86 protein-coding genes (1 of these 86 cut by a window edge) are annotated in these 94,840 nt (G+C 61.2%); 52 read left to right on the plus strand and 34 right to left on the minus strand.

Features of this window, described 5'->3' with window-relative positions:
- The 4 genes in view from RIF72_RS03115 to RIF72_RS03130 are tightly spaced (at most 49 nt apart) and all read right to left on the minus strand, a layout consistent with a single transcriptional unit that may run on beyond the window.
- Nucleotides 1-497 carry the beginning of an ATP-dependent acyl-CoA ligase gene (locus RIF72_RS03115; RefSeq protein ID WP_309073405.1) on the minus strand. The gene continues 1,102 nt to the left of window position 1, outside the view, so the window shows 497 of its 1,599 coding nt (coding positions 1-497); it begins with the start codon at nucleotides 495-497; its stop codon lies off the left edge, out of view.
- Entirely contained in the window at nucleotides 494-811 is a 318-nt protein-coding gene (locus tag RIF72_RS03120) for a zinc ribbon domain-containing protein (RefSeq protein WP_309073406.1), read from the minus strand. The genes RIF72_RS03115 and RIF72_RS03120 overlap by 4 nt, the downstream gene beginning before the upstream one ends.
- Nucleotides 808-1,947, minus strand: a complete 1,140-nt coding sequence (locus tag RIF72_RS03125) for a thiolase family protein (RefSeq protein ID WP_309073407.1) — start codon at nucleotides 1,945-1,947, stop codon at nucleotides 808-810. Before RIF72_RS03125 ends, RIF72_RS03120 begins: the two co-directional genes overlap by 4 nt.
- Before the next feature lie 49 nt (nucleotides 1,948-1,996).
- Nucleotides 1,997-3,325 carry an MFS transporter gene (locus tag RIF72_RS03130; protein ID WP_309073408.1) on the minus strand — a complete coding sequence of 443 codons (1,329 nt, stop codon included), beginning with the start codon at nucleotides 3,323-3,325 and terminating at the stop codon, nucleotides 1,997-1,999.
- 334 nt (nucleotides 3,326-3,659) lie between these two features.
- On the opposite strand from RIF72_RS03130, the gene RIF72_RS03135 reads away from it, so the two are divergent.
- Complete coding sequence (locus RIF72_RS03135; RefSeq protein ID WP_309073409.1) at nucleotides 3,660-4,463, plus strand: cyclase family protein; 804 nt, start codon at nucleotides 3,660-3,662, stop codon at nucleotides 4,461-4,463.
- 52 nt (nucleotides 4,464-4,515) lie between these two features.
- On the plus strand, nucleotides 4,516-6,231 hold the full coding sequence (locus tag RIF72_RS03140) for a thiamine pyrophosphate-binding protein (RefSeq protein WP_309073410.1): 1,716 nt from the start codon (nucleotides 4,516-4,518) through the stop codon (nucleotides 6,229-6,231).
- Nucleotides 6,232-6,247: 16 nt separating this feature from the next.
- Here the strand turns inward: RIF72_RS03140 and RIF72_RS03145 are convergent, their stop codons facing one another.
- A complete protein-coding gene (locus RIF72_RS03145; RefSeq protein WP_309073411.1) occupies nucleotides 6,248-8,404 on the minus strand; it encodes a glycogen debranching N-terminal domain-containing protein in 2,157 nt (718 codons plus the stop codon).
- A gap of 274 nt (nucleotides 8,405-8,678) precedes the next feature.
- Between RIF72_RS03145 and RIF72_RS03150 the strand changes: the two genes are divergently transcribed.
- Nucleotides 8,679-9,035 (plus strand): cupin domain-containing protein, encoded by a 357-nt coding sequence (locus RIF72_RS03150; RefSeq protein WP_054808428.1) that lies wholly within the window; start codon nucleotides 8,679-8,681, stop codon nucleotides 9,033-9,035.
- Nucleotides 9,036-9,115: 80 nt separating this feature from the next.
- Here the strand turns inward: RIF72_RS03150 and RIF72_RS03155 are convergent, their stop codons facing one another.
- The 7 genes from RIF72_RS03155 to RIF72_RS03185 all read right to left on the minus strand — a co-directional run bounded on the left by RIF72_RS03155 (nucleotide 9,116) and on the right by RIF72_RS03185 (nucleotide 16,422).
- On the minus strand, nucleotides 9,116-9,814 hold the full coding sequence (locus RIF72_RS03155; RefSeq protein ID WP_309073412.1) for a GntR family transcriptional regulator: 699 nt from the start codon (nucleotides 9,812-9,814) through the stop codon (nucleotides 9,116-9,118).
- Between the two features lie 33 nt (nucleotides 9,815-9,847).
- Nucleotides 9,848-11,302 (minus strand): NAD-dependent succinate-semialdehyde dehydrogenase, encoded by a 1,455-nt coding sequence (locus RIF72_RS03160; protein WP_309073413.1) that lies wholly within the window; start codon nucleotides 11,300-11,302, stop codon nucleotides 9,848-9,850.
- A gap of 25 nt (nucleotides 11,303-11,327) precedes the next feature.
- Nucleotides 11,328-12,581, minus strand: coding sequence for an aspartate aminotransferase family protein (locus tag RIF72_RS03165; protein ID WP_309073414.1), 1,254 nt, complete (start codon nucleotides 12,579-12,581; stop codon nucleotides 11,328-11,330).
- A gap of 79 nt (nucleotides 12,582-12,660) precedes the next feature.
- Nucleotides 12,661-13,794, minus strand: a complete 1,134-nt coding sequence (solA, locus tag RIF72_RS03170; RefSeq protein WP_309073415.1) for an N-methyl-L-tryptophan oxidase — start codon at nucleotides 13,792-13,794, stop codon at nucleotides 12,661-12,663.
- A gap of 2 nt (nucleotides 13,795-13,796) precedes the next feature.
- Nucleotides 13,797-14,564: an amino acid ABC transporter ATP-binding protein gene (locus RIF72_RS03175; RefSeq protein ID WP_309073392.1), complete on the minus strand. Its 768-nt coding sequence runs from the start codon at nucleotides 14,562-14,564 to the stop codon at nucleotides 13,797-13,799.
- Nucleotides 14,561-15,457 carry an amino acid ABC transporter permease gene (locus RIF72_RS03180; protein ID WP_309073416.1) on the minus strand — a complete coding sequence of 299 codons (897 nt, stop codon included), beginning with the start codon at nucleotides 15,455-15,457 and terminating at the stop codon, nucleotides 14,561-14,563. The genes RIF72_RS03175 and RIF72_RS03180 overlap by 4 nt, the downstream gene beginning before the upstream one ends.
- A gap of 44 nt (nucleotides 15,458-15,501) precedes the next feature.
- Nucleotides 15,502-16,422, minus strand: a complete 921-nt coding sequence (locus RIF72_RS03185) for an ABC transporter substrate-binding protein (protein WP_309073417.1) — start codon at nucleotides 16,420-16,422, stop codon at nucleotides 15,502-15,504.
- Between the two features lie 331 nt (nucleotides 16,423-16,753).
- Here RIF72_RS03185 and RIF72_RS03190 point away from each other — a divergent pair, with 331 nt between their 5' ends.
- The 23 genes from RIF72_RS03190 (at nucleotide 16,754) to RIF72_RS03300 (ending at nucleotide 43,018) form a co-directional block, all read left to right on the plus strand.
- Nucleotides 16,754-17,428, plus strand: a complete 675-nt coding sequence (locus tag RIF72_RS03190) for a haloacid dehalogenase type II (protein ID WP_309073418.1) — start codon at nucleotides 16,754-16,756, stop codon at nucleotides 17,426-17,428.
- Between the two features lie 27 nt (nucleotides 17,429-17,455).
- Nucleotides 17,456-18,733, plus strand: a complete 1,278-nt coding sequence (locus RIF72_RS03195; protein WP_309073419.1) for an FAD-binding oxidoreductase — start codon at nucleotides 17,456-17,458, stop codon at nucleotides 18,731-18,733.
- 17 nt (nucleotides 18,734-18,750) lie between these two features.
- Nucleotides 18,751-20,301 carry an aldehyde dehydrogenase family protein gene (locus tag RIF72_RS03200; protein ID WP_309073420.1) on the plus strand — a complete coding sequence of 517 codons (1,551 nt, stop codon included), beginning with the start codon at nucleotides 18,751-18,753 and terminating at the stop codon, nucleotides 20,299-20,301.
- Entirely contained in the window at nucleotides 20,298-21,413 is a 1,116-nt protein-coding gene (locus RIF72_RS03205; protein ID WP_309073421.1) for a tartrate dehydrogenase, read from the plus strand. The genes RIF72_RS03200 and RIF72_RS03205 overlap by 4 nt, the downstream gene beginning before the upstream one ends.
- A gap of 2 nt (nucleotides 21,414-21,415) precedes the next feature.
- Complete coding sequence (locus RIF72_RS03210) at nucleotides 21,416-22,396, plus strand: D-2-hydroxyacid dehydrogenase (protein WP_309073422.1); 981 nt, start codon at nucleotides 21,416-21,418, stop codon at nucleotides 22,394-22,396.
- Nucleotides 22,397-22,511: 115 nt separating this feature from the next.
- A complete protein-coding gene (locus RIF72_RS03215) occupies nucleotides 22,512-24,101 on the plus strand; it encodes an ABC transporter substrate-binding protein (protein ID WP_309073423.1) in 1,590 nt (529 codons plus the stop codon).
- A gap of 31 nt (nucleotides 24,102-24,132) precedes the next feature.
- The gene (locus RIF72_RS03220) at nucleotides 24,133-25,074 is read left to right on the plus strand and encodes an ABC transporter permease (RefSeq protein WP_309073424.1); all 942 of its coding nucleotides are present in this window, start codon (nucleotides 24,133-24,135) and stop codon (nucleotides 25,072-25,074) included.
- Complete coding sequence (locus tag RIF72_RS03225; RefSeq protein ID WP_309073425.1) at nucleotides 25,058-25,903, plus strand: ABC transporter permease; 846 nt, start codon at nucleotides 25,058-25,060, stop codon at nucleotides 25,901-25,903. Before RIF72_RS03220 ends, RIF72_RS03225 begins: the two co-directional genes overlap by 17 nt.
- Nucleotides 25,896-27,479 (plus strand): ABC transporter ATP-binding protein, encoded by a 1,584-nt coding sequence (locus RIF72_RS03230; protein ID WP_309073426.1) that lies wholly within the window; start codon nucleotides 25,896-25,898, stop codon nucleotides 27,477-27,479. The genes RIF72_RS03225 and RIF72_RS03230 overlap by 8 nt, the downstream gene beginning before the upstream one ends.
- Nucleotides 27,480-27,642: 163 nt before the next feature.
- Nucleotides 27,643-28,047, plus strand: a complete 405-nt coding sequence (locus RIF72_RS03235) for a tautomerase family protein (protein ID WP_309073427.1) — start codon at nucleotides 27,643-27,645, stop codon at nucleotides 28,045-28,047.
- A gap of 161 nt (nucleotides 28,048-28,208) precedes the next feature.
- Nucleotides 28,209-29,243, plus strand: a complete 1,035-nt coding sequence (gene iolC, locus RIF72_RS03240; RefSeq protein ID WP_309073428.1) for a 5-dehydro-2-deoxygluconokinase — start codon at nucleotides 28,209-28,211, stop codon at nucleotides 29,241-29,243.
- Complete coding sequence (locus RIF72_RS03245) at nucleotides 29,240-30,202, plus strand: deoxyribose-phosphate aldolase (RefSeq protein WP_309073429.1); 963 nt, start codon at nucleotides 29,240-29,242, stop codon at nucleotides 30,200-30,202. The genes iolC and RIF72_RS03245 overlap by 4 nt, the downstream gene beginning before the upstream one ends.
- Before the next feature lie 6 nt (nucleotides 30,203-30,208).
- On the plus strand, nucleotides 30,209-32,155 hold the full coding sequence (gene iolD, locus RIF72_RS03250; protein WP_309073430.1) for a 3D-(3,5/4)-trihydroxycyclohexane-1,2-dione acylhydrolase (decyclizing): 1,947 nt from the start codon (nucleotides 30,209-30,211) through the stop codon (nucleotides 32,153-32,155).
- A gap of 29 nt (nucleotides 32,156-32,184) precedes the next feature.
- Nucleotides 32,185-33,696: a CoA-acylating methylmalonate-semialdehyde dehydrogenase gene (locus tag RIF72_RS03255; protein ID WP_309073431.1), complete on the plus strand. Its 1,512-nt coding sequence runs from the start codon at nucleotides 32,185-32,187 to the stop codon at nucleotides 33,694-33,696.
- 28 nt (nucleotides 33,697-33,724) lie between these two features.
- A complete protein-coding gene (locus RIF72_RS03260) occupies nucleotides 33,725-34,642 on the plus strand; it encodes a sugar phosphate isomerase/epimerase (protein WP_309073432.1) in 918 nt (305 codons plus the stop codon).
- A gap of 48 nt (nucleotides 34,643-34,690) precedes the next feature.
- Nucleotides 34,691-35,704, plus strand: a complete 1,014-nt coding sequence (locus tag RIF72_RS03265; RefSeq protein WP_309073433.1) for a Gfo/Idh/MocA family oxidoreductase — start codon at nucleotides 34,691-34,693, stop codon at nucleotides 35,702-35,704.
- A gap of 12 nt (nucleotides 35,705-35,716) precedes the next feature.
- Entirely contained in the window at nucleotides 35,717-36,589 is an 873-nt protein-coding gene (locus RIF72_RS03270) for a sugar phosphate isomerase/epimerase (protein ID WP_309073434.1), read from the plus strand.
- A 214-nt stretch (nucleotides 36,590-36,803) separates the two neighbouring features.
- Nucleotides 36,804-37,799 (plus strand): substrate-binding domain-containing protein, encoded by a 996-nt coding sequence (locus tag RIF72_RS03275; RefSeq protein ID WP_309073435.1) that lies wholly within the window; start codon nucleotides 36,804-36,806, stop codon nucleotides 37,797-37,799.
- A 56-nt stretch (nucleotides 37,800-37,855) separates the two neighbouring features.
- Nucleotides 37,856-38,902 carry an ABC transporter permease gene (locus tag RIF72_RS03280; RefSeq protein ID WP_309073436.1) on the plus strand — a complete coding sequence of 349 codons (1,047 nt, stop codon included), beginning with the start codon at nucleotides 37,856-37,858 and terminating at the stop codon, nucleotides 38,900-38,902.
- Between the two features lie 12 nt (nucleotides 38,903-38,914).
- Nucleotides 38,915-39,841: an ATP-binding cassette domain-containing protein gene (locus RIF72_RS03285; RefSeq protein WP_309073437.1), complete on the plus strand. Its 927-nt coding sequence runs from the start codon at nucleotides 38,915-38,917 to the stop codon at nucleotides 39,839-39,841.
- A gap of 93 nt (nucleotides 39,842-39,934) precedes the next feature.
- On the plus strand, nucleotides 39,935-40,933 hold the full coding sequence (locus RIF72_RS03290; protein WP_309073438.1) for a Gfo/Idh/MocA family oxidoreductase: 999 nt from the start codon (nucleotides 39,935-39,937) through the stop codon (nucleotides 40,931-40,933).
- Nucleotides 40,934-40,938: 5 nt separating this feature from the next.
- Nucleotides 40,939-41,991 (plus strand): Gfo/Idh/MocA family oxidoreductase, encoded by a 1,053-nt coding sequence (locus RIF72_RS03295; protein ID WP_309073486.1) that lies wholly within the window; start codon nucleotides 40,939-40,941, stop codon nucleotides 41,989-41,991.
- Nucleotides 41,984-43,018: a Gfo/Idh/MocA family oxidoreductase gene (locus tag RIF72_RS03300; RefSeq protein ID WP_309073439.1), complete on the plus strand. Its 1,035-nt coding sequence runs from the start codon at nucleotides 41,984-41,986 to the stop codon at nucleotides 43,016-43,018. Before RIF72_RS03295 ends, RIF72_RS03300 begins: the two co-directional genes overlap by 8 nt.
- A 73-nt stretch (nucleotides 43,019-43,091) precedes the next feature.
- Here RIF72_RS03300 and iolB read toward each other — a convergent pair whose 3' ends face one another.
- Together iolB and RIF72_RS03310 are read right to left on the minus strand one after the other, a co-directional pair.
- A complete protein-coding gene (iolB, locus tag RIF72_RS03305; RefSeq protein WP_309073440.1) occupies nucleotides 43,092-43,985 on the minus strand; it encodes a 5-deoxy-glucuronate isomerase in 894 nt (297 codons plus the stop codon).
- 46 nt (nucleotides 43,986-44,031) lie between these two features.
- Nucleotides 44,032-44,772, minus strand: coding sequence for a GntR family transcriptional regulator (locus RIF72_RS03310; RefSeq protein WP_017199821.1), 741 nt, complete (start codon nucleotides 44,770-44,772; stop codon nucleotides 44,032-44,034).
- Between the two features lie 168 nt (nucleotides 44,773-44,940).
- Here RIF72_RS03310 and RIF72_RS03315 point away from each other — a divergent pair, with 168 nt between their 5' ends.
- The 5 genes from RIF72_RS03315 to RIF72_RS03335 all read left to right on the plus strand — a co-directional run bounded on the left by RIF72_RS03315 (nucleotide 44,941) and on the right by RIF72_RS03335 (nucleotide 51,853).
- Nucleotides 44,941-45,366 carry a ChaB family protein gene (locus tag RIF72_RS03315; RefSeq protein WP_309073441.1) on the plus strand — a complete coding sequence of 142 codons (426 nt, stop codon included), beginning with the start codon at nucleotides 44,941-44,943 and terminating at the stop codon, nucleotides 45,364-45,366.
- Nucleotides 45,367-45,517: 151 nt separating this feature from the next.
- Nucleotides 45,518-46,540 carry a 3-oxoacyl-ACP synthase III gene (locus RIF72_RS03320; RefSeq protein WP_309073442.1) on the plus strand — a complete coding sequence of 341 codons (1,023 nt, stop codon included), beginning with the start codon at nucleotides 45,518-45,520 and terminating at the stop codon, nucleotides 46,538-46,540.
- Entirely contained in the window at nucleotides 46,534-49,242 is a 2,709-nt protein-coding gene (locus tag RIF72_RS03325; RefSeq protein ID WP_309073443.1) for an alpha/beta fold hydrolase, read from the plus strand. The genes RIF72_RS03320 and RIF72_RS03325 overlap by 7 nt, the downstream gene beginning before the upstream one ends.
- Nucleotides 49,239-50,243 carry an NAD-dependent epimerase/dehydratase family protein gene (locus tag RIF72_RS03330; protein ID WP_309073444.1) on the plus strand — a complete coding sequence of 335 codons (1,005 nt, stop codon included), beginning with the start codon at nucleotides 49,239-49,241 and terminating at the stop codon, nucleotides 50,241-50,243. The genes RIF72_RS03325 and RIF72_RS03330 overlap by 4 nt, the downstream gene beginning before the upstream one ends.
- Nucleotides 50,244-50,359: 116 nt before the next feature.
- Nucleotides 50,360-51,853, plus strand: coding sequence for an APC family permease (locus RIF72_RS03335; protein WP_309073445.1), 1,494 nt, complete (start codon nucleotides 50,360-50,362; stop codon nucleotides 51,851-51,853).
- Between the two features lie 7 nt (nucleotides 51,854-51,860).
- Here the strand turns inward: RIF72_RS03335 and RIF72_RS03340 are convergent, their stop codons facing one another.
- Nucleotides 51,861-52,673, minus strand: a complete 813-nt coding sequence (locus RIF72_RS03340) for an MBL fold metallo-hydrolase (protein ID WP_309073446.1) — start codon at nucleotides 52,671-52,673, stop codon at nucleotides 51,861-51,863.
- Nucleotides 52,674-52,793: 120 nt separating this feature from the next.
- Here RIF72_RS03340 and RIF72_RS03345 point away from each other — a divergent pair, with 120 nt between their 5' ends.
- Nucleotides 52,794-53,000: a DUF2945 domain-containing protein gene (locus RIF72_RS03345; protein ID WP_309073487.1), complete on the plus strand. Its 207-nt coding sequence runs from the start codon at nucleotides 52,794-52,796 to the stop codon at nucleotides 52,998-53,000.
- Nucleotides 53,001-53,004: 4 nt separating this feature from the next.
- On the plus strand, nucleotides 53,005-54,201 hold the full coding sequence (locus tag RIF72_RS03350; RefSeq protein WP_309073447.1) for an FAD/NAD(P)-binding oxidoreductase: 1,197 nt from the start codon (nucleotides 53,005-53,007) through the stop codon (nucleotides 54,199-54,201).
- Between the two features lie 67 nt (nucleotides 54,202-54,268).
- Here RIF72_RS03350 and RIF72_RS03355 read toward each other — a convergent pair whose 3' ends face one another.
- From RIF72_RS03355 to RIF72_RS03370, 4 genes are all read right to left on the minus strand, one after another.
- A complete protein-coding gene (locus RIF72_RS03355) occupies nucleotides 54,269-54,472 on the minus strand; it encodes a cold-shock protein (protein WP_014921815.1) in 204 nt (67 codons plus the stop codon).
- Nucleotides 54,473-54,684: 212 nt separating this feature from the next.
- Nucleotides 54,685-55,887, minus strand: coding sequence for a cation:proton antiporter (locus RIF72_RS03360; protein ID WP_309073448.1), 1,203 nt, complete (start codon nucleotides 55,885-55,887; stop codon nucleotides 54,685-54,687).
- 96 nt (nucleotides 55,888-55,983) lie between these two features.
- Nucleotides 55,984-57,228 (minus strand): non-homologous end-joining DNA ligase, encoded by a 1,245-nt coding sequence (gene ligD / locus RIF72_RS03365; RefSeq protein ID WP_309073449.1) that lies wholly within the window; start codon nucleotides 57,226-57,228, stop codon nucleotides 55,984-55,986.
- A gap of 56 nt (nucleotides 57,229-57,284) precedes the next feature.
- Complete coding sequence (locus RIF72_RS03370; protein WP_309073450.1) at nucleotides 57,285-57,548, minus strand: hypothetical protein; 264 nt, start codon at nucleotides 57,546-57,548, stop codon at nucleotides 57,285-57,287.
- Between the two features lie 4 nt (nucleotides 57,549-57,552).
- Here RIF72_RS03370 and RIF72_RS03375 point away from each other — a divergent pair, with 4 nt between their 5' ends.
- Together RIF72_RS03375 and RIF72_RS03380 are read left to right on the plus strand one after the other, a co-directional pair.
- Nucleotides 57,553-57,903 (plus strand): hypothetical protein, encoded by a 351-nt coding sequence (locus RIF72_RS03375; protein ID WP_309073451.1) that lies wholly within the window; start codon nucleotides 57,553-57,555, stop codon nucleotides 57,901-57,903.
- Nucleotides 57,904-57,990: 87 nt separating this feature from the next.
- Nucleotides 57,991-59,739, plus strand: coding sequence for a pyruvate dehydrogenase (locus tag RIF72_RS03380; RefSeq protein ID WP_309073452.1), 1,749 nt, complete (start codon nucleotides 57,991-57,993; stop codon nucleotides 59,737-59,739).
- A 1-nt stretch (nucleotide 59,740) separates the two neighbouring features.
- Here RIF72_RS03380 and uvrA read toward each other — a convergent pair whose 3' ends face one another.
- The 3 genes from uvrA to RIF72_RS03395 all read right to left on the minus strand — a co-directional run bounded on the left by uvrA (nucleotide 59,741) and on the right by RIF72_RS03395 (nucleotide 65,361).
- Nucleotides 59,741-62,275 carry an excinuclease ABC subunit UvrA gene (gene uvrA / locus RIF72_RS03385; RefSeq protein ID WP_309073453.1) on the minus strand — a complete coding sequence of 845 codons (2,535 nt, stop codon included), beginning with the start codon at nucleotides 62,273-62,275 and terminating at the stop codon, nucleotides 59,741-59,743.
- Between the two features lie 125 nt (nucleotides 62,276-62,400).
- The gene (locus RIF72_RS03390; RefSeq protein ID WP_309073454.1) at nucleotides 62,401-63,648 is read right to left on the minus strand and encodes a M20 family metallo-hydrolase; all 1,248 of its coding nucleotides are present in this window, start codon (nucleotides 63,646-63,648) and stop codon (nucleotides 62,401-62,403) included.
- Between the two features lie 9 nt (nucleotides 63,649-63,657).
- Entirely contained in the window at nucleotides 63,658-65,361 is a 1,704-nt protein-coding gene (locus RIF72_RS03395; RefSeq protein ID WP_309073455.1) for an amidohydrolase, read from the minus strand.
- Between the two features lie 137 nt (nucleotides 65,362-65,498).
- Between RIF72_RS03395 and RIF72_RS03400 the strand changes: the two genes are divergently transcribed.
- The 4 genes from RIF72_RS03400 (at nucleotide 65,499) to RIF72_RS03415 (ending at nucleotide 70,008) form a co-directional block, all read left to right on the plus strand.
- A complete protein-coding gene (locus tag RIF72_RS03400; RefSeq protein WP_309073456.1) occupies nucleotides 65,499-66,716 on the plus strand; it encodes a helix-turn-helix domain-containing protein in 1,218 nt (405 codons plus the stop codon).
- Between the two features lie 154 nt (nucleotides 66,717-66,870).
- Nucleotides 66,871-68,202, plus strand: coding sequence for an MFS transporter (locus RIF72_RS03405; RefSeq protein ID WP_309073457.1), 1,332 nt, complete (start codon nucleotides 66,871-66,873; stop codon nucleotides 68,200-68,202).
- Nucleotides 68,203-68,243: 41 nt separating this feature from the next.
- Complete coding sequence (locus RIF72_RS03410; protein ID WP_309073458.1) at nucleotides 68,244-69,524, plus strand: ArgE/DapE family deacylase; 1,281 nt, start codon at nucleotides 68,244-68,246, stop codon at nucleotides 69,522-69,524.
- A gap of 67 nt (nucleotides 69,525-69,591) precedes the next feature.
- Nucleotides 69,592-70,008: a nuclear transport factor 2 family protein gene (locus RIF72_RS03415; RefSeq protein ID WP_309073459.1), complete on the plus strand. Its 417-nt coding sequence runs from the start codon at nucleotides 69,592-69,594 to the stop codon at nucleotides 70,006-70,008.
- A 30-nt stretch (nucleotides 70,009-70,038) separates the two neighbouring features.
- On the opposite strand, the gene arfB is transcribed toward RIF72_RS03415, so the two are convergent.
- Nucleotides 70,039-70,458, minus strand: a complete 420-nt coding sequence (gene arfB, locus RIF72_RS03420) for an alternative ribosome rescue aminoacyl-tRNA hydrolase ArfB (protein WP_309073460.1) — start codon at nucleotides 70,456-70,458, stop codon at nucleotides 70,039-70,041.
- Nucleotides 70,459-70,562: 104 nt separating this feature from the next.
- Between arfB and RIF72_RS03425 the strand changes: the two genes are divergently transcribed.
- From RIF72_RS03425 to RIF72_RS03445, 5 genes are all read left to right on the plus strand, one after another.
- Nucleotides 70,563-71,387, plus strand: coding sequence for an ABC transporter ATP-binding protein (locus tag RIF72_RS03425; protein WP_309073461.1), 825 nt, complete (start codon nucleotides 70,563-70,565; stop codon nucleotides 71,385-71,387).
- A 44-nt stretch (nucleotides 71,388-71,431) separates the two neighbouring features.
- Nucleotides 71,432-72,412, plus strand: a complete 981-nt coding sequence (locus tag RIF72_RS03430; protein WP_309073462.1) for an iron-siderophore ABC transporter substrate-binding protein — start codon at nucleotides 71,432-71,434, stop codon at nucleotides 72,410-72,412.
- Between the two features lie 10 nt (nucleotides 72,413-72,422).
- Complete coding sequence (locus RIF72_RS03435; RefSeq protein ID WP_309073463.1) at nucleotides 72,423-74,561, plus strand: iron ABC transporter permease; 2,139 nt, start codon at nucleotides 72,423-72,425, stop codon at nucleotides 74,559-74,561.
- A gap of 53 nt (nucleotides 74,562-74,614) precedes the next feature.
- Nucleotides 74,615-75,010, plus strand: coding sequence for a hypothetical protein (locus tag RIF72_RS03440; protein ID WP_309073464.1), 396 nt, complete (start codon nucleotides 74,615-74,617; stop codon nucleotides 75,008-75,010).
- A gap of 83 nt (nucleotides 75,011-75,093) precedes the next feature.
- Entirely contained in the window at nucleotides 75,094-75,714 is a 621-nt protein-coding gene (locus RIF72_RS03445; RefSeq protein ID WP_309073465.1) for a dihydrofolate reductase family protein, read from the plus strand.
- 19 nt (nucleotides 75,715-75,733) lie between these two features.
- On the opposite strand, the gene RIF72_RS03450 is transcribed toward RIF72_RS03445, so the two are convergent.
- On the minus strand, nucleotides 75,734-76,174 hold the full coding sequence (locus RIF72_RS03450) for a hypothetical protein (RefSeq protein ID WP_309073466.1): 441 nt from the start codon (nucleotides 76,172-76,174) through the stop codon (nucleotides 75,734-75,736).
- 233 nt (nucleotides 76,175-76,407) lie between these two features.
- Here RIF72_RS03450 and RIF72_RS03455 point away from each other — a divergent pair, with 233 nt between their 5' ends.
- Together RIF72_RS03455 and RIF72_RS03460 are read left to right on the plus strand one after the other, a co-directional pair.
- A complete protein-coding gene (locus RIF72_RS03455) occupies nucleotides 76,408-76,890 on the plus strand; it encodes a pyridoxamine 5'-phosphate oxidase family protein (RefSeq protein ID WP_309073467.1) in 483 nt (160 codons plus the stop codon).
- A 6-nt stretch (nucleotides 76,891-76,896) separates the two neighbouring features.
- Nucleotides 76,897-77,250, plus strand: coding sequence for a TraR/DksA C4-type zinc finger protein (locus RIF72_RS03460; protein ID WP_309073468.1), 354 nt, complete (start codon nucleotides 76,897-76,899; stop codon nucleotides 77,248-77,250).
- A gap of 1 nt (nucleotide 77,251) precedes the next feature.
- Here the strand turns inward: RIF72_RS03460 and RIF72_RS03465 are convergent, their stop codons facing one another.
- The 7 genes from RIF72_RS03465 to RIF72_RS03495 all read right to left on the minus strand — a co-directional run bounded on the left by RIF72_RS03465 (nucleotide 77,252) and on the right by RIF72_RS03495 (nucleotide 83,792).
- Entirely contained in the window at nucleotides 77,252-77,512 is a 261-nt protein-coding gene (locus RIF72_RS03465; protein WP_309073469.1) for a hypothetical protein, read from the minus strand.
- 27 nt (nucleotides 77,513-77,539) lie between these two features.
- The gene (locus RIF72_RS03470; RefSeq protein WP_309073470.1) at nucleotides 77,540-78,535 is read right to left on the minus strand and encodes a fumarylacetoacetate hydrolase family protein; all 996 of its coding nucleotides are present in this window, start codon (nucleotides 78,533-78,535) and stop codon (nucleotides 77,540-77,542) included.
- A gap of 10 nt (nucleotides 78,536-78,545) precedes the next feature.
- Nucleotides 78,546-79,622 (minus strand): amidohydrolase family protein, encoded by a 1,077-nt coding sequence (locus tag RIF72_RS03475; RefSeq protein WP_309073471.1) that lies wholly within the window; start codon nucleotides 79,620-79,622, stop codon nucleotides 78,546-78,548.
- Nucleotides 79,619-80,743 (minus strand): FAD-dependent monooxygenase, encoded by a 1,125-nt coding sequence (locus RIF72_RS03480; protein ID WP_309073472.1) that lies wholly within the window; start codon nucleotides 80,741-80,743, stop codon nucleotides 79,619-79,621. Before RIF72_RS03480 ends, RIF72_RS03475 begins: the two co-directional genes overlap by 4 nt.
- Before the next feature lie 78 nt (nucleotides 80,744-80,821).
- Nucleotides 80,822-81,781 carry a cyclase family protein gene (locus RIF72_RS03485; protein ID WP_309073488.1) on the minus strand — a complete coding sequence of 320 codons (960 nt, stop codon included), beginning with the start codon at nucleotides 81,779-81,781 and terminating at the stop codon, nucleotides 80,822-80,824.
- A 44-nt stretch (nucleotides 81,782-81,825) separates the two neighbouring features.
- Nucleotides 81,826-82,767 carry a fumarylacetoacetate hydrolase family protein gene (locus tag RIF72_RS03490; protein WP_309073473.1) on the minus strand — a complete coding sequence of 314 codons (942 nt, stop codon included), beginning with the start codon at nucleotides 82,765-82,767 and terminating at the stop codon, nucleotides 81,826-81,828.
- Nucleotides 82,768-82,772: 5 nt separating this feature from the next.
- Nucleotides 82,773-83,792, minus strand: coding sequence for a VOC family protein (locus tag RIF72_RS03495; RefSeq protein ID WP_309073474.1), 1,020 nt, complete (start codon nucleotides 83,790-83,792; stop codon nucleotides 82,773-82,775).
- Between the two features lie 274 nt (nucleotides 83,793-84,066).
- Here RIF72_RS03495 and RIF72_RS03500 point away from each other — a divergent pair, with 274 nt between their 5' ends.
- Complete coding sequence (locus RIF72_RS03500; protein WP_309073475.1) at nucleotides 84,067-85,281, plus strand: MFS transporter; 1,215 nt, start codon at nucleotides 84,067-84,069, stop codon at nucleotides 85,279-85,281.
- Between the two features lie 29 nt (nucleotides 85,282-85,310).
- Nucleotides 85,311-86,267 (plus strand): LysR family transcriptional regulator, encoded by a 957-nt coding sequence (locus RIF72_RS03505; protein WP_309073476.1) that lies wholly within the window; start codon nucleotides 85,311-85,313, stop codon nucleotides 86,265-86,267.
- Between the two features lie 28 nt (nucleotides 86,268-86,295).
- On the opposite strand, the gene RIF72_RS03510 is transcribed toward RIF72_RS03505, so the two are convergent.
- Complete coding sequence (locus RIF72_RS03510; RefSeq protein ID WP_309073489.1) at nucleotides 86,296-87,567, minus strand: MFS transporter; 1,272 nt, start codon at nucleotides 87,565-87,567, stop codon at nucleotides 86,296-86,298.
- A 198-nt stretch (nucleotides 87,568-87,765) separates the two neighbouring features.
- Nucleotides 87,766-89,700: an FAD-binding monooxygenase gene (locus RIF72_RS03515; RefSeq protein WP_309073477.1), complete on the minus strand. Its 1,935-nt coding sequence runs from the start codon at nucleotides 89,698-89,700 to the stop codon at nucleotides 87,766-87,768.
- A gap of 167 nt (nucleotides 89,701-89,867) precedes the next feature.
- On the opposite strand from RIF72_RS03515, the gene RIF72_RS03520 reads away from it, so the two are divergent.
- Together RIF72_RS03520 and RIF72_RS03525 are read left to right on the plus strand one after the other, a co-directional pair.
- Nucleotides 89,868-90,818: a 5'-3' exonuclease H3TH domain-containing protein gene (locus RIF72_RS03520; RefSeq protein ID WP_375164191.1), complete on the plus strand. Its 951-nt coding sequence runs from the start codon at nucleotides 89,868-89,870 to the stop codon at nucleotides 90,816-90,818.
- 153 nt (nucleotides 90,819-90,971) lie between these two features.
- Nucleotides 90,972-91,541: a Clp protease N-terminal domain-containing protein gene (locus RIF72_RS03525; protein ID WP_309073479.1), complete on the plus strand. Its 570-nt coding sequence runs from the start codon at nucleotides 90,972-90,974 to the stop codon at nucleotides 91,539-91,541.
- An 80-nt stretch (nucleotides 91,542-91,621) separates the two neighbouring features.
- Here the strand turns inward: RIF72_RS03525 and RIF72_RS03530 are convergent, their stop codons facing one another.
- Nucleotides 91,622-92,707 (minus strand): acyl-CoA desaturase, encoded by a 1,086-nt coding sequence (locus tag RIF72_RS03530; protein WP_309073480.1) that lies wholly within the window; start codon nucleotides 92,705-92,707, stop codon nucleotides 91,622-91,624.
- Between the two features lie 188 nt (nucleotides 92,708-92,895).
- Between RIF72_RS03530 and RIF72_RS03535 the strand changes: the two genes are divergently transcribed.
- Both RIF72_RS03535 and RIF72_RS03540 read left to right on the plus strand, forming a co-directional pair.
- Nucleotides 92,896-93,315 carry a YciI family protein gene (locus tag RIF72_RS03535; protein ID WP_309073481.1) on the plus strand — a complete coding sequence of 140 codons (420 nt, stop codon included), beginning with the start codon at nucleotides 92,896-92,898 and terminating at the stop codon, nucleotides 93,313-93,315.
- 36 nt (nucleotides 93,316-93,351) lie between these two features.
- The gene (locus RIF72_RS03540; protein ID WP_309073482.1) at nucleotides 93,352-94,611 is read left to right on the plus strand and encodes an RNA polymerase sigma factor; all 1,260 of its coding nucleotides are present in this window, start codon (nucleotides 93,352-93,354) and stop codon (nucleotides 94,609-94,611) included.
- Nucleotides 94,612-94,840 lie beyond the last annotated feature (229 nt).

A 94,840-nucleotide genomic window follows, 5' to 3' on the forward strand; every position in this document is an offset into this window, starting at 1 on the left:
GCCAAGGGCTCAATGGCCGCCACAGGTTCCGGTACCGCTGTCACCTCAATGTCCAGTTGGTCCTCCGAGGGTGGCTCGTCAAGAACCCACACCCGCCGGAGCCTGGGTACAGGACCAAGAGCGGCAAGGTGGGGCAGGAATGCACTCTCGGCAACCACCAATTCGGGTTCTGCGTTGCTCAGAATGTGCCTCAGTTGCTCACCGCGGCTGGCGGTGTTGATGGGTACGGCAATTGCGCCGATCCATGCGCATCCCAGGATAAAGTCCAGCAGTTCGGTCCGGTTGGAAGACATCAAGGCAACGCTCTGGCCGGCCTCGATCCCCGCATTCCGCAGCAGTCCACCAGTTCGGGCGGCGGCATCAACCACCATGGTGCTGTCCCTGCGGACCTCGCCGCAGCGGAACAATGGAGCCGAAGGAGCTGTGCGGGCACGTTCAAGCAGCATTTGCGGTATCGTCCTTGGCCGCAAGCTTTGATTGGCAAACCCAAAATTCATTGTTGTTCCTCATTCACAGTTGAGCGGAGTGGTACATAGGCGTACACGCCATCGTTGGTGTCCAGGTTGTTGGCGAGCGGCAAGCGGTCGCCGTAGCTTGCCTGTCCGCCGGTTACACGACCGACGACGGACGGCCCACCTGGGATTTTCAGCGTTGCCAGAAGTGTGCCGTCGGCTAGACGCGTTGTTTCGGCGACGTCCGCGTGCTCCACCAGCACTGTTGAGAAGTTCTCCTGCCCGCAGTCGGGACAGAAGAGCCGTGCCGGGAAGAAGCGGTTCCCGCAGTTCAGGCAGTTTTGGATCGCGGCGCTCATCGGGCAGCCTCCAGGACCGACATGGTGGCGCAGGCTCCATAACGGTAGAGGACCATGCCGTAGCCGCTGACCACTGCGTGGCGCGCATCCACCTGACGTGCTCCTGCGCGGCCCATGAGCTGGCGCGCGGCCTCCACGAGTCCATGCATGCCCCCGGCTGCTCCCGCTTGGCCGGCGGACAGTTGCCCTCCGGACGTGTTTACGGGCAGCAGGCGGGTGGCGATATTCGCTTTGATAAAAGTTGCCGGGTCTTCGTGATCGGCGAGAATTCCCAAGTCCGCGAGTTGAGCGATCACCATGGCGGGGTAGTCGTCATAAACACAGGCGAGGCCAATCTCCTCGGGCCCGATCCCGGACTGATCCCAGCCGGCGGGGGCGCATTCCCGCAATCCGGTGACCAGCCCCTCGCCTGATTGCTGGTCTGCGTTGTAGGAGGCGCGCACCGACAACACTTTCGCCCGAGGTGTTCCGTTGCCCCTATCTGCAATAAGTACCACGGCATCCGCGCCGGTGACGGGCGGGACGCAGTCGTATCGGCCCAAAGGGCTAGCCACCATGGGGGCTTCCAGATACTCGTCCAAGCTCAGTGGTTTCCGATAGACGGCGCCAGGGTTATCCGTGGCCCATCCGCGTTGCGCCACGGCAATACGGCCGTAGTCTTCTCGGTTGAGTCCGAGTTTCTCCATCTGACGGGTGGTCAGCATGGCAAACAGGGCATTCGGGCCGTTCATGGGCAACGGTGCCAAATGGTCTTCAGTGGCTTTGTTGTAGCTGGCTACCAAGTGGGAGAAGGCTGCTTGATCCATCACGTCCCCAGCGACCAGCACAATCACACTTGCATCGCCTGACTCGATGGCCCGCACCGCGTGCTGGAGCATGCCGCCGGCGCTTGCCCCGCCATTGGTGTCTTGCATCAACCAGGAGAGACGCAGGCCCATCCGCCAAGCCAAGTCAATGGCATGATCCGGGCCGAGGGTGAAGCTGGAGACCGCGAACCCGTCTACGTCGCTTGGCCTTAGACCTGAATCGTTGAGCGCGTTGCTCACGGCGCGGGCGATGACACTGGATGTCTCTGTTCCAGCTGAAGGGTGTCGGGTGTAGGGGGACTGTCCTGTCCCGACGATGGAGACCGTCACGGTAATTCCTTTCGGGGAGTACGGAAGAAAAGAGAAGGAATGCCCGTTGCTACGGCACGCGCTGGACTGTGCGCTCTGCTGGGTCGCGCTCTTCAGCCTTAATACCGCGGCGGGAGAAGACCAACGCTATGAGGGTGACCAGTACCAAACCGATCACGTAGAGCGACACCGGGATGGAGGAACCGAATTGCAGCAGCAGGGCTGTGGCGATCAAGGGTGCGAATCCGCCGGCGAAAACTGCTGCGAGCTCGTGTGCGATTGCCATGGCGGAGTAACGGACCTCGGCGGAGAACAGTTCATGGAAGAACGCGGGCTGCGTTCCGATCATTGCACCGTGGCAAAGACCGTTCGCCACGAGGAAGGCCAGGATGACCACAGCCGGCGTATTGGAATCGATCATGGCAAAGAAGGGGAAGGCCATGGCGCCCATGCCGATGGCGCCCAGGGCGTAGACAGGTCGCCGTCCGATCCGGTCCGAAAGGTGGCCGAAGAAGATGTAGGTGCCAAACGAAACGAGCATGGACACTGCCACAGCCATCAGGAGGAGCCCCTTGTCCACGCCCACGTGGACACCGTAGGCGATGGAGAACGAAAGGAAAATGTACGAGCCCCCGTTCTCCGCGACGCGGAGGCCCATGGCCACCAGAATCTCCCGGGGATGGGTTTTGATGGCGGCCAGGACGGGAAGCTTGTGCTGTTTGGTCTCGCTGACGTCGGTGAATTCCTTGCTTTCAGGCAAACGGAATCGGATGTAGGCGCCCACTGCGAGCAGTACAACGCTCAGGAGGAACGGTATGCGCCAGCCCCACGCCATGAATTGGGAATCAGGCATCAATTGGACGAGGAAGAAGACGAGTGAGGAAAGAACGAAGCCCAAGGAGATGCCACCTTGGCTGAAAGCCGACAGCATTCCTCGCCGCGAGTCTGAAGAGTTTTCGCTGATCAGCAGAACACCCCCGCCCCACTCGCCTCCGGCTGCGATGCCTTGGGCGATTCGAAGCAGGATGAGCAACGTAGGAGCCCACAGTCCAACCTGGGCATAGGTTGGCAGTAAGCCCATAAGGGCAGTGCTGATGCCCATGATGGTGAGTGTCATGACCAGAGCCCGTTTGCGGCCCAGCCTGTCGCCGATATGCCCGAAGATGATGCCGCCCAGAGGCCTGGCGGCAAATCCGACGGCGAAACCGGCGAAAGCGGCCATGGTGCCTACAAGGGGATCGATGTCTGAGGGGAAGAACAACCGGCCGAAGACTACAGCTGATGCAGTGGCATAAAGGAAGAAGTCGTACCATTCCAGTGCGTTGCCTACGAGCGACGCAACAACGTACCGACGGACGCCGGGACGCTGCCCTGGCAAGGTGTGTTGCTGATGGGACATTGTTGCTCCTTGGGTCAAGTCTGTGGCGTCCGTCCGGCCGGAGCGACGTCGTTGTCGCGGCCGGGATGGTTCGGCTGGGGCGAGCGCTCTACTGCCGAAGCGGACGAACTGTGATGGGCGTTACAGCTGCTAATTCAGTTTCCCTCCGTGCCGGGAAAACGTCGAATGCCTGTTTTGCCAGGGGATATGCCTATCCGGGTAACCCGGGTCTCGAGGCCTGAAAAGCTGTTCCAGGCGGAGTGCGGGGGTGCTAACGTCGCTGCCACAAGTCCCGTTTCAATCTTCCCGGGCCCTGCCCTGCCGAAGGGCAACACCCCTACCAAGGAACTCACTCATGGATATGAACAGCACTACAGACGTGCGTCAGGGCAGCGTCGCCCACCTGTTGGAGGGCCTCGCAACCCGACGGATCGACGTCGTCGACCTGACCACCAAACTTTCCCACGCAACGCCAACACTGGAACTACCCGAGCCGTTTGCAAACCTCATTGATTTCAGCCTCGAGGAAGTCTCTGCCTACAACCAACCCGGCCCGTACTGGAAGCATCACAACATTCATACCGGAGAGCACATCGGTACGCATTTGGACGCTCCGGTGCACTGGATCACCGGGAGCGGTGGTAAAGATGTGGCGCAGATCGAGCCAGGCCGACTGATGGGTCCGGCACTGGTCCTTGATGTGAGCCAAGAGGTCGCCGCCAACCCCGACTTCCTCCTGGATCTACACCACATTCGTCAATGGGAGGCCGTCCACGGTCCCATCCCGGAGGGCGGCTGGCTACTCATCAGAACGGGATGGGAAGCCCGGGGCCATGACCGTCAACAGTTCCTGAACAACGACGAAAAGGGCCCCCATTCACCCGGGCTCACCGTGGAATGCGCGCAGTGGATTGCTGAAGAGTCACCCTTATCCGGAATAGGCGTGGAAACCGTCGGGATCGACGCCGGGGCCGCCGCCGGCCAAGAACCCCCGTTTCCGGCGCACCACTTCCTGCTAGGCAACGACAAATACGGCGTCACGTCCTTGCAGAACCTCTCAAAGCTTCCCCCCAACGGCGCCGTCCTCATCGTGGCGCCCCTGCCGATTGTTGGCGGAACAGGCAGTCCTGCCCGGGTGCTCGCACTCATGGACGCCTGAGCGGCCTCATCACTCAAAGACGTGACCTGACCTCCCGGAAAGAGAAACACAAATGACACTTACAACCAGCAGCCCCAAGGCCGTCGAGGCATCTACGCCAGCAGAGACAGAAACGAGTGCTGTCACTGTGGCAGAACTCGTTGGGACCACCCTCGCCAGGCTTGGTGTGGGTCATGTCTTTGGCGTCGTGGGCAGCGGCAACTTCGTAGTGACGAACGCTCTGCGAAGGGCCGGCGTCCCGTTCACCGCAGCCAGGCATGAGGGGGGTGCTGCTACCATGGCCGATGCCTATGGACGCATGTCCGGAAAGCTAGGAGTAGCCACAACGCACCAGGGCTGTGGGCTTACCAACGCCGTGACGGGCATAGGCGAGGCGGCGAAGAGCCGGACTCCAATGATTGTTGTCACGGCAGACACCGCTGCTTCGGCAACCCGATCCAACTTCAACATCGATCAAGACGCGCTCGCCATCAGCGTCGGTGCCGTGGCTGCAAGGGTTCACAGCGCTGAAACCGCAGTGGCAGATACTGTTCGGGCGTACCGCACGGCGGTCAACCAGCGGCGGACCGTCGTCCTGTCCTTGCCCACTGACATTCAAAGCGAACGGGTGGTTGAAGAAAGAGACCAGCCCGGACCGCTCGATCCTCCCCAGCGTGTCAGGCCATCCGAGGCAGCCGTCTCGCAGCTGGCAGGACTCCTCCAAAGCGCAAAGCGCCCAGTATTCGTCGTGGGCCGCGGTGGTCGGGAAGCAGGACCGGAAATAGCCGCGCTCGCCGAATCAGTAGGTGCTCTATTGGCGACGTCCGCTGTGGCGCACGGGTTGTTCAACGGCAACCCGTACAACCTCGGTATCTCCGGGGGATTCTCATCCCCTTTCACCGCGAAGACCATTGCGGAAGCAGACCTCATTGTAGGTTGGGGCTGCGCACTGAACATGTGGACCATGCGGCACGGTTCCCTGATAAGTGAGTCAACAATAGTGGTCCAGGTGGACCTTGAGGACTCAGCCCTTGGTGCTAACCGTCCCATCGATCTTGGAATCCTGGGTGACTGCGCTGAGACGGCCGTAGCTGTGCTCACGGATGTGCAATCCGGTGGCTACAGTGCAATCGGACTACGGACGCTCGAAATGGCACAACGCATCGCTGAGCAAGCCCGTTGGAACTCCGTGGAAACGTCGGACATATCAACTGATGAGACCATCGACCCACGCGTACTGAGCCGTGAATTGGACCGGATGTTGCCCGCAAATCGCATCATATCTGTGGACTCGGGCAACTTCATGGGCTATCCGAGCACCTATCTTTCCGTCCCGGACGAGTACGGTTTCTGCTTTACCCAGGCTTTTCAGTCGATCGGGCTGGGCCTTTCCACCGCTATTGGGGCGTCAGTTGCCAGGCCTGATCGGCTCCCGATCCTGGGAACGGGTGATGGCGGTTTCCTTATGGCGATTTCAGAATTGGAGACAGCGGTTCGCGAACGGATCCCACTGGTTGCCATCGTCTACAACGATTCCGCCTACGGGGCTGAGGTCCATCACTTTGACGCGGACGATGCAGACCTCGAGGTCGTGAGGTTTCCAATCGCAGACATCGCATCGATCGCGGCCGGCTACGGTGCCGCAGCCGTGACGGTTCGACGGCTGGAGGATCTCACTCCGGTGGGCGAATGGTTGTCGGGTTCCCGCCAGGCCCCGCTGGTCATCGATGCCCGAATCGCGTCTGATGGCGGCGCGTGGTGGCTGGCCGAAGCCTTCAAGGGCCACTGATGTGGGCGAACCTGGCCTAGCCCTTCTTGCGCAGCCCTGCCTGTTCCACGAGTTCGGTCAACCACGGCCGGTGTCCTTGATGAAACACCATCCCGTCCGGCAGTCCCTGCACCTTGGGGACCGAATCCGCAATGTCGATGGTTACCCTGCCGCCGGCCATGGGCGCGTTGGTGATGTGCAGGTCACCGTAAGATGCCGGCAGCTGCGGATCCATCCAGAATCCGCCGTGGGAAACGTGGGCGTCGTACCGCATCAAGCTAGTGATCAGCTGGATGGGTGAGGTGGCTGCCCAAGCTTGGGGTGAGCAGGCCGTAGGGTAGGGCACCGGTTCGCTGTACTGCCCGCGGCTGAACCCGCAGAACAGCTCGGGCAGGCGACCCTCGGAGTAGTCGGCTGCATCGAGAAGGGCCGTGGCGATCCGCTGAGCCTCCTCCACGAACCCGTAGCGCATCAGCCCGGCAGCGATAACGGCATTGTCGTGCGGCCAGACGGATCCGTTATGGTAGCTGGCCGGGTTATAGGCACCCATGTCAGTTGCCAGGGTGCGCACGCCCCACCCACTGAACATCTCGGGTGACATCAACCGTTCAGCGACGAGTGGCGCCTTGTCGTCATCCACCAAGCCGACCCAGAGGCAGTGCCCCATGTTGGAGGCGCACGCGTCCACCTGCCGCTTCTTGCCGTCCAGCGCGATCGCGTAGTAGCCGCGGTCCGGGATCCAGAACTGCTCATTGAAACGCACTTTCAACTGGGCCGCGCAATCGGCGAGTTCACGCGCAAAGGGGGCGTCACCGGCGTCGTACGCCATCCAGGCCCGGGCCATGTACGCGTCGTAGACGTACGCCTGGACCTCGCACAGGGCGATGGGCGGCTCGGCGAGCCGTCCGTCTGCGAAATTGATCCCGTCCCATGAGTCTTTCCAACCCTGGTTGATCAGCCCACGATCGTTAAGGCGCTCATACTCAACGAAGCCGTCGCCGTCCCTGTCGCCATAGTCCCGGATCCAGTCGAGGGCCCGGTCTGCGTGGGGCAACAGGGCTGCGATGGTGTCCTTGGCGAACCCCCAACGGCTGACCGAACCCAGCACCACCACGAACAGGGGAGTGGCATCGATGCTGCCGTAGTAGATGGACTTTCCGCCCAAGGCCAGGCTGCTGGAGACATCCAACCGGACCTCATGCAAAATCTTGCCCGGTTCTTCCTCGGTCACGGGGTCAACCACCGTGCCCTGCCGCTCAGCCAAAGTCTGCAAGGTGCCCAAGGCCAGTGAGGGATCAACCGGCATGGCCATTTCCGAGGCCCACAACGAGTCCCGTCCGAATAGCGTCATGAACCACGGGGCTCCGGCGGCCACAACCACTCTCTCCGGGTGGGCAGGGTCCTCAATACGGAGGGCACCAAGATCGTCGTAACTCCGCCGGAGGGTCCTCTCGATGGAGTGATTGCCCATCTGCAGGACGGGAATTTTGGCCACCCATTCCTGCCGGCGCTGATCACTTCTGGACAATTCGCCGACGGCGGGACGCACCACGGGCGCTGCCGGCGCTGCCCCTTCAAGGCCGGGCACCACTGTCAGTTCGGTGCTCCAGGAGCCCCGTGCCGGGATAGTGGTCCGGTAGGTGAAACCTTCACGACTCGCTTCTGCGATGTCGGAACTTACGACGACGGACTTCCGGACTTCCTTCCATCTGGCGCGAATAGTCAAAGAGTTGGCGTGGGCCTCGTGGCTCTCTTCCCACTGCGTTTGGACGCGCGCTTCCTTCACCTCAAAAACATCGGCGAAATCGGCAGCTACTGTGATCGCGACGAGGCATTCGGTCGGATTCATCGAGTAGTTGCGCACGGTGAGGTGCTCCACCATGCCAAAACCCAATTCCCTGGTGCGTTCCACGATGAGCGGGGTGTCAGCGTATCCGTCAGGCATGGTGATGCGGCCAGCGAAGACCGCCCTGTATGGTTCCTTCGTTTGGGCTGTCAGGGGTTCCACGGACTGTCCGTTTACCGTCAGGCTCCAAGCGGAGAGGATCCGGGTGTCCTGGAAGAACAGGCCGTGTGGATGATCCGGGTTGATGTCACCGCTGGGCAGCGAGATGCAGAAGGAAGTGCCCTCCACCAAGGTGATTGTCCCGGCGCCAAGGGGGCCGGCCGCGGTATCGGCATTCCATCCAGCCATTTTTCGGGCTCCTTTGGCGGTCCTGCTTCGTCCTCGCTGTCCTGCTGCATCCTCACAGTGACGCTACTCTTGCGCGGCGATGTGGGCCAGACCCACGACCGATATCTGCCTTGGGAGGGGGCATTTGGCCTGAGCCTGAGACGAAGCGTCCATCCTGTGGCTATTTCCAATCTGAGCTATCGTCGATTGTTGACAATTGCTAGGATTGAACATGTGCTCTACCAAAGACGGCGGGCACATTCACGCGGGGCTTAGGCCCCAGAAGGAGCAATCAATGGTCAAGGCCACTGTCATGAAGAATGCCAACACCGAAAACCCGGGCGAACACCTTCCGAAGCCCACATCAAGTACCCCCGGTCAGACGGAAGTGTCCCTCCGCCTGTGGGCCCGGGAAGGACTCAAGACAGGCATCTGGGAAGCAACGCCCGGTGTGTCTACGAGTACCAGGCCCGGGTATGACGAGATCTGCCAGATCCTCAGTGGCACAGCGACCATCACCGAAGAGGATGGAACCAGCTTCGAAGTCGGTCCCGGCTCGTTGTTCGTCACGCCGGCCGGCTGGACTGGAACGTGGACCATACACGAAACGTTGCGGAAAATGTGGGTAGTGGCTGACCTTCCCAAGGTCTAGTAGAGAAGGTCCAATAGATGGAGGGAAGGGCCCGGTTCACTGAACCGGGCCCTTCCCTTGATTCGGATATTCGACGGGACCTAGGCGGTTATTCCCGTCACCTCGGGCTTGGACGTAAGGTCCTCAACAGCCTTTTGCATGTGGCCTTGGATGGCCTGCTGAAGGCCATTCCGATCACGTGCCTCCAGAAGGTCCAGGATCATCTGGTGTTCCTGTACCAGTGCATCGATGCGGGGATAGGCCACCTCCAGGCTGAGGATACACATCCTGGATTCGGCAGCAAGTGTTTCGTAGATCCGGATCAGGCGCGTGTTTCCTGTTCCAGAAACAAACGCCGTGTGGAACTGCATATCCAACCGGGCGATAGCTTGCCAGTCAGACGCCGCGACCTGTTTGGCCATACTTCGGATGATGCCTTTAAGTTCCCGGCAGGTGTCAGTGACCTGCTCGGGCTCAGCATCCAAAAGCGTGTTGGCGGCGGCCAGTTCCACTGCCTCGCGGACGGCATAGATCTCCCTGACGTCATCCGTGGAGAGTTCCAGAACGAAGACGCCGCGGTTGCGCTTGCTCACCAGGATGCCTTCTTGGCACAGCCGCTGCAGTGCTTCCCGGAGCGGGCCCCTGGACGTGCTGAGCTGGCTGGCCAGCGCCGATTCGTTGACCTGTTGTCCAGGCCTGAAGGCTCCTTGGACAATGAGCTCCCGCAATTGGTCAGCGATCAGCTGCGCCGTGGGCCGGCCCTCCAAAACGAACATTCCCTCCGGTGCCGCCATTGACATCCCCTCATTCCATGCTTCGGCAAGTTGAATCTATTAGATCGCTACTGCGGTGTACTTGTATTCCAAAAACTCTTCAATCCCAATTTTGCCGCCTTCGCGTCCCAACCCGGACTGTTTGACACCGCCGAAAGGCGCGGCGGGATTGGACACCAGACCGGTGTTCAGTCCGACCATGCCCACTTCCAGGTCTGCGGAGAAACGCAGGGCCTTTTCCATGCTCTCCGTGAACACGTACCCCACCAAGCCCCATTCAGTATCGTTGGCCAGGCGGAGGACTTCGTCTTCGCTGTCAAACGGTGTAATGGCAGCTACTGGGCCGAAGATTTCCGTGGACATCAAAGCGGCGTCCGTGGGTACGTCCACCAGGACGGTGGGAGAGTAGAAGTAGCCAGGGCCTTCCGGACGGCTGCCGCCGGTCAGGACACGTGCGCCCTTGGACACGGCGTCCGCAACCAGGCTTTCGACCTTTTCCAGGCCCTTCTGTTCAATGAGGGGTCCGACATCGGTCCCTGCCAGGGCGCCATTGCCTACCTGCAATTCTGACATCTTTTTGGAGAACTTCTCGCCAAACTCTTCCACTACGGAGCGGTGGACGAAAAAGCGGTTGGCGGCAGTGCAGGCCTCTCCCATGTTCCGCATCTTGGCCTTCATGGCTCCATCCACGGCCTTCTCGATGTCTGCATCGGCCAGCACGATGAAGGGGGCGTTTCCGCCGAGCTCCATGGAGGACCGCATCACGTTATCGGCAGCCTGCCGCAGGAGGATCTTTCCCACTTCGGTGGAACCGGTGAAGCTGATCTTGCGCGCGATCCCGCTGTCCGTCCAGGTCCGGACCACGCCCGAAGCGCTCGACGTCGTCACAACGTTCAGCACGCCGTCGGGAAGTCCTGCTTCCTTGAAGATCTCAACGAGCGCCAATGAAGTCAGGGGCGTGAGCTCCGCCGGCTTGAACACCATGGTGCATCCTGCGGCAACGGCAGGGGCGATCTTGCGCGCACCCATGGCGAGCGGGAAGTTCCACGGAGTCACCAGCACGGAGGGCCCCACTGGCTCCTTGGTGATGAGGATGCGGGTGTTGCCGTCCACGGAGCTGGCGTTGTCTCCGCCGATCCTTACTGCCTCTTCGGAGAACCAGCGGAGCATCTCGGCGCCATAGGCCACTTCGCCTTTTGCCTCCGTGAGGGGCTTGCCCATCTCGGCGGTCATGATCGCTGCCAACCGGTCCGTATTGGCGATGACGAGGTCGTAGGCGCGGCGGAGAATGTCCGCGCGTTCCCGGGGTGTGGATTTCCCCCAGGCTGCCTGGGCACGTCCGGCGGCCTCAATAGCCAGGGCGGCATCTTCAGGGCTTCCGTCGGCAACGTGGGCAATGACTTCGTTCGTAGCAGGGTTTTCAACTGCAAAGGTGGCGCCGTTTGCGGCCTGCTGCCAACGTCCGTCGATGAACAAGTCTGTTTGCAGTGAGCTGGAATCAAGTGAGGGGGTCATGGTGGCTCTTTCAGTGATCGGAGGACTAGGAGGTGGCCGACTTGAGCGCCTGCGAGAACCTGGACAGGCCAACCTGGATCTCGTCGCTGCTGACGTTCAGCGCGGGGATGAGGCGGATAACATTGCCGTGCGGCCCGCAGGTGAGGAGGAGGAGCTCTTCCTTGATGGCAGCCTGCTGGACGGCCAGTGCGGTTGCCGCGTCCGGGGCATTGTCTGCTGCAGTGAATTCGACGCCCTGCATCAGGCCCCGACCGCGAACGTTTCCGATTCCGGCGAACTCCGTTTGCAGTGCCTCCAGTCCCGCCCTCAGTTCGTCGCCGCGGAGAAGAGCGTTTTCCACGAGATTTTCGCGCTTGATGACACCAAGGGTGGCCACGCCGGCTGCTGCCGCGACGGCGTTCCCTCCGTAGGTTCCGCCCTGGGAGCCTGGCCACGCTTTGCCCATCAGCTCTGCGGAGGCGGCGATTGCCGAGATGGGGAAGCCACTGGCGAGGCCCTTGGCGGTGATCACTACGTCAGGCAGGATCCCGGCCCAGTCGTGGCCCCAGAACTTACCGGTACGGCCAACGCCGGCCTGGACTTCGTCGAGGATCAGCACTATGCCGTGTTTGTCTGCTCGTTCACGCAGTCCTTGGAGGAAGGCGACGGGGGTGGGGATGTAGCCGCCGTCTCCGAGGACAGGTTCAATGATGAAACCTGCCGTGTCGCTGGGGGCGCTGATGGTCAGCAGGAGGTGGTCGAGTTCCTTCAGTGCGAATTCGACGGCGGTAGCTTCGTCCCAGCCATAGCGGTACCAGTGCGGGAACGGAGCTACGTGCACCCCACCCATGATGGGGGAGAAGCCGGAACGGAATTTTGTACCGGCTGTCGTCAGGGATGCCGCTGCAACGGTCCGGCCGTGAAACCCTCCCTGGAAGGAGATGATGTTGGGCCGGCCGGTGGCCATGCGGGCCAAGCGGATTGAGGCTTCCACTGCTTCAGAGCCGGATGTTGCGTAAAAGACGCTATCCAAACCCTGCGGCAATACAGAGCCCAGAAGCTCGGTGAGTGACAACAGCGGCTTGTGCATCACGGTGGTGTATTGGGCGTGGACAATCTTGCCCACCTGTTCGCGGGCCGCGGCTACAACATCGGGATGGCAGTGACCGGTGCTGGTGACACCAATCCCGGTGGTGAAATCCAGGTACTTTTTGCCGTCGGTCGCGTGGATCCAGCTACCGGCCGCGTGGTCGACAACCACGGGGGTTGCCTGCTTCAGGATGGGGCTAAGTGTTGCCATGGCTTCATACTTTCTTAGGAACTGTAGATTGTCAACAATAGGCGATTGTGGGATATTCCCGTTGTTCGACCGAAACCCGTCAGGACGCTTGGAACCTTTGTGGCCGAAGGAAGTCCAAGCCGTCCATCCAACGCTTGCCGAGTGCTTCGCTGGCTGCAATTTCTCCATAGCCGGAGGCCATTTTGAAGCCGGCTCCAGAGAACCCCGTAGCCGAGTAGATCCTGCTGGAATCGCCAAGGAAACCCATCAATGGCTGCGCATCCGAGGTGAAGAGGTCCGGGAAGGCATCCGAGCGCACGATGCTGGGAATCAAACCGGGGAAGAACTCCGAAACTGTCTCTATGGTCTCCGTGATCTCGGCTTTGCTGAGATCACGGGGCACTCCGTCGGCAGCGGGAGTGGGTGCCCCGCGACCATCGAGCGTGGCTTTGACAGTTACGCCGTCCACAGCGGGTGCCCCGTACATGGAGCGATCCCCTGAAATCCTGATGAAGATAGGAAACTTCTCCGGTGAGAATTGTTCTGCGTCGCGGGCGACGAACCATGAGAGGAAGATCCGCTTGGTTTCGGTGTGCGCTTGGAGATATTCGGGCATGAGTTGTTTGGACCACGCGCCCGAGGCGACGATGACTCGTTCGAAGGTCCAAGTGCTTGCACCGGACGTGATCACGACGCCGTCGTCGGTTTCAGTGATGCTTTCAATAGGAGTATTGGTGTTGACCGTTGCGCCATTGGCTTCGGCTGCGGTGATAGCCGCAGTGATGGCACGATCGGTTCGCAGGGCGCCGGCATTGGGGTCGTAGACGGCGATGTCGTCGGCACGGAGGTTGTGTTGGGGGTAGCGGGCGGCCATTTCCTCACGGCTAAGGACTTGGTGGGCGGCTCCTGTCACCTGTGTGGTCTCGAGCAGGCTGCGGAGGTATGGTCCGTCGCTGGTGCCGATTGAGAGTCCGCCACAACGGGTGAGGATATCTTGGCCGGTCTCCGCTTCGAGTTCTGCCCAGAGCTCGCGGGAACGTTCCAGGAGTGGGTAATAGGCAGGGTTGCCGCGGTAGATCATGCGGAAGAGTCGGGTGTCTCCACCTGCGGCGCTTCGTGCGTGCGCAGGGGAGTGGGCTTCAAATCCCACCACAGAGTCGGTGAGTCGTGATGCTTGCCAGAGGGCCATGCTGCCGATGCTGCCCAAGCCGATGATTGCGAGTTTTCCGTCCATGGTTAGAGGACCTGTTTGAGGAAGGCTTGGGTGCGGGGTTCTTTGGGGTTGGTGAGGATTTCGCGTGCGTCGCCGCGTTCTATGACGTTGCCGTCGTCCATGAAGATCAGGGAGTCTGCTACTTCGCGGGCGAAGCCCATTTCGTGGGTGACGACGACCATGGTCATGCCTTTTTTGGCGAGGTCTTGCATGACGTTGAGGACTTCGCCGACTTTTTCGGGGTCCAGGGCGGAGGTGGGTTCGTCGAAGAGGATGATTTCGGGGTTCATGGCCAGGGAGCGGGCGATGGCGACGCGTTGTTGTTGGCCGCCGGAGAGTTCGGCGGGGTAGCGGTCTCCGAAGGCTTCGAGGCCGACGCTGGTGAGGAGTTCCTGGGCGTGTTTGGCTGATTGTTTTTTGTCGGCGCCTTTGACCAGGACGGGGCCGGCCATGACGTTTTCGCGGGCGGTCATGTTGGGGAAGAGGTTGAAGGATTGGAAGACCATGCCGACGCGGGTGCGTTGTTGGGCGAGTTTTTTGGGTGGCAGGGCGTGGTAGGCGTTGTCGGTTTCGTAGTAGCCGAAGTCTTCGCCGTTGACTTTGAGGATGCCGGAGTCGACGGTTTCGAGGCCGTTGATGCAGCGTAGGAGGGTGGATTTGCCGGAGCCGGAGGGGCCGATGATGCAGCAGATTTCTCCGCTGGCGATGGTGAGGTCGACGTCTTTGAGGACTGTTTTGTGTCCGAAGGATTTGCGGATTTTTTGGGCGTGGATGGTGCCGTCAGCGTTCATCGTGCTATGCCTTCCGGTGCGGTGAGTGTCACTTTGCGGGCTTTGCGGGGGACCCGGGCGGAGGTGTGGGAGTATTTTTGTTCGAGTTTGGATTGGGGGTAGCTCAGGAGCATGGTCATCACGAGGTACCAGAGGCTGGCGACGATGAGCAGGGGGATGGTTTCGTAGGTGCGGGCGTAGATGAGTTGGGCGCTTTGGAGCAGTTCGGCGACGCCCAGGACGGAGACCAGGGAGGTGCCTTTGAACATGCCGATGACTTGGTTGCCGGTCGCCGGAATGATGGAGGGCATGGCTTGGGGGATGATGACTTTGCGCATTTTCATGGCTCCGCTCATGCCCAGGGAGTCGGCGGCTTCGATTTGGCCTTTGCCTACTGAGGAGAATCCGCCGCGGATGATTTCGGCCATGTAGGCCGCTTCGTTCAGGGTCAGGCCGATCAGGGCTGCGGTGATCGGGCCCATGATGGCGTTGGTGTCGATCGCGGTGCCGATGTCGGTGAAGGGGATGCCGATGGACAGGTTCGGGTAGAGCGCGGAGATGTTGAACCAGAAGATCAGTTGGACCAGGACCGGGGTGCCGCGGAAGATCGTGATGTAGACCCCGGCGAGGGCGGCGATGGGTTTGATGCTCGAGGCCCGCATGATGGCCAGGCCCAGTCCGAGGAGGGTGCCCAGGGCCATGCTGGCCACGGTCAGGAAGATGGTGAGCATCAGCCCGCGCAGGATGGATTCGTGGGTGAAGTATTTCGCTACGACGTCCCATTTGAAGTTCGGGTTCGTCGCGACCGAACTCAGGACACCGATACCGACCAGGATGCACACGACCCAGGAAACGTACTCAAACGTGCTGCGCCGCTTCAACCGCGGCTTCAACGCCGAATCCAACCCGCTCATCACTTTGCTTCTTTCAATAGTCACTTGCTTCATCGGGGCACCCACTAGTTCAGTTTGGCGTCGGTGATGGCTCCGGAGTCCAGGCCCCAGTTTTCGAGGGACTCCTTATACTCCGGGGTCTGCAGGACCGACTGGAGTGCCGTCTGGAAGGCCGGCGTCAGGGGTGAGCCCTTCTTCAAGCCGATTGCCGTAAGGTCGCTGGAGCCGACATCGACGCGACCCACGAGTTCGAAGGAGCCAGGCTGCTGCTTCTCAGCCCACCCGAGCGCCGTTGTGTCATAGAGGATTCCGTCGATGCGCTTGGAATGCAGCTGGGTCAGGGCGTCCTGGACGTTGGGCAATGTCACACCGTTGATGGCCGGTTGTCCCTTTGAAGTGCAGGTCTGCTCGCTCAGCGCGGGGAGGCGCTTGAGCTGGCCCGTTGATCCCTGGGTGACGGCGATGTTCTTGCCGCACAAGGTCTCCACGGTGAGGTTGAGCGGGTTGCCTGCAGCCACGGCAACGGAGTTGCCGGCCTTGAAGTAGTCGATCATGTCCAGGACCTTGAGGCGTTCCTCAGTCTTGGACATGGTGGTGGCAGTGAAATCGAAGCGGCCGCCATCGAGACCGGGAACAATCGTGTCGAACTTCGTGTCCACGAACTTCAGCTTCAGGTCAAGCTTCTTGGCAATCAGCCTGGCGATGTCCGGGTTGAGGCCGATCGCCGTTGTATTGTCCTCAGCAAGGAACGTGGTTGGCGGGTAGTGCAGGTCCATGGCGACCGTCAGTTCGCCCTTGTCCTTGATCGACTGCGGCAGCAGGGCCACAGCAGCTGAATCAGGCTGGACGCCCTCGGAAATGTCCGTGGTGTTGGCTGTTTTGCTGTTGTCTGCGGAGTCGCTGTTGGCGGCGCCGCCGCAAGCGCTCAGTGCCAGCAGAACGGCAAGTCCTGCAGCTGCGGTCTGTGCCTTGGTTCGAATCTTCATGATGCTTCCCTTCGGGGGAGTCGGGCGGTGGGGAGGGGAGAAGGTCTAGTGTTGAAATGTGATCCGGATCTCTCCGTCATCTACTGCAATGCAACCCCCTCAACAGTAGATTGTCAACAATTGACAGAAACTTTTTTGCGAACCCGGGCCGTTGAGAATCGTTCTATTTAGTTGCGGAGAACTGTTGACAATTGACAATTTGGCGGCCTAGAGTCGAGTCATCGGTCGAGAAGCTCCCGGCCCGTCCGCAGGAATTGCGACGCTCCCCTTCACTCGACACCCTTATAAGCGGCCCGCCCGCCTCCATATCCCGAAAAGAAACGGACTTGACATGGCAGAGACCAATTCCCGGCCGAAGTACATCTCCTTTGACATCTACGGCACGCTGATCAACTTCGACATCGATCCCACCACCCGGCGTCTGCTCGGTGGACGTATCTCTGAGGAACAGTGGCCCACCTTCAAGAAGCAGTTCCGCGGATACCGCTTCGACGAGGTCCTTGGCGACTACAAGCCGTACGAGCAGATCCTCCAGGATTCATTTGACCGTGTGTGCAAGCGCTGGGGCATTGGGCCCACTGAAGGTGCGGGCGCAGCGTTTGCTGACGCTGTCCGCGGTTGGGTTGCCCACGAGGACGTTCCGGCCCCACTGAAGCTCATGGGCGATAACTACCAGCTCGTGGCTCTGTCCAACGCGGACACCAGCTTCCTGGACATCAGCATTCCCAAGCTCGGCGCAAACTTCCACTCCGTCTTCACGGCCGAGCAAGCCCAGGCGTACAAGCCCCGTTACCAGGCATTCGAATACATGCTGGACACCCTGAACGCTAAGCCGGAGGATTTCCTTCACATCTCTTCCCACACCCGCTACGACATGCATCCGATGCACGATATGGGCTTCCGGAACCTCTGGATGCTGGATCGCGGCTATGACCCCATTGGCCATGGCTACGACCTCAGCACAGCTAAATCCCTGGACGAGATCAACAAGCACCTCGGTCTCTAAACCGAAGTCGAGGCGAAAGGCCAACCCGTGAAACTTGTACCCTACTGGCTGGATACTGCAGAGCCATCCGGCGATTACCGCCGTACTCCGGTCCCGGAGAGTGTTGATGTTGCGATTATCGGCGCGGGCTTTACCGGGCTATCGGCAGCAATTGAATTTGCCAAGCAAGGCGCCACTGTTGCTGTCTTCGAACGCCACACTGTTGGTTGGGGCGCATCGGGCCGCAACGGGGGGATGGCTACCACTGGTTTGGCCATTGGCTTCAGTACGGCAGTCAAACGGTACGGGGCGCCCCGTGCCGTTGAGATGTTCCGTGAATACAACGACGCCATCGAAACCATCGAGAAGCTGGTGCACGACAACGGAATCGACTGCGACTTCAAGCGATTCGGCAAGCTTTCCCTCGCGTTCCACAAATCGCACTACGATGGCTTCCTAAAGTCCCAGGAGCTGCTCGCGAACCTTGTTGATCACCACGTAAAAGTCATTCCCAAGTCGGAAATCCACAGCGAAATCGGAACGGACTTCTACCAAGGCGCCATGATGGATCCCCTGGGTGCGGGTCTGCATGTGGGCAAGTTCGTTCACGGGCTGGCGAAAGTGGCAGCCGACAACGGAGTCGACATCTGCGAAAACGCAAGTGTCACGGAGCTGAACAAGGTTTCGGGCACAGTCCATGACGTCCACACCACCCGAGGCATCACTCGTGCAAAGCAGGTTCTGGTGGCCACCAGCGGCTACACCGGCAACGTTACCCCGTGGCTGCAGCGTCGTGTGATTCCGGTGGGCAGCTTCATCATTGTCACCGAACCCCTGCCGGAAGACGTGGTGAACCGCATTCTGCCGAACAGGCGACAGGCCTCTGACAGCAAGATGCTGACGTACTACTTCCGGATCACCCCTGACAACCGGCTGCTCTTCGGAGGCCGGGCGCGGTTCGCCATGTCCAACCCTGAATCAGACGTCAAGAGCGGCGAGATTCTGCACAAGGCCATGACTGAACTCTTTCCCTATCTGTCTCATGTGAAGGTGGACTACATCTGGGGCGGCTTGGTGGACCTCTCCATGGACCAGATGGTCCACGCCGGCCAGCATGATGGCCTGTTCTACTCCCTTTGCTACAGCGGACATGGTGTTCAGATGGCTGCGCACATGGGCAAAAGGATGGCCCACTACATGGCGGGGGACAAACAGGCGAACGTGTGGGAAGACTTGAAGAATCCGCCGGTGCCCGGCCACTTCGGCCCGCCATGGTTCCTGCCGTTTATTGGCGGAGCCGCGAAGATCATCGACCGCATCAAATAGGCAGGGTAAAGGATCACATGAGTTCATCAACCAAAGTCGCTGCTGCGCGCCCGAAAACAGGGGAAGAAACTGCCTACAGGCGGGCAAGTATCGCAGCCCTGCCGGGAGGTGCGTTCCTGGAAGGCCGTTGGGAGACAGCTGACAGGATCCTTGAAATCCGGGATCCCGAAGACGGCGTGCTCTTGGGAACCGTGTGTTCCTCCACCCCGCAGGATGTCAGGCGCGCGGTTGCCTTCATCCATCGCCACCTTCAGGAAGACGATTGGGCTCTGCGGGACCGCAGGGAGGCTTTGGAACGAGCTGCAGTGTTGCTCGCGGACAAAGCCGTGCGGTTCGCGGAGATCATCGCCGCGGAAAGCAGCAAGACCATAAACGAGGCTGAGCGCGAAGTGCGTCGGTGCATAGAGACGTTGAGGCTATCCGCTGCCGCGTCAAGCGAACTCGTCGGAGAGACTCTCGCCTTTGAAGACAGCATGGCCGGAGCCAACAAAATTGGCTGGTACAACCGCAAACCAGTGGGAATTATCGCGGCCATCACCCCCTTCAATGATCCGCTCAATCTCGTGGCACATAAGCTGGGCCCGGCACTGATCGGAGGCAACGGCGTCGTCCTTAAACCCTCAGGCCGAACCCCGCTGACGGGCCTTGCCTTCATCCAACTGTTGTTGGAAGCAGGCGTCCCCGTTGGTCGTCTTGCCGCAATCGTTTCGGGGCCGGGCGTCTCGGAAGCGATCGTGACCGACCCGCAAGTGGATCTCATCTCCTTCACCGGTGGACCGAAGACTGCCGACCGAATTGCTGCCGCGGCGGGAGCAAAGAAGATCCTTTCTGAGCTCGGCGGCAACAATGCCACGATCGTCTGCGCGGACGCGGACGCCGACGCCGCTGCCGCGGCGGTAGTGGCCGGCGCCTTCGGAGTGGCAGGCCAAAACTGCCTGTCCGTGCAGCGGGTCTACGTTCACATCTCGCTTTTCGATCAATTCCTTGAAAAGGTGGTCGCTGGAACCCGGGCCCTTCGTGTCGGAGCTAAGTTCGATCGCACCACGGACGTGGGACCACTGATCACCGAATCCGAAGCCCGCCGCGTGGAGGAATGGGTGGAGGAGGCCAAAGCACTTGGCGGCACCGTCCGCGTGGGTGGCCGGCGCCACGGCGCGTTCTACCAGCCAACCGTGCTCACGGATGTGCCCGCAGACGCCTCGGTCATCAGCGAAGAAGTGTTTGGTCCGGTGGTCAGCATCATGCCGTTCATCCAGATCACCGATGCCATCCACGCCGCCAACGACTCCGACTACGGGCTCCAAGCCGGCGTTTTCACGGAGTCGATCGAGCTGGCCCTGGCCATAGCCGACAAGCTGCACGTGGGTGCAGTGGTGATCAATGAGACCAGCGACGTCCGGATCGACTCGATGCCCTTCGGCGGCTTTAAAAAATCCGGTGTGGGACGCGAAGGCGTCAAACACGCGGTACGCGAGATGACTGAACCCAAAAGCACCATTATCAAATTGGCTGAGCCCGCCACCCGCTGGCAACAGCTCACCGCCACCCCGGAACGGAATGCATCATGAAGACCCATAAAATCGCAGTCATCGCAGGCGACGGAATCGGAAAAGAAGTCGTTCCCGCAGCCATCGAATGCCTCGAACGGATCGCGCAGCTCCACGCCATCAGCCTTGAGTTCACCCACTTCGGCTGGGGCTCGGACTACTACGGCGAGCACGGGCGGATGATGCCGCTGGACGGACTGGAACAGTTGGCGCAGCACGATGCCATCTTCCTGGGCGCCGTAGGCTCACCGGAGGTTTCGGACGCGGAATCGCTATGGGGACTATTGATCCCCATCCGCCGCGAGTTCCAGCAGTACATCAACCTGCGACCGGTGAAAACGCTCGACGGCGTCAAGTCGCCTCTCGCATCCAAGGAACCGATCGATATTCTCATCGTGCGCGAAAACAACGAAGGGGAGTACTCAGAGGTGGGCGGCCGCGCCTACCGCGGGCTGCCCCACGAGACTGCCGTCCAGGAAACCATCTTCACCCGCCTGGGAGTATCACGTGCCGCGCACTACGCAGCATCGCTCGCGTCTTCCCGCACAGGTCACTTGACCTCGGCTACCAAGAGCAACGGCATTATTCACACCATGCCCTTCTGGGACGAAGTAGTGGAAGAAACCACCCGCCTCTATCCCGACGTAACGCTCACCAGCGAACTGGTGGATGCACTGGCTGCGCACCTGGTCCTGAAGCCTTGGACCTTGGATGTCATTGTCGCCTCGAACCTGCTGGGCGACATCCTCTCTGACCTCGGGAGTTCAGTCACCGGTTCCATCGGGGTAGCCCCCAGCGCCAACCTGAACCCCGAAGGTGATTTCCCGTCCCTCTTCGAACCCGTTCACGGATCAGCCCCGGACATTGCGGGCAAGGGACTGGCAAACCCGGTAGGTCAGATCTGGTCCGGAGCAATGATGCTCCAGCACCTGGGCCATCCGGAAGCTGCCGAGCATTTGCAGCTGGCCTTCGAATCAGTGTTGCGCGAGGGCTTGGGCACCCGCGACGTCGGAGGACCGTCGTCCACCTCGGAGTTCACCGCCGCCGTCCTGGCTGCCATCGACGGCCTGGACACTGTCGGCTCGGTCGATGCCGGCGCTGCAGCGAAGCCAGCGACAGCAGCGGCGTCGTAAGCATGTCGTTTGCCGACGGTAAGAGACCAATAGTCGCTGTCCTGTACCGGGAGGCGTTGCCGCCCCGTTTGGACGAGATCGAGGAACTGGCCGAAGTCCGCCTGACTCAGGCTGACGGCCTCGCCGAAGCGTTGGCAGGTGCGGACGTGCTTTACCAGTGGCATTCGTTCTCGCCAGCGCTGCGCGAGAACTGGGCTGCAGCCGCATCGCTGAAGTGGGTTCACGTTTCAGCCGCCGGCGTCAGCCAACTCCTGTTCGATGACCTGATCAACAGCGACGTCGCGTACACCAACTCGCGTGGCGTCCTGAGCCGGGCGATTGCTGAGTTCGCACTGGGGTTTGTCCTGGACATCGCGAAAGATGCCCAAGGTTCACTCAGGCTCCAGCAGGGCCGGCGCTGGCAGCACCGGGTCACACGGAAAATTCAGGGCCAGCGAGTGCTGGTGGTGGGGACAGGGTCCATCGGCCGGGAAATCGCGGCCCTGTTCCGTGCCGTGGGTCTGCGGATCAGCGGAGCCGGGCGCAGCAGCCGGCCAGGGGATGAGTACTTCGAAGAAATCCATTCCTCCCGGGATTTGGCCCTGGTTGCCCGCGATTTCGACTACGTTGTCCTGGCCGCACCGCTGACGGACGACACCAAGCACTTGGTGGACGCGGACGTCCTTTCCGCCATGAACCCCACAGCACATCTTATTAACGTGGGGCGGGGGGAGCTGGTTGATACCGATGCTCTGGTGGGCGCGCTGCGTTCGGGATCCATAGCCGGGGCCGCGCTCGACGTGGTGCACCCTGAACCATTGCCCAAGGAGCACCCACTGTGGAGCATGGACAACGTCATCCTTACCCCTCACATGAGCGGTGACACGGAAGAGTATCTCGATGATCTTGGGAAGCTGTTCCTTGAGAACCTATGGCGGTATAACCGTGGTGAACCACTGCAGAATGTCGTGGACAAAAGGCTTGGGTTCGTTCCCGTTTCCTGAGTCCTGGTTCCCGGATTGCGGGTCCGTGAACCTGAGCACATTATTACGCGATATAGGCACATCAATTTTCACAAAGGAAGAGGTAAGGCTAACCTAAATAGTCTTCACTTTCCCCATGCCCGCCCGATCGGGCATAAATAGCAGGCGGTTCCCTTTGCGCACTCCCAGCCGATCCACGGCAGCCCTCGGGCTGGCAGCCCTCCTTACCCTTTCCGGTTGTGGCCTCAGTGGCGGCCAGACCGTTTCCACCGAGAAGGTGGCGGATACCAATCAGCGCATCGTCGTGGACAACTTCCGCGCACCCGTGGCCAACTGGGCTCCGGAGTCCGACGCAGCGTACATCTTGTCCTTGTCCGGCTGCTTGGAAACCCTCACCAAATACGACTCCGCCCAAGGAAAAGTGGTTCCATTCCTGGCTACGGAATGGAAGCAAACCTCGCCCTTGGAATGGGACTTCACTATCCGTGAAGGCGTGAAGTTCCAAGACGGTACCGATCTCACCGCCGAGGCTGTGGTCGCCTCCCTCAACCATGTCCTCCAGGCCAAGGTGCCCGCCAGGGCGTTCAGCCCGAGCGTGGTTAGTGCTGTCCAGGCAATCGATGCCAAGACCGTTCGCGTGACCACGCCCGTTGAGAACCCCCTGGTGCCGTTCCGGCTTGCCAGCGTGAACACCGGCATCCTTGCTCCTGCTGCCTACGCAGGCGCCACCGTAGATCCCTTCGGTCACTGCACCGGCCCGTTCACTCCCGTATCAGAGAAGACGAAACAATCCCTGACACTGGACCGCAACGACAATTACTGGGGCGGAGACGTACAGCTCGCAGGAGCTGAGGTCCGCTTCATCACCAACGGTGCAACACGCGCGGCACAGGTACAAACCGGCGAGGCGGACATTTCACTCTCCATCCCGGCCTCGGCGTTGTCCACGCTCGAGAATGCGCCCGAAGTGTCCGTGCTGAAGGCAGATTCGCCACGTACGGCCACGCTGTATATGAATAACGGCCGGGCCCCCTTCAATAACGTCGATTTCCGCAAGGCACTCCGTTCCGCACTGGATCTTGACGCGTTGGCTGCCAGCGTCTACGAGGGAGCTGCACTTCCGGCAGCCGGCCCCTATGCGCCTTCAGAGCCTTGGGCATCGAGCGGTTCAAGCTCGCCGAAGCAGAACGTTGAAGAAGCGAAGAAGCTCCTCGCCGCTGCCGGCTACACAGCCGACAAGCCGTTGGAAATCATCGCGATTGTAGAACGTGCCGAGTTCGCCGACGTCGCAACGGTGATCCAGGACAACCTCAAGAACATCGGCGTACCCGTGGCCATCCAGTCCAAGGAGTACGCGTCCGCCGAGCCGGACGTTCTGGCAGGGAACTACGACATGATCCTGAGCCAGCGCAATCGACTCATCGACATCGCTGATCCCATCGGCTTCCTGACGGCCGACTACACGTGCAAGGGCTCCTACAACCTCAGCCACTTCTGCAACGAAGAGTTTGACGCGATCGTCACCGAAGCAGCCCGTACGTCCAACACCGAAGAACGCTACAAGCTGTATGCCAAAGCCGGTCAGCTCCTGGATGACCAGGCGGTCAACCTCTGGCTCGTCAATGAACAGGCCACCGACGCAGTCCGAAGCAATGTCATGTCCTACGTTCAGGATCCGCTTTCCCGTTACGTCCTGACCGCGCAAACGGCCAAGTCGGGCTCCTAGCAAGGGAACCGGGACCGACAGACAAACCGGCATGATCACGTTCCTTGCGAAGCGGACGGCGACCCTCGTGGTCGCCGTCCTGCTGTCGTCTTTCGCCGTATTCCTTATTCCCTATGTCACCCCGGGTGATCCTGTACGGAAAATCATCCGCTCCCGCGTCGCGGGGGATGTGGTGGATGAGGCCACCGTTCAGGCCTTGGGCGAGAGCCTGGGACTCAATGATCCTCTTCCCGTCCAGTACCTGCGCTGGCTGGGGGACTTCTTTACCGGGGACATGGGTTTATCGCATATCAGCAGGACGCCAGTAGTTGACCAGGTACTACCCGCTTTGGGCATCACTCTGAGCTTGGTATTTGTGGCCTTGGGTACTGCAGTGTTGGTTTCGCTGCCTTTGGGGTTGATTGCGGCGCTGAAGCAAGGAAGTAAGACGGACAAGTTGATCACCACGGTCACGCAGTCCTTCATCGCCATGCCTGAATACTGGTTGGCCCCGCTGTTGGTGCTCGTGTTCGCCCTCAAGTTGTCCTTGCTTCCCTCCGCAGGTTGGAACACGGCCTCGTCCATCGTCCTCCCAGCGGCAACACTGGCGTTGCGGCCCATTAGCTTCTTCACTTCAGCAGTGCGCTCAGGAATGATTGACGCCCTCGAGGCAGAACACATCTCCGCCGCGCGAGCCCGGGGATTGAGCCACGTCCAAACAGTCATGCGGCACGTTGTGCCGAATGGCCTCGTCCCGTTGTCCACTCTGTTCGCGGTGTGGTTCGCGGGCCTGCTGGGCGGTTCGGTCATTGTGGAGGTCATATTCGCTATTCCCGGTATGGGCAGGCTTCTGTACGACGCCGTCATCAACAGCGACATCCCGTTGGCCCAAGGCGGAGTGGTGGTAGTTGTGGCCTTGGCTGTCGCGATCACCACACTTGCCGATTTCCTGCACCGGATCCTTAGCCCGAAGGTGAGTGGCGCCCTTGCGTAACCGTTCAGCGATCGACGCCGCCACCGTCGTTATTCTCGTTCTGATAGTTGCAGCCGTGGCAGCCGCGCCATGGTTGGCGCCGTTCCCTCCGGATGACCAGAACCTGGCCGAACGACTTGCGCCGCCCAGCGCTACGCATTGGCTGGGAACGGACCATCTCGGGCGGGACACGCTCAGCCGTTTGCTCGACGGCGGTCGCTTCTCCCTGGTGGTGGCCGCCCTGGCCACAGTCCTGACCGGAGTCATCGGTTTGGTGATCGGTGTTCTTAGCGCCCGCCGCAAGGGCTGGCTGGATGAGTTTTTCACCCGTACCAACGACGTCCTGCTGGCACTCCCGGAGATGGTGGTGGCGCTGTTCATCGTCGCCGCCATGGGCACTGGCTTCACCTCACTGCTGATGGCATTGACGGTGACAGGGTGGACGCCGTTTGCGCGACTGGCCCGGACACTGGCCTACGACGTCTCTGCACGCGGCTTTGTCGAAGCAGCGCGGGTGGTGGGATGTCCGCCGTCGTTCATTATTTTCCGCCACATCCTCCCGCACTTGGCTGCGCCCATGCTGGGGCAGGCAACACTTCGCTTCGGCCAGCTCCTGATCAGCGTCGGAGCACTGTCCTACCTTGGACTCGGGGTGCAACCGCCGCAATCCGATTGGGGTTCCATGCTGGCAGCGGCGCAGCCGTACGCCGAGAGGGCTCCGTGGGGAATCATCGCCCCTGGACTCGCCGTCTTCCTGGTTGCCCTGTGCGTGACATTGATCGGTCAACGGGCATCACGCCGGGCCTCTGACCCGGTTGACGTCCTCGTGGTGGAGGGACAGCATGCCTGAGCTCGTCGTTGAGGATCTGACAGTCCGCAGTGAGGGTACGGGGCGCCCTATCCTCGCAGGTGTCAGCCTGGCCGTGAAACCCGGCGAGTTTGTGGCACTGGTGGGAGGCTCTGGTTCGGGCAAGACCATGACTGCGCGGTCGGTGCTGCAGTTATTGCCTCAACAGTTGAGTATTGAGTCGGGATCCATCCGGCTTGGCAGGCTGGACGTAACCGGAGCCTCGGAAGCAGAGCTGAACCGCATTCGAGGTGGCCGACTGGGGATGTTGTTCCAGCAGCCAAAGAAGATGTTCAACCCCAACAAGACCATAGGCGCCCATCTCCGGGAACCACTTAAACTGCATTCCGGCTTACGCGGCCAAGCTGCGAAGGCGAAGGTTCTTGAATTGCTTGCCGAGGTGGGTTTCGAGGATGCGCAGCTGGGTGCGAGCTCCTACCCGCATCAGCTTTCCGGCGGCATGGCGCAACGGGCCATGACGGCCATGGCCCTGGCAGGGCAACCTGAGATCCTTCTGGCCGATGAACCGACGTCCGCGTTGGACAAAGTTCTCGAACAACAAATACTTGAGTTGCTCGACCGGCAACGGATCCAGCGTGGCCTAGGCATCCTCTACATCACGCATAACCTTGCTTCCGTGGCTGCTTTTGCAGACAGGGTATTGGTGATGGACGCGGGCGTGATCGTTGAATCCGGCACCACCGAAACGGTCATGGGCAGCCCCAAGACCGCTTACACACGCAGGCTCCTCGAAGCGTCCAATCTGGCACCAACCAGCATCCCGGATGCCCCCACCCACCAGCGCAGCGCCCTGACACTCACTAATGTGGTCAAGCAGTTCGGATCCGGCAAACGCAGTGGGCGGCCTGCCTTGAACTCGATCTCGCTGGACGTAAAACAGGGTGAAATCCTGGGCGTTCTTGGCCAATCAGGGTGCGGAAAGAGCACTCTCGCTCGGGCCATTGTTGGGCTGGAAGGTATCAGCAGTGGCAGCATCACCAGGACGCCGATCGCGGCTGGCGCAGGACCAACGGCCGTTCAGTTGGTGTTCCAGGAACCTCATGATTCCTTCGATCCCCGAATGACCCTGCGTGCCAGCCTGGAAGCGCCGCTCCGATCGCAAAAAGAGCTCACCGCAAACGAACGGTCACTCAGGCTCTCGGCAGCCATGGACGAAGTTGAACTGGATCCCTCCCTCTTGGACCGGCGCCCAAGCCAATGCTCCGGAGGGCAATTGCAGCGGGTCACCATCGCCCGGGCGTTGCTGTTGGAACCCGAAGTCCTCATCTGTGACGAAGCAACGTCTGCCTTGGACGCGCTGACGCAACGGACCATCCTTGAACTGCTGCAGCGCCTGCACCGGGACCGTGGGCTGACCTTGATGATCATTACCCACGACATGGACGTGGTGAGGCACATGTGCCAGCGGGTTGCAGTTCTCTACCAAGGGCGCCTTGTGGAGCTCACAGACACGGACAAGTTCTTTGCGGATCCGCAGCACCAGCACAGCCAGGCCCTCGTTTCTGCGGCCATTCCGTGCCGTGGGCTGCACCTGAAAAGGATCAGGGCGGCGCTGTAGCAGTCCGCTGCTGACCATTTCAACACACCTGCCCCCTGTGCTAACCGGTATGGGGCTACTTGTCGTTGGCGCTCAGACTTCCTTGGCGCGTTCCGCATCCTGCAGTCTTGAGTTGTTCTACGAACATTTGTTAGTATGACAGGACAAACTTAGGAGTGAAACCATGCCACTTGTTCGAATCGACGTCAATCAGGGTCGCCCGCCCGAAGAGCTGACCACGCTAAGCCGCAAGATCCACGATGCCATCCTCGCTGAGTATGGGATCCCGGAGCGGGATTACTTTCACATCCTGACGGAGCATCCGGAGGGTCAAATCGTTGCCCAGGACGCGGGCCTGGACTTTGAGCGCAGTTCCGGTGTTGTCATGATTCAGATCTTCACCCAGGGTGGCCGTAGTCAGGAGGCCAAGAGCTCCCTTTTCCAGGCTATTGCGGGCGGGCTCGCGGAGGTAGGGATTCCGGGCGAGGATGTGTTTATTGGCTACATGGAGAACTCGCCTGGGGATTGGTCGTTCGGTTTTGGGCGCAGTCAATATGTCACCGGCGAACTGGCCGTGCCGCGGAAGTAGGGCGGTTTGTGTCATGTTGTAAATATGTCAGTACAAACCTTTGACAGGACATTAATTCTGGTGCAAAGTAGTCATGTGGCCCCGCTCACTGAGGGGTGGCAAGGCATTGGGGCCCAGCGCTCAAAAGTTCAGAGTTCACAAGAGAAAGGTCAACGATCATCGTGACCCACGAACTGCTTACGATCGGGCGCATCAGCGTTGATATTTACCCGAACGACATTGGGGTGGACCTCGAGGACGTGACGTCCTTCGGCAAATACCTTGGAGGTTCGCCCTCCAACGTGGCCGTCGCCGCCGCGCGACACGGCCGCCGCGCGGGAATCATCACCCGCACCGGCGATGACGCCTTCGGCAATTACCTTCACCGGGAATTGCGCAAGTTCAACGTGGACGATTCGTTCGTCTTCCCGGTCAAGGAGTACCCCACGGCCGTGACCTTCTGTGCGATCAAGCCGGCTACAGACGAGTTCCCCCTTTACTTCTACGGCCGCTTTCCCACCGCCCCTGACCTGCAGATCAGAGCTGCAGAACTGGACTTGGAGGCGATCCGTGATGCGGGTATTTTCTGGTCCACCGTCACCGGTCTCTGCCAGGAGCCCAGCCGTGCGGCCCACATCAAAGCACACCAGGCCCGTCCGCGGACCGGCCTCAAAGAAGGCCAGTTCACCATCCTGGACCTGGACTACCGTCCGATGTTCTGGGCTTCCGAAGAGGAAGCCCGCGCCGAGGTTGCCAAGGTCCTCCCGCACGTTACCGTCGCGATCGGCAACGACAAGGAATGCGCTGTGGCCGTAGGTGAGGGGACGCCCGATGAGCAGGCAGACCGCCTGCTGGCTGCCGGCGTCGAGATCGCCGTGGTCAAACTCGGACCTGAGGGCGTTATGGCCAAGACACGCACGGAACGTGTGGTTTCGGCACCTGTACCAGTGGAAACCGTCAACGGACTCGGTGCCGGCGACTCCTTCGGCGGTGCCTTCTGCCATGGACTGTTGTCCGGTTGGCCCCTTTCGGAAGTCCTGGACTACGCGAACGCATCCGGCGCAATCGTCGCCTCGCGTCTCTCTTGCGCAGATGCGATGCCGACGCCGGACGAAGTCACCTCACTGCTGGCGGAACGCGGCCGACCCGTCCCCGGTGCCACTCTGGCCGCCGCCGCACTTGCAGCCGACACCTTCAGTGAAGGAGCAGTTCGTTGAGCCTCAATGACGATCCCCGCCGCTACGAGCACTTGAGCCGTATCCGGTTGGAGGACCCAGGTGCCGTCGCCCGGGCAGCGGCCACCCGGCGTCGCCATCCTGGCCTGAAACACAGCGCGCAGAACTTCATTGTCGCCGCGGACCACCCGGCACGGGGCGCCCTTGCCGTTGGTGCGCAGCCAATGGCCATGGCCGATCGCAGGGACCTCTTGGACCGTCTGCAGATCGCGTTGGCGAATCCTGCCGTTGATGGCATCCTGGCCTCGCCCGACATCATGGACGACCTCCTGTTGCTGGGAGCCTTGGAAGGCAAGCTCGTCTTCGGCTCCATGAACCGTGGTGGACTGGCAGGACTGGTCAACGAGTTGGACGACCGCTTCACCGGACATACCGCTGCTGCGCTGGAAGCCCTCGGCGCGGATGGCGGCAAAATGCTGACGCGGATCTGCTTGGGCGACCCGGACACCGTGACCACCCTTGAAGCCACGGCGAGAGCCATTGATTCGCTGGCCGAGCGTAAGCTCATCGCCATGGTGGAGCCGTTCCTTTCCGTCCGTGATGCGCATGGAAAAGTCCGTAATGACCTCCGCGCTGATGCTGTGATCAAATCCGTCGGAATTGCCGAAGGCCTCGGTTCCACCAGTGCCTACACCTGGATGAAATTGCCTGTCGTGGCAGAGATGGAACGCGTCATGGCTTCCACCACCATGCCTACTGTGCTGTTGGGTGGTGACCCCGACGGCAGCCAGGACGAGGTTTTCGCCAGCTGGCAAGCAGCTCTTGCATTGCCCGGCGTTCGGGGCCTCACTGTGGGAAGAACGCTGCTCTACCCGAACGACGACGATGTGGCAGGGGCTGTTGCAACGGCGGCCTCGCTGCTGAACAACTCTGCGCCTGTGGCCGCCGAGGCGGATGAGCCAACCATGTCAGACCGTATTCCAGTGAAAGTATCGGAGTAGCTAGTAATGGGTACTGTAACCCGTCGGATGACCGTGGCGCAGGCTGTGGTCGAGTTCCTGTCCAAGCAGTACACGGTGGATTCCATCAATGGCGTGGAGTATCGTGAGCGGCTGATTCCCGGCACCTTCGGTATTTTCGGTCATGGCAACGTTGCCGGCGTCGGTCAGGCGTTGAAGCAGTACCAGGCGGCCGACCCCAGGATCATGCCGTATTACCAAGGCCGCAATGAGCAGGCCCAGGTGCACCAAGCTGTTGGCTACGCTCGGCACACCCGGCGCCGGCAGACGTTCGCGATCAGCACTTCCATTGGTCCGGGTTCTTCGAACCTTCTGACAGGTGCTGCGTTGGCTACCACCAACCGTCTTCCGGTCCTCCTGCTCCCGAGCGACACCTTTGCCACCCGCGCTGCTGACCCTGTGTTGCAGCAGCTGGAGCTCCCGTACGCGTATGACATCACGGTCAACGATGCCTTCCGTCCGCTGTCCAGGTTCTTCGACCGCGTCTCCCGTCCGGAGCAGCTATTTTCCGCGTTCCACCACGGATTGCGCGTCCTGACGGACCCCGCTGAGACCGGCGCCGTGACAATTTCGCTACCGCAGGATGTCCAGGCCGAGGCTTTCGATGTCCCGGAAGAGTTCCTGGCCGATCGGGAGTGGCGGATCCGCCGTCCCGAGGCAGAGGACGACGACATTCGCCGCGCCGCCGAGGCCATCCGCGCCGCGAAGCGTCCGCTGATCATCGCAGGTGGCGGCGTCCTCTATGCGTACGCCAACGAGGAACTCGCGAAGTTCGCTGAGCTGACCGGTATTCCGGTGGGCAATACGCAGGCAGGCGTCGGCGTTCTGCCGTGGGACCACAAGTTCTCCCTGGGTGCCGTCGGTTCAACCGGTACGACGGCGGCCAACGCCATCGCAGCCGAGGCGGACCTCATCATCGGGATCGGCACGCGCTACGAGGACTTCACCACCGCGTCCCGCACGGCCTTCCAAAACCCGGACGTGAAGTTCGTGAACATCAACGTGGCTCCGATCGACGCGTACAAGCACGGCACCACGCTGCCGATCGTCGCTGACGCCCGCAAGGCACTTGTGAAGCTCAACCAGGCGTTGGGCGGTTACAGGGTTGGTACTGATCTTGAGGAGAAGGTCGCAGCCGAGAAGAAACGCTGGAACGCGATCGTGGACGAGGCCTTCGAAACGCGGTACACGCCTTTGCCGGCGCAGAACGAGATCATCGGTGCCACAAACAAGGCCATGGAAGACCAGGACGTGGTGATCTGCGCTGCGGGTTCGCTGCCCGGTGATCTGCACAAGATGTGGCGCGTCCGTGACTCGTTCGGTTACCACGTGGAGTACGCGTACTCCTGCATGGGCTACGAAATCCCGGGCGGTTTGGGCGTCAAGCGTGCGGCGCTGGCCGAAGCTGCTGCAGGCGGCCCGGACCGGGATGTGGTTGTCATGGTGGGGGACGGCTCCTACCTGATGATGCACACGGAACTGGTGACCGCCGTCGCCGAACGCATCAAGCTGATTGTGGTCCTCATCCAGAACCATGGCTATGCCTCCATCGGTTCCCTCTCCGAATCCCTCGGTTCGCAGCGGTTCGGTACGCAGTACCGGGTCCTGGACAAGGAACAGCACAGCTTCGACGCCGGTGAGAACCTGCCGATCGATCTGGCCACCAACGCCGAGTCACTTGGCGCGAGGGTCATCCGGATCGAACCGGGGGAGCACGTCATTGAGGCCCTTGGCGCCGCGATCAAGGAAGCCAAGGCGGCCCCTGAAACGGGCCCGATCGTGATCCACGTTGAGTCTGATCCTTTGCTGGATGCCCCGAGCTCCGAGTCCTGGTGGGACGTTCCGGTCTCGCAGGTTTCCGAGCTCGAATCCACCCGGCAGGCCTACAAGACGTACACCGACCACAAGAATCGCCAGCGCAAACTGCTCGGCTAGAAAACCTACAGACCAAAGGAAGTCCGCACATGTCGACGACGACCACACTGACCACCATTCACCATTTCATCAACGGCGCTGAAACCACCGGTGAGGGCGACCGCACCCAGCCCGTATACAACCCCGCCACCGGTCAAGTATCCGCTGAACTGCGGCTGGCCAACGAGGCCGACCTGAATGCTACCGTTGCCGCGGCCCGTAAGGCGGCGGATTCGTGGGGTGACATTTCCCTGGCCAAGCGCACCGCTGTGCTGTTCAAGTTCCGTGAGCTGGTTGCCGCGCACGTGGATGACCTCGCCGAGTTGATTACCGCCGAGCACGGCAAGGTCCTCTCCGATGCCAAGGGCGAGATCGGCCGCGGCCTGGAAGTGATCGAGTTCGCCTGCGGAATCCCGCAGCTGCTCAAGGGCGACTACTCGGACCAAGTCTCCACCGGGATCGACGTTTTCTCTTTCCGCGAGCCACTGGGCGTCGTTGCCGGCATCACGCCCTTCAACTTCCCGGTCATGGTGCCGCTGTGGATGGCCCCGATGGCCATCGCCACCGGCAACGCGTTCATTCTCAAACCTTCCGAGCGTGACCCGTCCGCCTCCATGCTCCTGGCCAAACTGTGGAAGCAGGCCGGACTGCCCGACGGCGTGTTCCAGGTCTTGCACGGCGGGAAGGAAACCGTTGACGGCTTGCTGACCCACCCGGACGTGGACGGCATCTCCTTTGTTGGCTCCACCCCGATCGCGCAGTACGTCCACGAGACCGCCACCAAGCACGGCAAGCGGGTCCAGGCCCTGGGCGGTGCGAAGAACCACGCCATCGTGATGCCCGACGCTGACCTGGACAACGCCGCCGACCACCTCGCCGCTGCTGCTTTCGGTTCCGCAGGCGAGCGTTGCATGGCGATTTCCGTTGCCGTCGCCGTGGGCGACGCCGCTGACTTGATCGTGAAGAAGGTGGAAGAACGCGCCCTGGCCGTGAAGGTCAAGAACGGCACCGAACCCGACGCCGAAATGGGTCCGGTTATCACCCCGGCGTCCAAGGAACGCATCGTCAAGATCGTCACCGAAGCCGAAACCGCCGGCGCTGCCATGGTGGTGGACGGCCGCGACCTGGTGGTCCCAGGCCACGAAGACGGCTTCTGGGTGGGCCCCACCGTGATCGACCACGTAAAGACCGAAATGACCGCCTACACCGAGGAAATCTTCGGACCGGTCCTGGTAGTGGTCCGCGTCGCCGACCTCGAAGAAGGCATCGCGCTGATCAACTCCAACCCCTACGGCAACGGCACTGCGATCTTCACCTCCTCGGGTGCGAACGCAAGGAAATTCCAGCGCTCGGTGACCGTGGGCATGGTGGGCATCAACGTGCCCCTGCCTGTCCCGGTGGCCTACCACTCCTTCGGTGGTTGGAAGAATTCGCTCTTCGGTGACAAGCACATCTACGGCCCCGAAGGCGTCTCCTTCTACACCCGTGGCAAGGTCATCACTTCCCGCTGGCCGGAACCGACCCACGCCTCCGGCGCCTCCTACAACTTCCCCTCCAACTGACCCAGCCGCAAAGGAAGACAACGCTGTCATGACTGACGTCGAGAACAAGCTCATCATCGGCACCGCCCCTGATTCCTGGGGTGTGTGGTTCGCCGATGATCCCCAGCAGACCCCGTGGGAACGTTTCCTGGATGAGGTTGCGGAGTCCGGCTACAAATGGATCGAACTGGGTCCGTACGGCTACCTGCCGAACGACCCCACCCGGTTGGCTGGGGAACTGAAACAGCGTGACCTCCAGGTCACCGCAGGAACGGTCTTCACGGCCTTCCACCGTGGTGCGAAGCAATACGACGAAGCCTGGGAACCTGCCCGGAAGGTTGCCGAACTGACGGCAGCCATGGGCGGCGAACATATTGTGGTCATCCCCGCGATGTGGCGCGACGACGTTACCGGTGAAGCCGTGGAGAATGGTGAACTTACCGACGAGCAATGGGCAGATCTGTTCGCAGGCCACAACCGCATGGGCAAGGTCTTGCTGGAGGACTTTGGTTTGCACCAGCAGTTCCACTCCCACGCTGATTCGCACGTCGGTGCACAGAAGGATATCGAAACTCTGTTGGCGGCCACCGATCCGCAGTTCCTGAACCTGTGCCTGGACACGGGACACGCTGAGTACTGCGGCGCATCGAGCCTGGAGCTTATTAAGAACTATCCGGACCGTATCGGCTACTTGCACCTCAAGCAGATCAATCCCGAGATCCTCGCCGAGGTGAACGAGAAAAACATGACGTGGGCGGCCGCCAACCTCGCCGGCGTCATGACTGAGCCGCCGAACGGCCTCCCGGACCTGCGGGCGGTCATCGAGGCCGTGGAAGGCCTTAACAGGCCCATCTTCGGCATCGTGGAACAGGACATGTACCCGGTAGCGTTCGATGTGCCGATGCCCATCGCCAAGCGGACCCGCAACTACCTGCTGTCCTGCGGATCCCGCACCCGGGTCCAGTAACACCGCCAGCAACAGCCACCCCGAAAAACTTCACGAAGGACAGATACAGTGACCAAGACTCTCCGCGTTGCCGTCATTGGCGCAGGCCGCATGGGTGCGGACCACGTCAAGCGCCTCAGCACCCGCATCCACGGCGCTGAAGTAGCCGCCGTCGTCGACGTCGACCTTGCCCGTGCGCAAGCCGCCATTGAGGGAATCGAGGGCGCCGTGGCTTTGGCCAGTGCCGACGAGGCGCTCAATAACGGTGACGTCAATGCCGTCCTCATTGCCACGCCGGGTTTCCTCCACGAAGAAATCCTGTACAAGGCTTTGGAGAAAGACTTCCCGACCTTGTGTGAGAAGCCGCTGACCCCGGACGCCGATAGCGCCTGGAACGTTGTTCAGGCTGAGCAGGCTTTGGGCCACAAGCGAATCCAAGTGGGCTTCATGCGCCGTTTCGACGCCGAGTACTCGGCGTTGGGTGCGATCATCCGCAACACCGATTTGGGGGAGTTGCTGATGTTGCACCATCAGCACCGGAACCCGAGTACGCCCGAGGGATTCACCAACGAAATGCTGATCAACGACTCCGTAGTCCACGAGTTCGACGCGATCCGCTACTTCACGGGTGAAGAAATCACGTCCGTGCAGGTTCGCTTGGGCAAGCCCACGCGTAGCGCGCCGAACGGTCAGCATGATCCCCAGCATGTCCTGCTGGAAACGGAATCCGGTGTGCTGGCCGACGTCGAAATCTATGTCAATGCCAAATTCGGCTATCAGGTGGCCACGCAAGCGTCCTTTGAAGAGGGCATAGTGAGCATCGGTGGCGACAACGGCCCGTACATCCAGTCCGCGGGCAAGTGGGGCGGCAACGTCACTCCAGGTTTTGAAGAGCGTTTCGGAGCTGCGTACGACGTCGAGGTGCAGTCTTGGGTGGACGCCGCACTTCGCGGCGAAATCGGCGGACCAACCGCCTGGGACGGTTACGCTACCGCAGCCTGCTGCGAGGCCGGCGTCGAAGCCCAAAAGTCGGGCGAAAAGGTCAAGGTTCAGTTGAACACCAAGCCGGACCTGTATAGGTAGGGGACATTCACCATGAAGATTGCACTGGATCCCACGCCGTTCCACCACAGCCATACGCTATTGGAGTTCCCGCGCGTGGCAGCCGATCTCGGCTACAAGTACCTCCAAATGACCCCGCACTCGGATCTCATTCCGTTCTACAACCACCCTAAGGCGGACGACGAACTGATTGGAAAGCTGAAGGCGGCTTGTAAGGACGCCGGGGTCGAAATCGCTTCGGTCCTGCCGGTCCTACGATGGTCAGGTCCGGACGAGGACGCCCGCGAAGCCGCAGTCCGGTACTGGAAGCGAGCCATCCAGATCACCGTAGACCTAGGTGTTCAGACCATGAACACCGAGTTCAGCGGCCGCCCGGAGAAAGCGGAGGAGTCTGAACGTGCGTTTTACCGCTCCATGGAGGAGCTGCTCCCGATCATCGAACGCGAGGGTCTGGATGTCCTCATTGATCCGCACCCGGACGACTTCGTAGAGGACGGCCTGGCCGCTCTCCGTGTCATCAGGGGTGTAAATTCGCCGAACATCGGGATGGTCTATGTTGCATCGCACAGTTTCCACATGGGCAATAAGCCATTGGAGATCATGCGGGCAGCGGGGGACAAGCTTCGCTTGGTGCACGTTTCGGACACCATGAACCACCATGCCTCCCACGGCCTCCGCTACATCACGAACCCGCCCGGCAATGCCGTCCGCGTTCACCAGCACCTTAAGATGGGCGATGGCGACGTGAACTGGGACGAGTTCTTTGGCGGCCTGAAGGAGATCGGCTTCCTGGACAAGGAAAACACCGTCATGGTCTCGTCGGTTTTCGCTGAAGATGAGAACGCGGAAGATGTTTCCCGCTACCAGCTCAAGACGATGAACGATTACATAGCCCACGCAAAATAGCCGGACTTTTTGTACAGATAATGCCCCCAAGACCACGTCTTGGGGGCATTATTTGTACAAAATCCAGGAGAGCTTAGTCAGTCCATTACGTAAAAACATCCTAATGTCAGGACAAACTATTGACAAAGTGTGAGGGCAGTCACCATGATCTAAGTAGCGGATGCTCCGGACACGAGTCTCCGGACACCCAGAGCTGAAATCAAAGGAGATAACGGTGGCAAAATTCTCATGGCGCAAAGCGGCGGTCGTCGCGGCAGTGGTTCCCTTGGTGGCACTGAGCGCCTGTTCGAGCCAAGGCGGTAAACCGGCTGATACCGGTGGGGGAGCGGCAGCAGGGCAAGTAGCCGGCACCGACAGAATCAAGGTCGCCCTGATCACGCACGCAGCTCCCGGTGACACCTTCTGGGACATTGTCCGCAAGGGAGCTGAGGAAGCAGCGGCCAAGGACAACGTGGAGCTTCTCTACACGTCTGACCCCGAAGGTGGTCGTCAAGCACAGCTGATTCAACAGGCGGTGGACCAGAAAGTAGACGGGATTGCCGTGACGCTAGCCAAGCCGGACGCGTTGAAGGACGCGCTTAAGAAGGCTAGCGATGCCGGGATTCCAGTGGTCAGCCTGAACGCTGGAGAGTCAGTCTCCGCGCAGCTTGGGGCTTTCACGCACTTCGGATCCAACGAGAAACTTGCAGGGGCTGCCGCTGGCGAGAAAATTTCTGCTGAAGGTCTCAAGCATCCAATCTGCGTGATCCAGGAGCAAGGTCACGTTGGACTTGAAGCCCGATGCGCAGGCGTCAAGGAAAAGGTTCCGTCCACTGAAATCCTCTACGTAACCGGCACTGACATGACCCAAGTGTCGTCCACCGTTACGGCAAAACTGCAGGCCACTCCGGATGCTGATGTAATCATCGGTCTTGGCGCACCTTTCACCCTCACCATACTGAAGGCCGTTGAAACTGCGGGGAGCCAAGCAAAGGTGGCATCGTTCGACATGAATGCCGAGCTGGCGCAAAAAATCGCCGACGGCAACGTACTCTTCACGGTTGACCAGCAGCCTTGGCTCCAGGGTTACGGAGCAGTGGACGCCCTGTGGCAGGCAAAGCGGGGCGGCTTCAAGATTGGTGGCGGACTTCCTGTACTGACCGGACCCACCATTGTGGACAAGGCCGGAGCGGCCAATGCCCTTACATTCGCCCAGCAGGGTATCCGCTAAAAACCCGTGTGCCTGGTTCGGCGAAAACACCGGACCAGGCACCAAAGGAGACCATCATGACCCAGACCTTGGCAAAACCATCCCCTGTCACAGATGAACGTGTCGGCCAACGGAACGCCCTTCAAAAGTTGCTCGGCCGGCCCGAGGTTGGCGCATTGGTTGGCGCCATCGTTCTCTTCATCTTCTTCGCTTCGGTGTCCCAAACGTTCATTCAGCCGAACGCTTTCGCCACTGTGCTTTATGGAAGCTCCACCATCGGCATCATGGCTGTAGGCGTTTCACTTTTGATGATCGGCGGGGAATTCGACCTTTCCACCGGTGTCGCCGTCATTAGCTCAGCGCTGACAGCATCGCTGTTCAGCTGGTACTTCACAACCAACGTTTGGGTAGGGGTCACGCTGGCGCTGGTTGTATCGCTGGGCATTGGCCTGGTCAACGGCTGGATTCTCGTAAAGACCAAGCTCCCCAGCTTCATCGTCACCCTGGCCACCTTCTTGATGCTGACCGGCCTGAACCTCGGGCTTACCCGGCTTATCGGCGGATCCGTATCCTCGCCGTCGATCTCCAACATGGACGGTTTCGACTCAGCCAGGGCCGTCTTCGCCTCGGCGGTATCCATTGGCGGAGTTGAAGTGAAGATCACCGTCTTCATCTGGATCGCTTTGGTGGCAGTGGCCTCCTGGGTCTTGCTGCGCACCCGCGTTGGCAACTGGATCTTCGCCGTGGGCGGTGACGCCAATGCCGCCCGAGCAGTGGGCGTCCCTGTGACCAAGACCAAGATCGGCCTTTTCATGGCGGTTGGTTTCTGCGGCTGGATCCTGGGCATGCACAACCTGTTCGCCTTCGACGCCGTGCAGTCCGGAGAAGGCGTGGGCAACGAATTCCTCTATATCATCGCTGCAGTGATCGGCGGCTGCCTCCTGACCGGTGGCTATGGTTCGGCCGTCGGTGGCGCAATCGGTGCCTTCATCTTTGGCATGGCCAACAAGGGCATCGTGTACGCACAATGGAATCCTGACTGGTTCAAGTTCTTCCTGGGCTTGATGCTCCTGCTGGCCACCATTGTGAACCTGATCGTCAAGCGCCGAGCAGAACTCAAGTAAGGGGCCGGAAAAATGAACGCACACCAAATCGATCAGCAAACCCTTCTGAAAGATGAGACGGATCCTTTGACGCACACCCCGGTTCACCTGCTTTCGCTTGAGGGAGTAGGCAAGCACTACGGCAACATCATCGCCCTTCGCGACGTCACCATGGCCGTGGACAACGGTCGTGTCACTTGTGTCCTGGGCGATAACGGGGCCGGCAAGTCCACGCTCATCAAGATCATCGCCGGCCTCCACCAGCACGACGAGGGCGTACTGAACATCATGGGCGATGCCAGGAAGTTCTCCTCTCCCAGGGAGGCACTCGACGCCGGCATCGCAACCGTTTATCAGGACCTGGCGGTGGTCCCCCTGATGCCCATTTGGCGCAACTTCTTCCTGGGCTCCGAGCTGACCAGCGGATTCGGCCCGTTCAAGAGCATGGATGTTCAAAAAATGAAGGACATCACGCTCAAGGAATTGGCGGACATGGGTATCGACCTGCGCGATGTGGAGCAACCCATTGGACAACTCTCCGGCGGCGAACGCCAATGTGTGGCGATTGCCCGTGCCGTGTACTTCGGAGCGAAAGTGCTTATTCTGGACGAACCCACAGCCGCGCTGGGCGTCAAACAGTCGGGTGTCGTCCTCCGTTACATCCTCCAGGCCCGCGACCGAGGACTCGGCGTCATCTTCATCACCCATAACCCGCACCACGCCTTCCCGGTCGGGGACCGTTTCCTGCTGCTCAAGCGCGGCAAATCAATTGGCTACTACGACAAGAAGGACATCACCCTCGACGAACTCACTGCCCAGATGGCCGGCGGCGCTGAATTGGCTGAACTCGCGCATGAGCTTGAGCAGTTGGGCGGCCACGGCGACGTGGTGAAAGAGGTCAAAGCCGAAGTCGCGGACGTGACGGACAGCGTGAACACCGGCGCTCCGAAGCACGAGTAGCAGCAGCGTAGGCGGGGTGCTTCCGGTCTCCCGGGAGCACCCCGCAAGGCTGTGCACGCACTACGCACACACAACGCCAAAGAAGGGAACACCATGCCGATCCGGGTAGGCGTCATCGGCGCCGGAGTCATGGGTGCAGACCACATCAGGAACCTTTCCACCACCATCGGCGGCGCCGAAGTCACCTTTGTGGCAGACCTCGACGTCGACCGTGCCGCCGCGGCAGCACCGCACACCGCACGGATTACCTCAGACCCATCGGAGCTGATCAATTCCAGCGAGGTGGACGCCGTCGTCGTTGCCTCGCACGATTCCACGCACGCCGGCCTGGTCCTTGAATGCTTCGAGACAATGACCCCTGTACTCTGCGAAAAGCCGCTGGCACCAACGCTTCTTGAAAGCTTGGAAGTGGTTGCTGCCGACGCCGACATCGTGGCCGCAACGGGATCTTCGCTGCTCTCCCTCGGCTTCATGCGACGCTTCGATCCGGGCTATGTGGCTCTGCGGGAATCCGTGCGCGGCAAAAGGCAAGGTGAGCCCCTGATGGTTCACTGCGTCAGCAGGAATGGCTCCGCGGCTCCGGGAACAACAGCGGAATCTGCCATCACCAATTCGGCTATCCACGAACTGGACATTGTTCCCTGGCTACTGGGTTCTCCTATTACGGAAGTGTCATGGCATGCCGGCAAAAGCACTCGGCATGCCGAAACCGGACTGCAGGATCCGGCGTTCATGACGTTGCGCACTGCAGACGGGACACTCACCACGCTGGAGCTGTACCTCAATGCCCAGTATGGCTACACCACGCGCTGCGAGGTGGTCTCAGAACTAGGTACCACTTCCCTTCAGGAATCGTCCCTGCTGGGCATCGAACAGGACGGAGCCAGGCAGGAGCTAATCCCTGCGGACTGGCGCCCCCGTTTCGCTGACGCGTACCGGATTCAGTTGCAGGCTTGGATTTCTGCACTCGCTGGCGGAGAGCCGACTCCCCTTGCCAGCGCACAGGACGGACTCAACGCCTCCCTCGTTGCACAAGCCATGATTCAGTCGCTGCATAGCGACGGAACGTCTACGAAAGTCAGCTACTCGTGACGCCAATGAGGCTCCCGCACTCCCGTGTACCGGAATCCCGCGATGCTCCGAGCCTGCGCTGGGGCGTTATAGGTCCTGGCTGGATTGCCGAACGGTTCACCGAGTCCATCCAGGCGCACACCGGGCAGGTGATCGCCGCCGTCGGATCCCGTTCCCTCAGCCGGTCCAAGGCGTTCGCGGAGGCGTTCGACATTCCGGCCGCCTATGGCAGTTACGAGGAACTGGCGGCAGCCCCGGACGTAGACATTGTCTACGTTTGTACGCCACATACCGGCCACCACGCGGCCGCCGTCCTGGCCATCGATGCCGGCAAGCACGTCCTGATCGAAAAACCGATCGGACTCGACGCAGACCAGGCCCGCGACATTGCCGCGCGGGCCGCAGCGGCAAGTGTTTTCGCCGCGGAGGCAATGTGGACCTTCTTCCTGCCGAAATTCGATGTGATCCGGCAGATACTCGATGCCGAAACGCTGGGCACCATCACCACCGTTGTGGCTGAGTACGGTGAGTACTTTGATTCCTCGCACCGCATCTTCAATCCGGAATTGGCCGGTGGTCCGCTGCTTGACCTGGGCACGTACCCGCTGGCCTTGGTCACAGAGGTGTTGGGCAGTCCGCGCCAGCTGCATGCAATCGGTTCGCCACATGAGTCGGGGGTTAACGCCCAGTTGTCTGCCGTCATGCAGTTCGACGGCGGTGCACAGGCTGTGGTGAACACCCACGTGCATAACTTCACGCCCACCGCCGCCACCATTGTTGGCTCAAAGGCAACATTGGTAATCGACGGTCCCTTCAATATGCCCGGCGCCTTCGAGGTCAGGTTTCCCGACGGATCGCGACTGCGTCACGATGAACCAGCAGGCGGCCACTTCGAGGGCCTTCACTACGAAGCCGCGGCTGTGGCCCGGGCCATTGCCGCAGGCAGCCTGCAAATCAGCGAGCGAACGCTGGTGTCTTCCATTCGCACGCTGGAAGTAGCCGATGAGATCCGACGCCAGCTAGGCGTGGAGTTCCCGGCACGAGTCACACTTCTACCTTCAAAGGAAAATCATGAGTGAAGTCATTCTTGGCCTGGTAGGCGTCGGACGCATTGGCGTCATGCACGCCAACAACATCGTCGCCCTCAAGGAATCGCTGAGCCGCAGGGGCATCAACATCCGCCTCAAGCTCACCGATGTAGCCACGGACCATGCACGTTCCGTCGCTGCTGGACTGGGTGCAGAGTTCGTGCCCTCAGTGACGGAACTGCTCGCCTCCGGTGTGGATGGCTTGGTTGTTGCCACCGGAACGGCAACCCACCCGGAATTGATCCGCGCCGGAGTGGATGCCGGCGTTCCTGTGTTCTGCGAAAAGCCCGTGGCCATGAACGTCTCCGATGCGCTGCCTGTGCTGGACTACATCAGCGAGAACAACGGCGTGGTGCAAATCGGCCACCAGCGACGTTTCGATGCAGGCTATTTGGAGGCCAGACGCGCGTATCAGGCCGGTGAGTTGGGGTGGATCCATTCCTTGCGCGCAGTTACTTGCGATATGACGCCACCGCCGGTCGAGTTCCTGGCGACATCCGGGGGGCTGTTCCGGGACTGCTCAGTCCATGACTTCGACATCCTCCGCTGGTTGACGGGCAGCGAAATCGTTGAGGTCTACGCCAAGGGTTCCAACAATGGAGACCCGGCGATCGGGAATGTGGGCGACGTGGACACGGCTTTAGCTCTCATCACTTTCGACGACGGCACTGTGGGCACGGTTTCTGCCAGCCGCTACAACGGGGCCGGCCATGATGTGCGGTTGGAGGTCCAAGGCTCCAACAGCTCGGTCATGGTGGGCTTGGACGAGAAGAGCGCATTGACCTCGACTGAAGCTGCGGTGGCCTTCCCTGAAGGGGAACCGCATCAGAGCTTCGCGGAGCGCTTTGACCAGGCATACCGCTCCGAGATGGTCGCCTTTGTGGAACTGGTGATGGGGGAGCGCGACAACCCCTGCACCCCAGAGGACGCGGTAGCAGCCTCCCGTGTGGCTGACGCGGCCCAGGAATCGCTGACGACCGGTATGCCCGTGAAGGTTGCACTCAGGGTGTCCCGCTGACGCTGCTGCCAAAAAGCTGCCCCTTCTTCGAATCTGTTGGATTCGAAGAAGGGGCACCGTTTTATGCCGGGAGTTAAGCGCCGAACGGCAACCGCGGGTCGATGTCCTGGCCTTCCCAGCTCTGCCGGACCCAACCATGGTGGGGGTCATCGCTGATCAGCCATTCGCGGACAGGCCCTGGGCCTGCCATGACGTTGAGGTAGTACATGTCATAGCCCGGTGCTGCCATGGCGGGGCCGTGCCAACCATAGGGGACCAGAACTACGTCACCGGTTCGAACCTCCGCGGAAACGTCGATGGGACGCTCGTCCGAGGCGTAGACACGCTGGTAGCCGATTGCGTCGGCATCTGCCGGTGCACCGGAGCCAGCGGCTATCTGCGTCTCGAAGTAGTAGATCTCCTCAAGGTGGGTTTCGCCGTCTTTTTCCTCATCGTGCTTGTGCGGGGGATAGGAGGACCAGTTCCCAGCGGGAGTAATGACCTCACACACGATGAAGCGGTCGGCCTCCAGCGCTGCCGGGGTGCCGAAGTTGTGCACCTGCCGCGAACAGTTACCGGCGCCCCGGAGTTCCACGGGCGTCTCGGCAGCAGTGACGAGGCGGCTTGGGTAGGAGTTTTGTGCAGGGGCCGTTGCAACAGCGACACGCCCGCCGTCGGCCGAGCTGATGGTGACGGACTTTCCGGTACCGGAGTACAGGACGTCGCTGGGTCCGTGGAACACGGAAGCCCGGCCCGCAAGCGTGTACTCCACGTCGTCGACGGTTACGGTGAAGGCGCCGTTGAGGGGCACTACGATGCGTTCCTCACCAACAACAGGAAGCTCGACGGCGGCCCCGGCAGCGATGGTGGCAACCTTGAGGCCCGTGTGTGCCCAACCGTCTATGGCAATGGCGGAATCAGAGGTGCCGAGCGAGATGTCCCATACGCCGTCGGCGGCGGAACCCAGGGGGTAAACCCAATTGGTCATGGAAGGGGAATCCTTTGTATAAGCTGTGCCAGTTTGTTTGGCCTGATCAGCGCTGTACGAGTGTCATTTCAAAACTGTAGGAATCGGCGCGGTAAACGTGGTGGCCCGTCTCCACGTGCCGGCCGGTGTCGTCCACCGCCGTGCGTTCCATGGTGACCAAGGCTGAATTTACCTCGGTTTCAAGGAGGGGTGCCTGGTAGTCATTGGCGATCATGGCACCGATGCGTTGCGTGGCAAGGCGGAAGTTGACGCCGCCTCGGCGCAGGATTGAGTAGAGGCCCTCTGCTGCGAGCATGGCTTCGTCCATGGTGGCGATGTCATCGCGCACCCAGTTCTCCATGAGGGCCAGTGGCTTGCCGCCAACTTTACGAAGACGCGTGAAGTGGTACACCTTGGAGCCAGCGGGCAGCTCGAGCGCAGCGAGGGTGGCGGCGTCGGCTTCCTCGTGGGAAAAGCTGAGCACGGTAGTGGTGGGCTTCTTGCCGTTGTTGGTGAGATCGTCAAAAAGGCTGGAGAGTTCCAGGGGGCGACGGACCTGGCTGGATACCACTTGGGTACCAACCCCGCGTTTGCGAACCAGGAGACCGGAGCGGACCAGCTCGTCCATGGCCTTACGCATGGTTGGCCTGGAAAGGTTGAGCTGGGCCGCGAGGTCTATTTCGTTCTCAAGGCGACTGCCCGGTTCCAGTACTCCGCTGTGGATGGCGGCCTCAATACCCTGTACAACTTGGTGGTAGAGAGGCACGGGAGAAGAGCGGTCGATGTTAAGACCAAGTTTTGTCACCACTGGAATACCCCGGATTTCAGGCGCAACCCCCGCCTCCTGTATGGATGCTCAAGGTATGTAGCCATTTGTTCGCTTGATAGGACATACTTTCTCCCTTGATGGTAGCAGCCAACTTTCGATGGTCAAATGGTTAGTGTCAGTGGGCAAGACGTCAGGAGGATGAGTGCAATGCCAAAGACCGGAAAGAACGATCACGCCCGCAAGGACGAGTTGCCGTCCACCTTGCAGCGCTCGGACCAGAAAGCCCAGGACACTTTTGCCAAGACCTACGATTCGGCAATGGAGTCCTATGACAACGATTCGAGCCGGGCTGCCCGCACAGCTTTCGCTGCACTGAAGCACAGTTACGAGAAAGTGGGCGACCACTGGGAAGCCAAAGAGGAACGAGGACCTTCCGACGACCGCGCGGAGGAAGGTGTGGCTTCACATAAGCCCACGGCCGGCGGCGTGGATGCGAATGCCTCCAAAAAGCACCTCTACCGGCGGGCTCGTGAGTTGAATATCACGTGCCGCTCGAAAATGGACAAGAACGAGTTGGTGGAAGCACTGCAAAAAGCCAACGACGCCGCAACGCGAAAGGCTCGGGAAGGCTAGTCCCTCATTATCCCGCCCTGGTCTTGAGTCGGTCCGACATGCGCCAAATATGCAGGAACCGGTTCACACCGGCATAGTTAACGTCTTGGGGTTGCACTTTATGGGTACAGTCACCGCATGAAGGCAGGACAGAAACGAACAGGGGCTTAACTTGGCAGGGAATGCGACCTTCCGGCACAGCAACACCGCGCTGCTCTCGGTGAGCAGCGTCGAGGCTCCGAGGATAGTGAGCTCCACGGATTTCGACCGGAGATTGGCTTCGACCCTGCAGCGGCTGAAGTTTCCACCGCGATTGCTCGAACGCGTTGCCGGCATCACGCACCGCCGCTGGTGGGCTGCCGGGACATCGTTCGATGACGCTGCCGTGGAGGCGGGCGCAAAAGCCTTGGCTGAAGCCGGTGTCGAAGCCTCGGAAATCGGCTTGCTGATCAACACTTCGGTTACCAGGCGCAACCTTGAGCCGTCCGTAGCCGTCAAGATCCACCACGAACTCGGCCTGCCGTCGTCGGCCATGAACTTTGACTTGGCCAACGCCTGCCTCGGATTCGTGAACGGCTTGATCCTGGCAGCCAACATGATCGACTCGGGCCAAATCAGATACGCAGTGATCGTCAACGGCGAAGACGCTCAGGGCACGCAGGAAGCCACGCTGGCGCGACTCCAAAGGCCCGAGACCACGCGCGAAGATTTTAACCGGGAATTTGCCACGTTGACCCTTGGTTCCGGGGCCGCCGCGGCCGTCCTGGGGCCTGTTGACGAGCACCCAGGCGGCCACCGGCTTGTGGGAGGCGTCATGCGTGCCGGCACGGAACACCACGAATTGTGCGTTGGTGGCATCGATGGGATGACCACCGACACCAAGGGCCTGCTCGACGGCGGCCTGCAGCTTGTGGTGGACGCTTGGCATGAAGCCCAACCTGAATGGGACTGGGCCAGCATGGACCGCTATGTCACGCACCAGGTCAGCAATGCCTATACCCAGGCGATCATCAATGCCATCGACCTGGACCCGGACAAGGTTCCCATCACATTCCCGCATTGGGGCAATGTGGGGCCCGCGTCTCTGCCCATGACGCTCGCCGCCCAGGCGCAGTCGTTGACCTCAGGTGACAGGGTCCTGTGCATGGGCGTGGGTTCCGGGCTGAACGCAGGAATGGTGGAAATCGTTTGGTAGCCGCCAACTGGCCGGGTGTGGACCCGGAATGGTCCCGGACAATCCGGGTAAGGTCCACGTCGGAGGTGGACGCGCCGGGGACTGTTCGCCGCTGGCACTTGATGGACAACGGCGCCCAACTCTCCAACCGCGGCCTGGCGCCAATCGGCACTTTGCTGTGCGTTCACGGCAACCCCACCTGGTCCTATCTATGGCGGACGTTGTTGAGCGCGGGAGCAAGTCCTGCCCATCCCTGGCGGGTGGTTGCCGTGGACCAGCTCGACATGGGCTATTCGGAGCGCACTGGGACATTCCGTCGCCTCGCTGACAGGATCAACGATCTTGGTGACCTCACTGATGCGCTGGGCCTGGACGGGCCAGTGGTGACGGTGGGCCATGACTGGGGTGGCGTGATCAGCACGGGCTGGGCGTTGGAGCACCCGCAGCTCGTCAGGGGCGTGGTGCTGACTAATACTGCCGTCCATCAGCCCTCGGATTCGCTAATCCCGTCGGCACTGCGGCTCGCCTTGCACCCCGCCGTACACAAGTGGGGCACCACGACGTCGGACGCCTTCCTGCGCGTGACGCACTCGCTGGCAACCCCGCCGCTGCCGGCCGACGTCGGAAGGGCCTTCATGGCCCCCTACCGCGGAGCCGGACGCCGGACCGGGGTGGGGAATTTTGTTGCGGATATCCCCGCGGATGCGGACCATCCCAGCTTCCCTGCGCTCACGCGCGTTGCGGAGGGCCTGCGCGGGCTGAAGGTGCCCGCGCTGATGCTCTGGGGTCCCAGGGATCCAATATTTTCCGACCGGTACCTCAAAGATCTCATCGGCCGGTTTCCGCACGCAGACGTCCATCGCTTCGAAGGTGCCGGCCACCTCTTGCCGGAGGACCGGGACATTGCCACGCCTGTCTTCGACTGGCTATCTGTGCACGGTTCCGCAATAGTTGGCCACGGTTCACAAGTAGCCGCTGCACCTGTCAGTGGCGAATCGGTCACGGAAACGGCTGAAGAGACGGTTCCAGCCTTCCGTCCACTGTGGGATTCGCTGGGCGAGCTGGCGGCGGGACCGGCAAGGGAAGACGTGGCTGTTGCCGAAATGGCGCCGGACGGAAGCGTGAGCCGTTCGCTCAGCTGGCAACAGTTGGATCGGAAAATCCTGGACCTGGCGGAGGGCCTGCGGGAAACCGGTGTGGGGCACGGTAACCGTGTGAGCCTGATGGTCCCGCCCGGAACTGACCTCACCGTGGCCCTTTACGCTTGCCTGAAGGTTGGTGCAGTTGTAGTGGTGGCCGACGCCGGACTGGGAACCAAGGGCATGAGCCGCGCCGTGAAGGGTGCTACCGCCGATTTCCTCATTGGCATCGACAAAGCACTCGCGGCAGCCTCGGTGCTTGGCTGGCCGGGGCGGCGCATCAGCGTACGGGGCCTTTCTGCCGCCCGGCGTCGGATCCTGGGAGTTGAGACCTCGCTCGCGGCCTTGGGAAGGCGTGGCGCAAGAGGCGGCGCCGGGCGCGGCGGCGAGCTGTTAGGGACGAGTGTGGACCCGGCTGCGCCAGCCGCAGTCCTGTTCACTTCAGGCTCCACTGGCCCCGCGAAGGGAGTGCTGTACACCCACGGGCAGCTGGCCGCGATGCGGGATACGGTTGCCGCGACTTTCGGGATCCGTTCCGGTGCCCGCCTTGTAGCTGGCTTCGCCCCGTTTGCTTTGCTGGGTCCGGCGCTCGGAGCGGTTTCGGTAACCCCGGCCATGGACGTAACTGCGCCCAGTACCTTGACGGCCCGAGCCTTGGGGGACGCTGTCGCTGCCATCGACGCTACCGTGGTCTTCGCCTCGCCTGCAGCGTTGCGTAATGTCATAGCTAGCCGGGATGATCTGAGCGGCACAGCGCGCATTGCACTTCGAAACGTTGAGCTACTCCTGTCCGCAGGCGCGCCCGTGCCTGAGTCGCTTCTGGCGCAGGCGCAGCAGTTGATGCCCCAAGCGTCCCTGCACACGCCTTACGGGATGACGGAGGCCCTTCCAGTCACAGACATCAGCCTGGAAGAAATCCAAGCCGCTGACGCCGATGCAGCTGCCGGGACCGTCATCGGAGCCGGTAACGGGGTTTGCGTGGGGAAACCCGTACACGGGGCCTATCTGGCGGTTGTCCCGTTGGCAGCGGATGGAACCGCGCCCGGATCGAGTCCTGTGACAGACGTGGGGGTGACGGGCGAGATCCTGGTCAGCGCGCCGCACGTCAAGGAGGCCTATGACAGGCTCTGGCTGACCCAACGGGAGAGTGCCGGCGTTACCGGATGGCACCGCACGGGCGACGTGGGACACTTCGACGCCGCTGGCCGACTTTGGGTGGAGGGACGCCTTGCCCATGTTGTGACGGCACCAGGGACTGTGGTGACGCCAGTCGGGGCAGAACAATCCATCGAACGCCTGGACGGCGTACGGGTGGCTGCCATCGCCGGGGTTGGACCGTCGGGAACCCAAGCGGTGGTTGCTGTGGTGGAGACCGCGCCTCCCGTTCCCAAAGCCGGCCCCGCCGGGCCGCAACTCGCGGGGCGTGTCCGACGCGCGGCCTCCGAAGCCGGGGTCGATGTCAGTGCCGTGCTGGTGGTCCCCGCGCAGCCAACCGATATTCGGCACAACGCCAAGATTGACAGGACCCGTCTGGCCCGCTGGGCTTCACGGGTGCTGGCCGGCGGACGTCCGGGAAAACCATGAGGGTCCTCGTCACGGGTGCCAGCGGGCTTCTGGGGGGAGAAGTGGCTCGGCAGCTGCTTTACCAAGGCCATGCCGTAGCAACGTTTCAGCGCCGCCCGTCGGGAGTGGACGGCGCCGAGGACTTCCGTGGGTCCATTGATGATGATGCGGCGCTACGGAGCGCAGTTGACGGGGCCGAGGGAATCATCCACCTCGCCGCCAAAGTGTCCATCACAGGGCGCGCAGCCGAGTTTGACGCGGTGAACGTGGAGGGAACCCGCCGGTTGCTCAATTTGGCCAACGCGGCCGGGGTGCGGGACGTTGTGTATGTCTCGTCTCCGTCGGTGGCACATTCCGGCACGGCTATCGTGGGGTTGGGTGCGGAGCGCGCTGATCCCCGCCGTGCGCGCGGCGACTATGCCCGCACCAAGGCCGAGGCGGAATTGCTGGCCCTCGCTGCGGATGGACCAGACTTCCGAGTGGCGGCAGTGCGCCCCCACATTGTGTGGGGCCCCGGTGATACCCAATTGGTGGAACGCGTCCTGGCTCGTGCGAGCCGTCGCCGTCTGCCATTGCTCGACGACGGCGCTGCACTGATCGATACAACCTACGTGGACAACGCCGCGTCCGCCATTATTGCCGCCCTGCACCGGATGGATCACGTCCATGGCAGGGCCGTAGTGGTGAGCAATGGTGAGCCCCGGCCGATCGGCGAGCTGCTGGCCGGCATTTGCTCAGCGGGTGGTGTAGCCCCGCCGTCGTGGTCCGTGCCTGGTGGCTTGGCAAGGGCTGCTGGAGCCGTAGTAGAAAGGCTCTGGACCTGGGCAGGGCGCAAAGAGGAACCGCCGATGACCAGGTTCCTCGCTGAACAGCTCTCCACCGCGCACTGGTTCGACCAACGCGCAACCCGTGAACTCCTCGACTGGAAACCAGTTGTCTCGATTGATGAAGGACTGGTCAGATTGGCCGGGTATTACAGTTCGCGTGCTTCGGCTGACGGGGAAACCGGCGGACTTCCTTAGAACCGAGTCCCATTTTCGCCGAATCAGTGTTGCCAAACCCTAGCCGCAGGATCAAAGTGAGATAAATCAGATCATTTACATGGTCCCGGGGACCGTGTACGGGCCGGGGGTGGACCATGAGCACCACGTCAGACAACGCCTTGGAAGCAACGCCTGCCGGTGAGGAACCACAGCTTAAACGCGTGCTGGGACCCAAACTTCTCCTCCTCTTTATTGTCGGAGACATTCTTGGGGCCGGGGTATACGCGGTTACGGGGACTATGGCAGGGACAGTTGGTGGAATCGTCTGGTTGCCGTTCGTGCTCGCCTTTATCGTCGCCACCCTCACCGCGTTTTCCTACCTTGAGCTGGTGACGCAATACCCTCAGGCAGCCGGTGCTGCGTTATACGCGCATAAGGCCTTCGGAATCCATTTCGTTACTTTTCTTGTGGCGTTCGCCGTTGTCTGCTCAGGCATCACCAGTGCCTCGACGTCGGCCAATGTCCTTGCCCAAAACTTTTTTGGTGGCATGGAGGTCAACGGCTGGATGGACGTGCCGGACCGCGGCGTGATCACTGCCGTGGCACTGGGATTCATGCTGCTGCTGGCCGTGATCAACCTTCGCGGCGTGGGGGAGAGCGTTAAGTTCAACGTCATACTCACCGCAGTTGAGGTGCTTGCCCTGTGTATCGTGATCGGGGTGGGCTTCTTCGTGATGGCCCAGGGAACCGGCAATGTCCAGGAAGTCTTCGTTTTTACCGACTATCAGGACAAAGGGTTGTTCCTGGCGGTCACTGCAGCCACATCCATTGCCTTTTTTGCCATGGTCGGCTTCGAGGACTCGGTAAATATGGTGGAGGAAACCAGGAATCCGGAGCGGATTTTCCCCCGCACCATGTTGACTGGCCTCGGTATAGCAGTGATCCTCTACGTGCTGGTGGCTGTGTCAGTGGTCAGTGTGCTGACACCGGCGGAGCTGGGGGAGATCAGGGAAGCTGAGGGGGCGGCTCTTCTGGAAGTGGTGCACAAAGGGTCACCGGATTTCCCCATCGACAAGATCTTTCCTTTCCTCGCCGTCTTCGCAGTGGCCAACACGGCGTTGATCAACATGTTGATGGCCAGCCGGATGATTTATGGCATGGCACGCCAGCACGTTTTGCCTCGATCCCTGGGACGGGTCCTACCGGGTCGCCGGTCACCCTGGGCCGGCATCGTGTTCTCCACCGTCCTGGCCATGGGGCTGATCTGGTACGTCAGCAGTGACCCCTCCAGCAACATCGTGGCCAACCTTTCCGGGACCACGGCGTTCCTGCTGCTGTGCGTGTTCACCTTGGTCAACGTGGCATGCGTAGTTCTCCGCAGAAAGCGCGATCCTCACCGGAAGGTGTTCTTCACTTCTCCAGGACAGCTGCCATTGGTGGCAGCTGTGCTCTGTGCCTTCCTCGCTGGTCCCTGGGTGGGCAGGAACCCCATCCAGTACGAAGTGGCCGGCGGTCTCATGGCCATCGGCGTGGTTCTGTGGTTCATTACCTGGTTGATCACCAGGAAAAGCAACTCTGGAGCGGCAGAACCAGCCAGCGCGCAGGTGGATGCAGAGGGCCAAGGACCACAACAGCCACCGCAGGATTGACGCGGGTTCAGGTGAGATGGTCGAAGTCTCCTTGAGTCCATGCTGCGTGGCGTCGTGCAGAATCGTACAGGACGTCTTTCGCTCCGGAGGCGATGATGTTGTTGAAGTTGCCGTAGATCCGGTCGAACGTCAGCATCTCCAGCTGAGCTGCGATACGTAACGCCACCGCCCCGGAGAGCGGTAAGCGATTGGGATAGCTCCGCATGAACGCGACCGTGCGGCGATCGGGGTTGGGATATACGCTGTCACCGGTCAGCAGTACCCCTCTTCCGCCCGCCCCTGCCTCCCAGTGCACCACCGCGCTGCCCGCAAAGTGCCCCCCTGTTTGATGCAGGACCAATCCTTCGGCGATTGTTGTGGTGCCGGACCAGTAGGTAACGCTTGGATCCCTGCGTCCGAGCCATTCGCGGTCGGCTTCGGCGACCAGTACCGGGACGTTTCCAAGGCGGCGCGACCATTCCACCTGCACTCCGAACATGTGCGGATGACTGGCGGCAATAGCTACAACGGGGCCGTGTTCGAGGACCGCCGCCACAGCGTTGTCATCGACGTAACCCACCGGATCCCACAGCAGCGAGCCTTGGGACGTCACCACAAGCTGGGCAGTCTGGCCGATACCGACTCCGGGTTCAGTCCTGACCGCAATAAGTCCGGGTTCATTTTGCTCCAGCACGACCTTCTGTCCTGTCCGAGCGAGTTCGTCCAGGGTGAGCCATTGTTGCCCGTCCTCGGGCACGTACTGTCGTTCATCGGCACAGATAGGACAAACATCCGGCGCAGGTTCGTCGCGTTCAACGGCGCAGGTTGCGCAGATCAGCATCAGGAGTCCTTTCCTCGGCACTTTGTATCCGGCTGTCCCGCCAGGTATCGCCAGGTGATCATCATGCTTACCATTGTGGAGCAGTCGAAGTCGGAGAGGGACACCACACTAGGAGCGGACATGGCACTGAGCAAGGGAACACACGTGGAGTGGAACACCCCGCAGGGCAAGACGCACGGAAAGATCGTGGAAAAGAAGACCAGTGACTTTGTCCTGGATGGCAACAAACACGTGGCCAGCGAGGACGAGCCGCAGTATGTGGTGGAGTCAGAAAAAACCGGTGCCAAGGCAGCGCACAAGGGCTCAGCATTGACTGAAAAGAGCTAGTCGAATGGCACCGCAATACGAGGTGGTCATCATCGGCGGGGGCAATGCAGGTGTGTCATTGGCTGCGCGCTTGAAGCGATATGGCGTCAAGGACATCGCCCTCATCGAGCCCAAGGAGCATCATCTCTACCAGCCCTTGTTCTCCCATATTGCCGGTGGCCGGGCCGAGGTCAAGGAAGCCGTTCGAAGCCAGGAGTCCGTGACACCCAAGGGGGTTGAGTGGATCAAGGACAAAGCGGTCAACGTGGAGGCGGATGCTAACTCGGTCACGCTGGGGTACGGTTCCACAGTGACCTACGGGCACCTTGTGGTGTGCCCGGGGCTGCAGTACAACTGGGACGCCGTTCCGGGGCTGGCTGAGGCGGTGCATTCACCGTACGGTTCCTCTCATTACGAGTTTGAGCTTGCGCCGAAACTCTGGACCCTCTTGAGCACTATGAAATCGGGCACCGTCATCTTTACGATGCCTTCGGGACCAATTAAGTGCGGCGGGGCAAGCCAGAAGCCGATGTACTTGGCCTGCGACTACTGGAGGCAGCAAGGCGTCCTGCAGAATATCCGGGTTGTCATGGTTCAGCCTTATCCCACAGTCTTCGGCATTCCGGAGGTAGACCGGGAGCTTGACCGCAAGATTGCCGAGTACGGAATCGAACTCAGGACAAACAGCGAACTGGTGGCGGTGAATCCTGCCGGACGTACGGCCACTATTCGGAACAACGCGGACAACACTTCGGAGGACCTGCCCTACGATGTCCTCAACGCCGTTCCACCCCAGTCTGCGCCGGACTGGCTAAAAGCTACGGACTTGCCAGCGGCAGGAGACCAGCATGGTTTCGTGGAGGTGGATACGCTGACCCTGCGGCATCCCAGGCACCCCAATGTCTGGTCACTGGGCGATGCCGCAGGAACCACTAACTCCAAAGCCGGAGGCGCGCTGCGTAAGCAGACCAAGGTCCTGGCGAAAAATCTGGTCTCGGCCCGCAAAGACGAACCGCTCAGCCAGGAGTACAACGGATACTCGGTATGTCCGTTCACCGTTTCACGGAGCACAGTGGTCTTTGCCGAGTTCGACCCCCACTACCGGCCGATGCCAACCATCCCAAAGGTTCCCACATGGAAGGAAAGCCGGCTCTCCTGGTGGGTGGACCGCGATATGTTCCCGCAGGTTTACTGGCACCTGATCCTCAAAGGCCGCGCGTAGGACGCAAAGAGACCGGTCCGGCCAATAGGCCGGACCGGTCTCTGTTAGTGAATCTGGTGTTGTGAACCTAAGCGGGCTGGATGTTCTCCGCCTGCGGACCTTTGGGACCCTGCGTAATGTCGAATTGGACCTTCTGGTTCTCCTCCAGCGAGCGGTATCCGCTCGACGTAATCGCTGAGTAGTGAGCAAACACGTCAGGGCCTCCATCGTCCGGGGCGATGAATCCGAAACCCTTTTCAGCGTTAAACCACTTAACTGTTCCTGTTGCCATGCCTTTAATTTCCTTCACCCGGTCGCTGGTCGGTCCCGCTGGTCGGTTTGCCGTCCCTGCCACTCACGATATGAGCCTATGGGCCGGTTACGCTTGGGGCAACACATTTGGGGAGACGCTTAGGCATCGGTGGGAAGAACGCCCGACGGCGGAAGGCCGCCGTCGTCCGCTTGTTGCCTTGCCGGAGGCTGCTTCAGGGCAGCCGCGCTTGGTCACGCTTTCGGTGGGAGCAGTGCAGGGTCCGCTGCTTCTGTGCGGCCTGGTGCGCGAAGCGCCAGCAGCGGAAACAGGAGTACCGAGAGCATCCCCGCGCCTATGAGGGCGGAGGAAATTCCACTGCTGATGAACCCATGTTCCCGGCCAATGGTTGTCACGGCGACGATGATTGGCAAAGCTGTGGCCCCGAACAGCATGAGGGCCCGTTTGTCCGCTCGGGTGGCGCCGGGAGGCGCGGCGAGCAAGGACGGAAGCCCGCGGATGATCAGCAACAGGGCAAGAAGCAGCGGGACCATTGCCAGGGTCGCGGGACTGGAAGTCAAGGCGCCAAGATCGAAGTCAATGCCGGTGTCGATGAAGAAGATGGGCACCAGGAAGCCAAAGGCGACGGCGTCGATCTTCGTCTCAATGACTTTCCGATCTACTTCAGGAGCGCGTGCGATGGTGACCTTCCAGAGGACTCCCGCGGCGAAGGCACCCAGCAACATGTCCAGTCCCAGAATCATGCTGAGGACCACCAGACCGCTAAGAATCAACAGGATGGAACGCATGGCGAATTGGCTGCTGGTATGCAGTGTGGCGGTGACTTGGGCGTGGAACAGCGTGTGCCGTGCCTGGGAAGCAAAGTAGATTGCCACACCAGTCAGGAGAACGAAGCCGAGGAGGACTCCTGATGCGACGCCGAGTTGTTTGCCACTGAAGAACAGGGAGATAGCAATCAGCGGACCGAACTCGCCGACCGCACCCAAGGCCGTCACGGCGACACCGATCGGCGTCTTGGAAGCGCCGGCGTCCCGAAGGATGGGCAGCAAAGCGCCTAAAGCCGTGGAGCACAAGGCAACGCCGATAATCACGGCTGCCTCAGGTGAGGGGCCCAGGATGAAACCGGCCCCAATGCCGGCGGCCAGGGAAATGACCCAGCCAGCTGAGGCGCGATAAATGGGTCGCCCTCGGATCGCCGCGAAATCGATCTCGTTGCCCGCCACGAAAAACAACATGGCCAATCCGAAGTCAGCCAGCGTATCCGTTAAGGCGGTGGACTGCACCCAGCCCAGGAGGCTGGGTCCGAACAGGATGCCAAGGACAATCTCAAAGACCACGATGGGCACTTTGACCCAACGGTCAAGTAGCCGGGTGGCAAGAGGCGCTGCGACGGCCAGGACGGCGATGAGGACCAATGACGTGGACAAGCCTTGCATCGGCAGTGCCTCCGGTACCTTGGCTGCTTCAAGGAAAAGTACTCCAAAGCTACCGCCAGCTCTCCCAGTGCGCCAGAAGTCCAGGTTTGGGCAGCGTCAGGAAGCTGGCCGGCCGGGCCATTCCTTGCCCGCCCACGGGTCATAGTCCGCGATGAGTTTCTCCTGGGTCGGGCGCCTGTCTTCAGGGATGTGCTGAAGGTTTACCCGCACCCGATACCAAAGCGAACTCGATCCCCGCATCCCGTCAACAAGGACGTCGGCAGGGTGCAGCAGGGAAACAACGTCAGCGTGCCGGGCCTTCCACTCATGGAGTGCTGCCTCGGCCTCGGGCTTGGTCTTGGTGCGGGCAACCTCTATAAGGGGCATCATTGAGACCCGGCGACCCGAGCCGTCGCCGCTCCTGGGCGCCTTCTCGGCTGGGCCAAGCTCGGCAGCCAGCGAAAGAAGCCCATCGAGCGAGCCGGCGGCGTCGTCTATTCCCGCGTGGGGGTCGCCCAGATCTGAAAACCGATCGGGTACTGAGCGGACTGTGAACTGCTCTGGCCGGGCGGAGCGCACCTCCTCCCAAGCGAGCGGTGTAGAGACGCGGGCATCGGGCCGGGAACGGACAGAGTAAGCGGAAGCCACGGTGCGGTCCTTGGCGTTCTGATTGAAGTCAACGAACACGCTCTCCCCACGCTCCTCCTTCCACCACTTGGCGGTTGCCAGCCCCGGAGCACGGTTTTCCACTTCACGGGCAAGGGTCTCGGCGGCGAGCCGCACATCACGGTAAGACCACTGCGGTGCTATTCGGACCAGGATATGGAGCCCCCGGGAGCCGCTTGTCTTTGGCCACCCCACCAACCCGACATCATCCAGGACATCCTGTACAACGTAGGCCGTGTCCACAATCCGGGACCAATCAACCCCGGGCATAGGGTCCAAATCCACCCGCAGTTCGTCCGGGTGGTCAAGATCCTCCGCACGGACAGGGTGCGGGTTGAGGTCCAAACATCCGAGATTCACCACCCACGCCAAGCCGGCAGCATCGCGGATCACCGTCTCCTCCGCGGAGGTGCCGGACGAGTAGTGGAGAGTTGCTGTGCCAATGAACTCAGGATGGTTTTCAGGGACGCGTTTCTGGAAGAACGGTTCCGCGTCGATGCCCTTGGGAAAGCGTTTGAGTACCATCGGACGGCCGCCGGCGCCGCGTAGCGCCCCCTCTGCCACTGCGAGGTAGTAGTTCACCAGATCGAGCTTCGTCAGCCCGGGCTCGGGAAACACCATCTTGTCCGGGTTGGAGATACGGACCTCATGGCCGGTGATGTCGAGGATCTTGGCCGGGGACTTCGACGGGTTCATGCGGCCACGCTAGCAACCAACAGCCTTCCCAACCAGAGCCAGGTTGGAGAAGAGCATTAAACTCCTTTCGGCAACAAGCTGAGAATTCTGTAACTGGCTTTAAAAATATAAGTAGGTATGGTGTTGTCATAACCAAAAACCAAGGAGCATAAAATGTCGGGAAAATCGCCAAGCAGCGCCAAGTCGAAGAAATCAGGGAAAACGATTCTCGAAAAGAGGGCCGAAAAGAGGGCGAAGGCTGAAGGCAGTGAGAATCTCTTTTCAAAACCCCGGAAAAACCAGCGGTAACGCGGCTGCATAGCAGCGTAAACGAAAGTCACAGCAATGCAGCAGCTCATTACCGCGCTCATTATTCCTGCACGCCTCAGAGAGTTTATTCGAGTGGAGAGAATCGAGCCCGTTTTGACGGTTCAGCAGTCCCTCGTGGAAGGAAATGTTGAAGCAATAACCGGCCGGGGTTGGCACGTTCTCTTGAATGACGAAGCAATCCACATTCCTTTGCCCCTCAACCCGCGGGCCGAGGTCTTGATTCGCGAGGCAGGCACTCCCATGGAAAGCACAGTCAGTGGCACTGCCGTTTTCCTCGGTCATGGGAGCAGCGGTAATGATGAGGATGTGCCGCGTCATCTGTTAAGCCTTGCGGAGCGCCTGTTCGAGACGCGGCTGGCAGCTTAAGCAGAAGGCGTTCACAGGTGGGGGCGGGGCGGGCCGACTATATTGGCCCTGTCAGCCCAACACCACCATTGAGGGAGCCTGCACACTATGGCCAAGGAACTTGCCACCCAACTCATCGAACAACTCCAGGCTGCCGGAGTGCAGCGGATCTACGGAATCGTTGGCGACAGCCTTAACCCGATCGTGGACGCTGTCCGGCAAACTGGAGGCTCCAAGAAGGGCGGCATCGATTGGATCCATGTTCGCCATGAGGAGGCTGCCGCATTCGCTGCCGCTGCTGAGGCCCAGCTGACGGGAAAACTGGCTGTCTGCGCGGGGTCTTGCGGTCCCGGCAATTTGCACCTGATCAATGGGTTGTACGACGCCAACCGCACCGGAGCACCGGTGCTTGCCATTGCTTCGCACATTCCCAGCAAGCAGATCGGCAGCGGATTCTTCCAGGAAACGCATCCGGACCGGCTCTTCAACGAGTGCTCCGTGTATTCGGAGATGATTAGTACGGCCGAGCAAGCACCGCGGGTCATGCACAGCGCCATCCAGAACGCTGTTGGCCTCGGGGGAGTCGCAGTTGTGACCCTTCCGGGCGACATCGCCGGGCTTGAAGCTACGGCACCAACCCCGTTGCCGGCTGCATTCCGACCGGCAGCCCTGGTACCCGATCCAGCCAGCGTCCGGGAACTGGCTGACGCCATTAACGACGCCGGTAAGGTGGCTATTTTTGCCGGCGCCGGCGTCGAAGGGTCGCATGATGAACTGATCGCCCTGGCAGAACTGGTCAACGCACCTATCGGCCACTCCCTGCGGGGCAAGGACTTCGTTCAGTACGACAACCCCTTCGATATTGGGATGACCGGGCTGCTCGGCTATGGGGCGGCGGCCGAGGGCATTGAAGACGCGGACCTGCTCATCCTGCTCGGCACTGATTTTCCCTATGATCAGTTCCTGCCGGACACCCGCACTGCCCAGGTTGACAGGGCCGCGCAGCGGCTGGGGCGGCGGACCGACGTCGACATCGCAGTCCATGGCGACGTACGTCCCACCTTGACCGCTTTGTTGCCATTGGTTACGCCGAAGAAGAGCAGACGTTTCCTTGACCAGATGCTGAAGAAGCATGACCGCCTGATGAACAAAGCCGTGGGAGCCTACACCCGCAAAGTGGAGAAGAAGCAGCCTATCCACCCCGAGTACGCGGCCTCGCTGCTGGACCAGGTTGCAGCGGAAGACGCTATCTTCACAGCCGATACAGGCATGTGCAACGTCTGGACTGCGCGTTACATCAACCCGTTGGGCACCCGTCGGCTGATCGGCTCGTTCCTCCACGGATCCATGGCCAATGCCCTTCCGCACGCCATTGGCGCGCAGGTGGCCTACCCCGGGAGACAGGTGGTGTCCGTGTCCGGCGACGGCGGCCTGTCCATGCTGATGGGCGAGCTCATTACAGTGGCGGCACACCAGCTACCCGTGAATGTGGTGGTGTTCAATAACTCCACGCTAGGAATGGTGAAGCTCGAAATGTTGGTAGACGGGCTACCCGACTTCGGAGTGGACGTTCCGGACGCCAACTACGCAGCGGTGGCCAAAGCCTTGGGTTTCCACTCCGTGCGCGTCACGGATCCGGCAGACATTGAAGCAGCATACCGGGAGGCATTTGCACATCCCGGGCCGTCCTTGGTGGAACTCATCACCGACCCCAACGCGCTCTCCATTCCGCCGAAGATATCGGGCTCGCAGGTCCTTGGATTCGCCACGGCCATGTCCAAAGTGGTCCTGAACCGTGGTGCCGGGGAAGCTGTAAGCATGGCGCGAAGCAACCTGCGCAACATTCCCCGGCGGTAGGCTACAGACGGCTGGCGGCAGCGAGGTAGGGCGCTGTCCGGCTTGTTAGGGAACGCGCGACGACGGCTGGCGGGCCTGCGACCATGATCTGCCCGCCGGCGTCGCCTCCGCCGGGTCCCAGATCGATCACCCAGTCTGCGCCTGCCACGACATCCATCTCATGCTCCACCACGATGACCGTATTGCCTGCATCCACTAGCTTGTGCAACTGGGCCATCAGGAGTTGGACGTCGGCCGGGTGTAGTCCAGTAGTGGGCTCATCCAGCAAATAAAGTGTGTGGCCGCGCTGGATGCGCTGCAGCTCGGTGGCGAGTTTGATGCGCTGTGCTTCGCCGCCGGAAAGCTCGGTGGCCGGCTGGCCCAGGCGGAGGTATCCCAGGCCCACCTCGCGAAGGGTCTGGAGGCTGCGGGCAACGCCGGGAAGATCAGCCAGGAATTCGGAAGCCGCGTTCACGGTCATGCCCAGGACGTCGGCAATACTGTGTCCACGGTAAGTGACTTCCAGGGTTTCGGGATTGAACCGCGACCCGTGGCATTCGGGGCAGGGCCCGTAACTCCCGGGGAGGAACAGTAGTTCCACTGCCACGAACCCTTCTCCCTGGCAGGTTTCGCAACGGCCGCCGGCCACGTTGAAGGAGAACCGGCCAGCCCCGAAGCCTCGGGCACGGGCTCCCTCAGTGGCTGCGAACTCCTTCCGGACTCCGTCAAAGAGCCCGGTGTAGGTGGCCAGGTTGGAGCGAGGGGTCCGCCCGATGGGTCTCTGGTCCACCTTGACGAGCCGGTCCAGCTGGTGGAGCCCGGATACCAGGCCCACAGTGTTCGCCTCGTGCGAAGCGTCTCCTTCGGGGTGCAGCTCGGCCCCGATAACCTCGGCCAGAACGTGGCTGACCAGGGAGGACTTACCCGAGCCGGACACGCCAGTCACTGCCGTGAGCACGCCTAACGGGAACTCAGCCTCCAAGTCCCGAAGGTTATGGCGGTTGATGTTCTGAAGCTTGAGCCACTCCTTCGGCTGGCGGTGCTCTTTCGGCTGGCGGGGCTCTTTTGGTGGATTCGGGTTGTGGCTGTCAGGGAACAGGAACGGCCGCGTGATGGAATCCTGCACGTTGGCAAGTCCAGCCACGGGACCGCTGTAAAGTACCTGCCCTCCGCCATCACCGGCGCGGGGTCCGACATCGACAAGCCAATCGGCTGCCCTGACGAAATCCATGTTGTGCTCCACCACGAACACGGAGTTGCCTGAGCTCTTGAGCTGGTCGAGCACAGCGAGGAGCGGCTCGGCATCGGCCGGGTGCAGTCCTGCAGATGGTTCATCAAGCACGTATATGACGCCGAAAAGCCCGGAACGCAGCTGGGTGGCGATCCTTAGGCGTTGCATCTCGCCGGGAGAGAGCGTTGGTGTTGGACGACCCAGCGCGAGGTAACCCAAGCCTAGATCCAAAAGTACCGTGACCCGGTTTAGTAGGTCGCGGGTGATGGCGACGGCTACCTCGTTGGTTTCACCGGAGGTCTCAGTCCGTGAGGCTGTGCCGGCCGCCGTCAATTCCGTGGTGGGGCGGATGATGTTGGCGAGATCGGCCATCGGTAGCGCGTTGAGCTCGGCGATGGTCCTGCCTGCGAAAGTAACAGCAAGTGCGTCCGGCCGGAGCCCGCTGCCATCACACTGCAAGCAACGCCCTGTTTTCATGAAGCGCAGCACCCTGTCACGCATCGTGGTGCTTTTGGAGTCGGCCAGGGTGTGGAGCACATAGCTTTTGGCACTCCAGAACCGACCCTTGTAGGGCTTGGCGACTCGGTCCCGTTGCGGCGTCACTTCCACAACGGGCTGCTCTTCGGTGAAGAGAATCCAGTCGCGGTCCTTTCTGGGCAGCTTCCTCCACGGCATGTCGACGTCGTAGCCAAGATGTGTGAGTATGTCGCGGAGATTTTTGCCCTGCCAAGCGCCGGGCCACGCGGCGATGGCACCATCCCGGATGCTGAGGGACGGGTCGGGAACCAGGGACTCTTCCGTGACCGTGTGGGCGACTCCCAGTCCGTGGCACTCAGGGCACGCACCGGCTGAAGTGTTGGGAGAGAAGGCATCGGAGTCCAATTGCCGGGCCCCCTCCGGATAGCTCCCGGCTCGCGAGAAGAGCATTCGCAGGGAATTGGACAGGGTGGTCAGTGTGCCAACGCTGGAACGGGCGGTTGCCGTGCCTCGGCGCTGTTGGAGGGCGACGGCGGGTGGCAGCCCGGTGATCGTTTCCACCTTGGGATTGTGGCCCTGTTGAATGAGGCGCCGCGCGTACGGGGCCACGGATTCGAAGTAGCGGCGCTGGGCTTCGGCAAAGATCGTACCGAACGCAAGGGACGATTTTCCGGATCCTGAAACTCCGGTGAACGCAACAATTGAATCGCGTGGTACGTCTACGTCCACGTTACGGAGGTTGTTCTCGCGGGCTCCGCGGACCCTGACGAACCCATCCTCAGCGTCGGCAAACTGTGGTGTTTCCTGGTTGAAAGCAGGGTGCCGGGAATTTCGCAGTTTACTGTCCATTGAAACGACTCTATCGGTGAACCCACGCGCCTACGCCGGAGATACCATCAGCAAAGAGATGTATGGCCTCAAAATGGTGGAGCCAGCCAAGCTGTCCAATACGGCAGGATCAGCTTTGGAACCAGTTAGCCCATGTCGCCCTGGAGAAGGCGACGCGTCACCTCTGCCAGCAGCTCTACACCACGCAGCGCATCCTCGTCCGTGGTGTGCTCGGCCTCATTGTGCGAGATGCCCTCCACACTGGGAACGAAGAGCATGACGGTGGGGACAACGTCTTTCATGTTGGTCGAGTCGTGGCCGGCTACCGTCATGATGGTCGTGTGCGTGAAGCCCAAGCGTTCGGCGCTTGCGATGCCAAGGGCAACACCTTCAGGCTGGTAGTCCACCAAGCCCCACTGGTGTGTCAGCTCCATGCGGACATCGGTGCGGGATCGGTCACTGGCTTCGCCTGCCCATTTCCCCAAAAGTTCGACTGCCCGGGCAAGTACCTCTTCGTCCGGGGACCGAAGGTCAAGGTTCATGGTGACCTGCCTGGCAATGGTTACGGGGGAATTGGGAAGGACGTACAGTTCGGACACCGAGGTGTGCAAATGGCCGGGCTCAAACTCCGCTGCCAGTTCCCGTGCGGCGGCGATGAGCAGAGCCGCACCGTAGAGGGCGTCCCTGCGATCCTCCATTCGCGTGGCGCCGGTGTGAGACTGGGCTCCGTCGACGGTTACCCGGAACTTGCTTGCAGCCCACGTGCGGTCCACCACCCCCACCTGCGTGCCGTTTTCTTCAAGGTTCCGGCCCTGTTCGATGTGGATTTCTGCGTAGCGCGCCACCTCGCTGAGGGTGGGCGCGGTACCGTCCGGGAAGAGATGCCCATCGGCTAGGGCCTCCGCCACGGTGCTTCCACTGTGATCAGTCGTAGCCAATGCATCCTTGAGCGGAAGTTTCCCGGTAAAGACCGAACTTCCCATCATGCTTGGCGAGAAACGGCTGCCTTCCTCGTTGAACCAATTGACCACAGCCAGGTTGTAGGCGGGGTTCACCTTCCCGGCCCGGGCTTCCGCGGCCACGGTGCTTCCGGCCGTGGCTGCTGCGAGCACCCCGTACGCGCCGTCGTACCTTCCAGCCAAAGGCTGGGAATCAAGGTGGGAGCCCAGCAATACATAAGGAGCTCCCGGAACAAGCTCGATGGTACCGAATTGGTTTCCGGCTTCATCCACCGTCTCGGTGTACCCATGCCGGGTCAGCCACTGCCCGAACCACCGGCGGGTGCCGTGGTCCTCGGCGGTGCCTGCCTGCCGGTCCACGCCTCCACCGGCCGTGGAGCCAAAGGAGGACATTGCCGCGAAGTCATCCAGGAAGTTGGAGTAAGTTTTGCTCATGGTGTTTCCTTAGCTGTGAGTGCTGGAAGAAGTGCTCAGCGCTGGTTCAAGTTCTTCAGTTCGGACGCGTGGAGGAAACTTATCCGCACCGAAACGGATTTCCCCGCCCACCATGGTTGCCAGGACCTGGGTGGCTCCGATGGCGGAGGGGACCACTTTCGTAGGGTCTTGGTCGAGGAACACCAGGTCAGCTAAATATCCGCGGGACAGGCGGCCTTTCACGCCCTCCGCGCCCGTAGCTGTAGCCGATCCTGTTGTGTAGGCGGCCAGTGCCTCCGCAGCGGTGATCCTTTCGGCAGGACCGTAGACCGCCCCGGATGGTGTCAGCCTCTCCACGAAAGACTGCATGACATCCAGGGGGCGGCCGTTGGAGACGGGCCGGTCGGAGCTGCCAGGAAGAACCCCACCGCGTGTCAGCAGGCTCTTGCCCGGGTAAGACCATAGCGTGCGTTTCGGTCCGAGCAATCGGGCCATCCCGTCTCCAAACTCAGTGATGAAGTGCGGTTGGGGCACCAAGACAATCCCGGCTGCGGCTATCCTGTCCAGCTGCTCGGGGCGGACAACGCCTCCATGCTCGATCCGGTTGGGCAGGGCGTGAAGGCCGAAGGTGTCTTGGGCTTCTGTCAGGATGTCGATCGCGTGGTCGATTGCATGGTCGCCAATCGCATGCATGGCGACCGCCCAACCTGCGCTGTAGGCCTTGAGTGCTGCTTCGCGTAGCTTCGCCGCGTCCATCTGGAGATAGCCGTGGTTGTGGGTACAGCCGACGTATTCTTCGGTGACGTAGGCGGTGCTGCCAAGCAGCGAACCGTCGCTGAAGATCTTGACGGGGCCCAACTTGAGCCAATCATCGCCCAGGCCCGTACGTATACCGGTATCCAGTCCGCTGGTCACTGAATCCGCTGCATGCCCCTGCAACGGGTGCAGGGCATCGAGGACGATCATCGGCTGCATCCTGACGCTGAGGAGCCCCTTGTCCTTCGCGTTCTGATACGCCGCGAACTCCTGAGGCGAATGCCCAATCCAGCCGCCCGCAATTCCAGCATCAGTGACGCTCGTGATTCCCTCCGTCAAGTAATGCGATGTGGCCAAATCCAAGGCACGTTCGATGGTTTCCAACGGATAGGGCAGCAGGAGGTCCTGGACGAGCCGCATGGCATTTTCTTCCAGGAGTCCTGTGGGACGGCCATCCGGGCCTATGACCACCGCACCGCCGTCGATCCCGGCTCCAAAGTCTGCACCTTCGGCCTCAATCAAGGCCAGGGCCACCCCGTTGAGCGTGCAGGCGTGGCCGGACGAGTGCTTGATCCACACGGGGCGCCCGCCGGCGGCGGCGTCCAGCCGGTCGCGGTCCGGTTGCTGGCCGTCGAGAAGGAGTGGGCTGAAACCTGAGGCGACCACCCATTCGTTGGGTCCTAGCCTGGCTGCGGCTTCCGCGATGACGTCGTAAACGTCCTCCAGGCTTTCCACCGACCCGAGTCCTGCTTCCATCAGGCCCAGGCCGAACCACACGCTATGTGCATGAACGTCGTTGAAGCCCGGGACGATCGTAGCGCCCGCGGCGTCAATGACCCGGGCCGCACGGGCAGCCATGCCGGCGTCGGGATCGACATCGAGTATTTTGCCGTCATGAATGAGCAGGCTTTCCGCTGTAGGGCGGGAGGGATCCTGCGTCAGGATGTGGGCGTTGCGGATCAGGAGATCTACGAGCATGAATCCTCTTTGATAGAGCCCGGGATTTCCGGAGCGTGTGGGGCCGACTTCCATTCAATGCTGGAAAAATGGTGACTTCAATGGACAAAAGCCGCCGCCTGGCAGACAGATCTTGGGCGTTTGCCTAAAATTGACCCATGAGCCCTGATTCTCCCGAAAGCGCTGGTTCCCTTTCCGCCCGCTCCCGGGCCTTTAACCCTTCCCCGTCAAGCGAGCCGGAATGGACCGGCTTGATCGAACGCCTGTGGAAGGAGCGGGCCCTGCTGGTCAGTGACTTCCTGGACCGCTTCGCCGACATCTCCTATGGGCAGGCACTGGTACCCGCGGAGGACGTATACCGTACGGCAGAGGACACCATGGATCTGTTCCTATTCCAAATGGCCGGATTGGAACTACCGCCGGACTTGCAGGCCCTGCCCCGTGAAGTTGCCAGACGGCGGGCCAGCCAGGGCGTCCCGCTTGATGCATTCCTGGAGGCCATACGAAATGACTTCCGCGTCCTCTGGAAGGGGCTGGAGCGAGTCGCAGGAGACTCCGGAATCGCCCTCCTGGTGGCCAACATGACACGGGTCCTGGATACGGTGGAAGGATATGTCAGCAGTATCCAGCAGGCGTACGCCGAGGAGGAAGCCCGGCTGACCCGCAATAAGCAGCTCTACCGGCAGAGAATCTTGTCGCGCTTATTCAACAGCGGTATAGGCGCCCCCGGCGACGCAGCGGCGGCAGCCGAGGTTCAAGACATGGCGGCTGCCTTGGGCGTTCAGGCCACCGACACTTTTGAAGTGTTGGGAGTAGCCGCGGGCAACATCGCCCAAGCCCAGCGCCAATTCGAGTCAGATTCCCGAGCGTTCCTGTACGAGCACGGCGGAGCCCTTTACATCTTCCGTCAGCAGCGAAAGGGCAGGACCTGGCGGGAGGCCGGACCGGATTTTCCGGCCGGGTACGTTCCGGATGTCAGGGGGCTGGCTGGAGTCCCCTCGGCCGCCCCGGCCGCACTGGTACTGGCAAACCAGAGGGGTGCAGGCTTCGGGTTGGCAACGGTGGAGAATACTTGGATGGCCATCGCATCCGCCCTCTTGGAGCAAACACTCCCGGGGTTTTCTGCTCACGTGGCCGAAGCCCTGGACCGGTGCACATCCCACGAACGCCAGCGACTACTCCAGGTTGCCCGGATTTACGGACGAACCGGGTCCATCAAGGAAACCTCGGAGGAGCTCTACTGCCACAGAAACACCACCGTTAACAGGCTGCACAGCCTGCAGCAAGTTATCGGTCTGGATCTCACCATCCCTGAGGAGGCGGCTTTGGCGTTGGTAGCCCTGAGTGGCTATGACGAAAAGTCTGAAGCGTTGTGACTTTGCACAAATAGCTGAAGCGAAGCGGGTGGAAATTGTCATTGATGAGTGCGTTCTCACTGACTTAGTGTCGTAGATAACTCCCAACATGCAGCCGGAGGCATCCCGGCGGTTGTATGCGAACTACACTCCACCTGTTCGAAAGGCTCACATCGTGACCACCTCACATCCCGTTCCGACCTCCGAGGGCGCCCCTCCGGTTATCTCCGGCAAGGACGCCGGAAAAATTGCCCGAGCCGCCTTTGTGGGCACAGCGCTGGAATGGTACGACTACTACCTCTTCGGCACCGCTGCAGCACTGGTTTTCAACCGACTGTTCTTCACCAACATGGACCCCACCGCTGCTTTGCTGGCCTCCTTCGCCACATTTGGCGTCGGCTTCGCTGCCAGGCCGCTGGGGGCCATGATCTTTGGATATATCGGTGACCGCTTCGGACGCCGGCCGGCACTGCTCATCACCATCGTGATGATCGGCGTTGCTACTGCACTCATCGGCCTGCTGCCCGACTTCGGCAGCATTGGTTTGGCGGCGCCCATCCTCTTGGCAGTGCTGCGGCTTGTCCAAGGATTGGCTGTCGGCGGTGAATGGGGCGGTGCGGTAACCATGGCGGTCGAGCATGCCCCCGCCGAAAAGCGCGGCCGCTACGCAGCACTCGTCCAAGTGGGATCTCCCGTTGCCACCCTGCTCGCCTCCGGCGCCTTCTCCCTGGTCCTGCTCTTCCCGTCTGAGGCCTTCGATGCCTGGGGCTGGCGTATACCGTTCCTGTTGGCTTTCCCCATGCTGGGTGTTGCCCTCTGGATCCGCCTCAAGGTTGAGGAATCGCCGATCTTCAAGGACTTGCTGTCCATGGGCGAGACGTCCAAGGTTCCGGCATTCGAAGTCTTCCGTCATGCCAGTGGCCGCCTCGTAGTGGCAGTTCTCGCCGCGTTGCTTGGCGTTGGTGGTTTCTACATGATCACCACTTTCGTCGTCAGCTATGGATCAAATACCCTCGGCATGGACCGCAACGTCATGGTCAACGCCACGCTGATCGCCGCCGTGGCGCAGATTGTAGTGACCTTCTTCATGGGACGCCTGGCCGAAAAGATAGGCCCCGGCAAGGTCACCATGTGGGGCGGCATCGCCAGCGCCGTCATGGCGTTTCCCCTGTTCGCCATGATCGACACCAAGTCGCCGCTGCTGATCACCCTCGCCATCACCGTTGGGATCATGCTGATTGCCATCGCCTACGCCGTCAATGGTGCCCTTCTGACCGAATTGTTCCCCCCAAAGCTGCGGTACTCCGGCGTGGCCCTGGGCTACAACATCGCCGGTGCTACCAGCGGCTTCATGCCCTTGCTCGCCACCGCCATGCTCGGAGTGTCCGGCAACCAGTCATGGGGCGCCGCTCTGATCCTGGTCATCATCTCACTGCTTACCGCGGTGGGCGGCTTCCTCGGGGAGCGCCTGCGCGTGGAGGACAAGCGCCTGGTTCGGGATAACTAGGGACTCCGGACAGCCTGACACCACAGCCAAGGGAACCGAATATGATCACCGACGAACAATCCCAGCGAATCCTCGACGCCGTCGATGCCGCCTTTGACGCCCAACTTTCCTTCACCCAAGAACTCGTCAAACACCCCTCGCTCCGCACCAAGGAGGGCAGCGCCCAGGAACTGCTCCATGCAGCCATGGCCGCTCGGGGCCTGGCGATGGACCAATGGGAGCTGGACGCGGGGGAGCTTTCCACCCATTCGGGGCACGGAACAGTGACCGTTTCCTACGAAAACGTCACCAACGTTGTGGGCACGTACCAGCCCGTCACCGAAACCGGGCGGTCCCTCATCCTGAACGGCCACGTTGACGTCGTCCCGGAAGGTCCCGCGGAAATGTGGTCACGTTCCCCTTGGGACGCCCCAATCATTGACGGCTGGATGTACGGCCGCGGCGCAGGTGACATGAAGGCAGGGCTCGCGGCGAACCTGTTCGCTTTCGACGCCGTTCGTGCTGCCGGCTTTGACCCCGCGGGTCGGATCCACCTCCAGTCGGTGGTGGAAGAAGAATGCACCGGCAACGGATCGCTTTCCGCCCTGATGCGCGGATACCGCGCCGACGCCGTCGTCATTCCCGAACCAGAAGAGGACATGTTGGTGCGGGCCAATGTGGGCGTCCTGTGGTTCAAGGTCCGGGTTTCCGGGAAGCCGACCCATCCGCGGGAAATGGGCTCGGGTTTCAACGCCATCGATGCCGCCTACACCGCCATGGCAGCCCTGCGTGAAGTCGAAGAAAAATGGAACACGGAGCAGGCGAATCACCGGTATTTTGAGGATCTGGTGCACCCCATCAACTTCAACTTTGGAGGCATAGTTGGTGGGGACTGGCCATCCAGTGTACCCGCGTGGTGTGAATTCGACGTTCGCGCTGCGGTCTACCCGGGCATCAGCGCCGATCAGGCCTGGACCGAGCTCCAGGAATGCTTGACGAACCTGGGTAACGGTGAGCAGCCCATTGCTGCCGTTCCGACCAAAACAGGCTTCTTTGCTGAAGGTTACGTATTGGAACCGGGCAGTGAGGCCGAAGCGGTGCTGGAGCGTACCCACGCACAGGTGTTCGGCACTGAACTGGACAGCTTCACCACCCCCGGCTATCTCGACGGACGGGTGTTCACGCTCTACGCGGGCACTCCCACGCTGGTGTACGGCCCCGTCTCGGAATCGATCCATGGCTTCGACGAACGAGTCTCTGTGGAATCGATCAGGCGGATTACCAAGAGCATCGCCTTGTTCATTGCGGAGTGGTGTGGCACTAACGAACGTCCCGTCACCTGATCAAGAAACCTGATGCCGGAACAGTAAGCCATGGTGAAATCTGGCTCCCGAGAGGACAATGCGGTACATGGCTGAACAAAGAGTCAGTGAACAAGGTGGCAACGAACAGGACGCCAACAAAGACATAGTCAAGCGGCTGATCGGTTGCATCAACGATCGCCACATCGAGGTCATGGACGAGCTGTTCCACGACGACGCCGTGATGCACTGGCCTCAATCCGGGGAAATGGTACTCGGTGCGGAGAACCGCAGGGGTATATACAACGCCTTTCCGCAGTTGCCCACCATCACGCCAAGGCGCCTGCTGAGCGGTGGGAACCTTGTGGTAGCTGAGGCGTCGCTGGACTATGGCGGTCCGGTCTATGAAACCGTCTTCATCTTTGAGTTCCGCGACGGCAGGATCGCCAAAGAAACCGCGTACTGGAGTGAGGCCTTCCCTGCCCCGGAGTGGCGTTCCCAATGGGTTGAAATCAGTAGGACTTAGTCGCGTTCACCCCCGGAAAGAATGTCCGGGCTACTCGGCGGCAGGTCGCCGTCGTTGTTGTTTTGTGGCCGACCTGAGTTCTTTCGCTACGCGGTGGCGCCTGGCGGAGCCGCGGGTCGGCTTGGAAGCGCGGCGGACGGTTTCGGGGACGAGGCCCTGTCTTATCAGCTCAGCGAGCTTGGCCATGGCGATCTCGCGATTACGCAGCTGGGATCGTTCTTCCGATGCGGTCACAGTGAGGGTACCGCCGACGAGTTTTCGCCCCAGGCGTTTGAGCAGCAACTGCCGCTGCTCCTCAGTCAGGGTGACAGAGTCGGTAAGGTTCCACATCAACTCCGCCCGGCTGTCCGTGGTGTTAACGTGTTGACCGCCCGGTCCGGAGGAGCGGGAGAATCGCCAATTGAGTTCCGCGGCGGGGATCGTCAGCGAAGGGGAGATTTCCAGGTCCATGAGTCAAGCCTTGCACGTCATGGAGGCCTACGTGGGCACGTTCGCTACGACATTTTCCGACCCGCTTTTTTATATTAGGTAAGCCTAAGCTAATCTTTCGTTTTGTGATTGAACTGACTGAACTCTCCGGGCTCGAGGCCACGGACCTGGTCCTCCGTTATGGGGACAAGGATGTGGTCCATGGAGCAGGGCTCCGGTTGGAGCCGGGGCGCATAGTCGCCCTGGTGGGCCCGAACGGCAGTGGCAAATCCACTCTGCTTCGCGCGCTGGCCCGATTGCACGAGGCGTCTTCCGGAACGGTGACGGTCAAACCTGCGGACGGCGAAGCGTCAGATGCGTTGATGATGAAGCGCAGTGATTTCGCCCGGCATGTGACCTTGCTTTCGCAGAGCCGCCCCGTGCCGCACGGCCTCAGTGTCCGTGACGTCGTCGAGTTCGGGCGCCATCCCTATCGCGGACGGTGGCGCGCTGCCGATCCTGAGGGTCCGGCCGCCGTCGAACGCGCCATGGAGCTGACCGGTGTGGCGGAACTTGCCAACCGGGGCGTCCATGAACTCTCGGGCGGGCAACTGCAGCGGGTGTGGCTGGCAAGCTGCCTGGCGCAGGACACGTCAGTGCTGCTGCTCGATGAGCCAACCAACCACTTGGACCTCCGCTACAAGGTGGAGATCTTCGATCTGGTGTACGACCTCGCCCGCATTCACGGTGTGGCGATTGGCGTGGTTCTGCACGATCTCGACGAGGCAGCAGCACTTGCCGATCACGTGGTGGTTTTGTCCGAAGGCCGAATCGCGGCCGCCGGACCGGCGCACGAGGCACTTGATGCAGCGCTTCTCAGTGACGTCTACTCAATTCCCATCGTTACCCACACTGACCCGCTGACCGGCAGGCTGCGCACCCGCGCTGTAGGCCGACACAGCGACAGCTGAACACCCCTCACTAACGTAAGCCCCCCAACACGAAAGGGACCCCTGTGTCCATGAAGATCCACAAAGCCCTGGCCGCCACGGCCGCCTTGGCAGTTCTGCTCAGCGGCTGCGGCACCACTGAAGGCCCCGCGAGCTCCGCATCGAACAGTGCCGGCGCGGGAGAAGCCATCTCTGTGACAGACGCCCGCGGTACCGAGGTTAAGCTCGATAGCCCCGCCAAGCGCGTGGTCGGCACCGAATGGAACGTAGTGGAGAACCTGACTACCCTCGGCGTCATGCCGGTAGGTGTCGCGGACGTCAAGGGCTACAACACCTGGGTTACCGCCGGCAAACTGGACAGCACTCCCACGGACATCGGAACGCGCAACGAACCCAGCTTTGACACCATCGCCTCCCTCGATCCTGACTTGATCGTTGCCACCACCGACCTCACCGAGCCAGTGATAAAGCAGCTCGAAGAGTTGGCTCCCGTTGTTGTGGTGAAGTCCGCCGATGGCAGCCGCCAGATCGCGCAGGCCGAGGACAACCTGAAGCTCGTCGCCAAGGCAACCGGCACCGAGAAGAAAGCCGATGAGGCCATCGCAGCGTTCGACGCCGCCGTTGCCAAGGGCAAGGCCGATCTTGAGAAGGCCGGCCTGGGCGGTTCCCGGGTAGCGTTCGCAGACGGCTGGGTTACTGACGGCAAGGTTTCCATCCGCCCGTTCACCAAGGGATCCCTGCTGGCCGATATCAATAGCGAGCTGGGTCTCGTGAACCCGTGGACGGTTGAGGGCGACCCTGCCTACGGCCTGGGCTCCACCGACGTCGAAGGCCTCACCGCCGTCAACGCCGACCACTTCGTCTACATCACCAACAGCGCAGATGGCGATTTCACCGAGCAGTTGACCGACAACGCAGTCTGGAAGTCGCTTCCGTTCGTGTCAGCCGGCAAGGTGCACCGCCTCTCAGACGGCATCTGGATGTTCGGTGGCCCGGCCTCGATGACCCAGTACGTCGACGCCATCGTCGCGTCCCTCACCAAGTAGCCTCACCCGCATGACCGACACTGTGAAGAGGCCCGCCATGACCGTTCCCACGGCCGTGGCGGGTGCTCCCGTACCTGCCGCGCCGACTGGACGAAATGACGGTCGTCCCTCCGGGCTGGTCCTGGTGGCTGGCGCCGGGGTTGTTATCCTGGCCCTGTTTTCCACGATCCACCTCACGCAAGGAACGGCCGACGTCGGCCCCTTCCAGTTGTTGGGGCTGCTCACCGGAGGCGGAACGGACCAGGAAACCGCAGTGTTGGTTGCCTCGAGGGTACCGCGCCTTTTTGCCGGCTTGTTGGTCGGCGTGGCGTTGGGGGTTGCTGGCGCAGCTTTGCAGTCGGCCACCCGCAACGTCCTTGCTTCCCCTGACACACTGGCTGTGAACGCCGGTGCGCATTTCGCGATCGTGGCAGTGGCCGCATTCGGCCTGACGCTTCCGGCACTCCTGTCCGGTGGCATCGCCTTCATCGGCGGCCTCGCCGCGGCGGTGCTTGTTCTGGCGCTGTCAGGCGGAGGTGCCAATGGCAACGGCGGCCCGATTCGCTTGGTACTCGCCGGCACAGCATTGGCATTGGGCCTGCATTCGGCCACCAGCGCGTTCCTTCTTTTGTTTAGCCAGGAAACAACCGGACTGTATGCGTGGGGCCAGGGAAGTCTTGCCCAGTCCCGCACCGACGAGCTGATCCAGTTCACGCCCATCGTCCTTGTCGCTATCGCCGCACTCTTCCTCCTCGCTCGTCGGATGGATCTGCTGGGGTTGGGTGACGACGCCTCCAGGCTGGCTGGTGCGGATCCACGCCTGGCACGGGTGGGCGCCGTCGTACTTGCCGTGGTCCTGTCGGCTGCGGCGGTGACGATCGCCGGCCCGATCGGGTTTGTGGGACTCTGCGCCCCTGCAATCGTCCGTCTTCTGGCATCCCGTCTTCGCGGCCTGGGCCGGCATAGGGCATTGCTGCCCATCTCGGGCCTGGCCGGTGCTGTGGTGATCATCGGAGCGGACGTCCTGGTCCGTGGCCTGTTCGGTGCCCAAGCCGGCGTTGAGGTCCCCACCGGTGCAGTCACGACGGTCTTCGGTGCTGTCTTCATGGTGATCCTGGCCATGCGGATGTCTGACGCCGGGCTGAGTGTTGCAGGTGATGCCCTGGCGAGGCTGCGTTCCCGCCGGTTTTTCCTCACCGTTTTGATCGGGCTGCTCATTCTGCTTACTGGCTTGTTGGTGGCGGGGTCGCTACTCGGAGATGCGAAGCTCCTGCTCGGGGATCTCATCAACTGGGTCACCGGACAGTCGGGAAACCGTGTCAGCGCTATCCTGGGTACCCGTATGCCGCGTGTACTGGCGGCGGTTCTTGCCGGGGCTGCCCTGGCTCTCGCCGGTGCGCTCATTCAAGCGGTGTCCCGGAATTCCCTGGCCGAGCCTGGCATTCTGGGCGTCTCCGGCGGTGGCGGCCTCGCAGCAATCATCGTCATCACCACTGTCCCGACGGTGGGCTCGTGGGTGGTCACCGGCTCCGCGCTTGGGGGAGCGGCACTTTCTGCCCTGCTGGTCTTCGGATTGGCCTTCCGCGGCGGCCTTCAACAGAACAAGCTGGTGTTGATCGGCATCGCCATCTCCGCTGCGCTGGCGGCCGTCATCACCGTCCTCCTGGTGACGACAGACCCGTTCAACCAGACCAAGGCACTTACCTGGCTGTCAGGATCTACCTATGGCCGCAATTTTACTTCCGTCCTGCCACCGCTGCTGGCCCTGGTGCTGGCGCTGCCTGTGCTGATCGGCATGAGGCGGGACCTCGATCTGATTGCAGTGGATGACGACTCTCCACGCGTGCTGGGCATTGGGCTATCCGGATCCCGGGTGCTCCTGCTTTCGGTGGCTGTGCTTTTGACCGCTGGTGCTGTCTCTTCGGTGGGCGTGATAGCTTTCGTGGGACTAGTGGCCCCCCATGCCGCCCGCACCCTGGTGGGCGCACGGCACTCAAGGGTCTTGCCCGTGGCAGCGCTGATAGGGGCCTGCACGGTGGTGCTGGCCGATGTCATTGGCCGCACACTCATAGCGCCGGCCCAGATTCCTGCCGGAATCATGACGGCGTTAGTGGGCGCCCCCTACTTTGTGTATCTGCTCTGGCGTTCACGGGTGGACCGCACGGTCTAAGCTGTCCGCTATCCCGTCCGCCGGCCAGCCGCTTCTGCACATAGGATCGACTCATGGCCGGTTCCCTGGATGTCCTTGGCCCCATCCTGGAAATGATGACGTGGGTGGGGTTCGTTCCGGGTGTGCCCCTGCTTTTGTGGGCGTGGGTCATTGCCAAGCGTCGATGCGTTTGGGCTACCGCCGACGGAGAACAGTTCGCCGCGGGCGGATTTCTGGGAGTGCAATGGGTAGATCGGGCGAACGAGGAACAAAAGGTCCTGCTTGACATCCCTGCCCGCGACGGGAGCGTTGATCCAGGCGCCGTGCTTGTCCACTACGACCTCTGCCACCCTTCCCGATGCTCGCTGCAGCCCCCGCGCCACGACAACACCGTTCTGATCCTCGGCTGGATCCTCACTGGCGTAGGAATCCTGAGCACCATCGGCGGTTTCGTCCTTCTCCTTCTCTAATGCGGACCCCTTGTACGCCCAATTGCTCCGGGGCTAGCATTTCCGCGCACGGTCAACGCGCACCGTAAACCTAGGAGACTGCTATGAGTGAGACGACCGCAACCCTGATGGTGGACCTGATCATTTCCCTGGACGGCTACGCTTCTGCCGAAGGTTGGCCTGGTTGGTGGGGATTGGAAGGTCCGGAATACCTGGCCTGGCTGGATGAGGAAGGAAAGAAGGACTTCACCACCCTGATGGGCGCGAACACATATCGGGTGATGTCCAGTATGTCGGAGGAAGCCTCTGAAGACAGTTCGGGGTTCTCAAAGGAAGAGGGCGCCAGCCTGAGCGGGTTGGCTGCCATGCCGAAGATCATCTTTTCGTCCACTCTGAAGGAGCCTTTGGCTTGGCCCAACTCGGAACTCATTTCGGGCGACGCTGTGGAGGCCGTCCGGGAACTAAAACGGACCCGAACCGGCACATTGAGCACTCTGGGCAGCTTGAGCCTTTGCCGTTCCCTTCTGACAGCCGGTCTGGTGGACAGGTATCGTCTGGTGATCTTTCCTGTGATCACCGGGAGGACCGGTAGCGAGCGGATCTACGACGGCTACCCGGATGTTGCCCTGGAGTTGGTGAATAGCAAGACATTCGATGGGCGTTCCCAGCTACTGGAGTACATACCCACTGTTATCGACGGCCCGCCACCAGCCAGGCAGGGGTGAAGTCATTAGCGGCGTTGCCCTACGTGACGTTCAGTTTCTGACTTTCACTAACGTCTTCGAACAGGGGAGCGAGGCAATCAGCGTAATAGGTCATGGCCTCGGCGAAAGTAAGAAATTTTGGTCTGTCGGCAGCGGCAACTCCCGAGCCCTGCGGGTCGGCCAGGTCCACGTGGCAGAGAACAGGTTCGCGGCTGATGCCGTTGGCGGTCAAGGTGGCGATTCCCCAGGGGTGGTTTGAGTCGCTCACGGAGATGCCTACAGCATCGAAAGTGTCCCGCAGGACGTAGTGCGTGACGGTTCGCCAGGACTGGACAAAGGGCTGCTGCAGTTGCTCAATCAGGTCGTCGTCGTTGCTGTTGTAGGCCTCCGAGAGGGCGGAAGAAAGGCCATCCCATTCATGGGCATCGCGGACCATGAGGTGCGCGGCCCGAAGGTGGGCGATAGTTTCATTCAACGTCATGGTAGTCCCCAAACTTCCCGTGATTTTGCCTCGCCCGACTGGGCAAGCCTGACCGCCTTCGGCATGTCACTATCAAACAGAACGGATAAAACCGCAGCATGATTCCCGGAAAAGCCTGTGCTTTGATTTTTGGCCTGGCAGCAACATTCCTTGGCCGCCTAGCAAATCAGTAGCCTTACTAATAGGGTGGTTGTGGGGAAAGCCCCCGGGGCGCGAAGAGAAGTGAGGCCCGCATGACTGAAGAGCAACCCATCAGCAAAGTCACGGACATCATCAACGATTCCAAGATCGGAATGCTGACCACTGTCAACGAAGAAGGTGTCCTGGTCAGCCGGCCGCTTGCTGTCCAGGAAGTAAAGGACGACGGCGATATGTGGTTCTTTACGGGACTGGGAACATCCCAGGTTGCCCACGTTCGGCAGGATCCGCGAGTCAATGTTTCCTTCGGCAAGAACACCGAGTGGGTGTCCGTAGCCGGGACTGCGCACGTGGTCACCGATCGGCAGAAGATCCACCAGATGTGGAACCCAGGTGTAGAGGCATGGTTCCCCGACGGACCGGACACCCCGGAAGTTTGCCTGATTCACGTGGATTCGGACTCGGCAGAGTACTGGACAAGCCCGGGCGGAACGGCCGCAACGGTACTTCAATGGGTCAAGTCCAAGGTCACCCACTCCCGCTTCAGCGTAGGCGAAAGCGGCACAGTGGAACTATGACCCACCATGGTTGACGCCGAGCGGTTTCGGGTCCTTTTGGAGGAGGAACGGAGTCGCAAAATCGAACTGCTCCTGGCGCTGCGAAGCGACATCAGCTCGGTGAGCCTCGCCCGGCAAGATTCCAATGTGGACGACGAACACGATCCCGAGGGCAGCACCATAGCCTTCGAGCTCTCCCAAGCGTCCGCCCTCATGGGCCAAAGCCAGGTTGGCCTGGAGCAGATCGACGACGCACTGGCGAGGATAGCGGCAGGAACCTACGGGCTGTGCGCCGTGTGCGGCGTGGTCATACCCGAGGGCAGGCTCGAGGCCAGGCCGTGGACGCCGTTCTGCGTCAGTCACGCCTCAGGAAGAAGCTGAGTCAGCTGGACATTCCCGGCGAGACCGGCACGAATTCAATGCCCTGCTGGACCTTCTTCCTAGGGCCCCGGTTGAACCCTTTGGCGTCCAGGTGGTTTCCGGCGCGGTAGGCTGCCAGTGCTTCGTCATAGATCTCATTGAGCCGTCGACCGGTGAAGACTTCCGTGGTGCCGTCGGCGAAATCCACGCTCACCGACACGCTTTCCGGGAAGTGCCTCTTCATTCGGATGAAGCCTTGTGCGTCCTGCTGCAGGGAAATCAAAGAGTCCGCCCTTTCGACGATTGATACCTACAGTCTCTCAGCAGTGGCCCCAACCCGGTGACGCGGCCGGCTCAGCGCAGGAATCCTGGTGATGGCCGCCCGCCGCTCACCCACGGTGTTCTCAATGCTTCCGATTCCCTCCACGGACATCCGGACCACGTCGCCGGTCTTCAACGGCGGGGGAGTCTTGGCGCCGTTCCGTCCCCATAGCTCAGCAAGGCATCCTCGGCCGCAGGTCCCGGAGCCCAAAACGTCGCCCGGTCGCACCACTGAGTCCTGCGATGCATACGCTACGAGTTCGGCGAACGGCCAGCCCATGTTGGACAGCAGATCCTGGCCAATGTGTTCGCCATTGACCTCAACGTCCATGGAGATCGGCAGGAAGCCTTCGGCGTCGTGCAGGTGTTCGAACTCATCAGCAGTCACGATCCAAGGGCCCAAGGTGTTGGCGAAGTCTTTGCCTTTACATGGACCAAGGCTGACCCTCATCTCACGCCTTTGCAGGTCGCGCGCCGACCAGTCATTGAGGACTGTGTAGCCGAAGATATGCTGGTGCGCGTCGGCCGCAGACAAATTCCTGCCGTCACTTCCCCGTACATGCCCGACGACGGCTGCTACTTCGGTCTCGAAGTCCAGCTCGCTGCAACCCGCGGGAATTCCGATCAGTTCCTCGGTACCGGTCACAGTATGCGGATTGGTGAAGTAGAACGTGGGTGCCTCGTACCATTCGGCCACAACGCCGGCCACGCCGTCGATGCTCTTCCGTACGCCTTCCACATGTTCTTCGAAGGCAACGAAGTCGCGGATGGTGGCCGGTACCAGCGGGGCCAGCAGCTGCACCTCGGCCAGCGGAACGGAGGGTGCCGCTCGAACAGTTTCCGCAGCGATCTCCAGCGTTCTGGCCAAGCCTGCAGCTAACAGGTGGTTCACGGTTTGTCCCTCGGTCAACGCGAAGCAACTGCCGTCAGCCACGAACCCGTCATGAGTACCGCCGTCGTGATTCCAGCGGGCGATCTTGACCATGTCTTCTTCCTTACGTGGAGGAGCGGGCAGTGAGGGCTGCAGCGGAGGTGATACCGAGCCGGACGGCGTTGCCGGCAAGAATGCAGGAGGCGTCGGCTTCGGGGAGTCCGGCTGCGTGGACTTCATCAACGGGATTGTCGGTGCCCATGTCGAACGGATAGTCCGAGCCGAGCATCACCTGTCCGGGGCCCGCGACTTCGACGAGAGCGCGCAGTTCGCGAGGATTATGGACCAGCGAATCGAAGAGAATCCGCTGAAGATAGGACGACGGCGGTTCGGCGCACCGCTGCCCCTCAGGACGAACCTTCCAGGCGTGGTCCGAACGGCCAATGGTGGTAGGCAGGTACCCGCCCCCATGCGCGGCGAGGATCTTGAGACCGGGGTGTCTGTCCAGCACTCCGCTGAATATCAGGTGGGACAGCGCTACGGCGTTCTCTGCAGGCTGGGAGACGGTGTTGGCCAGGTAAAAGCGATCCAGTCGCTCGTCCAATGAGCAGCCGAACGGGTGCAGGAACACAATGGCGCCAAGTTCTGAGGCTCGGCTCCAGAAGGGCTCCAGTCGTGGATCGGAGAGTTCCACAGTGCTACGTTCCGGGTCTCCGGGAGTGGCTGCAAAGGAGCCGATTTCGACACCCATCAGGCCACAGCCAAGAACGGCATGTTCCAAGGCTTCGACCATGAGCTGCGGATGCTGCAACGGAACCAACCCCAATCCGTTCAACCGTTCGGGCGCCTGCTGCACAACATCGCGCACTGCCTCGTTGGACTGTTGGGCGAGGTTCAGCGCAAGTTCTTCACCCGCAAAATAATAGAAGTGCGACGGCGAGGGCGAAACCAGCTGCACGTCCACACCTTGGGCGTCCATGTCGGCCAAGCGACGTTCGAGGTTAGTGAGCTGTGGCCAGCGCTCCTTAATCATCAGGCCGGAGTTGGCCATGGACTCGGGACCGTTTCGCCTCACTTCCAGGGCCTGCAGCTCACCGAATCCTTGAGGGTCGTCCTCCGCCACCAACTGCTGGAGGGCCGGAATGAGGATATGCGCGTGGACATCCACAATGGGTTGTTGGGCGGTATCGATGTGGGTCATGCGGGTTCCTTAAGCATGGTGGAGAGCGAGTTCATGAGGCCGGGGACGTCTGCGTCCCGGACGCCGTCCAGCATCCACTGGCCCAACTGGACCGACGCTCTCACCACGGCGGTTGCCCTCTCCATCCGACGGTCGGCGAACTCCTTCCAGAGAGTCTCGGTGACGTGGTCTGCGGCAATCAACAGTTCCGCGAGTACCGCAGCATCTTCCAACGCCATGGCAGCACCTTGGGCAACAGTAGGCGGGCAACTGTGTGCTGCATCGCCGATGATGACGATGCGCCCACGGTTCCAGGGGCCTTCCACGAGGTGCGAGGTGAACCAGGTGTAATTGATGCGTGCGCCGTGATCCAGGTTGGATCGGATCTCGTTCCAGGGGCCGCCGTACGCGGCGGCGAGTTCCGTCATCACCTTGGGTCCGTCCTCGTGCTTGCGCTCCTGGGCTTTCTCCACGAGGTAGGCGTAGATGGTGTCAGCTCCGGTGGGGCAGTATCCGGCGATGAAACACGGCCCACCGTAGGTGAGATCCGTCCTGACGACGTCTTCCGGCCGCTCAACGAAGGCCCGCCAGATGCCCATGCCGGTAGGCTTCGGCTCCTCGGTGATGCCGATCGCCTTGCGGACGGCCGAGTGGAGTCCGTCGGCGCCGATGAGCAGGTCATAGCGTGAGCTGCCGCCGTCGGTAGTGCGGAGGGTGACGCTGCCGCCGTCGTCCGCTACATCTGTGACCGTCTTGCCGTAGCTGATCCTGGCACCGGCGTCTACGGCCCGTTCACGAAGGATTGCAGTCAAGTCGGGGCGGTACATTCCCAACGTGGCCGGGAGATCGTCACCACCGGTTTTGATGTCCTCGAGGACGGCCAGGACGGTCCCGGCGGGGTTGGGCGCCCGCAGGCCGAGGGTGCTGAACCCGTAGCCTTTTGCTTCCACCTGTTCCCAGACACCGAGTGCGCGCAGGACGCGCAAGGCGTTTCCTTGCAAGGTAATGCCGGAGCCCAGGGTTTGCGGTTCGGCAGCCTTCTCCAGAACTTCAACCTCGACGCCGGCTTCGGCCAGAAGGATGGCGGCGGCCAGCCCCGCAGCTCCCGCTCCGACAATTCCGACCCTCTGTACTGCTGCCATCTTTGACTCCTTTGTGGTGACGGCGTTACTGCCTATTGTGCTGCGTTTCAACAGGCCTGCTGTGTTCTTGCAGGCCTGCTAGCGGACGGCGATGGGATTGACCGGTGAACCGACAGCGCCCGTGATGGGGAGTGGGGCAGCGGTAAGCATGAACTCGTACCTGCCGTCCGCTGCACACGCCACGGCCAAAGCATCCGGATCCCACATTTCACCCAGGAACAAGCCGAGGTTGGGGATGGCGATTTGGTGGAGTGGTTGGAAAGCACCCTCAAACTCGTTGGGCCGGACCTCGAAACCCCAGGTGTCCGTTGCCACCCCGGCAATTTCCGATGCGTGCAGCCACGATGCCGTTGTAAAGGACAGACCCGGTGCCGACCCGCCTGCGTAGTCGCCCCAGCCTTCGCGGCGGACCCGCGTGTACTGTCCGGTCCGGATCACCACGATGTCGCCCCGGCGAACCGCGGAGGTGTTACCCTGACGTGCGATGGTGCGCTCCAGGTGTTTCGGAGTGATGGCAAAGCCGTCTGGTAATTCGCCGTCAGTGCGTCCCAGCTCCGGGCCTAGTGCCCGGCCAACGTCCAGCAAGACGCCACGGGTGACAATTTTGGCGGCTGCGGTTTCAATCCCCGTCACGAGGTCGCCCTCTGATGTCACGACATCGCCTGCCGCCCGGCCATTCCAAGCTTTGCCACGATCAAAGATATGGCCCAAGCCGTCCCATTGCGTGGAACATTGCAGCGGCATGGCGATCACGTCATCAGCCCCGCCGAACCCATGGGGAAAACCTTGGTTGCCGCGCTCAGCATCCACGCCGGTGTCAGTCGTGGTGTGGACAGGATTGGTGCGACGACGCCAGCCCTTCTGGGGTCCATTGGTGTCGAACGGTTGGGACAAGGAGAACGCCTCGCCCGCCTTCACCAGTGAGGCCGCCTCCACACGCTTGCCATTGTCTATGAAATTGAGGGTACCGAGGACGTCGTCTTCGCCCCAGCGACCCCAGTTGTTGTACTGCTCCGCGGCTGCGGCGATGCTGGCCATCGGATCCGCTCGCTGAACTATGTGCGCCTCAACTGCGTCGGTAGTCACTGTTCGTCCTTGCAATGGACGAGCTGGGTACCCAGTCCAGTGATGGTGCCTTCCATGACGTCGCCGTCCTGGAGGAGCCTGCCCCAATGTTGCCCGTTCCCGGCAGGGCTGCCGGTCAGCACCAGATCGCCCGGCCGGAGCGGCATGATCTGCGACGCTTCGCTGACAAGTTTGGCCACACCGAAGATCATGTCCTGCGTGGACTCATCCTGCATGGCCTTGCCGTTGAGCTTCAGAGTGACTTGGACATCCTGCGGGTCACCGAAGAACTTGGCTGGTACCAGCAAGGGACCGGTGGGCAGGAAGCCCGGGGCGTTCTTGGCGCGGTACCAGTCCGAACCGATGGCAGGCATGTCCTTGCGGAACACAAATTCGCGTGTGGTGATGTCGTTGACCATCGTGTAGCCGAAGACGTACTCGAGGGCTTCCTCCGGGGTTACCCGGAAGGCTTCCTTGCCGATCACCGCTGCGAGTTCCAGTTCCCAGTCGTGGGACTTGCTATAACCCGGCAGGACGAGGTCGTCCGTGGCTGAAGCAATCGCCGTCGGAAGCCCGATGAAGAAGTACGGCATCCCTTGGCCAGCGCGCTTGTCCATCATGGCAGCGGTCTTGGCGCGCACCTCCTCAGCGTCCTGGCCGGATTCCCGGTGGGCCACGGCCAGGTCAATCACGTGCTTGCGGTAGTTGGCTCCGGTTTGCAGCACCTGGGCAGGTTCCACCGGGGCAAGGACCTCGACGCCGGCGAGTGGGAGGCCTGCCTGCTCATGGGCTGATGCGGCTAGCTCGTCAAGTTCGCTTTCGGTGGTTTCCCAGTGCTGGATCAGTGAGTTAATGTCGCCATCCAGTGGCAGGACACGTTCGCCTAGCAGAAGTCCCGCTCTGGCTTTACTGTCGTCGGGCTCCTGGAAGCGGATCAGGGAGTACGTTGTGTTAGCCATGGACTTTAGCCCCGCCCCTGCTTTGCGTAGGGGTTCAGGAGGGCTTCTTTCATTTCTGCGGAAGCGCCTTCCTCCGTTGCGGTGAAACCTTCGGCCGGCGGGAAGGATTCTGTCATGGAGTGTGGCATCGCGCCGTTCTTGTAGAAGTTGTTGGAGCCCTCTGACGGCTTCCAGGTGTTGGCGTCCCAGTCCGGGACGTAGTTGCGGTAGCCACCGGAGTTCAGCTCTACCCGCAGGCCGGAGGGGTCTCGGAAGTAGAGGAAATTCTGCTCGCCTACACCGTGGATAGAAGGCCCGTATTCCATGAGGGTGCCGTTTTCCATCATCACATCGGCGGTGCGGAGCAGGTCCTCGGTGGCGTCCACCCAGAAGGCGATGTGGTTGACGCGACCGGCGCGCTTGGAGGTATCAAGAACGACGCCGAGATCGTGGGACTTTTCGTTGGTGGTCAGCACTGAGAACACCGTGATGGGTGCCTCGTCCAGGTCAACGAAGGCCATGACGCGGAAGCCAAGGGCTTCGTTGTACCACTTGGCGAATCCCCGGACGTCAGAGGAAGCGACCGTTACGTGGTCCAGGAAGCGCGGGGCGGCTGCGTGGCTGCTGCGGCGCTCGGGACGGTCCGGGTAGGTGGATTCGAAGCCGGGTTCTGCAACGAACTTCTCTACGTCAAAGAAGAGGCGCATGTGGTGTCCGTAAGGACCCGTGAACTCGTAGGCTTTGCCGAAACCGTGCCCGCCAGCAGTCCAGGTGCCCTGCACCCCGGTTGCTTCAACACGGGCAGCTGCGGCTTCAAGTGCGGCCTGCGAGTTGGTGCGCCATGCCATCCGACCCAACGACGCCTCCGGGCCTTCGGTAATTACCAGGCTGTAACGGTAGTAATCGCCCCAGCATCGCAGGTACACGTTGCCATCTACGCGGTCGATAATGCGCATGCCGAACTTCTCCTCGTAAAACCGTGCCGAGGCTTCGATGTCCGGCGTGGTGATTTCGAGGTGGGCGAGATGGGAGAGGGGAGTTTCCACGATGAATTCCTTCTAAGTGCTTTGGTTGCTCGGACAGTTATCTGCAGGTCCTGTAACAACCATGAGCCACATCACCTATTCGGAGAAGGGCAACTATTTGATAGCAACTATCCGTTGAACAAATAGTTGCGTTGGCAGCGGATATCGATCAGACGAATACTTGTTATACCAAAACCGCTCTTCTCCGCCTCCAGCCCCCTTGCCACAGTGAATGCAGTTCCTCGCGGTGTTTCTGCCACTCCGGGGATCAACTTCAAAGGCGAAGGAACACTCAATGAGCACCATGGATCCAATTGCAACTGAAACCCGCCCGCCACTTGCCGGCCGAGCGGCCGGAAAGACACAGGCTGCGCTACTGGTCGCTGGCAGCTGCATGCCCGTACTGGGTGCAGTTCTGCTGGCACCCGTACTCCCCACCCTGAACCAGGTCTTCGCCGATACCGCCGGAGTCGCCATCCTGGTTCCCTTGGTCCTTACCGTGCCGGCCCTGTTTGTGGCGTTGTTCTCGCCGCTGGCCGGGTACGTGGCGGATCGTGTGGGACGCAAGCAACTTCTCATCGGTGCGATGCTGGCGTACGCCGTCTTCGGAACGGCGCCTCTGTGGCTGGACTCCCTCGGTGCCATAGCGTTTTCGCGAGTCGGCGTAGGTATCGCCGAGGCTGCCATCATGACGTGTTGCACCACCCTGATCACTGACTACTACGCAGGCCAGCAGCGGAACAAGTACCTGGGTCTCCAGACTATGGTCAGCGCGCTGGCAGCCACTGCCTTCTTCGCACTGGGTGGCGTCTTGGGCAGCATCAGCTGGAGGACTCCCTTCTGGCTGTACGCTGTCAGCGCCGTGTTGGTGGTCCCCATGATTTTCAAACTGTGGGAGCCGGCAAAGAGCCCAGCCCACTTCACTACGACAGCGAAACAGCCGGTGCCATGGCGACAAATCGGTGCGCCAGCCGCTGTGACACTGTTCGGTGGCATTGTGTTTTACGCTTTGATCGTCCATCTGCCATATGTCATCACCGGGCTGGGCGTTACGGACACCGGGCTCATCGGTGGAGCGGCTGCGGTCGCTTCCTTGGCCACTGCAGCGGGTGCCATCTCCTTCCGTTTCCTTGCCAAGCTGGGTACCCGAAAACTGCTGGTGGGCGCCTTCGGTCTTGCCGCCGTCGGGCTTTGCGTGGTGTCGGCAGCTGGCAGCGTTCCTTTGGCAATACTGGGTGCCGTTGTGGCCAGCGCCGGAACCGGTGTGCTGTTGCCGACACTCCTGACGTGGGCCATTAACGGCCTGAATTTCTCCCAGCGTGGCCGTGGCACCGGCATCTGGACAGGAACCTTGTTCATCGGGCAATTCCTGACGCCTATCGTCCTCGGCGCAACCGCTGCTGCTCTGGGAAGCCTGGCCCTCGCACTCGGGGCATTGGGCGCAGCTTGCGCCCTCGCGCTGCTGGCCGTCCTGGTTCGAGGTCCGCGGCTTGTGAGCGCAACGCACTAATGTCCTCCACCGCTGGATAACCTAGGGGCATGAAGAACCTGGACCTGAACCTGCTCCCACAACTCCAGGTTCTGTTGGAGCTGCGGAATGTTTCCCGGGCGGCCGAGCGGCTGCAGCTTAGCCAGCCGGCCACGAGTGCTGCGATGGCAAGGCTCAGGAGGCATTTCGACGACGAACTTCTGGTCCGCAACGGGCGCACCTATGAGCTCACTCCCTTCGCGCAATCTTTGGTCCCGTTGGTTGATGAAGCCATGCTCCACATCCAGCGGGCCACGCGCGTCCGGTCCGGGTTCGATGCCACTACAAGCGAGCGGGAGTTTGTGATCGCCGCATCTGATTACGCGGCGGCACTCATCGTGGGTCCTTTGCGCGGGATCCTTCAGCGGGAGGCGCCACAGGTGGTGGTGGATTTTGTCCCCACGTCCGGGCTCCAAGGAAGCATGGCCGAATATTCCAGGATGGACCTGTTGGTGGGGCCCACCGGCTACAGGATGCAGGGTGAGAGCAAACAGCTGTTCCGGGACAGCTTCGTGGCTGTGGCCGATGCAGGAAATCCGCTTCTCCAGCTGCCCCTGGTGACATTGGAGGACCTCGTTGCGGTGCCGCACGCTGTTGGATACTTCGGCGAGGGCATCAGCACACCGGCCGACAAGCTTTTTGAATCCCGCGGCGTTCGACGACGCGTAGCGGCCGTGGTGGCCGGCTTCCTGTCGCTGCCGCTGCTGGTGGAGGGCACGGACCTTGTGGCGCTGGTTCCGCGCATGCTGGCCTCAAGGGCGCAGCGCGGGGCGAACATTGTAGTTCTGGAGTTCACCGAAGAGCTCGAAGCTGCGTTGGTGGAGGCCATGTACTGGCATCCCTCACAGGCCGAGGATCCCGCAAACGTCTGGCTCCGTTCCGTAGTCCAGCGCGCCTGTTCACAGCTCCATGAGATTTTTCCCGTGACGGCGCATCCTGTCATTGTGTCGGCAGGTCAAAGCAGCTAGTGGTGGTCCATGACCCCGAACACCATACTCACGGCAAAGTTTCCGTGTCCGGGGAGGTTTCAGTTGTGCTGGCCCGGTCGGCTGCTGCGCCCTGCTTCCGGCTGGCCAGCAGGAACGGCAACGCGATGAGCTCGATCACACCGGCCACAGCCAGTGACGCCGGATAGCCGTAGAGATCAGCTCCCCGGCCCAGGACGGGCTGAATCACCACACCGCCGCTGGAACCCATCAGCGAATCGAAGCTCAGGACCGTGGCTCGCTGTTTTGACGGGATCATGTCGTTGACATAAGCCTGTCGGACGGGCGTGGCGGCAGAACCGACCACCGCCCAGAGTGCGAGCAATAGCAACGCCACCCAGAAGATTCGCGTGAATCCGAGGACGAGCAGGATAATGCCGCCCACCGCAGCTCCAAGGATGAGCACGGAGGTGCGCTTGTGGAAAAGCCGCCGGACGTGCGGGGCTAGCCAGCCCCCGAGGATCTGCGATCCCGCGACAATAGCGGCGGCCAAGCCCGCGATGGAATAGGCCGTGGGATCGCCGAACAGGTCAAGGAGGTACGGCTGCAGGGCGTAAAATACGTAGATCCCGACGCCGGCGCTAAACGGGGCCGCCAGCATTACGTACCTCACGGGCGCGTTTTTCAAGCCGTTCTCGATCGACGCGGACAGCACGGCCCGGGTCGCGCGGAGGGGGTGCGTCGAACGCTCAGGCGTGAAGCCGACGTCGTGCATGAGTCCAAAGGCCACGGCAAACATCGCGAGCAGCACCAGCACCCGAAGGAGGAAGGGCACGCCAAGATTGGTCGCCTGGGCAATCACCCCGCCAGCTACTGAGCCCACCAGCATCGCTACACCCTGGACCATCTGACCTCGGCCAAGCACCGGTTCCAGCCCGCCTTCGTAGCCGGAGAAGCGCAGGGCATCCACGAGCCATGCTTCAACAGCGCCGGAGAAGAAAGTAAAGCCGAGGCCCAGAAGGACTGAGACCACAGCCCACATCCAGAACGGCGCGGAGATCTGCCACATCACGTAGTACAGATAAGTGGACACGGCCAGCGTCACCGTTCCCAGCAGGAAAGACGCCCGCCGGCCCCACCCGTCAGCGATTACTCCAGTAGGGACCTCAAACAGCACCATGCCTACGGTGAAGAAGGCGTTGGCGGCAAACGCCTCGAGGTTACTCAAACCGGCATCCAGCAGGAACAGGGTGTTGATTCCCCAGATGAAGGACGCCGCAACGGTATTGCCCAACGTTAATGTCAGATAAACGCGTTGGATCTTGCGGGCGGCGTCATTCATGGTGTCGCCGCCCTCGCCGGTACGAGGAGGGACCACCCGCTAATTCTCGTCCCGTTGCCCGTCCTCCGCCAGAGTTCCGGGAATGCAGACATAGGTCTTGTGAGGTAGCCAGTGCGCTCCCGCGGTGACCATGGCGTGCCTTATGCCATACGCCTCTTGTACGCCTCGGCAGGTCAAGAACCATGATCACATCCGTGATTAGGCTTGGTTGCTCACCAAGCCCGTCGTCTCCCCAGTAGCTTCAGTACGCCCCACTGAAAGCAGCGGCGCAAAGAAGTCTGTGAGTTCGGTTGTTGCGGTTAGTGGCAGGACGTTGGCGACGTATTGGTCCGGGCGGACTATTACTACTACGCCGTTGCGGCTGAGGCCGCGTTGTTCGAAGATGTCGTTGTTGGGGTCTGTGCCGAAGACTTTTTCGAGGTAGGTGAGTTTGAAGGGCCCTACGGTGGGTTTGAACGCTGCGGGGACGGCGTTGATATCGATGTTGGTGTGGTCTTGTTGGTAGATCACTTTCACGTCGAACCAGGCGTCGCGGTCAAGGTTCGACGGCGTCGCGGCCAGCGGCGAGTCGGGCGAGTTCGCGATCCACTCGGCGAAGTCGGCGACAGGGCCCGGGGCACCTGCCGGTGCGGTGTCGGCGAAGAGGTAGATGCGCCAGCGGCCGTCTGCTTTGGCGTGGTGGCCCAGGTGCATGGGGTTGGTGTCGCAGACCCGGAGCACGGGTGCGGATTTGAAGCGTTTGCCCACGGCGAAGCCGGTGGCCAATTCCTGGTGTTGTGCCTCGGCGACGACCAGGGACTGGGTGTATTGGGTCATGAAGCCTGCGGGGAACTCGGCGGTGCTGGTGTAGAAGGTCTCCAGTTCCGCGGGGTCTTCGAACTCTTCGGGTTTCTTGGCCATGAGGGTGGACCACTGTTTGTCGAAATCGATGAGGTTCTTGGCTACCACTTGGCGTTCGGCGGAGTAGGTGTCCAGCAGGGACTCGGGGCTGCGGCCTTCGAGGACGTGGCCGAGTTTCCAGCCGATGTTGAACCCGTCCTGCATGGAGACGTTCATGCCCTGCCCGGCTTTGGCGCTGTGGGTGTGGCAGGCGTCGCCGGTGATGAACACCCGTGGGGTGCGGGTGCCGCGTTCCTCCGGCAGAACGTCGTCGAACCTGTCCGTGAGCCGGTGGCCCACTTCGTAGACGCTGTGCCAGGCCACGTTGCGCACGTCCAGGGTGTAGGGGTGAAGGATGTCGTTGGCTTTGCCGATGATCTGCTCGATGGTGGTTTTGCGTACGGCGCCTTTGTCGTTGGGGTTGACTTCGCCCAGGTCCACGTACATGCGGAACAGGTGGCCGCCTTCGCGGGGGATCAGCAGGATGCTGCCGCCGGCGCCGGACTGGATGGCGCACTTGGTGCGGATGTCAGGGAAGTCGGTGACGGCAAGGACGTCCATGACGCCCCAGGCGTGGTTGGCTTGGTCACCGGCGAGGTGACAGCCGATGGACTCGCGGACCTTGCTGCGCGCTCCGTCTGCGCCCACCACATACTTGGCGCGAATGATGCGTTCCTGGCCTTCGTTGGGCCCGGAGGTGTGGCCAAGGGTCACCTCCACCGGGTAGTCGCCCTCGCCGGTGACGTTGAGGCTGTGGAACTCGTAGCCGTAGTCCGGTGTCATGCGGGTGGGGGAGTTGGCCATGAATTCCGCGAAGTAGTCCAGGACCCGGGCCTGGTTGACGATCAGGTGCGGGAACTCGCTGATCCCAGCGGGATCATCCACTGCCCGGGCCGCCCGGACGATGCGCGAATGATCGGCCGGGTCCGGCTTCCAAAACGCCATCTCGGTGATCCGGTACGCCTCGGCAGTGATGCGCTCTGCAAAACCGAATGCCTGGAACGTCTCGACACTGCGGGCCTGGATGCCGTCGGCTTGGCCGATAGCCAACCGTCCGGGGCGGCGCTCAATGATGCGCGTCGTGACATCCGGGAACTGCGAAAGCTGCGCCGCAGTCAACATCCCGGCAGGGCCAGTACCCACAATAAGAACGTCAACCTCGTCAGGAAGCTCGGCCGGGCGGTTGATACCGACGCCGGCTGCCGGCTCAACCCGGGGGTCACCGGATACATAACCGTGATGATGGAACTGCACAGGCTTTCCTCACTTCTTCGTGGGCTTTCTCATTGCGGTGTTCGATAATAGAACAACGTGTTCTATTATCGCTCATATAATCGTAATGCGGCTCACACCCGTGTTCAAGTCCTTGAAGAGTCTTATGACGGAACCTTGTGTAGCTTCCGGCGGATTGAACCATGGGCATGTCAGGATCAGGTATGCCGCGACTGATGCTCTTGGACACTGCCTCCTTGTATTTCCGCGCCTTCTACGGTGTGCCCGACTCCATTCGTCGATCCGACGGCACGCCTGTGAACGCGGTGCGGGGACTGATGGACATGATCGCCCGCCTCACTACCGACTACGAGGCCACGCACTTGGTCGCCTGCTGGGACAACGATTGGCGCCCGCAATGGCGTGTTGACCTGATTCCCAGCTATAAGTCGCACAGGGTCGCGGAGACCGTTCTGAATGGTCCGGATGTAGAGGTTGTCCCGGACCCCCTTGAGGCGCAGATTCCCATGATCCGCCGAGTACTGGACCTTGCGGGGATCGCTGTGGTGGGAGTTGACGAGCATGAAGCTGATGACGTCATAGGGACCTATGCAAGCCAAGCGACCTTCCCGACGGACGTGGTTACCGGCGACCGCGACCTCTTCCAGCTCGTGGATGACGACCGTGGAATCCGCGTAATTTACACGGCCCGCGGCATGAAGAACCTTGAAGTTCTCAGCGAAATCGTAGTGGTAGGCAAGTACCGTGTCCTGCCGCAGCAATATGCCGACTACGCGACACTCCGGGGCGATGCCTCCGACGGGCTGCCCGGAGTCGCCGGCATCGGCGAAAAGACGGCAGCATCGTTGCTTGGCACGCACGGATCATTGGAAGGACTTCTTGAGGCGGCTGAAGCTGCCGACGGCGGGTTGTCGGCTTCCGTCCGGGCCAAACTGTCCGCGGCAGCTGACTATCTCAAGGTGGCGCCCGCCGTCGTGAATGTTGTGCGCGACTTGAAGGTGCCCACGCTGGACGAACTACGCGCCGAGCTGCGTCCGGTCACCGGTAACGCTCGCACCGAACTTGAGCAACTAGCCAATGACTGGAATTTGGGTGGATCCGTCAAGAGGCTGCTGGACGCGCTGGACCGGGTCCGCTGAGGACACACTCACAGAATCCGGTTCACTTTCACAGCCCAATGACAGTTTCGAAACAGCCAGGGCTGTGGTGGGTCTCTCATCGTGTTAAGAGGACGGAACCACTGACCGTCCCTCAGACACAGGCCGTACCAACGGCACATTGAGGAGAGGCATATGTCGAAAATCAAGAGAATCACCCTGGGGATGGCTGCCGGAGCGCTGGCACTAGGCGCAGGACTTGGTGCAACCAGTATCGCGACGGCGGCCACCACACCATCACCGACCGCTACGTCGTCCCCTGGCTCCACGTCGTCCGGGGATGCAACCACCCCGTCAGATCGTGGGGGAAAGCTCGGCGGGCACGGACGTGATCGGGGCCAAATAGCGGCTGAGCTGGCAACAAAGCTTGGTGTGGACGAAGCCAAAGTCACCGAAGCCTTGAAGGCATTCCGTGAAGCAAACAAACCCACCATGCCACCCGCTGAAGGAACTGAACGAACAAAGCCCGACCGTACAGCTCAGGATGCCGCCCTGGCGAAATCACTCGCTGAAGCATTGGGTGTAGACGAAGCCAAGGTCACCCCTGCACTGGAAGAAATCCGAGCCGCGGGCCAAGCGGAACGTTCCGCCGCCCTGAAGACCAAGCTGGACAAGGCCGTCACGGACGGCAAGCTCACACAAGCCGAAGCTGACGCCGTGACCAAGGCTGTTGAAGCCGGGGTCATCGGAGGAGCCGGGCGCTAAGATCACTGCGCGAAAGCCTTCCGCATAAGGATCCCCCGGATACGTCCGGGGGATCCTTATCGCGACGCCTCGGGATGCCCTTATCGCGGTCGGAATTGGTCCATGACCGGACACTCGAAAGGCTCGCCTGCGAAGAGTCCGACGTCATCCAAGTACTCCACCACCGCCGTGTACGACGCCATCAAACTGGTTTCTGTATAGGAAATGCCCAGTTCGCCACAGCACTCCTTCACGATGCCGGAGGCGCGGTGCAGGTGGGGGCGAGGCATGTCAGGGAAGAGATGGTGTTCAATTTGCCGGTTCAGCCCGCCCATCAGCGTGTCCATGAACCGGCCGCCGGAGATGTTCCGGGCAGTGAGTACCTGGCGGTTGAGGAAGTCTGTCCTGGTTGAGCTGGGTAATACGGGCATGCCTTTGTGGTTGGGGGCAAAAGACGCACCCATATAGAAACCGAAAACGCCTAACTGCACCCCGAGGAAAGCGAATGCCATACCTAACGGCAGCAACGAGAAGACCAGGATGGGCACCAGCAGCAGCCGCAGCATGATGACCGGGATCTCCACCCAACGATGATCAACTTTTCGTTGATGCAGCAGGTACTTCAAGGAATCAATGTGCAGGCTGACACCGAGGAAGAACAACAAGGGAAACAATAACCAGCCCTGTTTGCGCGTTACATGCACCATGACGCCCCGGCGGGTGCTTGCTGCCCCGGGGTGAAACGCGATTGCGCCGGTATGGATATCCGGGTCCTTGTCGATGACGTTGGGAAAGTTGTGATGACGGGTGTGTTTCTGCGCCCACATCGAATAGCTGATACCCACCAGGCCCGTACCAACGAGGCGCGCGGACCACTCATTCATGCCCTTGGACTTGAACACCTGCCGATGCGCGGCTTCATGGGCCAGGAACGCGAACTGGGTAAGGACCACGCCCATTCCCGCCGCAATAAGAAGCTGGAACCAGGTGTCCCGCAGCAAAATGAACCCGCTCCAAGTTCCCGTCCAAGCCACCATCAGGATCACAAAGACCGTGATGTAAAACCCTCTGCGGCGCTTCAGCAATCCCGCATGACGTACAGACTTCAGGAGTGCGGAGTACGAAAGGACCGCCCGGGCCGCACCCCGATCCGGCTGAATTCCATCGGACGATCGTTCCGGTGCCATGATGCCTCGAACCACTTACCGGCGGACTCAACAGAATCGTTTCCCACCGTCCTTTCAGAGTACGCCGGTGGCGCCATCAAGGAACCAGGAATTTGTTTCCAAGCAGTTGTCGATTTCTGCTCGCGCTGTTCGACCTATGGATGAGAAGGTCGAAGGGCGGCTTTCCACAACACAGGAGATTGAGTCAAATGGCGAAATACATGTTGATCATGCGGGCAGACGACGATTCCTACGCCAAGTTCGAGAACATCGATTTCAACGAGATCCTCAAGGCAATGGGCAAATTCAATGACGAGCTGATTCGCGCCGGAGTCCTCCTGGCTGCTGAAGGCCTGGACGACGCCAAGGACGGAGTGGTGGTGGACTTCACCGGTGAAACCCCGGTGGTCACTGACGGCCCCTACGGCGAAACAAAGGAACTCTTCGGAGGCTATTACATCCTGGACGTCGCCTCAAAGCAGGAAGCAATTGAGTGGGCCAAGCGCGCACCCATGACTGCAGGTACCAAGACCGAAATCCGTCGCGTCACCAGTATTGACGAGTTTCCCCAGGACAATGAATGGATCCAAAAGGAACGCGCATGGCGCGAGCAGACCGGGCAGCTCTGAGATTCGCCGCCGGACACCAGGCCAACAGCGAGCGGCGTGAGCAGCAATAAGGCAAGGGCCGCCGTCGAAGCGGTGTGGCGGAGCGAATCCGCCCGCATCGTCGGCGCCCTTGCCCGCTACACCGGCGACTTCACTTTGGCAGAAGACCTTGCCCAAGAGGCGCTGGCAGAAGCTCTCGTGTCCTGGTCCGTCAGGGGCATCCCCGCAGAACCGGCGGGTTGGCTCCTGACTGCCGGCCGGCGTCGGGCGATCGATTCGTTCCGGCGCCGTGCTGTTCGCGACGAAAAGTACGCCTTGCTGGCCCACGATCTGTCGGAAGAGGAGCCGGGCTTGGACGCCTTGTTCAACCCCGATGCAATCGATGACGACGTTCTCTCCTTGATGTTTGTCGCCTGCCATCCCGTGCTGTCAAAGGAAGCGCGGATTGCGCTGACGCTTCGTGTTGTGGGCGGCATGGGCACGGAAGAGATTGCCAAGTCGTTCCTGGTCCCCGTTCCGACCATCCAGGCCCGCATTACGCGGGCCAAAAAAACGCTGGCAGCGGCGCACGTGCCGTTTGCGGTGCCGGAAGCTCCTGAAATTACCGAGCGACTGGGTTCAGTGCTGCAGGTGATCTACCTGATTTTTTCGGAAGGTGCCTTCCCTTCCGGTGGTAACTCATGGATGAAGACGGAACTGGCCGGTGAAGCACGTCGTCTTGCCCGGGTTTTGGTTCGGGCGGCACCCGAACCCGAGGTTTTTGGCCTCCTGGCCCTGATGGAACTGACGTCCGCACGTTTTCCTGCCAGGCTCGACGCGGCCGGTCAGCCGGTCCTTCTCGAAGACCAGGATCGACGGCGGTGGGACCAGTCTGCGATACGCAGGGGCCGGGCGGCACTCAAGACGGCCGTGGTGTCCGGCCGCGGTCTTGGCGCGTATGGATTGCAGGCCTCCATTGCAGAATGCCACGCGGTGGCCCGGACTGCGGAGGAGACGGATTGGCAACGAATCGTGATTCTGTACGAGGCACTGGGCCGGCTGGTTCCATCGCCTGTGGTTGAACTGAATCATGCAGTTGCGGTCGCCATGGCTTCGGGCCCGGCCTCCGGGCTGCAGTTGGTGGATGCGATTGCGGACAGGGGTGCTCTGAAAGGGTCCCACGTTGTGCCGACAGTGCGAGGTGAGCTGCTCAGCCGGCTTGGCCGACCCTCGGAAGCCAAGGTAGCCCTGTTGGAAGCACTCGAGCTGTGCTCGAACGCCGCCGAGCGGTTTGCGTTGGAGCGGAAGATCGCAGAACTGGCAGACAAACCGAGCTGACAGAGCACGCCAAGAGGGACGAGGCTCTTGGGCCTGACCGCACGTGGATGTGATGCAGCCTATGCTTGCTCCGCAACACCGCTATGGCCGCAGCAGCTTTACGTTCTTTGGGGTGTGTGGTGGTGGTTGCGTCGGGGTGTTTGTTGGGGGTCGAGGTGGGGTGGGGGGATGAACCATGGGGTGCCGGTTGTGATGTTGATGCGCCATTGTTCTTTGTGGATGAGGTGGT

Origin of the sequence: Paenarthrobacter sp. (assembly GCF_031180005.1) — a bacterium.
Taxonomy (GTDB): Bacteria; Actinomycetota; Actinomycetes; order Actinomycetales; family Micrococcaceae; genus Arthrobacter.

Bases quoted from the DNA above. Each gene is read 5' to 3' on its own strand.
- RIF72_RS03500 (WP_309073475.1), top strand. From the start codon at position 84,067: ATGAGCACCATGGATCCAATTGCAACTGAAACCCGCCCGCCACTTGCC.
- RIF72_RS03535 (WP_309073481.1), top strand. From the start codon at position 92,896: ATGGCGAAATACATGTTGATCATGCGGGCAGACGACGATTCCTACGCC.
- RIF72_RS03180 (WP_309073416.1), bottom strand. From the start codon at position 15,457: ATGAGCGGGTTGGATTCGGCGTTGAAGCCGCGGTTGAAGCGGCGCAGC.
- arfB (WP_309073460.1), bottom strand. From the start codon at position 70,458: ATGGACCTGGAAATCTCCCCTTCGCTGACGATCCCCGCCGCGGAACTC.
- RIF72_RS03520 (WP_375164191.1), top strand. From the start codon at position 89,868: ATGTCAGGATCAGGTATGCCGCGACTGATGCTCTTGGACACTGCCTCC.
- RIF72_RS03295 (WP_309073486.1), top strand. From the start codon at position 40,939: ATGAGGCTCCCGCACTCCCGTGTACCGGAATCCCGCGATGCTCCGAGC.
- iolD (WP_309073430.1), top strand. From the start codon at position 30,209: ATGGGTACTGTAACCCGTCGGATGACCGTGGCGCAGGCTGTGGTCGAG.
- RIF72_RS03280 (WP_309073436.1), top strand. From the start codon at position 37,856: ATGACCCAGACCTTGGCAAAACCATCCCCTGTCACAGATGAACGTGTC.
- RIF72_RS03130 (WP_309073408.1), bottom strand. From the start codon at position 3,325: ATGTCCCATCAGCAACACACCTTGCCAGGGCAGCGTCCCGGCGTCCGT.
- RIF72_RS03490 (WP_309073473.1), bottom strand. From the start codon at position 82,767: ATGGCTAACACAACGTACTCCCTGATCCGCTTCCAGGAGCCCGACGAC.
- RIF72_RS03460 (WP_309073468.1), top strand. From the start codon at position 76,897: ATGGTTGACGCCGAGCGGTTTCGGGTCCTTTTGGAGGAGGAACGGAGT.
- RIF72_RS03255 (WP_309073431.1), top strand. From the start codon at position 32,185: ATGTCGACGACGACCACACTGACCACCATTCACCATTTCATCAACGGC.
- uvrA (WP_309073453.1), bottom strand. From the start codon at position 62,275: ATGGACAGTAAACTGCGAAATTCCCGGCACCCTGCTTTCAACCAGGAA.
- RIF72_RS03330 (WP_309073444.1), top strand. From the start codon at position 49,239: ATGAGGGTCCTCGTCACGGGTGCCAGCGGGCTTCTGGGGGGAGAAGTG.
- solA (WP_309073415.1), bottom strand. From the start codon at position 13,794: ATGGACGGAAAACTCGCAATCATCGGCTTGGGCAGCATCGGCAGCATG.
- RIF72_RS03505 (WP_309073476.1), top strand. From the start codon at position 85,311: ATGAAGAACCTGGACCTGAACCTGCTCCCACAACTCCAGGTTCTGTTG.
- RIF72_RS03340 (WP_309073446.1), bottom strand. From the start codon at position 52,673: ATGCTGATCTGCGCAACCTGCGCCGTTGAACGCGACGAACCTGCGCCG.
- RIF72_RS03450 (WP_309073466.1), bottom strand. From the start codon at position 76,174: ATGACGTTGAATGAAACTATCGCCCACCTTCGGGCCGCGCACCTCATG.
- RIF72_RS03185 (WP_309073417.1), bottom strand. From the start codon at position 16,422: ATGAAGATTCGAACCAAGGCACAGACCGCAGCTGCAGGACTTGCCGTT.
- RIF72_RS03290 (WP_309073438.1), top strand. From the start codon at position 39,935: ATGCCGATCCGGGTAGGCGTCATCGGCGCCGGAGTCATGGGTGCAGAC.
- iolB (WP_309073440.1), bottom strand. From the start codon at position 43,985: ATGACCAATTGGGTTTACCCCCTGGGTTCCGCCGCCGACGGCGTATGG.
- RIF72_RS03230 (WP_309073426.1), top strand. From the start codon at position 25,896: ATGCCTGAGCTCGTCGTTGAGGATCTGACAGTCCGCAGTGAGGGTACG.
- RIF72_RS03445 (WP_309073465.1), top strand. From the start codon at position 75,094: ATGAGTGAGACGACCGCAACCCTGATGGTGGACCTGATCATTTCCCTG.
- RIF72_RS03315 (WP_309073441.1), top strand. From the start codon at position 44,941: ATGCCAAAGACCGGAAAGAACGATCACGCCCGCAAGGACGAGTTGCCG.
- RIF72_RS03160 (WP_309073413.1), bottom strand. From the start codon at position 11,302: ATGACCCCCTCACTTGATTCCAGCTCACTGCAAACAGACTTGTTCATC.
- RIF72_RS03200 (WP_309073420.1), top strand. From the start codon at position 18,751: ATGAGTTCATCAACCAAAGTCGCTGCTGCGCGCCCGAAAACAGGGGAA.
- RIF72_RS03175 (WP_309073392.1), bottom strand. From the start codon at position 14,564: ATGAACGCTGACGGCACCATCCACGCCCAAAAAATCCGCAAATCCTTC.
- RIF72_RS03210 (WP_309073422.1), top strand. From the start codon at position 21,416: ATGTCGTTTGCCGACGGTAAGAGACCAATAGTCGCTGTCCTGTACCGG.
- RIF72_RS03525 (WP_309073479.1), top strand. From the start codon at position 90,972: ATGTCGAAAATCAAGAGAATCACCCTGGGGATGGCTGCCGGAGCGCTG.
- RIF72_RS03140 (WP_309073410.1), top strand. From the start codon at position 4,516: ATGACACTTACAACCAGCAGCCCCAAGGCCGTCGAGGCATCTACGCCA.
- RIF72_RS03165 (WP_309073414.1), bottom strand. From the start codon at position 12,581: ATGGCAACACTTAGCCCCATCCTGAAGCAGGCAACCCCCGTGGTTGTC.
- RIF72_RS03415 (WP_309073459.1), top strand. From the start codon at position 69,592: ATGGCTGAACAAAGAGTCAGTGAACAAGGTGGCAACGAACAGGACGCC.
- RIF72_RS03145 (WP_309073411.1), bottom strand. From the start codon at position 8,404: ATGGCTGGATGGAATGCCGATACCGCGGCCGGCCCCCTTGGCGCCGGG.
- RIF72_RS03215 (WP_309073423.1), top strand. From the start codon at position 22,512: ATGCCCGCCCGATCGGGCATAAATAGCAGGCGGTTCCCTTTGCGCACT.
- RIF72_RS03510 (WP_309073489.1), bottom strand. From the start codon at position 87,567: ATGAATGACGCCGCCCGCAAGATCCAACGCGTTTATCTGACATTAACG.
- RIF72_RS03205 (WP_309073421.1), top strand. From the start codon at position 20,298: ATGAAGACCCATAAAATCGCAGTCATCGCAGGCGACGGAATCGGAAAA.
- RIF72_RS03475 (WP_309073471.1), bottom strand. From the start codon at position 79,622: ATGACCCACATCGATACCGCCCAACAACCCATTGTGGATGTCCACGCG.
- RIF72_RS03530 (WP_309073480.1), bottom strand. From the start codon at position 92,707: ATGGCACCGGAACGATCGTCCGATGGAATTCAGCCGGATCGGGGTGCG.
- RIF72_RS03120 (WP_309073406.1), bottom strand. From the start codon at position 811: ATGAGCGCCGCGATCCAAAACTGCCTGAACTGCGGGAACCGCTTCTTC.
- RIF72_RS03400 (WP_309073456.1), top strand. From the start codon at position 65,499: ATGAGCCCTGATTCTCCCGAAAGCGCTGGTTCCCTTTCCGCCCGCTCC.
- RIF72_RS03260 (WP_309073432.1), top strand. From the start codon at position 33,725: ATGACTGACGTCGAGAACAAGCTCATCATCGGCACCGCCCCTGATTCC.
- RIF72_RS03360 (WP_309073448.1), bottom strand. From the start codon at position 55,887: ATGCAAGGCTTGTCCACGTCATTGGTCCTCATCGCCGTCCTGGCCGTC.
- RIF72_RS03300 (WP_309073439.1), top strand. From the start codon at position 41,984: ATGAGTGAAGTCATTCTTGGCCTGGTAGGCGTCGGACGCATTGGCGTC.
- RIF72_RS03440 (WP_309073464.1), top strand. From the start codon at position 74,615: ATGGCCGGTTCCCTGGATGTCCTTGGCCCCATCCTGGAAATGATGACG.
- RIF72_RS03485 (WP_309073488.1), bottom strand. From the start codon at position 81,781: ATGGCCAGCATCGCCGCAGCCGCGGAGCAGTACAACAACTGGGGTCGC.
- ligD (WP_309073449.1), bottom strand. From the start codon at position 57,228: ATGAACCCGTCGAAGTCCCCGGCCAAGATCCTCGACATCACCGGCCAT.
- RIF72_RS03410 (WP_309073458.1), top strand. From the start codon at position 68,244: ATGATCACCGACGAACAATCCCAGCGAATCCTCGACGCCGTCGATGCC.
- RIF72_RS03235 (WP_309073427.1), top strand. From the start codon at position 27,643: ATGCCACTTGTTCGAATCGACGTCAATCAGGGTCGCCCGCCCGAAGAG.
- RIF72_RS03390 (WP_309073454.1), bottom strand. From the start codon at position 63,648: ATGAGCAAAACTTACTCCAACTTCCTGGATGACTTCGCGGCAATGTCC.
- RIF72_RS03355 (WP_014921815.1), bottom strand. From the start codon at position 54,472: ATGGCAACAGGAACAGTTAAGTGGTTTAACGCTGAAAAGGGTTTCGGA.
- RIF72_RS03335 (WP_309073445.1), top strand. From the start codon at position 50,360: ATGAGCACCACGTCAGACAACGCCTTGGAAGCAACGCCTGCCGGTGAG.
- RIF72_RS03470 (WP_309073470.1), bottom strand. From the start codon at position 78,535: ATGGTCAAGATCGCCCGCTGGAATCACGACGGCGGTACTCATGACGGG.
- RIF72_RS03135 (WP_309073409.1), top strand. From the start codon at position 3,660: ATGGATATGAACAGCACTACAGACGTGCGTCAGGGCAGCGTCGCCCAC.
- RIF72_RS03455 (WP_309073467.1), top strand. From the start codon at position 76,408: ATGACTGAAGAGCAACCCATCAGCAAAGTCACGGACATCATCAACGAT.
- RIF72_RS03395 (WP_309073455.1), bottom strand. From the start codon at position 65,361: ATGCTCGTAGATCTCCTGATCCGCAACGCCCACATCCTGACGCAGGAT.
- RIF72_RS03480 (WP_309073472.1), bottom strand. From the start codon at position 80,743: ATGGCAGCAGTACAGAGGGTCGGAATTGTCGGAGCGGGAGCTGCGGGG.
- RIF72_RS03345 (WP_309073487.1), top strand. From the start codon at position 52,794: ATGGCACTGAGCAAGGGAACACACGTGGAGTGGAACACCCCGCAGGGC.
- RIF72_RS03155 (WP_309073412.1), bottom strand. From the start codon at position 9,814: ATGTCAATGGCGGCACCGGAGGGAATGTTCGTTTTGGAGGGCCGGCCC.
- RIF72_RS03220 (WP_309073424.1), top strand. From the start codon at position 24,133: ATGATCACGTTCCTTGCGAAGCGGACGGCGACCCTCGTGGTCGCCGTC.
- RIF72_RS03150 (WP_054808428.1), top strand. From the start codon at position 8,679: ATGGTCAAGGCCACTGTCATGAAGAATGCCAACACCGAAAACCCGGGC.
- RIF72_RS03270 (WP_309073434.1), top strand. From the start codon at position 35,717: ATGAAGATTGCACTGGATCCCACGCCGTTCCACCACAGCCATACGCTA.
- RIF72_RS03380 (WP_309073452.1), top strand. From the start codon at position 57,991: ATGGCCAAGGAACTTGCCACCCAACTCATCGAACAACTCCAGGCTGCC.
- RIF72_RS03375 (WP_309073451.1), top strand. From the start codon at position 57,553: ATGCAGCAGCTCATTACCGCGCTCATTATTCCTGCACGCCTCAGAGAG.
- RIF72_RS03435 (WP_309073463.1), top strand. From the start codon at position 72,423: ATGACCGACACTGTGAAGAGGCCCGCCATGACCGTTCCCACGGCCGTG.
- RIF72_RS03285 (WP_309073437.1), top strand. From the start codon at position 38,915: ATGAACGCACACCAAATCGATCAGCAAACCCTTCTGAAAGATGAGACG.
- RIF72_RS03190 (WP_309073418.1), top strand. From the start codon at position 16,754: ATGGCAGAGACCAATTCCCGGCCGAAGTACATCTCCTTTGACATCTAC.
- RIF72_RS03350 (WP_309073447.1), top strand. From the start codon at position 53,005: ATGGCACCGCAATACGAGGTGGTCATCATCGGCGGGGGCAATGCAGGT.